Annotated in this window: 97 protein-coding genes, 1 tRNA gene and 2 pseudogenes (2 of these 100 only partly in view); 44 read left to right on the top strand and 56 right to left on the bottom strand. The window is 72.3% G+C overall.

What is annotated here, in order from left to right; genetic code table 11:
- The 3 genes from ACZ434_RS01090 to ACZ434_RS01100 all read left to right on the top strand — a co-directional run.
- Positions 1-3,079, top strand: partial view of an ABC transporter ATP-binding protein gene (locus ACZ434_RS01090; protein ID WP_468450441.1) — the 3' portion only. It extends 629 nt beyond the left edge of the window; only the last 3,079 of its 3,708 coding nucleotides appear in the window; its start codon lies beyond the left edge, outside the window; the stop codon is at positions 3,077-3,079.
- Positions 3,080-3,180: 101 nt separating this feature from the next.
- A complete protein-coding gene (locus ACZ434_RS01095; protein ID WP_468451757.1) occupies positions 3,181-3,567 on the top strand; it encodes a hypothetical protein in 387 nt (128 codons plus the stop codon).
- 118 nt (positions 3,568-3,685) lie between these two features.
- Positions 3,686-5,119, top strand: coding sequence for a S28 family serine protease (locus ACZ434_RS01100; protein ID WP_468450443.1), 1,434 nt, complete (start codon positions 3,686-3,688; stop codon positions 5,117-5,119).
- 30 nt (positions 5,120-5,149) lie between these two features.
- Here ACZ434_RS01100 and ACZ434_RS01105 read toward each other — a convergent pair whose 3' ends face one another.
- From ACZ434_RS01105 to ACZ434_RS01125, 5 genes are all read right to left on the bottom strand, one after another.
- Complete coding sequence (locus ACZ434_RS01105; protein WP_468450445.1) at positions 5,150-5,803, bottom strand: hypothetical protein; 654 nt, start codon at positions 5,801-5,803, stop codon at positions 5,150-5,152.
- Positions 5,804-5,976: 173 nt separating this feature from the next.
- Positions 5,977-7,830, bottom strand: a complete 1,854-nt coding sequence (locus tag ACZ434_RS01110; protein WP_468450447.1) for a glycoside hydrolase family 3 protein — start codon at positions 7,828-7,830, stop codon at positions 5,977-5,979.
- Positions 7,831-8,198: 368 nt separating this feature from the next.
- Positions 8,199-9,116, bottom strand: coding sequence for a LysR family transcriptional regulator (locus ACZ434_RS01115; protein WP_468450449.1), 918 nt, complete (start codon positions 9,114-9,116; stop codon positions 8,199-8,201).
- A 98-nt stretch (positions 9,117-9,214) separates the two neighbouring features.
- Entirely contained in the window at positions 9,215-10,015 is an 801-nt protein-coding gene (locus ACZ434_RS01120) for a sugar phosphate isomerase/epimerase family protein (RefSeq protein ID WP_468450452.1), read from the bottom strand.
- Between the two features lie 499 nt (positions 10,016-10,514).
- Complete coding sequence (locus ACZ434_RS01125; protein ID WP_468450454.1) at positions 10,515-11,561, bottom strand: LacI family DNA-binding transcriptional regulator; 1,047 nt, start codon at positions 11,559-11,561, stop codon at positions 10,515-10,517.
- Between the two features lie 250 nt (positions 11,562-11,811).
- Here ACZ434_RS01125 and ACZ434_RS01130 point away from each other — a divergent pair, with 250 nt between their 5' ends.
- From ACZ434_RS01130 to ACZ434_RS01140, 3 genes are read left to right on the top strand one after another with little or no spacing between them, the layout of a single operon-like run.
- Positions 11,812-12,963, top strand: a complete 1,152-nt coding sequence (locus tag ACZ434_RS01130; protein ID WP_468450456.1) for a Gfo/Idh/MocA family protein — start codon at positions 11,812-11,814, stop codon at positions 12,961-12,963.
- On the top strand, positions 12,960-14,111 hold the full coding sequence (locus tag ACZ434_RS01135) for a dihydrodipicolinate synthase family protein (RefSeq protein ID WP_468450458.1): 1,152 nt from the start codon (positions 12,960-12,962) through the stop codon (positions 14,109-14,111). Before ACZ434_RS01130 ends, ACZ434_RS01135 begins: the two co-directional genes overlap by 4 nt.
- The gene (locus ACZ434_RS01140) at positions 14,108-14,944 is read left to right on the top strand and encodes a sugar phosphate isomerase/epimerase family protein (RefSeq protein WP_468450460.1); all 837 of its coding nucleotides are present in this window, start codon (positions 14,108-14,110) and stop codon (positions 14,942-14,944) included. Before ACZ434_RS01135 ends, ACZ434_RS01140 begins: the two co-directional genes overlap by 4 nt.
- A 21-nt stretch (positions 14,945-14,965) precedes the next feature.
- Here the strand turns inward: ACZ434_RS01140 and ACZ434_RS01145 are convergent, their stop codons facing one another.
- From ACZ434_RS01145 to ACZ434_RS01200, 12 genes are all read right to left on the bottom strand, one after another.
- Complete coding sequence (locus ACZ434_RS01145; protein ID WP_468450462.1) at positions 14,966-16,369, bottom strand: DUF6177 family protein; 1,404 nt, start codon at positions 16,367-16,369, stop codon at positions 14,966-14,968.
- A complete protein-coding gene (gene eccCa / locus ACZ434_RS01150) occupies positions 16,366-20,379 on the bottom strand; it encodes a type VII secretion protein EccCa (RefSeq protein WP_468450464.1) in 4,014 nt (1,337 codons plus the stop codon). The genes ACZ434_RS01145 and eccCa overlap by 4 nt, the downstream gene beginning before the upstream one ends.
- A gap of 88 nt (positions 20,380-20,467) precedes the next feature.
- Positions 20,468-21,736: a hypothetical protein gene (locus ACZ434_RS01155; protein WP_468450466.1), complete on the bottom strand. Its 1,269-nt coding sequence runs from the start codon at positions 21,734-21,736 to the stop codon at positions 20,468-20,470.
- Between the two features lie 21 nt (positions 21,737-21,757).
- Positions 21,758-23,143: a type VII secretion integral membrane protein EccD gene (gene eccD / locus ACZ434_RS01160; RefSeq protein WP_468450468.1), complete on the bottom strand. Its 1,386-nt coding sequence runs from the start codon at positions 23,141-23,143 to the stop codon at positions 21,758-21,760.
- 16 nt (positions 23,144-23,159) lie between these two features.
- On the bottom strand, positions 23,160-23,426 hold the full coding sequence (locus ACZ434_RS01165; RefSeq protein WP_468450470.1) for a hypothetical protein: 267 nt from the start codon (positions 23,424-23,426) through the stop codon (positions 23,160-23,162).
- A 24-nt stretch (positions 23,427-23,450) separates the two neighbouring features.
- Positions 23,451-24,329 (bottom strand): immunity 49 family protein, encoded by an 879-nt coding sequence (locus ACZ434_RS01170; RefSeq protein WP_468450471.1) that lies wholly within the window; start codon positions 24,327-24,329, stop codon positions 23,451-23,453.
- A gap of 12 nt (positions 24,330-24,341) precedes the next feature.
- Complete coding sequence (locus ACZ434_RS01175) at positions 24,342-26,894, bottom strand: hypothetical protein (protein ID WP_468450473.1); 2,553 nt, start codon at positions 26,892-26,894, stop codon at positions 24,342-24,344.
- Positions 26,891-27,283 carry a DUF6507 family protein gene (locus ACZ434_RS01180; protein ID WP_468450475.1) on the bottom strand — a complete coding sequence of 131 codons (393 nt, stop codon included), beginning with the start codon at positions 27,281-27,283 and terminating at the stop codon, positions 26,891-26,893. The genes ACZ434_RS01175 and ACZ434_RS01180 overlap by 4 nt, the downstream gene beginning before the upstream one ends.
- An 84-nt stretch (positions 27,284-27,367) precedes the next feature.
- The gene (locus tag ACZ434_RS01185) at positions 27,368-27,679 is read right to left on the bottom strand and encodes a pore-forming ESAT-6 family protein (RefSeq protein WP_468450477.1); all 312 of its coding nucleotides are present in this window, start codon (positions 27,677-27,679) and stop codon (positions 27,368-27,370) included.
- Positions 27,680-27,723: 44 nt separating this feature from the next.
- The gene (locus ACZ434_RS01190; protein WP_468451758.1) at positions 27,724-28,056 is read right to left on the bottom strand and encodes a hypothetical protein; all 333 of its coding nucleotides are present in this window, start codon (positions 28,054-28,056) and stop codon (positions 27,724-27,726) included.
- A gap of 214 nt (positions 28,057-28,270) precedes the next feature.
- The gene (locus ACZ434_RS01195) at positions 28,271-28,480 is read right to left on the bottom strand and encodes a DUF397 domain-containing protein (protein ID WP_468450479.1); all 210 of its coding nucleotides are present in this window, start codon (positions 28,478-28,480) and stop codon (positions 28,271-28,273) included.
- Positions 28,459-29,310 (bottom strand): helix-turn-helix domain-containing protein, encoded by an 852-nt coding sequence (locus ACZ434_RS01200; protein WP_468450481.1) that lies wholly within the window; start codon positions 29,308-29,310, stop codon positions 28,459-28,461. Before ACZ434_RS01200 ends, ACZ434_RS01195 begins: the two co-directional genes overlap by 22 nt.
- A gap of 202 nt (positions 29,311-29,512) precedes the next feature.
- Between ACZ434_RS01200 and ACZ434_RS01205 the strand changes: the two genes are divergently transcribed.
- From ACZ434_RS01205 to ACZ434_RS01215, 3 genes are all read left to right on the top strand, one after another.
- Positions 29,513-29,761 (top strand): hypothetical protein, encoded by a 249-nt coding sequence (locus tag ACZ434_RS01205; protein WP_468450483.1) that lies wholly within the window; start codon positions 29,513-29,515, stop codon positions 29,759-29,761.
- Between the two features lies 1 nt (position 29,762).
- Entirely contained in the window at positions 29,763-29,963 is a 201-nt protein-coding gene (locus tag ACZ434_RS01210) for a hypothetical protein (RefSeq protein WP_468450485.1), read from the top strand.
- 242 nt (positions 29,964-30,205) lie between these two features.
- Complete coding sequence (locus ACZ434_RS01215) at positions 30,206-30,859, top strand: DUF7691 family protein (RefSeq protein ID WP_468450487.1); 654 nt, start codon at positions 30,206-30,208, stop codon at positions 30,857-30,859.
- A 617-nt stretch (positions 30,860-31,476) separates the two neighbouring features.
- On the opposite strand, the gene rbsD is transcribed toward ACZ434_RS01215, so the two are convergent.
- The 7 genes from rbsD to ACZ434_RS01250 all read right to left on the bottom strand — a co-directional run bounded on the left by rbsD (position 31,477) and on the right by ACZ434_RS01250 (position 39,337).
- Positions 31,477-31,866, bottom strand: coding sequence for a D-ribose pyranase (rbsD, locus tag ACZ434_RS01220; protein ID WP_468450489.1), 390 nt, complete (start codon positions 31,864-31,866; stop codon positions 31,477-31,479).
- Positions 31,863-32,768 carry a ribokinase gene (locus ACZ434_RS01225; protein ID WP_468450491.1) on the bottom strand — a complete coding sequence of 302 codons (906 nt, stop codon included), beginning with the start codon at positions 32,766-32,768 and terminating at the stop codon, positions 31,863-31,865. The genes rbsD and ACZ434_RS01225 overlap by 4 nt, the downstream gene beginning before the upstream one ends.
- Positions 32,769-32,864: 96 nt before the next feature.
- Positions 32,865-34,823 carry an ABC transporter permease/substrate-binding protein gene (locus tag ACZ434_RS01230; RefSeq protein ID WP_468450493.1) on the bottom strand — a complete coding sequence of 653 codons (1,959 nt, stop codon included), beginning with the start codon at positions 34,821-34,823 and terminating at the stop codon, positions 32,865-32,867.
- Positions 34,813-36,348: a sugar ABC transporter ATP-binding protein gene (locus tag ACZ434_RS01235; RefSeq protein ID WP_468450496.1), complete on the bottom strand. Its 1,536-nt coding sequence runs from the start codon at positions 36,346-36,348 to the stop codon at positions 34,813-34,815. The genes ACZ434_RS01230 and ACZ434_RS01235 overlap by 11 nt, the downstream gene beginning before the upstream one ends.
- The gene (locus tag ACZ434_RS01240) at positions 36,345-37,379 is read right to left on the bottom strand and encodes a LacI family DNA-binding transcriptional regulator (RefSeq protein ID WP_468450498.1); all 1,035 of its coding nucleotides are present in this window, start codon (positions 37,377-37,379) and stop codon (positions 36,345-36,347) included. Before ACZ434_RS01240 ends, ACZ434_RS01235 begins: the two co-directional genes overlap by 4 nt.
- Positions 37,380-37,514: 135 nt before the next feature.
- Positions 37,515-38,873: a HEAT repeat domain-containing protein gene (locus tag ACZ434_RS01245; protein WP_468450500.1), complete on the bottom strand. Its 1,359-nt coding sequence runs from the start codon at positions 38,871-38,873 to the stop codon at positions 37,515-37,517.
- A 59-nt stretch (positions 38,874-38,932) separates the two neighbouring features.
- Positions 38,933-39,337, bottom strand: a complete 405-nt coding sequence (locus ACZ434_RS01250) for an ATP-binding protein (RefSeq protein WP_468450502.1) — start codon at positions 39,335-39,337, stop codon at positions 38,933-38,935.
- Positions 39,338-39,556: 219 nt separating this feature from the next.
- Between ACZ434_RS01250 and ACZ434_RS01255 the strand changes: the two genes are divergently transcribed.
- The 3 genes from ACZ434_RS01255 to ACZ434_RS01265 all read left to right on the top strand — a co-directional run bounded on the left by ACZ434_RS01255 (position 39,557) and on the right by ACZ434_RS01265 (position 41,327).
- Positions 39,557-40,408 (top strand): helix-turn-helix domain-containing protein, encoded by an 852-nt coding sequence (locus tag ACZ434_RS01255; RefSeq protein WP_468450504.1) that lies wholly within the window; start codon positions 39,557-39,559, stop codon positions 40,406-40,408.
- Between the two features lie 8 nt (positions 40,409-40,416).
- Positions 40,417-40,614 (top strand): DUF397 domain-containing protein, encoded by a 198-nt coding sequence (locus ACZ434_RS01260; protein WP_468450506.1) that lies wholly within the window; start codon positions 40,417-40,419, stop codon positions 40,612-40,614.
- Between the two features lie 170 nt (positions 40,615-40,784).
- Complete coding sequence (locus tag ACZ434_RS01265) at positions 40,785-41,327, top strand: DapH/DapD/GlmU-related protein (protein WP_468451759.1); 543 nt, start codon at positions 40,785-40,787, stop codon at positions 41,325-41,327.
- A 91-nt stretch (positions 41,328-41,418) separates the two neighbouring features.
- Here ACZ434_RS01265 and ACZ434_RS01270 read toward each other — a convergent pair whose 3' ends face one another.
- The 3 genes from ACZ434_RS01270 to ACZ434_RS01280 form a co-directional block, all read right to left on the bottom strand.
- Positions 41,419-41,550, bottom strand: a complete 132-nt coding sequence (locus ACZ434_RS01270) for a hypothetical protein (RefSeq protein WP_468450508.1) — start codon at positions 41,548-41,550, stop codon at positions 41,419-41,421.
- Between the two features lie 338 nt (positions 41,551-41,888).
- Entirely contained in the window at positions 41,889-42,458 is a 570-nt protein-coding gene (locus ACZ434_RS01275) for a hypothetical protein (protein WP_468450510.1), read from the bottom strand.
- A gap of 38 nt (positions 42,459-42,496) precedes the next feature.
- Complete coding sequence (locus tag ACZ434_RS01280; protein ID WP_468450512.1) at positions 42,497-43,192, bottom strand: hypothetical protein; 696 nt, start codon at positions 43,190-43,192, stop codon at positions 42,497-42,499.
- Between the two features lie 219 nt (positions 43,193-43,411).
- Between ACZ434_RS01280 and ACZ434_RS01285 the strand changes: the two genes are divergently transcribed.
- From ACZ434_RS01285 to ACZ434_RS01315, 7 genes are all read left to right on the top strand, one after another.
- Complete coding sequence (locus ACZ434_RS01285; RefSeq protein ID WP_468450514.1) at positions 43,412-45,337, top strand: sensor histidine kinase; 1,926 nt, start codon at positions 43,412-43,414, stop codon at positions 45,335-45,337.
- Positions 45,334-46,059, top strand: a complete 726-nt coding sequence (locus ACZ434_RS01290; RefSeq protein WP_468450516.1) for a response regulator — start codon at positions 45,334-45,336, stop codon at positions 46,057-46,059. The genes ACZ434_RS01285 and ACZ434_RS01290 overlap by 4 nt, the downstream gene beginning before the upstream one ends.
- Before the next feature lie 241 nt (positions 46,060-46,300).
- Positions 46,301-46,471 (top strand): DUF6087 family protein, encoded by a 171-nt coding sequence (locus tag ACZ434_RS01295; protein ID WP_468450518.1) that lies wholly within the window; start codon positions 46,301-46,303, stop codon positions 46,469-46,471.
- A gap of 52 nt (positions 46,472-46,523) precedes the next feature.
- A complete protein-coding gene (gene darT, locus ACZ434_RS01300) occupies positions 46,524-47,165 on the top strand; it encodes a type II toxin-antitoxin system toxin DNA ADP-ribosyl transferase DarT (protein WP_468450520.1) in 642 nt (213 codons plus the stop codon).
- 1 nt (position 47,166) lies between these two features.
- Positions 47,167-48,294 carry a type II toxin-antitoxin system antitoxin DNA ADP-ribosyl glycohydrolase DarG gene (gene darG / locus ACZ434_RS01305; protein WP_468450522.1) on the top strand — a complete coding sequence of 376 codons (1,128 nt, stop codon included), beginning with the start codon at positions 47,167-47,169 and terminating at the stop codon, positions 48,292-48,294.
- Positions 48,295-48,352: 58 nt separating this feature from the next.
- Positions 48,353-50,638, top strand: coding sequence for an SF1B family DNA helicase RecD2 (recD2, locus tag ACZ434_RS01310; RefSeq protein WP_468450524.1), 2,286 nt, complete (start codon positions 48,353-48,355; stop codon positions 50,636-50,638).
- A 219-nt stretch (positions 50,639-50,857) separates the two neighbouring features.
- Positions 50,858-52,147: a citrate synthase gene (locus ACZ434_RS01315; RefSeq protein ID WP_468450526.1), complete on the top strand. Its 1,290-nt coding sequence runs from the start codon at positions 50,858-50,860 to the stop codon at positions 52,145-52,147.
- 701 nt (positions 52,148-52,848) lie between these two features.
- Here ACZ434_RS01315 and ACZ434_RS01320 read toward each other — a convergent pair.
- Both ACZ434_RS01320 and ACZ434_RS01325 read right to left on the bottom strand, forming a co-directional pair.
- Positions 52,849-52,956, bottom strand: a pseudogene (locus ACZ434_RS01320) (HAD-IC family P-type ATPase); the annotation flags it as partial.
- Positions 52,957-53,128: 172 nt separating this feature from the next.
- Positions 53,129-53,368 carry a heavy-metal-associated domain-containing protein gene (locus tag ACZ434_RS01325; RefSeq protein WP_468450528.1) on the bottom strand — a complete coding sequence of 80 codons (240 nt, stop codon included), beginning with the start codon at positions 53,366-53,368 and terminating at the stop codon, positions 53,129-53,131.
- Between the two features lie 222 nt (positions 53,369-53,590).
- Between ACZ434_RS01325 and ACZ434_RS01330 the strand changes: the two genes are divergently transcribed.
- The gene (locus ACZ434_RS01330) at positions 53,591-54,634 is read left to right on the top strand and encodes a zinc-dependent alcohol dehydrogenase family protein (protein WP_468450530.1); all 1,044 of its coding nucleotides are present in this window, start codon (positions 53,591-53,593) and stop codon (positions 54,632-54,634) included.
- Here the strand turns inward: ACZ434_RS01330 and ACZ434_RS01335 are convergent.
- On the bottom strand, positions 54,615-55,178 hold the full coding sequence (locus ACZ434_RS01335; protein ID WP_468450532.1) for a GNAT family N-acetyltransferase: 564 nt from the start codon (positions 55,176-55,178) through the stop codon (positions 54,615-54,617). The genes ACZ434_RS01330 and ACZ434_RS01335 overlap by 20 nt on opposite strands.
- 53 nt (positions 55,179-55,231) lie before the next feature.
- On the bottom strand, positions 55,232-55,432 hold the full coding sequence (locus ACZ434_RS01340; protein WP_468450534.1) for a helix-turn-helix transcriptional regulator: 201 nt from the start codon (positions 55,430-55,432) through the stop codon (positions 55,232-55,234).
- A 438-nt stretch (positions 55,433-55,870) separates the two neighbouring features.
- Between ACZ434_RS01340 and iolC the strand changes: the two genes are divergently transcribed.
- The 3 genes and pseudogenes from iolC to mmsA all read left to right on the top strand — a co-directional run bounded on the left by iolC (position 55,871) and on the right by mmsA (position 58,727).
- Positions 55,871-56,821, top strand: a complete 951-nt coding sequence (gene iolC / locus ACZ434_RS01345; RefSeq protein WP_468450536.1) for a 5-dehydro-2-deoxygluconokinase — start codon at positions 55,871-55,873, stop codon at positions 56,819-56,821.
- A 116-nt stretch (positions 56,822-56,937) separates the two neighbouring features.
- Positions 56,938-57,030: pseudogene (locus tag ACZ434_RS01350) on the top strand (5-deoxy-glucuronate isomerase); the annotation flags it as partial.
- Positions 57,031-57,224: 194 nt separating this feature from the next.
- On the top strand, positions 57,225-58,727 hold the full coding sequence (mmsA, locus tag ACZ434_RS01355; RefSeq protein ID WP_468450538.1) for a CoA-acylating methylmalonate-semialdehyde dehydrogenase: 1,503 nt from the start codon (positions 57,225-57,227) through the stop codon (positions 58,725-58,727).
- Between the two features lie 282 nt (positions 58,728-59,009).
- On the opposite strand, the gene ACZ434_RS01360 is transcribed toward mmsA, so the two are convergent.
- Positions 59,010-59,186, bottom strand: a complete 177-nt coding sequence (locus ACZ434_RS01360; protein ID WP_468450540.1) for a hypothetical protein — start codon at positions 59,184-59,186, stop codon at positions 59,010-59,012.
- Complete coding sequence (locus tag ACZ434_RS01365) at positions 59,183-59,419, bottom strand: hypothetical protein (RefSeq protein WP_468450542.1); 237 nt, start codon at positions 59,417-59,419, stop codon at positions 59,183-59,185. Before ACZ434_RS01365 ends, ACZ434_RS01360 begins: the two co-directional genes overlap by 4 nt.
- Before the next feature lie 132 nt (positions 59,420-59,551).
- Between ACZ434_RS01365 and ACZ434_RS01370 the strand changes: the two genes are divergently transcribed.
- From ACZ434_RS01370 to ACZ434_RS01380, 3 genes are all read left to right on the top strand, one after another.
- The gene (locus ACZ434_RS01370; protein WP_468450544.1) at positions 59,552-60,379 is read left to right on the top strand and encodes a helix-turn-helix domain-containing protein; all 828 of its coding nucleotides are present in this window, start codon (positions 59,552-59,554) and stop codon (positions 60,377-60,379) included.
- On the top strand, positions 60,376-60,597 hold the full coding sequence (locus ACZ434_RS01375) for a DUF397 domain-containing protein (protein WP_468450546.1): 222 nt from the start codon (positions 60,376-60,378) through the stop codon (positions 60,595-60,597). The genes ACZ434_RS01370 and ACZ434_RS01375 overlap by 4 nt, the downstream gene beginning before the upstream one ends.
- Positions 60,598-61,153: 556 nt before the next feature.
- Positions 61,154-64,693, top strand: coding sequence for an nSTAND1 domain-containing NTPase (locus tag ACZ434_RS01380; RefSeq protein WP_468450548.1), 3,540 nt, complete (start codon positions 61,154-61,156; stop codon positions 64,691-64,693).
- Here ACZ434_RS01380 and ACZ434_RS01385 read toward each other — a convergent pair whose 3' ends face one another.
- Entirely contained in the window at positions 64,694-64,993 is a 300-nt protein-coding gene (locus tag ACZ434_RS01385) for an NIPSNAP family protein (RefSeq protein ID WP_468450550.1), read from the bottom strand.
- Between the two features lie 216 nt (positions 64,994-65,209).
- On the opposite strand from ACZ434_RS01385, the gene ACZ434_RS01390 reads away from it, so the two are divergent.
- From ACZ434_RS01390 to ACZ434_RS01400, 3 genes are all read left to right on the top strand, one after another.
- Positions 65,210-67,858 carry an alpha/beta fold hydrolase gene (locus tag ACZ434_RS01390; protein ID WP_468450552.1) on the top strand — a complete coding sequence of 883 codons (2,649 nt, stop codon included), beginning with the start codon at positions 65,210-65,212 and terminating at the stop codon, positions 67,856-67,858.
- Complete coding sequence (locus ACZ434_RS01395; protein WP_468450554.1) at positions 67,855-68,745, top strand: ABC transporter permease; 891 nt, start codon at positions 67,855-67,857, stop codon at positions 68,743-68,745. Before ACZ434_RS01390 ends, ACZ434_RS01395 begins: the two co-directional genes overlap by 4 nt.
- A 152-nt stretch (positions 68,746-68,897) precedes the next feature.
- Positions 68,898-69,803, top strand: a complete 906-nt coding sequence (locus tag ACZ434_RS01400) for a chaplin family protein (RefSeq protein ID WP_468450556.1) — start codon at positions 68,898-68,900, stop codon at positions 69,801-69,803.
- Between the two features lie 109 nt (positions 69,804-69,912).
- Here the strand turns inward: ACZ434_RS01400 and ACZ434_RS01405 are convergent, their stop codons facing one another.
- Together ACZ434_RS01405 and ACZ434_RS01410 are read right to left on the bottom strand one after the other, a co-directional pair.
- Positions 69,913-71,178, bottom strand: coding sequence for an NAD(P)-binding domain-containing protein (locus tag ACZ434_RS01405; protein WP_468451761.1), 1,266 nt, complete (start codon positions 71,176-71,178; stop codon positions 69,913-69,915).
- Between the two features lie 2 nt (positions 71,179-71,180).
- A complete protein-coding gene (locus ACZ434_RS01410) occupies positions 71,181-72,503 on the bottom strand; it encodes a carboxylate--amine ligase (protein WP_468450559.1) in 1,323 nt (440 codons plus the stop codon).
- A 169-nt stretch (positions 72,504-72,672) separates the two neighbouring features.
- Here ACZ434_RS01410 and ACZ434_RS01415 point away from each other — a divergent pair, with 169 nt between their 5' ends.
- The gene (locus tag ACZ434_RS01415) at positions 72,673-74,007 is read left to right on the top strand and encodes a glycoside hydrolase family 26 protein (RefSeq protein WP_468450561.1); all 1,335 of its coding nucleotides are present in this window, start codon (positions 72,673-72,675) and stop codon (positions 74,005-74,007) included.
- A 32-nt stretch (positions 74,008-74,039) separates the two neighbouring features.
- Here ACZ434_RS01415 and ACZ434_RS01420 read toward each other — a convergent pair whose 3' ends face one another.
- The 8 genes from ACZ434_RS01420 to ACZ434_RS01455 are packed head-to-tail and all read right to left on the bottom strand — an operon-like array spanning position 74,040 to position 83,692.
- Positions 74,040-74,690, bottom strand: a complete 651-nt coding sequence (locus ACZ434_RS01420; RefSeq protein ID WP_468450563.1) for a YveK family protein — start codon at positions 74,688-74,690, stop codon at positions 74,040-74,042.
- A gap of 15 nt (positions 74,691-74,705) precedes the next feature.
- Complete coding sequence (locus ACZ434_RS01425) at positions 74,706-75,842, bottom strand: glycosyltransferase (RefSeq protein WP_468450565.1); 1,137 nt, start codon at positions 75,840-75,842, stop codon at positions 74,706-74,708.
- A 1-nt stretch (position 75,843) separates the two neighbouring features.
- Positions 75,844-76,608 carry a polysaccharide deacetylase family protein gene (locus ACZ434_RS01430; RefSeq protein WP_468450567.1) on the bottom strand — a complete coding sequence of 255 codons (765 nt, stop codon included), beginning with the start codon at positions 76,606-76,608 and terminating at the stop codon, positions 75,844-75,846.
- The gene (locus ACZ434_RS01435; RefSeq protein ID WP_468450569.1) at positions 76,592-78,544 is read right to left on the bottom strand and encodes a lipid II flippase MurJ; all 1,953 of its coding nucleotides are present in this window, start codon (positions 78,542-78,544) and stop codon (positions 76,592-76,594) included. Before ACZ434_RS01435 ends, ACZ434_RS01430 begins: the two co-directional genes overlap by 17 nt.
- Positions 78,541-79,884, bottom strand: a complete 1,344-nt coding sequence (locus ACZ434_RS01440) for an O-antigen ligase family protein (RefSeq protein ID WP_468450571.1) — start codon at positions 79,882-79,884, stop codon at positions 78,541-78,543. Before ACZ434_RS01440 ends, ACZ434_RS01435 begins: the two co-directional genes overlap by 4 nt.
- Positions 79,885-79,890: 6 nt before the next feature.
- Positions 79,891-81,318, bottom strand: coding sequence for an exopolysaccharide biosynthesis polyprenyl glycosylphosphotransferase (locus tag ACZ434_RS01445; protein WP_468450573.1), 1,428 nt, complete (start codon positions 81,316-81,318; stop codon positions 79,891-79,893).
- Positions 81,315-82,559, bottom strand: a complete 1,245-nt coding sequence (locus tag ACZ434_RS01450; protein WP_468450575.1) for a glycosyltransferase — start codon at positions 82,557-82,559, stop codon at positions 81,315-81,317. The genes ACZ434_RS01445 and ACZ434_RS01450 overlap by 4 nt, the downstream gene beginning before the upstream one ends.
- Before the next feature lie 44 nt (positions 82,560-82,603).
- Positions 82,604-83,692, bottom strand: a complete 1,089-nt coding sequence (locus ACZ434_RS01455; RefSeq protein ID WP_468450577.1) for a DUF3344 domain-containing protein — start codon at positions 83,690-83,692, stop codon at positions 82,604-82,606.
- A 320-nt stretch (positions 83,693-84,012) separates the two neighbouring features.
- Here ACZ434_RS01455 and ACZ434_RS01460 point away from each other — a divergent pair, with 320 nt between their 5' ends.
- Entirely contained in the window at positions 84,013-84,858 is an 846-nt protein-coding gene (locus ACZ434_RS01460) for a hypothetical protein (RefSeq protein ID WP_468450579.1), read from the top strand.
- Between the two features lie 159 nt (positions 84,859-85,017).
- Positions 85,018-85,290, top strand: coding sequence for a hypothetical protein (locus ACZ434_RS01465; protein ID WP_468450581.1), 273 nt, complete (start codon positions 85,018-85,020; stop codon positions 85,288-85,290).
- Positions 85,291-85,537: 247 nt separating this feature from the next.
- Here the strand turns inward: ACZ434_RS01465 and ACZ434_RS01470 are convergent, their stop codons facing one another.
- Positions 85,538-85,777 carry a chaplin gene (locus ACZ434_RS01470; RefSeq protein ID WP_468450583.1) on the bottom strand — a complete coding sequence of 80 codons (240 nt, stop codon included), beginning with the start codon at positions 85,775-85,777 and terminating at the stop codon, positions 85,538-85,540.
- 316 nt (positions 85,778-86,093) lie between these two features.
- Between ACZ434_RS01470 and ACZ434_RS01475 the strand changes: the two genes are divergently transcribed.
- From ACZ434_RS01475 to ACZ434_RS01490, 4 genes are all read left to right on the top strand, one after another.
- Positions 86,094-86,354, top strand: a complete 261-nt coding sequence (locus ACZ434_RS01475; RefSeq protein ID WP_468450586.1) for a hypothetical protein — start codon at positions 86,094-86,096, stop codon at positions 86,352-86,354.
- A gap of 110 nt (positions 86,355-86,464) precedes the next feature.
- A complete protein-coding gene (locus ACZ434_RS01480) occupies positions 86,465-86,734 on the top strand; it encodes a hypothetical protein (protein ID WP_468450588.1) in 270 nt (89 codons plus the stop codon).
- Positions 86,735-86,942: 208 nt separating this feature from the next.
- Positions 86,943-87,212, top strand: a complete 270-nt coding sequence (locus ACZ434_RS01485; protein ID WP_468450590.1) for a hypothetical protein — start codon at positions 86,943-86,945, stop codon at positions 87,210-87,212.
- A 145-nt stretch (positions 87,213-87,357) separates the two neighbouring features.
- On the top strand, positions 87,358-87,636 hold the full coding sequence (locus tag ACZ434_RS01490; protein WP_468450592.1) for a hypothetical protein: 279 nt from the start codon (positions 87,358-87,360) through the stop codon (positions 87,634-87,636).
- Positions 87,637-87,703: 67 nt separating this feature from the next.
- Here ACZ434_RS01490 and ACZ434_RS01495 read toward each other — a convergent pair whose 3' ends face one another.
- Together ACZ434_RS01495 and ACZ434_RS01500 are read right to left on the bottom strand one after the other, a co-directional pair.
- A complete protein-coding gene (locus ACZ434_RS01495) occupies positions 87,704-88,675 on the bottom strand; it encodes an alpha/beta fold hydrolase (protein ID WP_468450594.1) in 972 nt (323 codons plus the stop codon).
- A 437-nt stretch (positions 88,676-89,112) separates the two neighbouring features.
- A tRNA-Arg gene (locus ACZ434_RS01500) sits at positions 89,113-89,185 on the bottom strand.
- Between the two features lie 320 nt (positions 89,186-89,505).
- Between ACZ434_RS01500 and ACZ434_RS01505 the strand changes: the two genes are divergently transcribed.
- The 7 genes from ACZ434_RS01505 to ACZ434_RS01535 all read left to right on the top strand — a co-directional run bounded on the left by ACZ434_RS01505 (position 89,506) and on the right by ACZ434_RS01535 (position 98,230).
- Positions 89,506-91,116 carry a dynamin family protein gene (locus tag ACZ434_RS01505; RefSeq protein WP_468450596.1) on the top strand — a complete coding sequence of 537 codons (1,611 nt, stop codon included), beginning with the start codon at positions 89,506-89,508 and terminating at the stop codon, positions 91,114-91,116.
- A gap of 3 nt (positions 91,117-91,119) precedes the next feature.
- A complete protein-coding gene (locus ACZ434_RS01510; protein WP_468450598.1) occupies positions 91,120-92,937 on the top strand; it encodes a YfjP family GTPase in 1,818 nt (605 codons plus the stop codon).
- A gap of 264 nt (positions 92,938-93,201) precedes the next feature.
- Complete coding sequence (locus ACZ434_RS01515) at positions 93,202-93,684, top strand: single-stranded DNA-binding protein (protein ID WP_468450600.1); 483 nt, start codon at positions 93,202-93,204, stop codon at positions 93,682-93,684.
- Between the two features lie 262 nt (positions 93,685-93,946).
- Positions 93,947-95,356 (top strand): Cys-Gln thioester bond-forming surface protein, encoded by a 1,410-nt coding sequence (locus ACZ434_RS01520; protein ID WP_468450602.1) that lies wholly within the window; start codon positions 93,947-93,949, stop codon positions 95,354-95,356.
- A 118-nt stretch (positions 95,357-95,474) separates the two neighbouring features.
- Positions 95,475-97,139, top strand: coding sequence for an energy-dependent translational throttle protein EttA (gene ettA, locus ACZ434_RS01525; protein WP_468450604.1), 1,665 nt, complete (start codon positions 95,475-95,477; stop codon positions 97,137-97,139).
- 6 nt (positions 97,140-97,145) lie between these two features.
- Entirely contained in the window at positions 97,146-97,568 is a 423-nt protein-coding gene (locus ACZ434_RS01530) for an acyl-CoA thioesterase (protein ID WP_468450606.1), read from the top strand.
- Positions 97,565-98,230 carry a DUF8185 domain-containing protein gene (locus ACZ434_RS01535; protein WP_468450608.1) on the top strand — a complete coding sequence of 222 codons (666 nt, stop codon included), beginning with the start codon at positions 97,565-97,567 and terminating at the stop codon, positions 98,228-98,230. Before ACZ434_RS01530 ends, ACZ434_RS01535 begins: the two co-directional genes overlap by 4 nt.
- Before the next feature lie 22 nt (positions 98,231-98,252).
- On the opposite strand, the gene ACZ434_RS01540 is transcribed toward ACZ434_RS01535, so the two are convergent.
- The 4 genes from ACZ434_RS01540 to ACZ434_RS01555 form a co-directional block, all read right to left on the bottom strand.
- Positions 98,253-99,221: an ABC transporter ATP-binding protein gene (locus ACZ434_RS01540; protein WP_468450610.1), complete on the bottom strand. Its 969-nt coding sequence runs from the start codon at positions 99,219-99,221 to the stop codon at positions 98,253-98,255.
- 55 nt (positions 99,222-99,276) lie between these two features.
- Positions 99,277-102,021, bottom strand: coding sequence for an FtsX-like permease family protein (locus ACZ434_RS01545; protein ID WP_468450612.1), 2,745 nt, complete (start codon positions 102,019-102,021; stop codon positions 99,277-99,279).
- 410 nt (positions 102,022-102,431) lie between these two features.
- Positions 102,432-105,743: an FtsX-like permease family protein gene (locus ACZ434_RS01550; protein WP_468450614.1), complete on the bottom strand. Its 3,312-nt coding sequence runs from the start codon at positions 105,741-105,743 to the stop codon at positions 102,432-102,434.
- 262 nt (positions 105,744-106,005) lie between these two features.
- Positions 106,006-106,419: a globin gene (locus ACZ434_RS01555; protein WP_468451763.1), complete on the bottom strand. Its 414-nt coding sequence runs from the start codon at positions 106,417-106,419 to the stop codon at positions 106,006-106,008.
- A gap of 49 nt (positions 106,420-106,468) precedes the next feature.
- Between ACZ434_RS01555 and ACZ434_RS01560 the strand changes: the two genes are divergently transcribed.
- Positions 106,469-107,464 (top strand): methyltransferase domain-containing protein, encoded by a 996-nt coding sequence (locus ACZ434_RS01560; RefSeq protein ID WP_468450616.1) that lies wholly within the window; start codon positions 106,469-106,471, stop codon positions 107,462-107,464.
- A 20-nt stretch (positions 107,465-107,484) separates the two neighbouring features.
- Here the strand turns inward: ACZ434_RS01560 and ACZ434_RS01565 are convergent, their stop codons facing one another.
- The 5 genes from ACZ434_RS01565 to ACZ434_RS01585 form a co-directional block, all read right to left on the bottom strand.
- The gene (locus tag ACZ434_RS01565) at positions 107,485-108,777 is read right to left on the bottom strand and encodes an FHA domain-containing protein (protein WP_468450618.1); all 1,293 of its coding nucleotides are present in this window, start codon (positions 108,775-108,777) and stop codon (positions 107,485-107,487) included.
- Between the two features lie 83 nt (positions 108,778-108,860).
- Positions 108,861-110,207, bottom strand: coding sequence for a vWA domain-containing protein (locus ACZ434_RS01570; RefSeq protein ID WP_468450620.1), 1,347 nt, complete (start codon positions 110,205-110,207; stop codon positions 108,861-108,863).
- A 120-nt stretch (positions 110,208-110,327) separates the two neighbouring features.
- A complete protein-coding gene (locus ACZ434_RS01575) occupies positions 110,328-111,836 on the bottom strand; it encodes a PP2C family serine/threonine-protein phosphatase (RefSeq protein WP_468450622.1) in 1,509 nt (502 codons plus the stop codon).
- Between the two features lie 3 nt (positions 111,837-111,839).
- Positions 111,840-114,461, bottom strand: coding sequence for a serine/threonine-protein kinase (locus tag ACZ434_RS01580; RefSeq protein ID WP_468450625.1), 2,622 nt, complete (start codon positions 114,459-114,461; stop codon positions 111,840-111,842).
- 52 nt (positions 114,462-114,513) lie between these two features.
- Positions 114,514-115,343: the 3' portion of a coiled-coil domain-containing protein gene (locus ACZ434_RS01585; RefSeq protein WP_468450627.1), read on the bottom strand. The gene runs 517 nt beyond the window's last position; 830 of the gene's 1,347 nt are visible here — the last part of the coding sequence; its start codon lies off the right edge, out of view — the gene reads right to left on this strand; it ends in the stop codon at positions 114,514-114,516.

Here is a 115,343-nt window from a genome sequence, read left to right on the forward strand (position 1 = left end):
GAAGGGCTTCGGGCAGGAGGAGCAGGAGACCGGCAAGCTGCGCGCGGTCGGACGGCGGCTGTACGCGGGACGGCTGCGCACCGTCCGGCTGAACGCCCGCTACACCCCGGCCCTCCAGGCGGTCCCGGCCCTCGGCCAGGTGGCGATGCTGGCGCTCGGCGGCTGGCTCGCGGTGGGCGGGCACATCACGCTGGGCACGTTCGTCGCCTTCTCCACCTACCTCGCCCAGCTCGTCGGCCCGGTCCGGATGCTCGCCGTGGTCCTCACCGTCGGCCAGCAGGCCCGCGCCGGCACCGAACGCGTCCTGGAGCTGATCGACACCGAGCCGTCCCTCACCGACGGCACCACGGAGCTGCCCGCCGACGCCCCGGCGACCGTCGAGTTCGACGACGTCTCCTTCGGCTACGACCCCGGCCGGCCGGTCCTCGACGGCCTGTCCTTCGAGATCCGCCCCGGCGAGACCCTCGCCGTCGTCGGCGCCTCCGGCTCCGGCAAGTCCACCGTCTCCCTCCTCCTGCCGCGCTTCTACGACGTCACCCACGGCGCCGTCCTCGTCGGCGGCCACGACGTGCGCGAGCTGACCGCGGAGTCCCTGCGCGCCGCGATCGGGCTGGTCCCGGAGGACTCCTTCCTCTTCTCCGACACCGTGCGCGCCAACATCGCCTACGGCCGCCCCGACGCCACCGACGAGCAGATCACCGCCGCCGCCCGCGCCGCCCAGGCCGACCGGTTCATCGACGAGCTGCCCGACGGCTACGACACGACCGTCGGCGAGCACGGACTGACCCTCTCCGGCGGCCAGCGCCAGCGCATCGCCCTCGCCCGCGCGATCCTCACCGACCCCCGGCTGCTGGTCCTGGACGACGCGACCTCCGCCGTGGACGCCCGTGTCGAGCACGAGATCCACGAGGCGCTGGCGAGCGTCATGCGCGGCCGTACGACCCTGCTGATCGCGCACCGCCGCTCCACCCTGGGCCTCGCCGACCGCATCGCCGTCCTCGACGGCGGCCGGCTCGCCGACCTCGGCACCCACGAGGAGCTCCAGCGCCGCTCCCCGCTCTACCGCCGGCTGCTCACCGACCCCGACGAGCTGGGCGCCGTCTCCCCGGGCCACACCCCGCCCGCGGAGCCGCAGGAGGAGGACACCTCCGTCCGCGAGGAGCTGGACGCCGAGTTCGACGCCGAACGCGGGGTCACCCCACGGCTGTGGACCGGCGACCGCGAACCCAGGGACGCCGCCCTGGCCGACGCCCCCGCCACCCCGGAACTCCTCGCCCAGGTCGCGGCGCTGCCCCCGGCCGACGACGTCCCCGACATCGACGAGGAACGCGCGGTCCGCCCCGAGGACTCCTACGGCCTGCGCCGCCTCCTGCGCGGCTTCCGCACGCCCCTGCTCATCAGCCTCGGCCTGGTCGCCGTGGACGCCGGCATGGGCCTGCTGCTGCCGGTGCTGATCCGGCACGGCATCGACCAGGGTGTCACCCAGGCCGCCCTGGGGGCGGTCTGGGCGGCCGCCCTGCTGGGCCTGCTCACCGTGGCCGCCCAGTGGTCGGCGCAGATCGGCGAGATGCGGATGACCGGACGCACCGGCGAACGCGTCCTGTACACGCTGCGGCTGAAGATCTTCGCCCAGCTCCAGCGGCTCGGCCTGGACTACTACGAGCGCGAGCTCACCGGCCGGATCATGACCCGGATGACGACGGACGTCGACGCGCTCTCCACGTTCCTGCAGACGGGCCTGGTCACGGCGTTCGTCTCGGTGGTCACCTTCTTCGGCATCATGGTCGCCCTGCTGGTGATCGACGTCGAGCTGGCCCTCGTGGTCTTCGCCACCCTGCCCCCGCTGATCGTCGGCACGTACTTCTTCCGCCGGGCCAGCGTGAAGGCGTACGAACTGGCCCGTGAGCGGGTGTCGGCGGTCAACGCCGACCTCCAGGAGTCGGTGTCCGGGCTGCGCATCGTGCAGGCCTTCCGCCGCGAGCGGGACGGCGGGCGCCGGTTCGCCGCCCGCAGCGCGAGCTACCGCAGCGCCCGCGTCCGGGGCCAGTGGCTGATCTCGGTGTACTTCCCGTTCGTGCAGCTCCTGTCCTCCATCGCGGTCGTCGCGGTGCTGGTCGTGGGCGGGGGACGGGTCGACGACGGGACGCTGGCGATCGGCTCGCTGGTGGCGTACCTGCTGTACATCGACCTGTTCTTCGCACCCGTGCAGCAGCTCTCCCAGGTCTTCGACGGCTACCAGCAGGCGTCCGTCTCGCTGGGCCGCATCCAGGAACTGCTGCGCGAACCCACCTCCACCGACCAGGCCGCCAAGCCGCTGCCCGTCACCTCCCTGCGCGGCGAGATCGCCTTCGAGGACGTGAGCTTCGCCTACGGCGACGGTGAGCGGGCGCTCGACGGCATCGACCTCACCGTCCCCGCCGGACAGACCGTGGCCTTCGTCGGCGAGACCGGCGCGGGCAAGTCCACCCTGGTCAAGCTGGTCGCCCGGTTCTACGACCCCACGGGCGGGCGGGTCACCGCCGACGGCACGGACCTCAGGGACCTGGACATCACCGCCTACCGGCACCGGCTCGGGGTGGTACCGCAGGAGGCGTACCTCTTCCCCGGCACCGTCCGCGACGCCATCGCCTACGGCCGCCCGGACGCCGGCGACGCCGAGGTCGAGGCGGCGGCCCGCGCGGTCGGCGCGCACGAGATGATCGCCACGCTGGAGGGCGGCTACCTGCACGAGGTCGCCGAACGCGGCCGCAACCTCTCCGCCGGACAGCGCCAGCTGATCGCGCTGGCCCGTGCCGAACTGGTCGACCCGGACGTCCTGTTGCTCGACGAGGCCACCGCCGCGCTGGACCTCGCCACCGAGGCGCAGGTCAACCAGGCGACCGACCGCCTCGCCGGACGCCGTACCACCCTGGTCGTCGCCCACCGCCTGACCACGGCCGCCCGCGCCGACCGGGTGATCGTCATGGACCACGGGCGGATCGCGGAGGACGGCACCCACGAGGAACTGCTCCGCCTCGGCGGCACGTACGCCGCGCTGTGGCGGACGTTCGTCGGCGAGGACGTAACCGCACCGGCGTGAACGACGGCGGCGGCGGCCGCCCGCGCAACCATCGGACCTACGTCCTGCGTCCGTACTCCCGTACGCCGGCAGGCGCGACGGGTGCGGTACGGGAGGACGATGTGGGCAGTGGAGCGATACGCCGGCACCTCGCGCCGGCCCTTGCGGTGCTGATCGCCGCCGGGCTGCTCTCCGCCGCCGCGCCGGGTGAGGCGCACGCCGCCGCGTACTGCCCGGGCCGCAAGGTGCGCACCCTGCCGTTCGCCACGGGGACCGTGGAGGTGTACAAGCGGGGCGGGTACGTCTGCGCCGTCACCGTCGCCGAGAAGCCGGGCGTGCGACGGAAGATGGCGGTGAGCCTGCGGGCCCGCGGGGGCCGGCCGGTCGTCGACGAGGGCCGCTACAAGTACCGCGCGGGCCCGGTGACCGTGCACGCCGGCCGCCGCTGCGTGTGGGTGAAGGGCAGCGTGGGCCCGAAGTCCGTCAGCTCCGGCTGGATCCTGTGCTGACCGTCCGGGCCCGGGGAACGGGACGCGCTCCGACCGAGGGATAACCCTATGTCCCCTGTTGCTGCGGGGAGTTGGTCCGATAGCTTCCGGCGCACATCTGTCTCACAGGGGAGTGCGCATGCGCAAGGCGCTCAGATGGCTGCTGGCGCTCACGGTGCTCATAGGCACACTGAGTACGGCCGGGGCGGCCACCGCCGCCGAGCCGGAGGCCACCGGCACCACTGACATCAAGGAGAGACTGCTCTCCATTCCGGGCATGAGCCTGGTCGAGGAGAAGCCGTACACCGGATACCGCTTCTTCGTCCTGAACTACACCCAGCCGGTCGACCACCGCCGGCCCGGCAAGGGCACGTTCGAGCAGCGGATCACCGTGCTGCACAAGGACACCGCGCGGCCCACCGTCTTCTACACCGGCGGCTACAACGTCTCCACGACCCCGCGCCGTTCCGAGCCGACCCAGATCGTGGACGGCAACCAGGTCTCCATGGAGTACCGCTTCTTCACGCCGTCCCGGCCCGAGCCGGCCGACTGGTCGAAGCTGGACATCTGGCAGGCCGCCAGCGACCAGCACCGCATCTTCAAGGCGCTGAAGAAGATCTACCGCGAGAACTGGATCTCCACCGGCGGCTCCAAGGGCGGCATGACCGCCACCTACTACGAGCGCTTCTACCCGCGCGACATGGACGGCGTGGTCGCCTACGTCGCCCCCAACGACGTGGTGAACAAGGAGGATTCGGCCTACGACCGGTTCTTCCGCAACGTCGGCACCCAGGAGTGCCGCGACCGGCTCAACGGGGTGCAGCGCGAGGCGCTGGTGCGCCGGGCGCCGCTGGTGAAGAAGTACCAGGAGTACGCCGCCGAGAACGGCTACACCTTCGACACCATCGGCAGCCTGGACCGGGCCTTCGAGGCCGTCGTCCTCGACTACGTGTGGGGCTTCTGGCAGTACAGCACCGTCGCCGACTGCGTGGACATCCCGGCGGACGCGAAGAACGCCACCGACGAGGAGATCTGGACCTCCATCGACACGATCTCCGGCTTCTCGTTCTACACGGACCAGGGCCTGAGCCCGTACACGCCGTACTACTACCAGGCCGGTACGCAGCTCGGCGCGCCCACCATCCACTTCCCGCACATCGAGAAGAAGTACATCCGCTACGGCTACCAGCCGCCGCGCAACTTCGTGCCCCGCTCGATCGACATGAAGTTCCAGCCGTGGACCATGCGGGACATCGACACCTGGGTCCGCCACAACGCCCGGCACATGCTGTTCGTGTACGGCGAGAACGACCCGTGGGGTGCCGAGCCGTTCCGCCTCGGACACGGCGCGCGCGACTCGTACGTGTTCACCGCGCCCGGCATGAACCACGGCGCCAACGTGGCCGGTCTGGTCGCGAAGGAGAAGGCGTTCGCCACCGCCCGCATCCTCGACTGGGCGGACGTCGCCCCGGCGAAGGTGCGGGAGAACCCGGCGGCGGCCCGGCCGCTGGCGGCGTTCGACGCGAAGCTCGACAAGCGGGACGTCGAGGAGCAGCGCACCCTGCGTCCGTAGGCCCCTACAAGGCCAGGGACCGGCGCGGGATCACACCGGGCGGGCGCAGCCCACCGGTGCGGTCCCGCCGAGCCGGACGTAGAGGGCCGTGGACGCCGGGCACTTCGACCGGCTGTCCACGGCCTTCGTCACCCTGAACTCCGGCTCCTGCTTCCCGCTGCCGTCGCAGGCGGTCTCCCGGACCTTGCCGTCGCCCAGGTCGTAGACGCAGTCGCCGACGATGGTGCGCGGCCCGCCCCCGCCGCCCGGGTCCCCGGGGTGCGGCGGCTGGAGGTGCCGCATACAGGCGTAGCCCTGCGGCACCGCCCCGTCGCCGTCCTCGTCGGCGGCGGGCCGCTGCTCGCTGATGTGCAGCACGAAGTCCGTGGTCGCCGGGCAGCGCGGCCCGTCCCGCACCGTTCCGTCATGGCGGGCGACCACCCGGGCCGCCGCCCGTTCACCGGCACAGGACACCTCGGTGAAGCTGGTCCGGCCGAAGGAACTGCACTCGTCGACCGCGAGGAACACCGCCCCGTACCCGGACGTACGGACCGGCGTCGGCGACACCGCCGCCGCCCGCTCGCCCGGCCCGCCCTCCCGCCCGGTCCCGCCGCCCGGCGCGCTCTGGCAGCCGCCGAGCAGCACCGCGCCCACCGCCGCGAGCGCGGCCGGCGCCCACCACCTCGTCCTCACGTGCATCGTCATCCCCCCGGACACCCCCGTCCAGCGTGACCGGACGGACCGGATCACGCCAGACATGTGGGGTGCTTTGCGCACGTTGGGTGCGGTGCGTCCGGTGTGTGACGTACGCGCACTACGCCCGGCAGCGTACGGACGGGGCTCGCCCGTACGTGACTAGAACCTCAGCCCGTACGTGACTAGAACCTGAGCCCGTACCCGACGGGGTACAGCGCCGTCGCCGGGTCGTCGGCCCGCTGCACCGGGACCGGCAGCGTCCCGCGCGGGTTCACCTTCCCCGCGATCACCCGTGCCGCCGCCCGCAGTTCGACGTCGGTCCAGGAGTACGCCGCCAGGTACGCCGGCACACCGGGCAGGTGGGCCACGTCGTAGGGGTTGCGGATCGCGACCGCGACGAGCGGCTTCCCGGTGGCCAGCAGCTGCTCGACGAGGGTCTTCTGGCTGCTGGACGCGCTGACGTTGTACGTCCCGACGATCACCGCGTCCACGTCCCGGGCCGCCGCGACCGCCTTGGCGACGGTCGCAGCGGACGGTGCCGTGCCGGTGGACAGTGCGGTGGCGGTGAAGCCCAGCCCGGTCAGGGCGCCGGCGAGGACACCGGTCGGCGGGCCCGTCGTACCGGACGGGGAGGCCGGGTCGGCGCCGACCACGAGCAGCTTCGGCTGCCTGCGCCGGGACAGCGGCAGCAGCCCGCCGTCGTTGACCAGCAGGGTGGTGCCGCGCTCGGCGATCCGGTCGGCGGCGGCCAGGTGGGAACGGGTGCCGACGGTGCGGTCGACGCCGGCGTGGGAGACGTACGGGTCCTCGAACAGGCCCAGCCGCGCCTTCAGCCGCAGCACCCGCAGGATCGACTCGTCGAGCCGCTCCTCGGTCAGCTCGCCGTCCCGCACGGCGTTCAGGACCGCGTTCCAGGCCACGTCCAGGGAGGGCGGGTTGAGCAGCTGGTCCACGCCCGCCTTGAGCGCCAGCACGGGCACCCGGTCGTCGCCGTACTTGGTCCGTACGCCCTCCATGCCGAGGGAGTCGGTGACCACCACCCCGTCGTAGCCCAGTTCCTCGCGGAGGATGCCGGTGAGGATGGGGCGGGAGAGGGTGGCGGGGTCCTCGGAGGCGTCGAGGGCCGGCACGACGATGTGCGCGGTCATGATGGAGTCGATGCCCGCGGCGATCGCGGCCCGGAACGGCGGCGCGTCCAGCTCCTCCCACTCCTCGCGGGTGTGGTGGATGTAGGGCAGTTCGTGGTGGCTGTCGGTGACCGTGTCGCCGTGTCCGGGGAAGTGCTTGGCCGTCGAGGCGACGCCGGACGACTCGTAGCCCCTGACCTCCGCCGCGACGAGCTCCGCGACCGCCTCCGGGTCGGAACCGAAGGAGCGGACGCCGATGACCGGGTTGGCCGGGTCGACGTTGACGTCGGCCACGGGGGAGTAGTTCTGGCGGATGCCCAGCGCGCGCAGCTCGCGGCCGGCGATCCGGCCGAGGGCGCGGGCGTCGGAGCGCGAGCCGCCCGCCCCGACGGCCATCGCCCCCGGGAACAGGGTCGCGGGCTCGCCGACCCGGGCCACGATGCCGTGCTCCTGGTCGGTGGAGATCAGCACGGGCAGCCCGCGCTCCAGGCCGAGGGAGGCCTTCTGGATGCCGTTGGACAGGTCCGCGATCTGGTGCGGGGCGCGGGTGTTGTGCGCCCAGGCGAAGTAGATGATGCCGCCGACCCGGTACTTGTCGAGCAGTTCGGCGGCCGTGCGGACGCCGATCTCCTTCAGGTTGGCGTCGATGTCGGCCTGGTCCGGGTCGGTGGCGGAGTGGCCGTAGACCCGCATCACGAACAGCTGGCCGACCTTCTCCTCCAGCGTCATACGGGAGATGAGGCGGCGCAGCCTTCGGTCGTGCGCGGCGTCGTGGGCGGCGGGGCCGGCCGCCGCGTGGGCGGTCCCGCCGGCCGCCAGGGCGGTGGTGACGCCCGCCGTCGCGGCGAGGACGGTACGTCTGGACGGACGTGCGGTGCTTCCCGTGCTTCCGGTGCTGCTGTCGGGCACGTGCGCTCCTTTGGAAGGTGATCCCGCGGGGACCGGGATCCACTGAAGGGCATCCTCTGCGGGACATTCTTGAAGGAAACTGCCAGGAGGTCACCAATATCCGGGAAGTTTCTGCCAGTCAAGGGAGTGCGCAACAACCGGTGAGGGGCCGTCACCGGCGCAGCAGGAGGGGGCGCGCGCCGGTGACGGCGTGCCGCCGGCCGTGGTGCGGCGGAGAGGGTGGGTCAGCGATCGCAGCCAGCAGCGAGGGCCGACACCGCACCACGTCAGACTCGTCCGGCAGCCTGCCCCTTCGACGGACGCCGGCCGGTACGGGTTCCCCGCCGGGCCCGGTTCCCGCCAAGTCGGGGCCGGCGGGACGGGTGGGATCAGCGGGGCGCGCGCGCCGACACCGCGGGCCAGTGCCCGCACAGCGTGCGGACGGTCTCCACGATCGCCGGGCGGCGCGCCGCGCCCGCGCGCCACAGGGCGTACAGACGCCGTACGGGCATCGGGTCGAGCGGCACCTCCACCACACCGGCCGGCAGCGGGCCGCGCCCCAGCCGCGGGATCAGCGCGATACCGAGCCCGGCCGCGACCAGCGCCACCAGGGTGGGGTTCTCGTCGGCCCGGTGGACGATCTCCGGTTCGTGCCCGGCCGCGCGCAGGGTGCGCACCAGCCACTCGTGACAGACCCGCCCCGGCGGCTGGCAGATCCACCGCTCCCCGCCCAGCTCCTCCCGCCGCACCGCCGCACGGCCCGCGAACGGGTGCCCCTCGGGTACCAGCAGATCGCACAGGTCGTCCCCGATCAGCGTCTGTTCCACCCCCGCCGGGGCGGGCAGCGGCGCGATGTCCCAGTCGTGCGCGACGACGAGATCGACGGCGCCCTTCGCGACCAGGTCCACGGAGAGATGGGGGTCGATCTCGGTCAGCCGGGTGTCGAGCGCGGGATGCCGGCGGGCCAGGTCGGCCAGTACGGCCGGCATCAGCCCGCGCGCCGCCGACGCGAACGCGGCGACGGTCAGCCGCCCGGCCGGCACCCCGCGCCGCTCCTCCAGCTCCGTCTCCGCCCGCTCCACGATCGCCATCAGCTCCCGCGCGGCCCGCACCAGCTGATGCGCCTCGTCGGTCAGCCGTACGCCCCGTCCCTCCCGCTCCAGCAGCACGGTCCGCGTCTCCCGCTCCAGCTTGGCGATCTGCTGGGACACGGCGGAGGAGGTGTAGCCGAGCGCCACGGCGGCGGCCCCGACGGTGCCGTGCACCGAGACGGCGTGCAGGGCACGCAGACGCTGGAGGTCGAGCATGGCGGCGGCCCCCTGATCGGTTAGCGATGCTTCATCCAACCACGCGGGAATCGTCGCCGGTGCTGAATCGTGCCCGGGGGATCATCGCTCCCGCACGCTCACGCCGACTCGTTCAGCAGCCGCGCCACGTGCTCCCGCCCGGCGCCCAGCAGCCCCGCCAGCTCCGCCGCGTCCGCGTACCACCGCTTCTCGTACTCCCAGCACAGCCACCCCTCCCAGCCGTGCCGGGACAGCACCTCCACCACGTCCGTCAGCGGCAGCACCCCCGCCCCGAGCGGCAGCGGAGCCGTGTCCTCGGCGGAGGCGATGTCCTTGACCTGGACGTAGCCGAGATGGGGGGAGAGCGCCGCGAAGCTCTCCGCGGGCTGCTCGCCGCCGAGCCAGGTGTGCATCACGTCCCACACCGCGCCCACCTGCCGGTGCCCGACCAGCCCGAGCACCCGCATCGCGTCGGCCCCGGTGCGGTGCGAGTCATGGGTCTCCAGCAGAATCCGTACGCCCACGTCGGCCGCGTACTCGGCGGCCGTGCCCAGCCGCCGGGCGGCCGTCGCGTCCGCCTCCCCGGGGCTCTGCGCGGGGGTTCCGCCGGGGAAGACCCGGACGAAGGGGGCGCCGACGTCCCGGGCCAGGTCGAGATGGGCCCGGATCTCACCGATGACGACGTCGTCGTCCCCGGGTGCGGCGACCCGGGCGTACCCGGCCAGGCTCAGGATCTCGGTCCCGGCGGCCTTGAACTCGGCGGCGACGTCGGCGCGTTGCCCGGGAGTGAGGCCCGGGTGAACGGGCTCCTCGGGGTGGGAGCGCAGCTCGACGCCGTGATAGCCGTGCGCGGTCGCGAGGCCCAGCACATCGGTGAGGGGCAGGCCGGGGACACCGAGGGTGGAGAACGCCAGCTTCATGAAAACGGACACTACCCGCGACCGGCCCGCCCGACTCCTCCTCGTTACTCCGTCGTCGCGGCCCGCCGCCGGTAGACACACACCGGCGCGCCCGTCCCGACGGCGGTCGTGGACACCAGCCCGAACGGGCGTTCGGCACCGCCGACGGAGAAGACGGACTTCCCACCGCCCCCCCAACACCGGCATCCCGATCAGCCGGAGCACGTCCACCAGATACACGCCCTAAGGGCGCGGGGAACTGCGCGCTCAACCACAAACCACCCGCAGGTACACCCCCTAGGGGCGCGGGGAACTGCGCGCTCAACCACAAACCACCCGCACGTACACCCCCTAGGGGCGCGGGGAACTGCGCAAACCCCTCACCGACCGGCACGTACACCCCCTAGGGGCGCGGGGAACTGCGCGCTCAACCACAGACCACCCGCACATTCCCCGGGACCGGAGGACCCCCTAGGGGCGCGGGGAACTGCGCAAAACCCCCCAACCGCAACCCCCGCCCTCAACCCCGCGGACCCGCCACAGACCCCCGCACCATCAACTCCCCCCGCACCACCGCGATCCCCCCGACCGGCGCCTCCTCCCGCCCCATGGCGATCCGCCCCGCCCGCCCCCCCGCCTCCGCCAGCGGCAACCGCACCGTCGTCAGCGCCGGCACCGCGTCGATGCTGAACGGCAGATCGTCGAACCCCGCCACCGACACGTCCTCCGGAATCCGCAGCCCGGAGTCCCGCAGCGCCGCACACGCCCCCAGCGCGACGGAGTCGTTCGCCGCGACGACAGCCGTCAACGACGCGTCCCGCCGCAGCAGTTCCAGCGTCGCCTCGTACCCCGACCGCCGGTCGTACTGCCCGTGCACGGTCCACCGAGGGTCCTCCTCGATCCCGTGCGCCGCCAGCGCCGCCCGGTGCCCCTCGAGCCGGTGCCGCGTCGTCGTCCGCTCCATGGGCCCCGCGATGTACCCGAGCCGCCGGTGCCCCAACCCGATGAGGTGCCCCGTGAGTTCCTGCCCGCCGCCCCGGTTGTCGAAGGTCAGCGCGATCGCCCCGGTCTCCGGCGCCGGCGGACGCCCGCACAGCACCACCCGCGTCCCCGCGTCCGTCAGCTTCCGCAGCTTCGCGTCCATCGCCGCCCGGTGCGGCGCGTCCTCGATCGCACCGCCGGTCAGCACCACCGCCGCCGCCCGCTGCCGCTGGAGCAGTGTGAGATAGGTCAGTTCACGCTCGGGCGAGCCCCCCGTGTTGCACACGACCGCGAGTCTCTCCCCGCCCGCGCGCCCGCCCGGCCCCCCGATCTCCCCCTGGATCGCGCTCGCCATGATCCCGAAGAACGGGTCGGCGATGTCGTTCACCAGGATGCCGACCAGGTCGGACGTGGCGGCGGCCAGCGCGCTCGCGGGGCCGTTGAGCACGTAGTCCAGTTCGTCCACGGCCTTCAGCACCCGCTCGCGGGTGGACGCGGCCACGGGATAGTTCCCGTTGAGCACGCGCGACACCGTCGCGGGTGAGACCTGTGCGCGCGCCGCCACGTCCGCCAGGGTCACCGTCATGTCTCGTCCTCCGGTCGCGCGTCTCGTCGTCGTTCCGAGCAGAGACCCTACGGCTCCACGCCCGTTTGTTCGCCCCCTCGAACAACCCGGCCCGCACGGCGGTCTTGTCCACAGGGCCGTTCAGAGGCTAACTTCTCCCTACATAGAAAGCGCTTGCTGTGACGTTCACCAGTCATCCGTCCCGCGACGGCTCCCGCCGCGCGACAGGTGGGGCGTACGCGGCGCGCGGACCGCGTACGAAGGGAACGACGTGACACGCAAGACGGTGCGAATCGCCATGAACGGTGTGACCGGGCGCATGGGCTACCGCCAGCACCTCGTCCGCTCCATCCTGGCCCTGCGCGAACAGGGCGGACTCGACCTCGGCGACGGCACCGTGCTGTGGCCCGAGCCGGTCCTGGTCGGCCGCCGCGAGCACGCGCTGCGGGCGCTCGCCGAGCGCCACGGCCTCGACCACGTCTCCACGGACCTCGACGCGGTGCTCGCCGACGAGACCGTCGACATCTACTTCGACGCCCAGGTCACCTCCGCCCGCGAGGACGCCCTGAAGAAGGCGATCGCGGCCGGCAAGCACATCTACACCGAGAAGCCCACCGCCACCGGCCTCGCCGGAGCCCTGGAACTCGCCCGGCTGGCGAACGCGGCCGGCATCAAGCACGGCGTCGTCCAGGACAAGCTCTTCCTGCCCGGCCTGCTCAAGCTGAAGCGCCTCATCGACGGCGGCTTCTTCGGCCGCATCCTGTCCGTGCGCGGCGAGTTCGGCTACTGGGTCTTCGAGGGTGACTGGCAGGACGCCCAGCGCCCCTCCTGGAACTACCGCGCCGAGGACGGCGGCGGCATCGTCGTCGACATGTTCCCGCACTGGGAGTACGTCCTGCACGAGCTGTTCGGCCGCGTGAAGTCCGTGACCGCCCTCACCGCCACCCACATACCGCAGCGCTGGGACGAGAACGGCAAGCCCTACGACGCCACCGCCGACGACGCCGCCTACGGCGTCTTCGAGCTGGACGGCGGCGCGATCGCCCAGATCAACTCCTCCTGGGCGGTCCGCGTCAACCGCGACGAACTGGTCGAGTTCCAGGTCGACGGCACCGAGGGCTCCGCCGTCGCCGGCCTGCGCGACTGCCGTGTCCAGCACCGCTCCGCGACCCCCAAGCCGGTCTGGAACCCGGACATCCCCGCCACCGAGGTCTTCCGCGACCAGTGGCAGGCGGTCCCCGACAACCAGGACTTCGACAACGGCTTCAAGGCCCAGTGGGAGCTGTTCCTGCGCCACGTCCACTCCGACGCCCCCTACCACTGGGACCTGCTGGCCGGCGCCCGCGGCGTCCAGCTCGCCGAACTGGGCCTGCGGTCCTCCGCCGAGGGCCGCCGCCTCGACGTCCCGGAGATCACGCTGTGACCCTCCACCTGCCGGGCGCGGACGGCACCCTGCGCCCCTACGAACCCCGCGCCGAGCCCCTGACCTTCTCTCCGGGAAGCGCTTTCACCTCCCGTACGGTCTTCTCCGCGGCACACGTCGTCGCCGACCCCTGCGCCGACACCAGTCCCGACTCACCGGCCGCCGTCGACTGGGACGCCACCCTCGCCTTCCGCCGCCACCTGTGGTCGCACGGACTGGGCGTCGCCGAGGCGATGGACACCGCACAGCGCGGCATGGGCCTGGACTGGGCGGGCGCGGCCGAGCTGATCCGCCGCTCCGCCGCCGAGGCGAAGGCCGTCGGCGGCCGCATCGCCTGCGGCGTCGGCACCGACCAGCTCACCGGCGGCACCCTCGCCGAGGTCCGGGCGGCCTACGAGGAACAGCTCGCGGTCGTCGAGGAGTCCGGCGCCCAGGCCATCCTGATGGCCTCCCGCGCACTGGCCGCGACCGCGAAAGGCCCGGACGACTACCTGGAGGTCTACGGCCACCTCCTCCGCCAGGCCGCCGAACCGGTCGTCCTGCACTGGCTCGGCCCCATGTTCGACCCCGCCCTGGAGGGCTACTGGGGCTCCTCCGACCTGGACACGGCCACCGGCACCTTCCTGGACGTCATCGCCGCCCACCCCGACAAGGTCGACGGCATCAAGGTCTCCCTCCTCGACGCCCAGCGCGAGATCGACCTGCGCCGCCGCCTCCCGCGGGGCGTGCGCTGCTACACCGGCGACGACTTCCACTACCCCGAGCTGATCGCCGGCGACGACCAGGGCTTCAGCCACGCCCTGCTCGGCATCTTCGACCCGCTCGGCCCGCTCGCCGCCGAGGCGGTCCGGATCCTCGACACCGGGAACACGGACGGCTTCCGCGCCCTCCTCGACCCCACCGTCGCACTCTCCCGCCACCTCTTCCAGGCACCCACCCGCTTCTACAAGACGGGCGTGGTCCTCCTCGCCTGGCTGGCCGGCCACCAGTCCCACTTCACGATGGTCGGCGGCCTCCAGTCGGCCCGCTCCCTGCCCCACCTCGCCCGCGCCTACGAACTCGCCGACGGCCTCGGTCTGTTCCCCGACCCGAAACTCGCCGAGGAACGGATGCGCACCCTTCTGCACCTGTACGGAGTGACCCCATGACATCCGCAGGCCTCGCCCGCTTCAGCATCAACCAGATGACGGTCAAGCAGCTCTCCCTGCCCCAACTCGCCGACGCCTGCCGGGACCTGGGCGTCCCGGGCGTCGGCCTGTGGCGCGAACCCGTCCAGGCGTACGGGGTGGAGGCGACCGCGAAACTGGTCCGCGACGCGGGCCTGACGGTGACGACCCTGTGCCGCGGCGGCTTCCTCACCGCCATCGACCCCGACGAACGTGCCGAGGCCCTCGCCGACAACCGCCGGGCCGTCGAGGAGGCGGCCACCCTGGGCACCGACACCCTCGTCCTGGTCTCCGGCGGACTCCCGCCCGGCTCACGGGACTTGCCCGCCGCCCGGGAACGCATCGCCGACGCCCTCGCCGAACTCGCCCCCTACGCCGGGGAACACGGCGTGAAGCTGGCCATCGAGCCGCTGCACCCCATGTTCGCCTCGGACCGCTGCGTGGTCTCCACCCTGGCCCAGGCCCTGGACCTCGCGGAACGCTTCCCGGCCCACCAGGTCGGCGTCACCGTCGACACGTACCACATCTGGTGGGACGACACCGCCCCCGCGCAGATCGCCCGCGCGGGCGCCCAGAACCGCATCCACACCTTCCAGCTCGCCGACTGGACCACCCCCCTGCCCGAGGGCGTCCTCAACGGCCGCGGCCAGCTCGGCGACGGCACGATCGACATGCGGGAGTGGAGGGGCCACGTGGAGGCCGCCGGCTACACCGGCCCCATCGAGGTCGAACTCTTCAACGACGCCCTGTGGGCCCGGAACGGCCACGAGGTGCTCGCCGAGACGGCGGCCCGCTTCGTGGAGCACGCGGGGTAGGGCCGCCCGCGGAGTGCACCGTCAGGCCTCCGGCCCCGGCACACCGGCCCGCAGGTGCTCCGCCAGGTGGCGCAGCCGGACGAGGGCACCGGGGTCGGACCCGTCGCCCAGCGGGTAGTGCAGGGCGGGCCCGGAGGCGGGCCCGAGGGCGACGGGCCGTACCTCGACGGGCGGGCGGCGGGCGTGGGTGAGCCCGATGTCCCGCACGTCCCGCGCGCCCAGGGTGAAGGCGACCGGGACGGGCGGCGCCTGGAGCACGGGAGCCGTGGTGAGGTCGCGGGAGCCCCGCCGCACCGAGGCCAGCATCGTCGTCAGACCGTGTTCCCCGACGAGGGTCCCGGCGAGCGGCGTGATCGCCTCCAGGGGCGGCTCCTCGTCCTTCCCGTAGCCGAGGGTCAGCGTCACGTCCTGCTCGACGCCCGCGGTCGTCCGCGTGACCCGGATCCACGCCAGCGCCGGCCGGCCGGGATGCCCCGTCACGAGCAGATGGGTGGGTTCGGGTGCCCGGTCGCGGGCCAGCTCGGTCAGCCTCCGCGGTGACCAGGGCAGGTTGACGGGTTCCGCGGTGCCCCAGCCGGCCGGGGCGGAACCGGTGAGCGCGCGCCAGGCCGTCTCGAGCGCTTCGCCCAGGACGACGTCCTCGTGCGCGGGGAGAGTCGTACGGAACGCGACGACGAGCTGCCGGTCCGGTGACGGGGAGGTCCGCCGGAACGCCTCGGCGACCGTGGCCGTGCCGTCCGCCCCGAGGGCGGGTGTGAACGTCCCGTCCTGCCAGCGCAGCACCGTCCCGGACAGTCCGTCGTAGTAGCCCTGCGCCGGGTCCTGGACGACCCAGCGGTTGGGCACCTGGAGGAGGGTGGCGCGGGCCGGGGCGCTGAGCCGGACGTGCGGCGGGGTGACGATCTGCAGGGCGCGGTCCGACTCGGAGGTGCCGCGCAGCACCTCGGACAGCCAGGTGGTCAGGGCGAGGACGGGACGGTCGGCCAGGACGACGGAGGTGGTGTCGGTGAGGACGTCGACGACCGGCTGTCCGTCGTCCGGCGCGACGGCCGCGCGTACGTCCACGACCCCGGTGTCCGCCGCCGGCTCGGGCCAGGTGCCGCCGCCCAGCAGCAGGGCGAGCCGCCCGCAGACCGATGCCGCCAGCGGTTCCGCCTCGGGCACCGCGCCGGAGGCCCGGGCCTCGGTCCACCAGAACGGCACGGGCATGTCCCGCCCGAGCAGCCGCTCGGCCTCCCCGGGGACCTGGACGAGCAGCGGGGCCTCCACGGACACCAGGGGCCTGCCGTCCGGGGCGCACAGACGCAGCACGGCCCCCTGGGACCCGGCGGTCACGGCCGCCTCGGGGCCGCCCGCGTACAGGCCGGCGAGCAGGGCCCAGGTGTCCGGCATCCTCGGCGTGAGGGCGATGACGTCCTTGGTCACGACTCTCCTTCCCCGGCCCCGGTCAGCGCGGTCTGGACGAGTTGGTGGCGCCGGCCGCGCCGGACGAGGGTGCCCCGGCCCGGCGGCTGCTGGGAGGCGTACAGGCCGGGGAAGAGCTGCCCCTCGGTGCGGTCGCCGGCCATCACCAGGGCGGTGGTGCCCGTCTCGCGCAGGGTGGTCAGCAGCGGTTCGTACAGCGCGCGGGAGGCTCCCGCGGTGCGGCGCGCCAGGACGAAGTGCAGGCCGATGTCCTGTGCGGAGGAGACGTACGGCAGGAACGGCGCGAGGGGCTGCTGTCCGGCGGTGGTGAGGATGTCGTAGTCGTCGGCGAGGATCACGATCCGCGGGCCGCGGAAGGCGGGTTCACCGGTCTCGGGCGCGTCCGGGTCGGCGGTCTCGGGCAGCCGCTTGTCGAGTTCGGCGGCGATGCCCGTGGCGAGGGCGGCGGCGAGCGTGGCGTTGTGGGCGTAGCCGCCCCGGTACGGTTCCGGGACGACGCCGCGCAGGCCGCGACGCGGGTCGAAGACGCCGAAGACGAGCTCCTCCTCGGAGTACCGCTCGACGAGCCCGGCGACGATCAGCTTCAGCAGGTTCGTCTTGCCGCACTCGTTGTCACCGAGGACCATCAGGTGCTGGTCGCCGCCGAACAGGTCGAGCAGTACGGGGGCGAGGGCGTCCTGGTCGAGGCCGAGGGGTATCCGTGTCGGCTCGGCGGCCGGCGAGGGCAGCCGGGTCACCGGGAGCCGGGCCGGCAGCACCCGCACCGGGGCGGCGGGCTCGCCGTGCCAGGTGGCGCGGACGGTCCGGGCCGCCTCGTCCAGGGCCGGGCCCAGATCACCGGTCGTCGCCGAGCCGTCGACCCGGGGCAGGGCGGCCTGCGCGAACAGCTTCCCGTCGGTGAGCACCCGGCCGGGCACGTCGGGCGAGAGCGTCTGGGAGAGCTTGCGGTCGACGGACGAGTCGGCGGGGTCGTTCAGGCGCAGCTCGACGCGGGTGCCGAAGAGCGACTGGGTGGCGATCCGGACGTCGTTCCAGCGCAGCATGCCCGCCACCACGTGGATGCCGTAGCCGCCGCCCCGCTTCAGCAGGTCGGCGACCGGCTCGTCGAGGTCGGCGAAGTCGTCGCGCAGCGCGCCGAAGCCGTCGACGACGAGGACGACGTCGGTGGAGCCGAGCCGTGACAGTTCGCCCCGGGCGCGGAGCCGGCGCAACTGGTCGACGGAGTCGATGCCGTGCTCGCGGAACAGCTCCTCGCGCTCGGCGAGCATGGTGCGCACCTCGGCGACGGTGCGGGCCGCGCGCTCCCGGTCCGCCCGTCCGGCGATCCCGCCGACGTGCGGCAGGGCGGCGAGCGCCGACAGTCCGCCACCGACCAGGTCCAGGCCGTACACGGCGACGTCGCGGGGGGTGTGGGTGAGCGCCAGGGACAGCACGAGGGTGCGCAGGAGGGTGGTCTTGCCGGACTGGGGGCCGCCGATCACGGCCAGATGACCGCCCGCCGTGGTCAGGTCCACCACCCACCGGCCCTGCCACTGCCGGGCCGGGTCGTCGAGCACACCGAGCGGCACCCGCATCCCGCCCTCGGCGCGTGCCAGGCGCAGTCCGTGTTCGGACACCCGGACCGGCCCGGCGGCCGTGTCGAGGGCGACGGCGTCCGGCAGCGGGGGCAGCCACACACGCCGTACGGCGGGGGCGGCGCCGGCGAGCCCGCCGACCATGAGGGACAGCACGGTGGGGCCGGTCTCCCGCCGGGTGGCCGCGGGCTGCTCCTCCGGCTCCTCCTCCCGCTCCCCGGTGTTGTACGCCGGATAGGGCAGGGCGAGCGGCTCGGCGTCCCCGTGTGCGCGGGCCACGGGGCCGCGGTGGGCGCCGGAGACGTATCCCGCCTTGAAGCGTTCGTAGGTGGAGGTGTCGACCTTGAGGTACCCGAAGCCGGGCAGGGGCGGAAGATGGAAGGCGTCGGTGGTGTCGAGGACCGTACGGGACTCGTCCGCGGAGAAGGTCCGCAGACCGAGCCGGTACGACAGATAGGTGTCGAGGCCCTTGAGCTTGCCGCCCTCGATGCGCTGGCTGGACAGCAGCAGATGGACGCCGATGGAGCGGCCGATGCGCCCGATGGACAGGAAAAGGTCGATGAAGTCCGGTTTGGCGGTGAGGAGTTCGCCGAACTCGTCGATGACGACGAACAGGTGCGGGAGCGGTTCGAGGTCCGGCCGCTCCGTCGTGCGCAGCACCGCGTAGTGGCCGATGTCGGCGACGTTTCCGGCGTCCTTCAGGACCTGCTGGCGGCGCTTGACCTCACCGGCGAGGCTGGTGTGGACGCGTTCGACGAGCCCGGCCTGGTTCTCCAGGTTGGTGATCATCCCGGCGGTGTGGGGGAGTTCGGCGAAGGGCGCGAAGGTGGCGCCGCCCTTGTAGTCGACCAGGACGAGGGCGAGGTCCTCGGGGGAGTGGGTGGCGACGAGGGCGAGGACGAGGGTGCGCAGCAGCTCGCTCTTGCCGGAACCGGTCGCGCCCACGCACAGCCCGTGCGGGCCCATGCCGAGCTGGGACGACTCCTTCAGGTCCAGCAGGACCGGCTCGTGACGGTCCGTCAGACCGATGGGCACCCGGAGGAAGTCGCGTTCGCTGCGGGGCTTCCACAGGGCGGACAGGTGGAGGTCGGCGGGGTCGGTGATGCCGAGGAGCGCGGGGAAGTCGACCGGCCCGGTGACGGGGCTGCCCTCGGCGACGGACTCCGGTGACAGCCGCAGCGGCGCCAGCAGCCGGGCGATGCCCTCCGCCCCGGCCGCGGTGACCGGGTCGACGGTGCCCTCGGCGACCGGGGCCGGGGCACCCTCGGGGGTGTCGGTGGCGGAGGCGCGCAGGTCCTCGACGGTCACCCGCTCCCCGTCGACGGTGACGCGCACGCTCACCTCGTCCGGCTCGTGCACCCGCTCCCGCAGCAGGTGCAGCACGGTGACGCCCATGTCCGCCAGCCCCACCGCCGAGTCGGGGCGGGGCAGTTCGGCGGCCGGCTCGCCGTGCGCGTCGACGACCACCAGCAGCCGGTCCGCCAGCCGCAGCGCGCCGCGGTCGGCCAGACCGCGCCGCACCTCCGCCGCGTAGGCGGAGCGCCGCCCCAGCTCGTGCCGCAGCAGACCGGCCAGCTGCCCGAGGTCGGGCGCGATGCGGCGGGCGGCCACCGGACCGTCGTGCGCCCGCGGATCCAGCACGTGCGGCAGCCACTTCGCCCACTGCCACTCACCGATCCGCTCCCCGGGCACGGCCAGCGCCAGCGCCACGTCGTCGGGAGCGTGCACCACCGCCGTCTGCGCCAACAACGCCCGGACGACCCGCAGTACGTCCTCCCGCTCGCCGACCACGCTGACGTTCCCCGCCCGGTCCAGCGGCACCGTCAGAGGCATGTCGGCGGCCGACGCGAACCGGCGCTGGAGGGCGCGCGCCTCGTTGAGCATGAACGGGTCCGGAGGCGTCAGCACCCCGCCGGACCCGCTCTGCTCGATCGCGGGCTCCGGCACCGGTACGTCCCCCACACCGACCCGCACGCGCAGGAAGTCGGCGTCCCCGCGCCGCCGTTCCCACCGCCGGGCGGGGTCCCGCACCAGGTCGTACAGGGCCGCCGGCGGCGGATTCAGCTCCCGCTGGGCATCCCGCAACCGGCGCTGCGCGGCGCCGAGTTCCTCCCGCAGCTCCTCCAGGTACTCCAGGTAACGCTCCCGCTGCGTACGCCGGGTGCGCTGCGCCTTGCCGCGCTGCGACAGGAACAGCGCCACCGCCCCCAGCAGCGCGAAGACCAGCACCACCGCGCCCACCACCGCGAACCGGCTGTTGCGGATCACGGTCATCATGATCACGGAACCCATGACGCCGGCCATCGGCAGCAGCGCGGTCGCCGCGTTGCCGATCTTCCCTTCGGGCAGGTTGGGCGGCGCCTCGACCGGACGGGGCCGGGCGGGCCCGGCGGGCCGGGTGCTGCGGGCGGGCCGGTGGACGATGCGCAGGGTCACGGGCGGACCTCTCCGGAACGGGTGGGGGACGAGGGGTGACGGGGCAGGAGCGGCCGGACGGGGGGCCGCGCCCCCGGGGACGGGACGCTCACCGCACCCTCACCGCGCGTTCCATCACCTCGGCGGCCAGCCGCAGCACGGCCTGTCGCGTGGCGTGCGCCAGGAGATCGGTGCGGATGGGACCCCCGCCGGCCAGATGACGGTCGTACGGCACCGTGACGACGGCGACACCGGTCTCCTTGAGGTGCCCGGCGGCGGTCTTCTCGTCGAGGAGCGTGTCGGGGGTGCCGGCCATCAGTGCCACGACCGTCGTGGACAGCGCCGAGTGCGGCAACCGCGCCAGCCAGTCCAGCACCAGGCGGGTCGCGCCGACACCCTCCGCCGTGATCGGCGCGACCACGACCCGGGCGTGCGCGGTGTCCATCGCCGTACGGGCCACCTCGCCCGGCAGGGTCTCGCAGTCGGCCACGATCACCGCGAAGTAGCGGCGCAGCGCCAGCGTCACCTTCCGGTACGCCGTCATGTCGAGCGGCGGACCGACCTGGCCCCGGCTCGCGGGCAGCAGCCAGCCGCCGTCGGACACCGGCACCAGGTAGCCGGTCACGTCCGTCAGACTCATGGACGGCTGGAGGACCGCCGCGAGATCGGCGCAGGTCCAGCGCACCGCCTCGGCGCCCATGCGCACCGGCAGGGTGCCCAGCGCGGTGTCCGCCTCCAGGGTCAGCACCGGGTCGTGCCGGTAGTGGTTGAGGGTGCGCCCGAGCAGCGCGGAGACGGTGGACTTGCCGACACCGCCCCGGATGGAGGTGACGGCCACCACCCGCCCCGTGGTGACGGGCTGCTGCACCTCACGGGCGATCCGGGTCTGTTCGGCGACGTCCCGGGACACGGACGAGGCGAGCCCCCGCAGCGCCCTCCCGGTACGACGGGACACGGAGTCACCGTGCAGGGGACGCCCCAGGGCGAGGAGAAGCCGGGGATCGAGGGTGGCGGAGGACTCGGGGGCGGGGGCGGCGGGGAGGCGGGAGCCGGGGGCGGGGACGGCGGGCGCCGCGGGCCGCTCCGGGAGCGGGGCGCCGGAGGGCTGCGGGGCGGGGTGGCTGCTCGCGGAGTTCCTGGCGTTTCCGGAGTCCCCGGAGTCCTGTGCTTCCCCGGCGTTCCCGGAGCCACCGAAGCCGCCACCCCCGCTCAGCTCCCGCAACACATCCCGCTGCCAGTCGCTGCTACTGCTGCTGCTGCCGCCGCCGCCGCCGCCACCGCCACCGCCGCCGCCGCCACCGCCACCGCCACCGCCGCCGCCGTTTCCGTCCGCGCCGTGTGCCGCCGGCCGCTCCCGCCCCTGCTCTCCGCTCGTCATGCCGCCGCGCCCCTCAAGCCCTCAAGCGAAGGTGTCGAGCAGTCGCCCGTACACACCGAACACGCCGACGAGCAGCGGGAGCAACGTGATGACTCCCACCGATTCGAGCAGGTCACCGGCGCGCCGCAGCCGTACCCGTACATGCTCGGCGGGCTGCACCGCGAGCACGACGAGCGGCAGGACCGCCAGGGCGACGAGGACGGCCAGCGGCGCCGCGGCCGAGGCCCGCTCCGCCCACACCACCAGCAGCCGTACGACGACGACCGCCGCCGCGACCGGCAGCACGACCACCTCGGCGACCAGCGGGAACGCCCGCGCCCGCAGGGTCAGCACGACCGCGACGACCGCGGCCAGCGACACCGTCCACACGGAGGGGTCCCGCAGCGCCAGCACGGCGGCCGCGGCGGCCGACCCGGCCAGGGTGACCGTGGCGAGCACCAGACCACGATGGGCGGCGGCCAGGGCGGCGGACACCTGATGCCGGCTGACGGAGACCCCTCCGGACCGGCGATCATCGAGCCCCGACAACCCGGAGACCATCAGCGCGAGCCGCGGCAGCACCCCGAGCGCCACCACACAGACGACGCCGAGCACCGCCCCGACCCGGGCCTGCTCCTGTGCCGTCCCGGCACCGGACTGCACGGCGACGACGGCCTCCCAGCCGACGGCGGTCACGGCCACGGCACCGGCGCCCACGATCCCGCCCCGCCCGAGCGGCGTGAACAGCCCGAGCAGCGCGAGGAACAGCACACCCACGGCGGCCACCCCGCCGAGCCGCAGAGCGCCCGCCGAGGACCCCCCGAGGTGGTCGACAAGGCTCCACACACCCAGCACCCCGAGCGCGCCACCGGCACACAGCAGGGTCGCGGCAAGCCCGTGCCTGCGCATCCGCCCCAGGACCGCACCGGCGACGGCTGTCGCACCGGCGGCGGCGAGCAGGGCACCGGCGACGACCGGCCGGTCGTACTGCGCACGCGCGAACAGGGCGGCGACCACCACCCAGCCCACGCTCGCGGCCCCCGCCGTGACCCGCCGCGCGGCCGGCCCCCACACCCACGCCCGGTGACCGAGGTCCTCGGCCACCTCGTCGGTGACGTCGTGCACGACGGGAGCGGGCGGTGCGTCCTCCGCACGGACCAGACGCAGCACGGCACCGTCACGAATGCCCGAACTCTCCAGTGTGCTGTCGTGATCGAGCGCGGAACCGTCCACCGTGACGAGATGACGTACGGCGGGCCGCCCCGCCGCGCGGTCGTCCAGCACCCGCATGATCTCGGGCAGCAGCAGCCCGACCGGCTCCCGCGCCGGAAGCACCAGGTCGACACGCCGCCGCTCACCGACCAGCGTGACCCGGCTCAACACCGCGGGCCCACTGGCCGTTTCCCTGCTCAAGGCCCCCGTAGACATCACGTTCGCGAACCTATCACCGGCTTGTAGGACCGCTGGAAGGCGTGGAAACACCGGGGGAGTACGGGCTGTCCTGCCCCATCAGCCGATGCGACACGAACGACCACCCCACACACCCCGCACACAGCACGGCCGCGATCACCATCCCGGCGACCACCTTCCCCAACCGCTCGTCCACGGCCCGCCGTTGCCGCTGCGCCCCGAACACCAGAGCATCCCGCAACCGCCGCCGCCGCACGGAAACGGATTCGAGCAGCTGACTGTCGTACTCCTGGGCGGACACGCTGATCATTCACCTCAAGTCGGGTCAGGTGGGGAATTCGCCGAGCCACGAACGCTTCAGAAGGTGCTTGGGCAAGTATTCGGATTCAGTCTCGACCGGGAACTCGTTGTCGTAAGCCATGCAGGCCAACGCGAGGGGGGCGAGAGCCACCAGGCCGTCACCGCTCAGGGCGCGCGCGGCGTCGCCGGCCCAGTACTGCTTGTGCCCAGTGACGGCGTCAACCAGCGCACTGTTGAACTGATCAATTTCCCGCAATTGGAAGCGGTGGAAGAGTTCGAGCGGCGGATAAAGGATCTTCAGCGTCATTTCCTTGTCAGTGACACCCTCTCGCTCGGGATCGGTGCCTTTGACCGCTGATACCAGCTTGTCCCACATCTCCGTTGCCCGACCGGCCCAGTAGTTCTGAAGAGCCTCCACCCAGTCGTAGACATGGTCGTCGAAAAATGCGCCCTCGGGAACAGAGGAACGGAGAAATGACACAGGTACCTGCATGAGTCGATCGAGGCGATCGTTCTCGCGGCAGATCGTCGCCAGATAGACCGACGTGAGCCAAGCCCCCGCATGCGTGTAAGGCATCGGCCCCGTCGGAGGCAGGTTCTTCACCTCGCCCGTGCTCCCGATCCGGCACGGTACGGGCCCCTCGGTGGCTGTGGCCGAGTCGAAAAGGGCGCAGCCGACCTGCATGGCGGTGACCCAGGCCTCCCACGTCTCAAGTTTGGCGGCTTCGGGGTCCGTCAGGCAGCGCCACTTGGCCATCGTCAGGGTGCTGCTCAGTGCCCGATGGCGGGACATCTCCGACCTTTCCAGTCGGTCGAGGACCCGGCGTGTCCCCTCAATGAGTGGCGCCATGGCCTCGGCCGCGTTGTCCGTGCGGAAGTCATGGCGCGGAACGCTCGTGACCACTGAACCTCTCCTCTAACCGATCTTGAAGTGTTCCATCACGGCACCAGTGTAGGATCCCGTGTTCTCCTGCGCCTTCACTAGGACGTACTGCAGTTTCTTGTTTTCCAGAGCGTCATCGAGGGCGTTGGCGATCTCGGAATCCTTCCCGCCTCGTGCCCACATTTTGTCAAGGATTGTGTAGACGTATTCCTTGGTCCCCTGTTTAACCATCATGCCTTGATAGGGGCCCGCTCCTCTGCGCCAACCGAGGTCCGCTGAGGGCGCCTTCGCTTCGACGATCACGTAGCTTCCGTCATCGCCGAGTTTGTACACCTGGTCGAACATGTCTGCGCCGTTGGGCGTCTTTGGAAGTGGTATCCACTCGGCGCCTGGGAATTGACGCGGAACTACGTGCAGTTCAGCGGCCTTCTCGCCCAGTCTCTCGGATATCTTGCTGTTGTTCGGCACATCGCCGAGTTGTGCGGTGTATGCCTCCTGCGCTCTCTTGAGGGCATCGTGTGCATCGGGTGTAGGGGATTCCTCGACTGCCTTCTTTGCGTCGGTGAGATCTCCCGCCACCTTTCGGTCCTTCGCCAGCCTGTCGAGTTCAGGACGATGTGCTGGGGTCACCGAGTCCGGCCCCAGGGGTGTCCGGCCGTACTTGACATCCGAAGGGCCGCTCGGCAGGTCGTGTTTGGCTACCAGGTTACCGCTTGCGTCCCTGGCCAGGATGGGCAATTCGACACCGTCAACGATTCTTGAGGCTTCCTTGCGTCGGTCGAGAGCGTCATAGTGCTCATCGCGCCAAGCCGGGTCGTTGTTGGCCTTCCAGACGTGCTCGTCCTGTATGCGCTTGCGTTCCGCGGCGCTGAGTTCCCGGTCCCCGGAAGAGCGCCTTCCCTCGGAATGGTGATCAGGACCACTTGAGCTTGCGGAAGACCTCGATGGCTCGTGACCGGTACCGGACCCGTCGGCATGGCCTGTTGCTCTGTCGGATCCGCCGCCCGAAGGCCCGTCGCCCCCCGCCGCGCCCCCGCCCGTGTCGCGGGCGGGCACCGTGTCCGTGCCGCGTGCCCCGGCGGGTTCGCCGGCGTGAGCGGAGGCCGGTGTGTTCCCGCCGGCCCGCCCGGTCGCGTCGCCGCCGACGTGGGCCGCCGTGCCCCCGGCCACATGCGCACCCGCCCGGTCGCCCGCCCCGACGAGCACGTTCTCCTCGTGCCGCAGGTTCTGCTCCAGCAGGCTCCGGTCCGCCGCCGACAGTTCGACCTTCGCCGGCGCAGCCGTCCCGTCCGGGCGGACGACCGAGCCGTCGTCCAGGTTCAGGCGGGTGCCGTCCGGCCACTCCACGATGTTGTCGCGGATGACCGGCATGTCGTCGGCGGTCCGTACGACGCTGCCGTCGGGCTGGACACGCCCCGCGCCGGACAGGACCTCGGCGTACGTGCCTGCCTGCACGCCCCGCAGACTGGCGAACAGGTCGGAGACCTTGGCCGTGCCGAACGTCGCGGCCTTGCCCAGATACGTCATCGGGTCGACCAGCCGCGCGGTCTTGCCGAGCGCACCCACCGTACGGGCCACCGCGCCGCTCTTCGCCGCGGCACCGGCGCCCCCGGTGAACACGGTCGTCAGCACGTTGAACGTGACCGCGCCGCTCGCCCGCGCGGGGTTCTCACCCCACTGGTCCCAGGCCACCAGCGCCTTGCCGGCCTCCTTGACCGTGTTGCGGGAGTCCCGCAGGTAAGAGGGCAGCTTGTCCTCGGGCGCGGCCCAGTAGGCGACGCCGACCACGGGCACCGCGGTGATGAGCACACCGGTGGCCAGCTTCCCGAGCCCCTTCCAGGCCTCGCCTGCCGCGTCCCAGCCGTCGAAACCGACGAGGGTGCCCAGCCCCCGGATCGTGCCCCACACCCCGTCGACGACGAATCCCTTGCCGAACTCCCACACCTGGTGGCCCAGCCAGTCCAGCCCGTGCCGCTCCTTCTCCACGGTGCTGCCCCAGGGCAGTTCCCCGGACTGGTTCAGCAGGTCGGCGGTGAAGCCGTAGACCTTGGTGCCCCGCTCCAGCAGGCGCTTCTCCGCGCCGTTCTCCACGATCAGCGTCGAACCGCCCACCAGCGCGGTGATCGTGTTGTGGCAGGTGATCTCCGCCTGCCAGAAGGCGGCGGTGGTGGTGTTGACGTCGTGCACGAGGTCGTTGTTGAGCTGGACGTTGTCGTCGTCCTCGCGCCAGTCGTCGTCGCCCGCTATCTGCTGCCGGAAGGTTTCCGCACGCTGCTTGAGGCTCTTCAGCTTCGCCACGAGCGGCTGGATCTCCGTCTCGTACGAGCTGAGCGCCGCCGCAACCTTCTCCAGGTCGTCCGCGAACTCGTCGGACTTGGCCGCCACCGGCGCCGTCGTCGCGAACAACTGCTCCGCCTCCGGAGCCGTGTAGTGCGCCGACAGCCCCTGGAACCGGGTATGGACGTCCGAGCCGGACTGACGGAACGCGATCGCCTCCGCCGTCAACAGCATGTGGTCCGTGCCCAGTTGCTCCAGATCACCGGTGAACTGCGGAATGTTCTGCGGGTCGATCGGGGTCGCGCTCACCGGCCCCCCTGCTGCCCGTCATCGGCCCCCGACAGGTCGATCACCGGTTCCTTCAACGCGTCCGCCTGGCGCAGCGCGGCCATCTCCAGGTCACCCCTGACATACGCGGTGGTCGCGTTGAACGCCCCGTTGTAGGAGTTGGACGTACGCACCGAGACATACATCAACTTCTCCTGATACGCGGTGAAGAATTCACTCAGCGCATTCGCGACGGGGCCCTGGACCCCGCTGCGCTCCACACCGCCCTGCTGGATCGTGCCGGCCGACTTCGCCGCGCTCGGCAGGGTCAGCTGCAAGGCCTTCCCCGTGTTCGCGAGGCCTTCGGCTGCCTTCGCCATCTCATTGAGGACGCCCTGAACGCCCGATGGCGAGATGTCCCACCCCGTCATGTGGATTCCCCGTTTCCCCGTACTCCGGTCCGCCGTCGCCCGCAGCCCGCCGTCGTGCCCGCGTCAGCCGCCGTCGTGCCCGCGTCAGCCGATGTTGTCGACCGCGGCGCGCGCCCTCGCCATCGTCGACTGGGCCGTCCCGTCGTTGTCCTCAAGGGTCGTACGCACCAGCTGGATGATGCTGCGCACCTCGTTCGCCGCACGGTTCCAGCGCACTTCCTTGCCGTGGTACTCCTCGGAGACCCCGTCGGCCTGGAAGTCGGCCATGGCGGCCTTCACGGCCTTGTCACGGTCGGCGAGCACCCGCTCCAACTGCGCGATGATCCCCTGCAGTCCGCCCTGCACCTCGCTCGAAGCACCGGTGTCGTAGGAACGGCGGTCCAGGTTCTGACCCATCCTCAAGCCCCCTGTATCTCTTGTCGTCCGCTCGGTCCGGTGGTTCAGCGCGCGCCGAAGCGGGCCGCGTCGAAGTTGGCGGCACCCATGTTCTTCTGCGCGTTGTCCTGCTGCTCGCCCTCACCGGTCGTGAACGCGGTGTCCATACCGCCCTGACCTTCGAGGATCGCGGCAAGCGACCCGTTGAGCGCGGCGGTGATCTCGTCCGCACGCGTCTTGAACGAGTCGAAGGCGACCTTGCCGGCCCCGTTGAACTTGCCCTCCAGCGGCTCGGCCGCCTGGATCAGCATCCGGATCAGCGTGCCCAGGTCGGTACTCGAACCGGCCGTGTTCCGCCCCAGATCCGACAGCGTCGTGGACCCCATGTCGAACTTCACGCGCACCCCCATGCGTCCCGCACATCACAGCTTTACTCGAACATGCTGTCGCACAACCCGTTGCGGACGCAACGCGGTTGATCACGATGTGACGCGATCCGGACATGAACGGGAAGAAGATGCCACCCAGCGCCTGGGGGCAGGGCTGGCGACGCCGAGGCGTGTGCCGAAGCGAGCCCCGGAACGACACCGAGACCGTAACCTCACAACCGCCCTACAGGCAGCTGTCCTTGATGCCATCGACGAACGATCGCCAGGCCACCCCGTCGAGCATAATCACAGGGCCGGTCACACTCTTGCTGTCGCGTACGGGGACTGCTCCGGGAAAGCCGTCGCAGACCTCGACGCAGGCATCCCCCTGCTGGTTTCCGCTGTAGGAGGACTTGCGCCAGCGGACACTGCTCAGTTCCCGGATGGCTCGCATGGCTCGTACATCCCCATCGTCGCTTTGATCAACGCTGCCGAATCCCTTGGCGGGAGGGCGCTGGCCTTCATCAGATCGTACTCTCGCACGCGCTGCCTGACGGTCTCGCAGTCGTCGAAGGCCTCGCCGTTCCTGGGGCCTTCCTGGTACACGGTGGTGGAGTTGTCCGGGAGCGTGAGCAGGATGAGCGTGCCGTTCATCAAGGTGCATGAGCCCGCCGCGAACGGGACGACCTGAATCGTCGTGCAGCGCGATTGCACCAGGGGAAGCAGGGCCGCGAGTTGCCCGTACATCACCTCTGGCCCGCCCACTGCCTGCCGTAGGGCTGCTTCGCCAAGGATCCACCAGAAGTGCGGAGGGTTGTCACGGCGCAGAACCTCCTGACGTCCCAGGCGCGCGGCGACCAAGGAGTCGATCTCCCTGGGGCTCATCTGGGGGTTTCCCTCAGGGAACAGCGCATGCATGTATGCCGGTGTCTGGAGCAGTCCGGGGATGATTCCTGCGCAGAACTCCTGAATCCGCACCGCCCGAGCCTCCAGCTCCAGACAGTGATCGAACCGCCTCGGCGTGTGCTCCCGCTTCACCGCCCCCCACAACCCCTGGAACAGCTCCCCCGTCCCGAAGGCCGCGTCCAGCTTCTCCGAGATCGGCGGCAGCGGGAGCCGCTCACCGGTCTCCACGCCGTGCAGGTGTGTCTTGCTGTAGTTGACGATGTCCGACATCCGGTCCAGCGACAGCCCGATGAGCTGGCGTTGGCGGCGCAGTTCGACGCCGTACAGGTCACGGGCGGAGTGAACGGGTTCGAGGTCGCGGGAGGAGGGCTGGGTCATGGTGGTCGGTGCTCCCTTGCCGTGTGCCGTGCCGCATGCCGTCCCGCGCTCTCGGAGGGACGGGACACGCGCCAACGGTAGTCGCGTACAGTGACAGTGTGGACGCGAACGGTGATGACGCCCAAGTGATGGCCGTCCCGGACCCCCCTTCGGAACACCGTCACCCTGGCCGGCCACCCACGCCCGCCACGACGCTGAGAGCGTGAACAGTGAAAAGCAGAGGGATGCCTTCCCGGCCGGCCGACTCGCCTACGACGTACGCACGGAGAGGCGCGGCATCGTCATGGACCACCAGGACGGCTTCGTCTGGCTGCGCCCCGAGGGCGGCGGCACGGAATGGACGGCACTGCCCGCCGACGTGCGGCCGTTGCACGTCCGTGAACGGCCCGGGGAACCGATGCGAGCGCGGGTGGCCAAGGCCAACGCCCGCAGCAGAGGGGAGGTTCTCTGACATGAGGGACGTGGAACAGGCGTGTGAGGACCTGCGCGAGGCGCTCGCGGCGGCGGGGGTGAAGCTGCCGTCCCTCGGCCTCGACACGGCTTCGTGCACCGGCCCCACGGCCCTTGTGCTGATCGACCTGGGCCGCTGCAACGTAGCGACGGCCCGCGCGCTCACCTCCGCACTCCGGCACGATCAGGGGCTGGTGCAGTGAGGTGGTCCCGGCGTTACCATCGCGACCACCTAGCAGGCCCTTGCTGCCGCATGTGTCGAACTGCTGATGCGAGGAGTTGCCCCACGACCGACACCGCTCCTCAACGGCGCACCCTCGCAGACCACTTGGCTGGGCTTCGTTCGAACTCCTCCGGACCTGCATCCTCTCTCACCGATGAGGATCTGTGAGAGAGGCCTTGCCCGCTGAGTTGGATGTCAGTGGCGGCTGGCAGCATTGCGACCATGAGCCGGATCATTTCGTACAGCACAGCCGACAAGGCCGACGTCCTGGGCTTTCTCGGTGCCGTCGGCAACCTCACGTCCGAGCAGCAGCGCATCCTCGACCGGATACGCGAGAGGGCGCAGAACAGCCAACTGGAACTCGACCGACAGGGTATCGACTGGGGTTTGTCGATCCCTGACGCCCTCGAACACCTCCTGGCAGGTCACGCAAGTTCGAACGCGGAGTACGCGGCCGGCGCCTACTACCGTGCCCTTCAGCACATCATCGACTGCAACGCGTCCGATTCCTCCGAACTGGGCGTGTACTCCAAGCCATCCACGTTCTTCGGCCTCGTCGACGAAGAACTGCACCGCCTGGGTGTGAGCGCTGAGCTGCTGCTGCATGAACACCTGTTCTCGGGGCCGCCGATGGAGATCCCCTTCCACATCCCCTACCCCGTGGACGGCCCGCACATCGGCATGTTCCCGTTGGCCAAGGCCAAGCCCGCTGCCGATGCCTACCGCGCCGTGCTGGACCGTATGGAAGAGGGATTCCGGTACGACATCCAAGAACTCATCGAGAAGCTCGAGTTCGAGCACGACGATTGGGAGTACGCGACGAAGAACATCGACTGGTACACCCAGGACACCATCTTCTTCTCCATCACTGGATGATCGATCCAGATGGGGACAGCCTGTCGGCGCCGCGGAACTGCGGGCAGAGCCCTGCAGGCTGTTTCTCAGAAGAACACCCCGCAGCGCCGCAGTAGGACGTTCGCGCGGTTGTCGGGTCAGGTGGGGAATTCACCGAGCCAGGTGCGCTTGAGCAGATGCTCGGGCAGGTATTCCGACTCGACCTCGATGGATCGACCAGCCTGGCCCCGACCAGGCTGGCATCGGTGAACCAGGACTCTTGAAAGATACCTTCGGAGAGATCCGCCCCGCTCAGGTCGAGACCGATCATGTCGATCCCGCCTGTGCCGCCCGCCTGAAGCCACTCCTGAAGACGCATCGCGGCCCGGCGGTCAGGAATCTGCTCAGACCCCTGCATAGGGCCATCGAGACGTCGGATCCCCACTTGTCGACCGTCCTTGTCCAACTCGTGTGCCGCAGGACTTTCACGGAACCGTACAACCCTCCGCCCACCTCGCGGGTCGTACTTCGCGTCAGGACTTCTGGGTGGGGACCCGGGGGGGATGTGAGGGGTCCTGGCAGGGGAGGGAAAGGGAAGGGGCCCGGTCGACGGACCGGGCCCCTTCGAAGTTCGTTCGCCGTCGCGTCCGACGGGCGCGTCAGAAGAACACGCCGCAGCGCAGCAGCACGTTCGCGTACGGCTGTGCCTCGCCGGTGCGGACGATGAGCCGGGCGCCGGCGCTCAGCTCCTTGAGGCGCTCGTGCGGGACCAGCGCGAGGGCGGGGAAGTGGCCGGACAGCAGTTCCGCCGTTGCCGGATTGGCGCCGCGTACTTCGACGGCGGCCGTCGCGCCCTCGATCACCAGCTCGCCGAGCAGCCCCTCCAGCACCTCCGCGAAGGACGGCACCCCGGCCCGGAAGGCCAGGTCCACCACGCGCGGTCCGTCGGGTATCGGCATGCCGGCGTCGCACACCAGCACCCCGTCCCCGTGCCCGAGTTCGGCGAGGGCGCCGGAGAGGTGCCGGTTCAGGATTCCGTGCTTCTTCACAGCGCGGCGACCTCCGCCGCCGTCGGGTACGACACCTGCGCCCCCTCCTTGGTGACCGTCGCCGCCCCCACCCGGGCCGCGTACGCCGCTGCCTCCGCCAGCGGCTCGCCCGCGCCCAGCCGCCAGGCCAGCGCCGCGGTGAACGCGTCACCCGCGCCGGTGGTGTCCACGGCGTGCACCTTGACGGACGGCACCCGGGCGGTGCCCTCCGCGGAGGCGACCAGCGCGCCCTCGCCGCCCAGCGTCACCACCACCGAGCGCGGGCCCTTCGCCAGCAACAGCCGCGCCCAGTCCTCGGGTTCGTCGCTGAGGGTGCCCGCGTCACCCAGGATGACCTTCGCCTCGTGCTCGTTGGCGATCAACGGATCGCAGGCCGCCAGGATCTCCGCCGAAAGGGGCTGCGGCGGCGAGGGGTTGAGCACGAACCGGCTGCCCGGCGACAGGCTCCGCACCACCTCCACCACCGTCTCCATCGGGATCTCCAACTGCGTGGACACCACCCGGGAGGCGTGGAACAGGCTCCCGGCCGCCCGTACGTCGGCCGGGGTCAGCCGGCCGTTGGCGCCGGGGGAGACCACGATGCTGTTGTCCCCGGACGGGTCCACCGTGATCAGCGCGACCCCGGTCGGCGCCCCGCCCACCAGCACACCCACGGTGTCCACCCCGGCCGCCCGCTGCGAGTCCAGCAGCAGCCGGCCGTGCCCGTCGTCGCCGACCCGCGCCAGCAGGGCCGTACGGGCACCGAGCCGGGCGGCGGCGACCGCCTGGTTCGCGCCCTTGCCGCCCGGGTGGACGGTCAGGTCGGAGCCGAGCACCGTCTCCCCGGCGCCCGGCCGGCGCTCGACACCGATCACCAGGTCGGCGTTGGCCGATCCGACGACCAGGAGGTCGTAGTCGTACATGAATCGCTCCCCGATCCGAGTGGGGGGCGGGCGGTCGACGTGACCGCCCGCCCCGATGTCCCTGTGCCGCGCGTCCGCGCGTCCACGCGTCCGGTGTCAGCCCTCGAAGCCGGCCACGTTCTCCTTCGTGACCACCTTCACCGGAACCTTCACCATCTTCTCCACCTTCTCGCCGTCGGCGGCCTTCAACGCGTTGCGCACGGCGATCCGGCCCAGTTCCTTCGGCTGCTGCGCGACGGACGCGTACAGCGAACCCGCCTCGACCGCCTTCAGCCCGTCCGGCGTGCCGTCGAAGCCGACGACCTGGACCGACTTCCCGGCCTTGGAGCCGAGCGCCTTGATCGCGCCGAGCGCCATCTCGTCGTTCTCCGCGAAGACACCGTTGATGTCGGGGTGCGCCTGGAGCAGGTTCGTCATCACGTCCAGGCCCTTGGTGCGGTCGAAGTCCGCGGGCTGCTTGGCGACGACCTTGATGCCCGGGTAGTCCTTCAGCCCCTCGGCGAAGCCCGCCCCGCGCTCCCGGCTGGCGGAGGTGCCGGCCTGGCCCTGGAGGATGACGATGGTGCCCTTGCCGCCGAGCTTCTCGGCGAGCGCCTTGGCGCCCAGCGCGCCGCCCTCGACGTTGTCGGAGGCGACCAGCGCCGCCGCGTCCGCCTTGTTGACGCCCCGGTCCACGGCGATGACGGGGATGTCCGCCTTGTTCGCGCCGCGCACCGCGGGCCCTGCGGCGTCGGAGTCCACCGGGTTGACGATGACGGAGGAGAGCGAGCCGCTGGTGAAGTTCTGCAACTGGTTGGCCTGCTGGGAGGCGTCGTTCTGCGCGTCGGTGACCGTCAGGTCCACGCCCAGCTTCTTCGCCTCCTCCTCGGCACCGGCCCGGATCTGCACGAAGAACGGGTTGTTGAGCGTCGACAGCGACAGACCGATCCGCTGCGTCCTGGCCGCCGAGGACCCGTTGTGCAGCAGCGAGGTCGCGGCGACCACCGCGACGGCGACGACGGCCGCGAGGAGATACGTGAGTGCCTGCTTGCCCCGGTTGCCGCTCCCGGACGCCCCGGCGGCCGGAGTGGTGGCACCCGCCTTGCGGCGCAGCGTGTCGAAGAGAACGGCCAGCGCGATGACGACACCGATGACGACCTGCTGCCAGAACGCGGAGACGGACAGCAGGTTGAGCCCGTTGCGCAGCACGGCCAGGATCAGCGCGCCGATCAGCGTGCCCGACGCCTTGCCGGTGCCGCCCGCCAGCGAGGCACCGCCGATGACGACGGCGGCGATCGCGTCCAGTTCGTAGCCCTGCGCGGCCTGCGGCTGCGCGGAGGCCAGCCGGGAAGCGAGCACGATGCCCGCGGCGGCGGCGAACAGACCCGAGAAGGCGTAGATGGCGAGCTTCTGCCGCTTCACGCGCAGACCGGACAGCCGGGCGGCCTCCTCGTTGCCGCCGATGGCGTACATGGAACGCCCGATGTACGTCCGCCCCAGGATGAAGGCGGTCAGCAGCCCCATCACCACCATGACGAGCACCGGCACCGGCAGCCAGCCGCCGAGCGTGTCACCGAGGTGGGAGACGGAGTCGGGGAACGCGATGGGCGAGCCCTGCGAGATGACCAGCGACAGACCGCGCGCCACCGACAGCATCGCCAGCGTCGCGATGAACGACGGCAGCTTCCCGTACGAGACGAGGAAACCGTTCACCAGACCGCACGCGATGCCCGTGACGACGGCGAGGAGCACCGCCAGGACGACCGGCATCCCGGCCTCGGTCGCGCTCCACGCCAGCACGGTCGCCGACAGTGCCGCCACCGAACCGACCGACAGGTCGATGCCCGCCGAGACGATGACGAAGGTGACGCCGAAGGCGAGGATCGCGGTCACGGCGGCCTGCACGCCGACGTTGAGGAGGTTGTCGGCGGTCAGGAAGTCCCCGGACAACGCCGACATGGCGATCACGAGGACGATCAGCGCGGTCAGCGCGCCGTTGTCGAGGAGCAGGCGGCGCAGGCCGCCCGTGGCGCCGCCCTGCGCGCCCGGTTTGCTCTTGAGCGTGTCAGTGGCCACGGGAGGCCTCCGTTCCGTCCGTTCCGTTGGTGTGCGTGCTGACGGCGAGCGCCATCACGGCGTCCTGCGTGGCCCGTTCGGCGGGGAGTTCGCCCGCGACGCGCCCCTGCGCCATGACCACGACCCGGTCGCTCATGCCCAGCACCTCCGGCAGATCGCTGGAGATCATGAGCACGGCGGCACCGGCGGCCGTCAGTTCGTTGATGAGCTGGTAGATCTCGACCTTCGCGCCGACGTCGATGCCGCGCGTCGGCTCGTCGAGGATCAGCACCCGGGTGTCGGCCAGCAGCCACTTGCCGATGACGACCTTCTGCTGGTTGCCGCCGGACAGTGTCCGCACGTGCTGCCCGAGACCGGCCATCCGCACGCCGAGCTGCCCCGCGATGCGTTCCGCCGCCGTGTGCTGCCCCTTGAGGTCGACCAGTCCCGCGCGGGAGGTGGAGCGGAGCGTGACGAGCCCGAGGTTCTCCTCGACGGAGGCGTCGAGCACCAGCCCCTGCCCCTTGCGGTCCTCGGGCACCAGCCCGATCCCGGCCGCCATCGCGGCGTTCACGTCATGCCGGCGCAGCGGTGCGCCCGCGACGTGCACGGACCCGGCGTCGTACGGATCCGCCCCGAACACCGCCCGCACGACCTCCGTCCGCCCGGCGCCCACGAGTCCCGCGATGCCGACGACCTCACCGGCCCGCACCTCGAAACTCACGTCGTGGAAGACACCGTCGCGCGTCAGGCCCTCGACCTTGAGGAGGGCGTCACCGGCGTCGCCCCGCTCACGCGGGTACTGCTGCTCGATGGACCGCCCCACCATGAGCCGTACGAGCTCGTCCTCTGGAGTGGAGGCGGGCACCTGCCCGACGCTCCTGCCGTCCCGGATGACGGTGACCCGGTCACCGAGGGCGGCGATCTCCTCCAGGTGATGGGTGATGAAGACGATCCCGACGCCGTCCTCGCGCAGCCGCCGCACGATCGCGAACAGCTTCTCGACCTCCTCGGAGGTCAGGACGGCGGTCGGCTCGTCCATGATGAGCACGCGCGCGTCCAGGCTGAGCGCCTTCGCGATCTCCACCATCTGGAGCCGTGCGATACCGAGTTCACGCACCCGCGCCCGGGGGGAGACCTTGACCCCCACCCGCTGGAGCAGCACCTCGGCGTCCGCGTCCATCTTCCTCCGGTCGATCATCCCGAACCGGCGCGGCTGCCGCCCGAGGAAGATGTTCTCGGCGACCGTCAGATCGGGCACCAGGTTGAACTCCTGGTAGATGGTGGCGATTCCGAGCCGCTCGGAGTCCTGCGCACCGTCGATGCGGGTCTCCTCACCGCCGACCACGATCCGCCCGGCATCGGGCGTGTAGGCGCCGGAGAGCATCTTGATCAGCGTGCTCTTGCCCGCGCCGTTCTCACCGAGGAGCACATGCACCTCGCCCCGGCGCAGGTCGAAGTCGACGCTGTCGAGCGCGACCACGCCGGGGAACGTCTTGCGGATGCCCTCGATGCGCAGCAACTCGTCCGGACTGCGGCTGCTCACGGCGTACTCCTTCGTACGGGGGACGGGGGTTCTTCGGGGGCCGCCTCACCGCAGGAACGGCGGACGACCAGCCGGGCGGGGAGGGTCACGGACTCACCGGTCCGTCCCTCGATCCGGTCGACCAGCGCGCGCACGGCGGCCCGCCCCAGCTCCCGGGTCGGCTGGGCGATGGCGGTGACCGGCGGACCGGTGTGCACGAACCAGGGGATGTCGTCGAACGCGGCCAGCGCGATGTCGTCGGGGACGCGCAGCCCGCGCGAGCGGATCGCGTCCAGCGCGCCGAGCGCCATCAGGTTGTCGGCGGCGAACACGGCCTCGGGCGGCTCGGCCAGATCGAGGAAGCCCTCGGTGACCCGGCGTCCGCTGTCGGCCTGGAAGTCGCCCTGGCCGATGTAGGCGCCGGGGAGGGCGAGCCCGTACGCGCCGAGCGCCTCCCGGAAGGCGTCCACGCGCTCCCGGCCGGTGGTGGTGGCGGCGGGCCCGGCGATGATCGCCAGCCGGCGGTGCCCGAGCCCGTACAGATGCGCGACGAGATCCCGTACGGCGGCCCGCCCGTCCGACCGGACGACAGGCACGTCCACGCCGGGGATCCAGCGGTCGACGAACACCATGGGCGTCCCGGCCCGCGCGGCACCCAGCATGCCGGGCGACCCGCCGTCGGTGGGGGAGACGAGCAGCCCGTCGATGCGCCGGTCCAGCAGCGTCGTCACATGGTGGTCCTGGAGGTCGGGCCGCTCGTCGGCGTTCCCGATGATCACGCTGTACCCGAGCGCGCGGGCCTCCTCCTCGACGGAGCGGGCCAGCTCGGTGAAGTACGGGTTCATCACGTCGCTGATGACCAGCCCGAGGGTGCGGGTCTGATCGGTCCGCAGCGACCGGGCGACGGCGTTCGGCCGGTAGCCGAGCCGCTCGACGGCGGCGGTGACACGCCGTCGCGCGTCCGCGCTGACGGACGGGTGCCGGTTCAGCACCCGCGACACCGTGGCGACGGACACGCCCGCCTCGGCAGCGACGTCCTTGATGCTCGCCATCGCCGTTCCACCTCCTCGTGGAATCGATTACACGGAGGATTGGAATCGATTACATGGCTGGATGCAAGGGGGTGGCGGGTGGCCGAAATCGAATCGTGACGTGGTGAGACGCGTCGTGCGGGCGGGCGTGTGCGCTCAGTCGGCGGCCGAACGTTCCCTGTCGTACTGCCAGTGCCACACCTTGCACCACCGGTGGTCGTCGACGCCGCCCCTGTCGATGTGCTTGATCCGCTGGTACGCCTCGGCGGTGCGGGGGTCGTCGCGCAGGGCGAGACCGTAGGCGGCCTCGAGGCGGGTGAGCGGCTCGTCCTCGTCCAGCAGCGCCACCAGGGCGTCGGCGACGGCGGGCGTACGGTCCCGGCAGGAAGCCAGGAGCGCGGCGACCTCGCCCCGCAGTTCGGTGTCCGGGCCCTCGGCCAGCATGAGCAGGGCCTGCACGGCCGGAGCGAGGAGGGCGTCGTCGTCCACGGCCGGCCTGCAGGCGAGGATCCGCACGCCGGCGTCGGGGTCACTGAGGAGGGTGGACAGCGCGGCCCTGGCCCGGGGCGTCAGAGAAGCGCCCTCAGCGGGCCAGAAGAGCCCGGGCACCTGCCGGCGGACCCGGGCGTCGGAATGGCCGGCGTAGCGCAGCCCGGCGGTCTCCCGGCCCGGATGCTCGTACTCGGCGAAGGCTTCCAGGAGCTTCGCGAGCATCTCGGTGTCCGTTTCCTCCGCCGCCCAGGCGCCCAGGAACGCGCCCTCCTGTTCCGCGTACGGCGAGTCGTGCACGAGGACTCCCCGGGCCCGCAGGAACTCCACCAGGAACCGGCGGTGCGCCCGGTCGGGATGGTGGCGGTGGGCCACCACGGCCGACCAGGTCTCGAAGCTGCGGCGTTTGAGGAGGACCCGTAGGACCTCCCACCGGATGGCGTGCTCCTCGTCCGGCTCGCCGGCAGCCCGGGAGATCAGCTCCCCGACAGGGGTCAGGATGCCGAAGGCCCACTCCAGAGCGGTCAGGATGCCACCGTGCCCGTCCCGTACGACGAGACCGTCCAGTGAGACCTGGTGGACCTGGTGGTACGCGTCCGCGTCGTCCGGAACGCGGACCGTCACCGCCGGACCCGTCGCGCCCGTGCGGCGCCGCAACTCCTCGGCCGGGCCCGTCTCGTACCAGGTCCGGGCCAGGGCGAGCAACCGCTCGCGCGCCTCCTCGGACAGCCGCAGCCGGGGCTCTTTGCCGAGGACGGCCGTGAAGACGGCCGGGGAGCCTCCGTCGACGGACCGCCACAGTGGTGTGGTCCCGTCCGGCAGCACCCGATCGGGATCGGCCCCGCCCTCGACCAGCACACCGGCGACGGCGGAATCGAACGCCGCGACGGCCGCGCACAGCACCGGCAGCCCGTCGTCGCCCAGGGCGTCCGGATCGGCGCCCTGGCCCAGCAGCGTCCACACCGCGTCGTCGTCCCCGGCCTCGACCGCCGCCACGAGCCGCCGGTCGACTTCACGTTCACTCATGAGTGGCGAGCCTTCATGGAAAGCCGGGTGCGGACAAGCGATTTGCCCACGGCCGCCCGTCAGGCCGCCGACAGCTCGCACCAGACGAACTTGCCGGCGCTGCCCCGCCTGGCCAGCGGCTGCCACCCCCACACATCCGCACAGGCCCGCACCAGCGCAAGCCCCCGCCCGTCCTCCGCCCCTTCTTCGAACGGCCGCTGCGGCTCCGGAGGTTGGGGGTCCGCATCCCACGCCCCGATCCGCAGCGTCCCCGGCGGCGACCAGCGCACGCGCAGGCCGGCGGGGCCCTTGGTGTGCCGTACGGCGTTGGAGACCAGCTCCGTGGCGAGGAGTTCGGCGACGTCGACGAGGCGGATCAGCCCGTGCATGGTCAGGATGAGACGGAGGGTACGACGGCTGACGGTGACGGCGCGGAGGTCGTTGGGGAGGTACAGGGAGTACTCCCAGGGTTCGCTTTCGGACATGCGGAACTCCCGTTGTCGGTGAGGGAAGTGGAGAGCGGGCCCGGTGTCATTGCCGCAGCCGTCATGGCAGGACGGGGCGGTGCGCTTCCGGCGACCCGGTGCCGCACGGTGTGCGTCGCATCACTGACGGTAGGGATAAACGTTTAAGTTCCGCAAGTCGGTTGCGTATCCTGACCCTCGAACGAGTGGCGCCTCACGCTTGGTTGGGAGAAGTGACTAATGGTGCTGAGGGCTGAGCCGACAGGGCGCCAGTTGCGCCTGGCGGTCGAGCTGCGCAGGCTTCGCGAGGCGGCCGGCCTGTCCGCCCGTGAGGCTGCGGCCTTGCTCGGTGTGAGCGCCCCGCAGGTCAGTCAGATCGAGACCGGCCTCGCAGGCGTGAGCGAGAAGCGCCTACGTCGCCTCGCGGGCCACTACGCCTGCCCGGACGAGGCGTTCGTGGACGCCCTCGTGGCGATGGCGACCGATCGGACGCGCGGATGGTGGGAAGAGTATCGAGGCCTGCTGCCCACCCCGTTTCTTGATCTCGCCGAACTGGAGCACCACGCCACGTCCCTTCGTGAGGTCCAGTTCCTTTACATTCCCGGTCCACTCCAGACGGAGGACTACGCTCGCGCCGTTTTCGCCTACCGGGTTCCCGAGCTCCCGCACGAGGAGCTTGAGGCGCGGGTCAGGCATCGCATGCAGCGGAAGGCCGTTCTGGAGGGGTCGAGCCCGACGCCTTACGAAGCAGTTGTCCACGAAGCGGCACTGCGCATCATGGTGAATGATCGGCCCACGTCGAGGGCGCAGCTCACCCATCTCCTGGAGATCTCCGCATCGGAGCACGTCACCCTCCGGATCATTCCATTCGACCTGGAGGGCTTCGCCGGTGCCGGGAGCGCCATGACGCACGCGGGAGGGTCAGTGCCCAAGCTGGACACCGTGGTACGCGACGGCCCGCACGGTGCTGCCTTCATCGACTCGGAAACTCAACTCGCCGCGTTTCGAACGCTCTTCCATAGAGTAGAGGCCGTATCGCTCGCCCCGGAACGGTCGCGCGATCTCATCGGCAAGCTGGAGAAGGAGCTGTGAGGCGTCCCATGGAAACCCTCGGAGAATGGCGGAAGTCCTCATACTCCGGCCCCGGCGACGGCGACTCTTGCGTGGAGATCGCGTGCAGTTCGGTCCACATGGCCATACGGGACTCGAAAGACCCGCGCAGAGCTGTGCTCACCTTCCCTGTGTCTGCTTTCGTCTCCTTCGTCGAAGGGCTGAAGAAGCCGATGAGCGGATCGTGACGTACACCGCTCCTGCTCCCGGCAACTGGCGTAAGCCGTCCCGCTTCGGCGGAGAGGACGGCAGCGACTGCGTCGAGAGCGCGGCCTGACCCGCCCACACGGCCCCCCGTGACGGTAAGACCCCCCGCCCGGTGAGTGCCCGTCCACCGGCACACGGAAAGGATCACCGCCTGTCCAGCGACCGTCTCATGCGCATCCGCAGTGCCGAGTTCCAGGCCATGGCCGAGAGGGTCCTGCGGGTCACCGAACTCACCTCCCGCCTGAACGTCCTGCCCTTCGAGGACGAAGCGGGCAAGGCGGAACTGTTCGAGCAGATCCTGGGCAAGCCACTGCCGCCGAGAGTCACGATCTACCCGCCCTTCTACACGGACCACGGCCTGAACCTCGACCTCGCCGAGCGCGTCTTCATCAACCAGAACTGCACGTTCCTGGATTACGCAGGTATCCGGCTCGGCGAGCGCGTGATGATCGGACCGAAGGCCACGTTCATCACCAGCGGCCACCCGGTCGATCCCGAGGAGCGGCGGCTTTACCTCACCGGCGCACCCATCGACGTGGCGGAGAACGTGTGGATCGGTGCCGGTGCCACGATCCTGCCCGGCGTCAGCATCGGCCGTGACGCCGTGATCGCCGCCGGCGCGGTCGTGGCCGATGACGTTCCGCCGGCAAGCCTGGTGACCGGTGGCAAGGCGACCGTGCACCGAACGTGGTGACGGCCCCCTCGGGGGCCACCGGTGCATGCACCAGAGGTGTGGGCAGAGGACACGGCTTTGTGCTCGGTATGAAAGGACCGGAGCCGGACCGTCAGGTGGATGTGCCCTTGGCCGAGGCCCAGCGCGCATGGAGTTCGACGAGGTTCTTGTCGAACTCCCGGTCCCGTCGGCCGCTGGTGAACAGCCCGGGCAGAGTGAGGGGGCGGCCCTTGGTCCGGTGCACACGACATCCCAGTACGGGCCGCTGTGGCTGTGCCGCTGTCGTTCCTCGAAGCGCGTGACCTCGTTCCAGGGGATCGAGCGCCGCTTCACGAAGCTCCGCAGGCGGATGTGGTCCGGGGCGGGTACGTGGCTCCGCGCGCCCCCAGAAGCCACGCGCCGCGATCCGGACTCGGCTGTGTGCTCATCCTGTTCCCCGGAAGCCGCCAGATCGCCGCCCCGACAGCGGCGCAGACTCTCGTCGATGCCCTCGCCGACCGCTGGGAGGTTCAGGGCCGCGGCCCACCCGGCAGGACGATCCCGACCGAGATCGACCTGCCGCGCTGGGCTGTCGTCAGGTGCCTAGGAGTCGCAGCTCCCGGGCAGGTAGCTGTAGCCGTCGAGGAAGAGGAGAGGTCCCAGGACGGGGTCCTGGACCACTTCCCAGGACGATACGAAAGGTGAGCCCCCCGACACGTGGAAGGTCATGTACTGGGAGTCGCTGACGACGACGCCCGAGAAACCCGCGCTGCCCCTGCTCGCCACGAACTCACCGGTTCTGGAGAACTCATACGTCCAGTGCCCCTCGTCGTTGCTGCCGCCGCACCAGACACCGACGACGCTGTCGGGCACCGATGCTTCGACCGGCTCGATGAGCTCCGTGGGGTCCTCGGTACGTTCCTCGGTCGGTTCCTCGGTCGGCTCCTCCGTGGGTTCTTCGGTCACCTCCTCGGTCGGTTCTTCGGTGGGTTCTTCGGTCGGTTCCTCCGTGGGCTCGTGCGTAGGTTCCTCCGTGTAGTCGTCGTAGGACGAAAGGTTTCCGGAGTCGTCCGGCGGGGAGTCCGGCCCGCAGGCGCTCGTGGACAGCAGCGCGGCTATGAGAATCGCCGCGCACGCGGCGCCGCGGCGGGTGGCGCGGGAGAGGGGCGGCATGGGGGCCTCCTGATGTACGAGAGTCGGACAGGGGCGCGTCAGCGGACGATCGCGCTACGCCCCCATGCCAGCCCGAGAAAGGTGACCAGCATCCACACGGGGCCGACGACGCCCTGGAAGCCGGGAAGGCCGGTGATGCCCGCGAAGAGGACGACCGCCAGTACGGGCACGACGCTGAACCAGCCGATCCACCGTGAGATCGTGCGCTCACGCAACGCCATCCAGGCCACGGCACCGGCCGCGACCACGACGCCGAGCCAGCCGATGTACCCGCCGAAGTCGTTGAGCATGAAGTAGACGAACATCCCGTTCTCGCCGAAGGACCGCTCGTCCAAGCCGTCCGGCAGGTAGATCGCCAGAGCGCCCTTCCATCCGTAGCCGTAGGTCAGTCCCGCGGCCGAAGCCGTCAGAGCGCCGCTGACCACGTAGGCGGCGGTGCTGGAGGGTACCCGCGGCTCGACTTGACGCCGCCATGCCGCAGCCAGTACGAGGAGCAGGGAGACCGTCAGGAAGCCGGAGACGAGGCCGAGATGCGCCACGAGGCGGCTCACGTCGTCGAGGACCGAGGCCTCGACGGGGGTCTGCTCGGTCGTGCCGGCCCGGACGTCCGTCAGGAGCGTGGCGACTGCCCCGAGCCCGCCCGCTCCGACTCCGTACAGGGGCCACTTGGCCCTCCGGTCGCCGTCCTGTGGCGCCATGCGCCCCGGGCGAGCATCCGGATCGATGGTGGTCATACGCCTCAACTCCCTGTGTGGATCGGTTCGTTACCGATCCGACTGTCGCGGGGGACAAGTCCCGCAGCCCAGGGACGCCGGTCCCGTACGAGCGGGACGGTTTCGCCGGATCACGCCCGGTAAGGGCCCGCTTTACGGGAACATATGGGTGTGAGTCGGGGGGATCGGATACTGCGTCGCGCCGCGTACGGCATCTCGGGGCTGGGTACGGCGTGCTGCGTGGCGACGGTGCCCGTGCACGGCTGGCTGGCTGAACGCATCGCCGTCACGCCCCTGTACTGGTCCGACCTCGTGCTCGGCACGGTCTGGCCGCTGGTGGGCGCCGTCGTCGCCAGGGGGCGGCCGCGCAATCCCGTCTGCTGGCTGATGCTGCTGCCCGCGATGATCGGGCCGTACCACCTGCTTGCCTACTACGCCGGTTACAGCCGTCTGGTCGCCGCGGAACCCCTTCCCGGCTGGGAAGTGGGGGCCTGGGTCGGCTGCTGGGGCTTCGTCGGCTACTGGTTCGCCACGCCTCTGGTGCCCTTGCTCTTCCCGTACGGCCGCCTCGAAACGGCGCCGCGCCGGGCGTGCGCCTGGGCCGTCGTCACGATCGCCGGGATCGGAACGCTGGCGACGATGCTGCGGCCCAGCGGCACCGATCCGGTCCCCGGTGTCCCGAATCCGCTCGGGATAGCGGGCTGGGAGTGGCTGCACATCGTGATGTTCACCTGTGCCGCGGCCACCATGCTCGGCGGCACCTTCGCGGCCGCCGTCCTCCTCGTCCTCCGTACGCGAGCGGCGACCGGCGCCGAACGGGCCCAGCTGCAGTGGCTGATGCTGGGCGGGCTGCTGATGGCGTTCTCCTTCCTCTCCCCCCTCCTGGACGACGTCGAGCAGCCGGCTCTGGTCGGCGATCTCGTCATGCTGATGGGGTTGCTCGGCCCGCCCGCGAGTGTCGCTGTCGCGATGCTGCGGCACGGGCTGTTCGATGTGGAGCTCGTCCTCGGCCGCGCCATCGTCTTCACAGTCCTCAGCGCGCTCGTCCTCGGGGTGTACGCAGGGGTCGTCGCCGGTGCGAGGTTGATCGCGCCCGGGTCCCTGGCGGGGACCTGTCTGCTCGCCTTCACCGCACTGATCGCGGCCAACGGCCGCGGCGCCGTCCAGGCGGCCGTCGACCGGACGCTGTTCGGGCACCGTCACGATCCGTACGCCGTCGTCGCGCACGTCGGTCGCCGTGTCGCTCCCGCCGGCGAGCCGGCGGAAGCCATGCAGCACCTCGTCGACGCCCTGCGGTCCGCGCTGCGTCTGCCCTATGCGGCCTTCGAGAGCCCCGCCGTGGCGGTGGCCTCCGGCAGACCGGCGGCCGGCGCCGGCTGGCGGTCCTTTCCCTGCCGGGCCCTGGGCCGCGAACTCGGTGTGCTGCGCGTAGGACGGCGAAGCGTCAACGATCCCTGGACGGACAAGGAGCAGGCCGCGGTCGAAGAGGTCGCGGACCGCGCGGGAACACTCGCCTACGCTGCCGGTCTCGTCGAGGACGTCGCCCGCAGCCGCTCACACATCCTGTCCGTGCGCGAGGAGGAGCGACGGCGGCTGCGTGCGGACCTCCACGACGGCATCGGCCCCTCCCTGGCCGGCACCGCCCACCAACTCGACGCCCTCGCCCGGCGCATCGACGACCCCCATCTCGCGGGATGCGTCAGGACACTCCGGGACAGGCTCCGCTCCACCGTCACCGATCTGCGCACCGTGGTCCAGGGGCTCCGGCCTGCGGTTCTCGACCAGCTCGGGCTGCCCGGCGCCCTGCGGGAACTGCTGGCCGGATACGACACACCGGCCTGCCACAGCAGTATCGACGGCGCCTGCCACCGCTTGCCGGCCGCCGTCGAGGTCGCCGCCTACGCCATCGCCGCCGAGTCGGTCGCCAACGCGGTCAGGCACGGCGCCGCCGGCCGCCTCGAACTGACCGCCCGTTTGGAGGACACCGTCTTGATTCTTTCGATCCGCGACAACGGGCGCGGTATTCCGCCCAAGCACAGGGCCGGTGTGGGACTCCGCAGCATGAGGGAGCGCGCGGAAGAGGTCGGAGGCCGGCTCGAGGTGACGACCGCGCCCGGCGAAGGCACCCTCGTACGAGCGGTCCTCCCGGTGGGGGACCAGCGGTGAGCGCCCCCGTCCCCTCCCCGGTCACCGTCCTCGTCGTCGACGACCATCCCGTCTTCCGGGCCGGAATGGCCACCGTCCTCGCCGATCTCCCCGATGTGACGGTCGTCGGAGAGGCGTCCGACGGTGCTGAAGCCATCATGGCCGCCGACCGGTTGCGGCCGACGATCGTGCTTATGGACCTGCGTATGCCGAACCTCAACGGCCTGGAGGCCACGGCCCGGATCACCACGGCTCATCCGGAGATCGCCGTGCTCATCCTGACCATGGATGAGGACGAGGACTCGGTCTTCGCCGCCTTGCGCGTCGGCGCGCGTGGCTACCTGCTCAAGGAGTCGGACGGCGCTGACGTCCACCGAGCCCTGCTCGGGGTCGCCCGTGGCGAAGCGGTCTTCGGCCCCCGGGTCGCCGAGCGCGTCCTGGCCCATTTCGCCACTCCACCCGCCGCCCGATCCCCCCTTCCCTTTCCTCACCTCACCGACCGGGAACGCGAGACCCTCGACCTGATCTCCCGCGGCCTCGACAACGCGTCCATCGCCCGTCGCCTGTCCCTGTCCGAGAAGACCATCCGCAATCGGGTCAGCGACGTGCTGGCGAAACTGCACGCCCGGTCCCGCACGGAAGCAGCGGCTCTCGCGCGGGACGCGGGCCTGGGACACCCCCGCCACTCCGCAGAGACACGTGAGCGTGTGACACCGCTGAACCTTCCCCAACGCGGGATGTAAGGCACCCGCGAGGAAGAACTGACGGAGGTGCGCAGTCCTGCTGGCGAGGAGGGGACGGCAGGCCGGCGCTCTCTGGACTTGGACAGTCCGCTCAATGTGTTCGAAGGCGTCCGCGTCCGTCTCTCGTTGACCTCCGCGGAAGCCACCCTCGGCTCACAGGCAGGGAGCAGCACGATGGACGACGAGCCCTTGTCCCGGTGGGCGGAGCGCCGAACCGGCGAAGGTCGGGCGGCTCAGGGCCGTGCAGCTCGCGGAAGGGGACGCTCCGCGGGGAGCGCATCTGCGTCCTGACGCACCACGGGTGATCGAGCGGTGGAACGGGCACCTGTGGGAGCCCCACGGCTACGCGCTCGTCCAGCCCCGGCCCCGGCTTCCGTACGAGGTCAACTGGCCATTGACTGAGGCTGGTTGATGTCACGACTACTGAGCGTCGAGGGCGGGTGAGTGTGGTCTACTCACGTTTCGTGACGAACGTTATGGAGCGCCCCCTCTTCCACTTCACGCACCTGCGCAATCTGTCCGGAATCCTCGCTGAGAAGCAGTTGGTGTCGGATAGCGTCATGCAGGACAGAGGAGGGGTGTTACGGGAGTGCGGCGACAGGGAGGTCAAGGCCGAGCGGCGTACCCGACGGGTCACCGTCCCGCCGTACGGTTGCCCGGCCGACTATGTTCCGTTCTACTTCGCCCCGCGATCGCCCATGATGTATGTGATCGACCAGGGGCGGGTGCCGACATACCGCGAAGGGCAGTCGCCGCTCGTCTACCTCGTCACATCCGTGGGTGCGGTGGTGGAGTCCGGAAGACCGTTCGTCTTCAGCGACGGCAACTGCGCGAGCGCGATCACTCAGCACTTCACGACGTTGGGTGAGATGCCCACCGTCGTGGACTGGGAGATCATGGCAGCCGGCTACTGGGCGAACACGGCTGATGACGGTGACCGGATGAGGCGGCGCATGGCCGAGCTTCTGGTTTTCGGCTGTCTCCCGGTCACTGCTCTGCACGAGGTCGGGGTCTACGATCATGATCGCGCCCAGCAGACCAACCACCTGCTCAGGCAAGCGGCGACCGAACTGCCGGTGAGTGTCAGACGTGAGTGGTACTACTGAAATGGCGGAAGGTATCGGATCCTCGGCGGGAAGGGCGGCGATGATCACGCGCGGCACCGGGAATCTGCTTCTGGCGGATGTCGATGCCCTTGTCAACACGGTCAACACCGTGGGGGTCATGGGCAAGGGGATCGCCCTGCAGTTCAAGCGGGCTTTTCCGGACAATTTCAGGGACTACAAGGCGTCATGTGAGCGTGGAGATGTGACGGTCGGCCGCATGCATGTGCATGAGGTCGGGCAGATGACGGGCCCGAGGTTCATCGTCAACTTCCCGACGAAGCGCCACTGGCGTGCGCCGTCGCGGATCGAGGACATCGCCTCGGGGCTTGTCGCGCTGAGGGACGAGATCGTCGAGAGGGGGATCACGTCGGTGGCAGTCCCCCCGTTGGGATGCGGCAACGGCGGCCTGCCCTGGCGTGAGGTCGAACCCCTGATCCGTCAGGCGCTGGGGACCCTCCCCGGGGTCGAGGTCCGACTGTGGGAGCCCTCCGGCCCGCCGAATTCCGCTTCCATGCCGAACGCCACCGAAGCGCCCGCCATGAACCGCGAGCGCGCGGCTTTCCTTGCCGCGCTCGACCGCTACGTGCGTAGCGGAATCGCCCGTGGGCTCGCCTTTGAGCCGCGTGTTTCTCTACTCGAAGCGCACAAGGTCGCGTACCTCCTCCAGAAGTTGCAGATGCCTCTGGCTCTGCGCTTCGAGAAGGGGATCTACGGCCCGTATTCGCACCCCCTCGACAGAGCCGTCTCGGCGATGGAAGGGCACTTCATCACGGGGTACGGGGACGGCACTAGCGGGGCTCAGGCGATCCTGGAGCTCGACAAGGGATCCGTGGACGAGGCCGAGAGGACGATCGGTCAGTACCCGGAGTTCGAGGAGATCGCGGCGAGATTCCATAGACTGACGGCTGGTTTCGAGGATGCCTTCGGCATGGAACTCCTGAGCACCGTGCTGTTCGCCGCGGAAGAACTGGTCACGCCACCACCGAGTTCCGACGCTGTCGCAGAGTGCATCAGCAGGTGGAACGAGCGGAAGCAGCGTCTGTTCACACGAGCCCACGTGCGCACGGCGTGGCAGCGTCTGTCCGAGGAAGGCCTTCTGCCCGAGCATCGGACCGGCACGCCCAGGTGACGAGAGGGACGGCCTGAGCGGCGTACCCCCTGTCACACCCCACCGGTACCGTCGGATCATGCCCAACCCGTCACCCACGGCCCCCGGCGAACGCCGGCTCGCCACGCTCGAAGGTGTGCTGGAGCGCATCACGTACGCCAACGAGGAGAACGGCTACACCGTCGCCCGGGTCGACACCGGCAGAGGCGCCGGTGATCTGCTCACCGTCGTCGGTGCGCTGCTCGGTGCGCAGGTGGGGGAGTCGCTGCGGATGGAGGGGCGGTGGGGGTCGCATCCGCAGTACGGGAAGCAGTTCCACGTCGAGAACTACACGACCGTACTGCCGGCCACCGTCCAGGGCATCCGGCGCTACCTGGGGTCGGGCCTCGTCAAGGGCATCGGCCCGGTCTTCGCCGACCGGATCACGCAGCACTTCGGCGTCGACACGCTCACGATCATCGAGGAGGAGCCGAAGCGGCTCATCGAGGTGCCGGGGCTCGGGCCCAAGCGGACCAAGAAGATCGCCGACGCGTGGGAGGAGCAGAAGGCGATCAAGGAGGTGATGCTGTTCCTCCAGACCGTGGAGGTGTCCACCTCCATCGCCGTACGCATCTACAAGAAGTACGGCGACGCCTCGATCTCCGCCGTGAAGAACCAGCCGTACCGCCTCGCCGCCGACGTCTGGGGCATCGGCTTCCTCACCGCCGACAAGATCGCCCAGTCGGTCGGGATCCCGCACGACAGCCCCGACCGGGTGAAGGCGGGCCTGCAGTACGCGCTGTCCCAAGCCACCGACCAGGGGCACTGCTATCTCCCCGAGGAGAAGCTGATCGCCGACGCGGTGAAGCTGCTCCAGGTCGACACCGGGCTCGTCATCGAGTGCCTCGCCGAGCTTGCCGCCGAGCCCGAGGAGCTGGGCGAGGACCCCGGTGTCGTACGGGAGAAGGTCCCCGATCCGCAGGGCGGTGATCCCGTCACCGCCGTCTACCTGGTGCCCTTCCACCGCGCCGAGGTCGCCCTCGCCGCCCAGGTGCGGCGGCTCCTGCGCACCGAGGAGGACCGGATGCCGGCCTTCCGGGACGTGGCCTGGGACAAGGCGCTCGGTTGGCTCACCGGCCGTACCGGCACCGACCTCGCCCCCGAGCAGGAGGCCGCCGTCAAGCTGGCGCTGACGGAGAAGGTCGCCGTGCTCACCGGCGGGCCCGGCTGCGGCAAGTCGTTCACCGTGCGGTCGATCGTGGAGCTGGCCCGCGCCAAGAAGGCCAAGGTGGTGCTCGCCGCCCCGACCGGCCGGGCCGCCAAGCGGCTCGCCGAGCTGACCGGCGCCGAGGCCTCCACCGTCCACCGGCTGCTGGAGCTGAAGCCCGGCGGCGACGCCGCCTACGACCGGGAGCGCCCGCTCGACGCCGACCTGGTGGTGGTCGACGAGGCGTCCATGCTGGACCTGCTGCTTGCGAACAAGCTGGTCAAGGCGGTGCCGCCGGGTGCCCACCTGCTCTTCGTCGGGGACGTCGACCAGCTCCCCAGCGTGGGCGCGGGGGAGGTGCTCCGGGACCTCCTCGCCGCTGACGGCCCCGTCCCCGCCGTCCGCCTCACCCGGGTCTTCCGCCAGGCCCAGCAGTCCGGCGTGGTCACCAACGCGCACCGGATCAACGCCGGGCAGCACCCGGTCACGGACGGCATGAAGGACTTCTTCCTCTTCGTCGAGGACGACACCGAGGAGGCCGGCCGGCTCGCCGTGGACGTCGCGGCGCGCCGCATCCCGGCGAAGTTCGGCCTCGATCCACGCCGTGACGTGCAGGTCCTCGCGCCCATGCACCGGGGACCGGCCGGCGCGGGCGCGCTCAACGGGCTGCTCCAGCAGGCCGTCACTCCCGGGCGCCCCGATCTCGCCGAGAAGCGGTTCGGCGGCCGGGTGTTCCGCGTCGGCGACAAGGTCACCCAGATCCGCAACAATTACGAGAAGGGGGAGAACGGTGTCTTCAACGGCACCGTGGGCGTGGTCACCTCGCTCGACCCGGTCGACCAGCGCCTGACGGTGCTGACCGACGAGGACGAGGAGGTGCCGTACGACTTCGACGAGCTGGACGAACTGGCGCACGCCTACGCCGTGACCATCCACCGCTCCCAGGGCAGCGAGTACCCGGCGGTCGTCATCCCGGTGACGACCGGGGCGTGGATGATGCTCCAGCGCAACCTGCTCTACACGGCGGTCACCCGGGCCAAGCGGCTCGTCGTCCTCGTCGGCTCCCGCAAGGCGATCGGACAGGCGGTGCGTACGGTCTCGGCGGGGCGCCGGTGCACGGCCCTGGACTTCAGACTCGCCGGTTCGCGGACCTCTCAGCCGGACGAATCACCGCTGTGAGCGGTCCGTCACCAAAAAATGATCGATCAAATGAGTCACGAAGGTCACAGAGCCCTTCCGGATCGCGAACGCAAGGGGCAGGATGGGCAAGTTGGCGGCACTCAGTGCCGTCGATAGGCCCGATGGTCGACCCCGAGTGCACTCTCCTGAGCCGAGTGGGGGATGGTAGAGACAGTCAGGGCACCTCGAAGATGAGGCACAACGTCGGTGAGGGAAGACGTGAGCGACAACTCTGTAGTACTGCGGTACGACGGCAGCGAGTACACCTACCCGGTGATCGACAGCACCGTCGGTGACAAGGGCTTCGACATCGGAAAGCTCCGCGCCCAGACCGGTCTGGTGACGCTGGACAGCGGCTACGGCAACACCGCCGCCTACAAATCCGCTGTCACCTATCTCGACGGCGAGGCCGGCATCCTCCGGTACCGCGGCTACCCGATCGAACAGCTGGCGGAGCGCTCCACCTTCCTGGAGGTCGCCTACCTGCTGATCAACGGCGAGCTGCCGACGGTCGACGAGCTCACCTCGTTCAAGAACGACGTCACGCAGCACACCCTGCTGCACGAGGACGTCAAGAACTTCTACAAGGGCTTCCCGCGCGACGCCCACCCGATGGCCATGCTGTCGTCGGTCGTCTCGGCGCTGTCCACCTTCTACCAGGACAGCCACAACCCCTTCGACGAGCAGCAGCGCAACCTCTCCACCATCCGCCTGCTCGCCAAGCTCCCGACGATCGCGGCGTACGCGTACAAGAAGTCCGTCGGGCACCCGTTCGTCTACCCGCGCAACGACCTCAGCTATGTCGAGAACTTCCTGCGCATGACCTTCTCGGTCCCCGCGCAGGACTACGAGCTCGACCCGGTCGTCGTGGCCGCCCTGGACAAGCTGCTGATCCTGCACGCGGACCACGAGCAGAACTGCTCGACCTCGACCGTGCGCCTGGTCGGCTCCTCGCAGGCGAACATGTTCGCCTCGATCTCCGCCGGTATCTCCGCCCTGTGGGGCCCGCTGCACGGCGGCGCCAACCAGTCGGTGCTGGAGATGCTGGAGGGCATCCGCGACTCCGGCGGCGACGTCGACTCCTTCATCCGCAAGGTGAAGAACAAGGAGGACGGCGTCCGCCTGATGGGCTTCGGCCACCGGGTCTACAAGAACTTCGACCCGCGCGCCAAGATCATCAAGGCCGCCGCGCACGATGTGCTGTCCGCCCTCGGCAAGTCCGACGAGCTGCTGGACATCGCGCTGAAGCTGGAGGAGCACGCGCTCTCCGACGACTACTTCGTCTCGCGCAGCCTCTACCCGAACGTCGACTTCTACACCGGTCTGATCTACCGGGCCATGGGCTTCCCGACCGAGATGTTCACGGTCCTGTTCGCCCTCGGCCGGCTGCCGGGCTGGATCGCCCAGTGGCACGAGATGATCAAGGAGCCGGGTTCCCGCATCGGCCGCCCGCGCCAGATCTACACGGGCGTCGTCGAGCGCGACTTCGTCCCGGTCGAGCAGCGCTGACACCCGCCGGTGCGGGTGCCGCGCGCCTGAGACTCCGTCGCTGAAGGGGCGTGGGCGGCTGCGGGCCGGTCTTGCGGCCGGTCGCGCCCACGCGGGCGGAGCCGCATGGCGGCACAGCCCCGCGCCCCTTCGGGCATACCGCGTCACCGCTGCGGGCATGTCGCACCACCGCTTCGGTATGTGGCACCACCGCAAGAAAGAAGGCGCCCCGGCCGCCGGTCCCCCCACGGGCCGACGAACCGGGGCGCCTTCCCATGTCCCGGTGCGGATTCCCCCCACGGGATCCGGCCGGGCGCCTGTGAGAACAGCGCCTGAATCGCTGTGTGAGCACGGACGGACCTGAACCCGTCGCACTCGTCGGTGTGCGGTCTGCCGGGACGCGCACGGTCGGGAGGGCCGCTCAAAGCTCCCCGCGGGTACGTGCCCCGGCAACGCAATCTCTGGGAAAGTCCCCCAAGACATTCCCAGATGTCAGGAAGCGCCCCCCAAGACGCTGCCCGACATCGCCAACTTAGACCTTCGAACCCCTTCGATGGTTACGTTCAGATCACTGTGATCTGCGTCTCTTGCGTATCTCCCCAAGTCGCGCAAGAACCCGCAAACCGCTCACGGGACTCAAGCGTAAGGAAGATGCGCGAGCCGTGTGAAGAGCTTATGTGAGGGTCTTACCGGACTCCAGGGGTACACCCCAACTCGAGACCTCAATGAAACGCCTGCGGGCGCAGGGTGTTCGTCGCCGCGCACACCGAGGAGAACGCCGTGGCGGCACCGGCGGCCATCGGGTTCGGCAGCCCCGCCGCGGCGAGCGGCCGGCTCCCGTGGCGAGAACGGGACCCGGATCAGCGACGGCCGGCGCGGCCGTGTCGTTGACGCCGTCGCCGGCCAGGGGTGTCCGGGTGGTCCTCGCGGCCGGGTGGTCCGGTGCGGCCGGGTGGGGTGAGACGCCCGTGCCCGGCCCGGGCGGCCCGGAGGGGGTGGGGCTCAGGCGGTGCCGGTCAGCTCGTAGCCCGCCTCGTCGATAGCGGCGCGTACGGCCTCCTCGTCGAGCGGGGCGGCGGAGACCACGGTCACCTCGCCGGCGGAGGCGACGGCGGTCACCGAGCTGACACCGGGGATCGCGGAGAGCTCGGTGGAGACGGCGCCCTCGCAGTGCCCGCAGCTCATACCGCTCACCTTGTAGACGGTGGTGACGGAACCCTGGGTGTCGGTCTGGGAGGTCATGTCGTTACTCCTCGTCGGGGCATAGGGGGTGGGAGGGGGTCGGAGGGGCCCGAGGGGCCCACGACACCCAGACTATACCCCTAGGGGGTATAAATCCACGACGGTCGGGCCGGGGCGAGGGGCGCGTACGCCCCGTACGCCTCCCGGCCCGGCCCTGACCGTACGCCCCGTCCGGGGTTACCGTTCCGCCGGAAGCGGCGATCATCGGAAGGCGGGCCGGCGATGCGGGCAGTGGTGTTCGAGCGGTACGGGGAACCGGCCGAGGTGCGTGAGGTCGCGGACCCCGAGCCCGCGGAGCACGGGGTCGTGGTCCGTGTCGAGGCCACCGGACTGTGCCGCAGCGACTGGCACGGCTGGCAGGGCCACGACCCCGACATCACGCTCCCGCACGTTCCCGGCCATGAACTCGCCGGCGTCGTCGAAGCGGCCGGCGCGCGGGTCACCCGCTGGCGCGCGGGGGACCGGGTCACCGTGCCGTTCGTCTGCGCCTGCGGTTCCTGCCCGGCCTGCGCGGCCGGCGACCAGCAGGTGTGCGAGCGGCAGACCCAGCCCGGCTTCACCCACTGGGGCTCGTTCGCCCAGTACGTGGCGCTGGACCACGCGGACGTGAACCTGGTCGCGGTCCCCGACGGGATGTCGTACGCGACGGCCGCCTCCCTCGGCTGCCGTTTCGCCACCGCCTACCGGGCGGTGGTGCGGCAGGGCAGGCTCGCGGCGGGGGAGTGGGTCGCCGTGCACGGCTGCGGCGGGGTGGGCCTGTCGGCGGTGATGATCGCGGCGGCCGCGGGCGCCCGCGTCGTCGCCGTCGACGTGTCGCCGCAGGCGCTGGAACTGGCGCGGCGGTTCGGGGCGGCGGAGTGCGTGGACGCGTCGGCCGTGGCGGACCCGGCCGAGGCGGTCCGCGACCTCACCGGCGGCGGCGCCCACCTCTCCCTGGACGCCCTCGGCGCACCCGCCACCTGCGCCGCCTCCGTGAACGGGCTGCGCCGCCGGGGCCGCCATGTCCAGGTCGGCCTGCTGCCCTCACCGACCGGCACCACGCCCGTCCCCATGGCCCGCGCCATCGCCCTGGAACTCGAACTCGTCGGCAGCCACGGCATGGCCGCGCACACCTACCCGCCGATGCTGGAACTGGTCCGCGCGGGCGTGCTCCGCCCCGACCTCCTGGTGACCGCCACGATCGGCCTGGACGCCGCGCCCGCGGCCCTCGCGGCCATGGGGACGGCGCCGGGCGCCGGGGTGACGGTCATCGAGCCGTGGGGCTGAGCGCCGCCCACTCCCGGTCGAGGATCGCCATGAGGACCTCGTCGGTCCACTCCCCGTCCCGCATCCGGACCTCCCGCCGGACACCCTCCACGACGAAACCGGCCTTCTCGTACACGTGCAGCGCGCGGGCGTTGTTGCCGTAGGCCGCCAGCTCGACGCGGCGCAGGCCGAGCCGCTCGAAGCCGTACCCGACGATCAGCCGGACCGCCTCCGTGCCCAGCCCCCGGCCACGGCCGCGCGGGCCGATCAGCGTGCGGAAGGAACAGCTGCGGGCGTCGGGGTCCCACTCGTTCAGGACGACCTCGCCGACGAGCTCACCGGTCGCCCGGTCGGTCACGGCGAGGTCGAGCCGGTCCGGCTGCTCCGCCCGGGAGCCGTACCAGGCGCGCAGGCCCTCCCGGGTGAGCCGGACGGACGGCTCGAAGGTGAAACGGACGACGTCCGGGTCCTGGACGATCTCCCACATCACGTCGGCGTCGGCCTCGGTGAAGGGACGCAGCACGGTCGAGGAGCCGGTGAGTACGGGTTTGACGGCGAAGCTCATGACACGGAACTGTGCCCCACCGCGCGGGCGGGGCACAGCCGATTTTCCCGGCGTCAGCCGTCCCTGCGGCCCCGGTTGCCCGGGCGGGCGGCGACCCAGGCGCGGACCGTGTCGGCGTACCAGTACGGCTTGCCGCCCTCCACGTGGTCCGGTGGCGGCAGCAGTCCGTGCTTGCGATAGGAACGCACGGTGTCCGGCTGCACCTTGATGTGGGCCGCGATGTCCTTGTAGGACCACAGCCGTCGGTCGGTCATGGGTTGCACCTCCCCGCGCGCACCACGGCGGCGGCCGGGGGTGGCCGTCAGGGGGAGCCGGGTGCCGCGCTGGTGATCAGGCATGCGTTGTGCCCGGTGAACGAGACCGGCCGACGGCAGGGCAGGGGCTGTGCGCCGGACGTGACCGACGGACCGTACACGTGTGACACCCGTGACAGGACGGGAGCTTTTGTGACAGGAGTGACGCACGGGCGCACCCCGGCTCACCGGCGGGGCGCATTGACTTCCGGGGTACGGCACCAGGGCCGGCGGGGCACCCGCCATGTTCTCGTCCGAATGTCCGGACAAAACATTGACATGGCTTCCCGGCCGGGCTAGAAACCCTGGAGAGCCGAAAGGCAGCCGGACCGGCCGCAGCGCCGGGCGTCCGGCCGCGAGGCCGTATGTGCCGACGAGCCGTGCGAAGGGACGACCGTGATGGCGTACGACCTGATCACCATGGGGCGGATCGGAGTGGACCTCTACCCGCTCCAGACGGGCGTGCCGCTGCCGCAGGTCACGACCTTCGGCAAGTTCCTCGGCGGCTCGGCGGCCAACGTCGCGGTCGCCGCCGCCCGCCTCGGCCGCCGCACCGCGCTGATCAGCCGCACCGGCGACGACCCCTTCGGCACGTACCTCCACGAGGCCCTGCGGGACTTCGGCGTCGACGACCGCTGGGTCACCCCCGTCCCCGGCCTGCCCACACCGGTCACCTTCTGCGAGGTCTTCCCGCCGGACGACTTCCCGCTCTACTTCTACCGCCGTCCGAAGGCCCCCGACCTGGAGATCGACGCCCACGACCTCGACCTGGACGCCGTCCGCGATGCGCGCGTCTTCTGGGTCACCGGCACCGGGCTGAGCGAGGAGCCGAGCCGCACCGCCACGCTCGCCGCCCTGGCCCACCGCGCCAAGTCCGGCACCACCGTCTTCGACCTCGACTGGCGCCCCATGTTCTGGACCGACCCCGAGGCCGCCCGCCCCTTCTACCGCGAGGCCCTGCGCCACACCACGGTCGCCGTCGGCAACCTCGACGAGGTGGAGGTCGCCACGGGGGAGCGCGAACCGTACGCTGCCGCCCGCGCCCTGCTCGCCGCGGGAGTCGAGACCGCGGTCGTCAAGCAGGGCCCGAAGGGCGTGCTGGCCATGAACAGTGACGGGGAGTCGGCCGAGGTGCCGCCGCTGCCCGTGAACGTCCTCAACGGTCTCGGCGCCGGCGACGCCTTCGGCGGCTCCCTGGTTCACGGCCTGCTGTCCGGCTGGGACCTGGAGACGGTCATGCGGCACGCCAACGCCGCCGGCGCGATCGTCGCCTCCCGCCTGGAGTGCTCCTCCGCGATGCCGACCCCCGCGGAGATCGAGGCGGCGCTCGCCGCGGGAGCGGTCACATGACCGGCCCGTACGCGCTCACCGAACCGTACGCACTCACCGAACCGTACGCACTCACCGAACCGTATGTCCCCACCGGACCGTACGTCCCCCTGGGTGCCACCCCCGGCACCCCACCGATCGCCTCCGGCGCGGGCGGCCGCTTCGCTTTGGCAGGAGCGAAGTGCGAGCGAAGACTCCCCGCCCGCCGCGGCCCCGCGCCGGAGGTTCCGCCGCACTCCCATGTGTCCACTCCCGGACCCGAACGGCCGACACAGTGTCGGTCCCGCCAGGCCCCCCGGGACTGGTGGGATAAGGACATCGAGCGGCACAAGCCGCACGAACCGCAGGAACCGCACGAGCCGCGCGAACTGCACGAACGGCACGTCTCCACCCGACGCCGCCCACTGCGAAGGAGTTCTCGGTCATGACGAAGATCGTCAACCACTGGATCGGCGGCAAGACCGTCGAAGGCGCCTCGGGGAACCACGGGCCGGTGACCGACCCGGCGACCGGCGAGGTCACCACCAAGGTCGCGTTCGCGTCCGTGGAGGAGGTGGACGCGGCGGTGGCCGCCGCCAAGGAGGCGTACCTGAGCTGGGGCCAGTCCTCCCTGGCCGCCCGCACCACCATCCTCTTCAAGTTCCGCGCGCTGCTCGACGCCCACCGCGACGAGATCGCCGAACTGATCACCGCCGAGCACGGCAAGGTGCACTCCGACGCGCTCGGCGAGGTGGCCCGCGGCCTGGAGATCGTAGAACTGGCCTGCGGCATCAACGTCCAGCTCAAGGGCGAGCTGTCCACCCAGGTCGCCACCCGCGTCGACGTGTCGTCCATCCGCCAGCCGCTGGGCGTGGTCGCCGGCATCACACCGTTCAACTTCCCGGCGATGGTGCCGATGTGGATGTTCCCCATCGCCATCGCCTGCGGCAACACGTTCGTGCTGAAGCCGAGCGAGAAGGACCCGTCCGCCTCGGTCCGCATCGCCGAACTCCTCTCCGAAGCCGGCCTGCCCGACGGTGTCTTCAACGTCGTCCACGGCGACAAGGTGGCCGTCGACCGCCTCCTGGAGCACCCCGACGTCAAGGCGGTCTCCTTCGTCGGCTCCACCCCGATCGCCCGCTACATCCACACCACCGCCTCCGCCAACGGCAAGCGCGTCCAGGCCCTCGGCGGCGCCAAGAACCACATGCTGGTGCTGCCCGACGCCGACCTCGACGCGGCGGCCGACGCGGCGGTGTCGGCGGCCTACGGCTCGGCGGGCGAGCGCTGCATGGCGATCTCGGCGGTCGTCGCCGTCGGCGCGATCGGCGACACGCTGGTGGAGAAGATCCGCGAGCGCGCCGAGAAGATCAAGATCGGCCCCGGCAACGACCCCACCTCCGAGATGGGCCCGCTGATCACGGCGGCCCACCGCGACAAGGTCGCGTCGTACGTGACGGGCGCGGCGGCCGAGGGCGCGGAAGTCGTCCTGGACGGCACCGGCTACACGGTCGACGGCCACGAGAACGGCCACTGGATCGGCATCTCCCTCCTCGACAAGGTGCCGACGTCCGCCGCGGCCTACCAGGACGAGATCTTCGGCCCGGTCCTCTGCGTCCTGCGCACGGACACCTACGAAGAAGCCCTCGACCTCATCAACAGCTCCCCCTTCGGCAACGGCACCGCGATCTTCACCCGCGACGGCGGCGCCGCCCGCCGCTTCCAGCTGGAGGTCGAGGCCGGCATGGTCGGCGTGAACGTCCCGATCCCGGTCCCCGTCGGCTACCACTCCTTCGGCGGCTGGAAGGACTCCCTCTTCGGCGACCACCACATCTACGGCAACGACGGCACGCACTTCTACACCCGCGGCAAGGTCGTCACCACCCGCTGGCCCGACCCGGCCGACGCCCCGGCCGGCGTCGACCTGGGCTTCCCCCGCAACCACTGACCCCGCCGAACCGTCACCCCGGGCGACCGGGGTGACGGCCGTCCACGCCGTCCGCCGGACGCAATCGCTCCGGGGAGGCGGTCCACTCGCGCCCCCCACCCACGGGACGCACGAACGCGGTCGGACGCGCCCGCTGATCCCCTCGCCAGGGAGGCACGTACGGGGTGACGTCCTGCAACACCCCGACCCGCCCCGAATCCAGATCCACCACCAGCGCCCCGCGCGGGATCTCCTCCGTGCCGCGTGGCGGCGCAAGCCAGTCCACGTCCTCCGAGCCCCGGATCACCGCAGCCCGCCCTGCCGACTGCTCCAGCGATTGATCTCCCGCAGCCGCTCACTCAACGACCCCGCGGGCGCCCCATCGCCGCCCGGCCGCTCCTGCCCGGCCCTCAGGCAGGCCAGCACCCGCAACAACAGCAGCCACTCCTCCCCCGTGAGCGGCCGTACCTCCTCGCTCACCGCGCCCTCTTGGCGGCGCCCCGCAGCACGGCCGCGAGCTTGCGAGCCGTCGCGAGATTGCAGCGCCCGAGGTCGATCAGCGGCTCCGTGTGACACATCGCGGCCATGGGAACGTCCAGCGCCAACGAGGGCAGCGTGACCCCGACGCCGGCCAGCGCCACCCCCAACTCCTCCCGCACGGCCTCGGCCCGCTGAATTCCGTCCATCACTGTTTCGAGTTCCTTCTCCGTCATTCACCCGCTCCTGTCATCCATCACGTGCTGCACTCGAATCGTCACGCTGAGCGGGGCGACGTGACCAGCGCCGACGCGTTGCCACCCCACACGGCAGCGGAGGCGGCACGAGGGGACCGAGGAGCGGGGCCGATGACCGTAGGACCGGAGCAGCAGGACACCAACGAGGACTCCGCACGCGGCGCGCTCGGCAGCACCCTGCGCTACCTCCGCGAAAAGGCGGGCAAGTCCCTGAGCCAACTCGCCGACGACACCAACTACGACAAGAGCTACCTGTACCGCCTGGAAGCCGCCGAACGCATCTCCAAACGCCCGGTCATGGAGGACCTGGACACGTACTACGAGACCGGAGATCTGCTGGTACGGCTGTGGAAGCTGGCGCGGATGGATGCGTTCGTCGACCACTACAAAGCGTTCATGCGCCTTGAGGCCACGGCCAACGTGGTGCACATGTACACCCCGGTGATCCCCGGCCTGTTGCAGACCGAGTCGTACGCCCGAGTGATGCTCTCCATGTGGCCACGCCGAGACGACGAGGAACTGGAGGAGCAGGTCATTGCCCGCATCGGGCGGCAAGAGTTGCTGCACCGAACGCCCCGTCCGACCGTCCGCGCGATCATCGATGAGGCCGCGCTACGGCGTAGCGCGGCTGATGCAAAGACATGGGATGACCAACTGACCCACCTTCTCCGCGCCGTGGCGCAGCAATTGATCACTATCCAAGTGCTGCCGTTCAGCGCGGGAGTTGTGCCGGTGCCCGGTGGCTCACTGCACTTGCTCTGGCAACCGGACGGCAGCTCGGTTGCCTACTTGGAGGGCAGCTCGTCAGGTGATTTGCTCGACGAACAGGACGACATCCTCACGTACCGCTTGGCCTACGATCGGATCCGAGATGTGGCGCTCACGCCACAGGACTCGGTGACGTTCATCGAGCGCATCCTGGAGGAACATCGATCATGAGCCACACTCCCGACCTCGGTGCCGTGAGCTGGCGCAAGTCGAGCTACAGCGAAGGGGGGGCCGACAACTGCGTCGAGGTCGCCGACGGCCTCCCCGTCGCTGTCCCCGTCCGTGACAGCAAGACCCCGCACGGCCCCGTCCTCCGCTTCCCCGCCACCGCTTGGACCGCCTTTCTCAACACCATCAAGGACCCCGGCGCCCAACTGCCTGATGCGTAGCTGCTGACCCGTGGAACTCTCCCGCGTCGCGTGCCGAAGGCGAGAGCGTGAGGGTCTTACTCATCGGCTCAAGTCCTCCCCGCCTGCGTGGGGGTGTTCCGACGTTCATCGTCGGCGAGGCACACGCCTGCGAGTCTTCCCCGCCGATGTGGGGGTGCTTCGACGCCGGACATCGTCATGACCGTTGGCGCCTCGTCCTTCCTACCAACGTGTGGCCCTCCGCAAATGCGAGGGAGGCCACGTTCAGGTGGTCCTATCCAGGCCAGCGGGTAGAGGCGCCCTATGCCGAGTGTGCGCTGTCAGTGTCACTGCGCCGGTGTTCGTCTCAGCTTCCCAAGGGCCCATGAGCCAGGCACTCGCAGTACGACCTGCTGTGGCCGGAACCCACCTGCCCCATTGATCGCATACCCGGCGCCCCGGAAGATGGACCTGGGCTCTCCCGTCCGTGGTGAGGGTCAAGGAGACGCGGCGCCGGTTCTTCCAGGCCGGTGGATCGGGGGCAGGGCGTGCCGTCGGGCAGAGACGTGGTCGTGAGTGGTGCCGGATGAGGCACCGGATGCAGGTGGCGCTCCAGGTGTCGCTGGCGCTGATTGCCTGCTTACTCGGCATCACCACCAACTACGCCACCAGCGCGGACGATGCGCCGTGGGCGCTCGAAGTCATCCAGCGGTTTTCGGTCCCGGCGATCGGGCTGCTCGTGGTGGCCATGGTGGTCGGGCAGGTCGTGGTGTACCGGCTGGAGAATCCGGCGCCGCCGCAAGCCGACTGGCCGCGTGACCGGGTTCCGTATCCGGGACTGGACGCCTACGACGAGGACGAGGCGGCCGTCTACTTCGGCCGTGAGGCGCAGGCCGTTGAGCTGACGCGCAGGCTGCATGCCACCGAGACGCGGCCCGCGGAACGGTTGTTGCTGCTGGCCGGAGCGTCCGGCAGTGGTAAGTCCTCTCTCGTGCGGGCCGGGGTCCTGCCCCGGTTGCGAGAACGGCGCTGGACGGTCATCCCGCCCTTCTCACCCGGTCCGAATCCTCTCGGCGCCCTTGCCGCGTCCCTCGCGGCCGCCGCCGGAGAGCGGGAAGCAGCCGGCTCGGTACTGAGGCGGCTCCGCCAAGGGCCTGACGCCCTGCGGGCCGAACTGGCGCGGCTGCGTGGAGGGCGGTTCCGGCGGATACTCCTGGTCGTCGACCAGTTCGAAGAACTCGTCACTCTCGCGGGCGAGCGGGAACGAGCCCACTTCCTTGACTCCCTGAGTGCCTGCCTGGAGCAGGACCCCTCGGTCCGGGTACTGGCCACGCTCCGCGTGGACCTCCTGGGAAGGCTCCTCGGCACCGGCCACGCCGAACTCTTCCAGCACCCCGTTGCGATCGGCACCCTGGGCCGTGCACAGCTCGCCGAGGTGGTGGAAGCGCCCGGTGCGCTGGTGGGCCTCACCTTCGCACCCGGCGTGGTCGACACCATCGTGAACGAGACGGGCACGGACGACGCTCTTCCCCTGCTCGCCTACCTTCTCCAGGAGCTGTACTTCGCGTCCGGCCCCGGAGGAACGGTCACCGAGGAGCTGTACCAGCGGCTCGGCGGTGTGCCGGGTGCGCTGGCGCGGCAGGCCGACAACACCGTGGCAGGCCTCGGTACGGGTGACACCATCGACTTCGTCCTCCGCGTGCTGCTGAAGTTCGTCACCGTGGAGGGGCAGGAGGTCGCCCGCCGTCATGTGGCGCTGTCGGACCTCACCGACCGGGAGCGGCACGTGGTGGACGCCTTCATCGACGCCCGGCTGCTGCGATCCGACGTACGCGGCGATGCCGTCACCGGCCAAGAACCGTACGCACAGGTGACGCACGAGGCCCTGTTCCGGCAGTGGGCTCCGCTCAGGCAGGAGGTCGAGGCGCGGGCCGAGCGGCTGCGGGAGCGTGCGGAACTGGAGCGGTGGGCCGAGGACTGGGAGCGGTCCGGGCGCAGCGCCGACTATCTCCTCACCGGTGAACGGCTGGCGGTGGCCCAGCGATGGCTCGAAGCCCTGGAAGAGGCCGGGCAGGCGTCGGTGCCCGCGCGAGCCCTCGTCGAGGTGTCCCAGCGCCGGGACCTCGCTTTCCTCAGCCGTGTGTCCGACAGCATCGGCCGACAGGTTCTCAGCAGCGCGGAGACCGAACCCGAGCGGGCCTTGCTGCTGTCACTGGCCGCGCTCGGTGAGTGCACGCCGACGCTCTCGGCGCGGCGGGGCCTGATGACGGCGCTGACCGCCAGCCACCCCCGTACGCGACTCGACGGGCACACCGACACGGTTCGGGACGTCGCCTGGTCGCCGGACGGGCGTCTGCTGGCGACGGCCTCGCGCGACGGGACGGCGCGGATCTACGACGCCCGGTCGGGACGGTCCGTGCTCGCGCTGCCGTCCGACGGCGCGATGGTCGAGTCCGTCGCCTGGTCGCCCGACTCGGCCCAGGTGGCTACCGCCGGCCGGGACCATGTCGTACGGGTCTGGGACGCCGTCTCGGGGGAGCCGGTACGGCTGCTGACGGGGGCGGGTGACATCGGCAGGCAGGTGGCGTGGTCTCCGGACGGGGTGCACATCGCCGCCACGTTCAGGGACCGAACGGTGCGTGTCTGGAAGGCCCGGACAGGCCAACTCGTCCATGAACTGGACGGGCACGGAGACGACGTCTGGGGTGTTGCATGGTCGCCGGACAACAGCCTTCTCGCCTCCGCCTCTCACGACCAGACGGTGATCGTGTGGGACCTCGCGACGGGGACGGCCTCCGTGACACTGACCGGGCACACCGACTTCGTCGAAGGCATCGCCTGGTCGCCGGACGGGCGCCGGATCGCGACCGGCTCCGGGGATCACACCGCTCGTATCTGGGACGCTGAGACCGGCGAACTCCGACTTCTGCTGCGGGGGCACACCGACTACGTGTGGAACCTGGCCTGGTCGCCGGATGGCCGGATGCTCGCCTCCGCCTCCTCCGACCGGACGGTACGCATTGTCAGCACCGAGGACGCGAAGGTTCTGGCGGTGCTGCGCGGTCACACCGACACCGTGTGGGGAGTGACCTGGTCTCCCACCGGTACACAACTTGCCACCGGTTCGACCGACGGTGCCGGGATCGTATGGGACCTCCGTCCACGCGGCGCCGAGTCCACTCTCGTCGATGGCCACGACGGCCCGGTGAACCAAGCTGCTTGGTCCGAGGACGACAGCCGCGTCGCCACAGCGTCCGACGACGGCACGGCCCGGGTCTGGGATGCGGAAACCGGCGTTCCCGTCGGACCGGTCGTCCGTCTGGACGACCGGGTGTGGAGCGTGGCCTGCTCGCCGCACGGTGACCGCCTCGCGCTGAGCACCAACGATGGGCTGTTTCGGGTCGTGGACGGGACCGGCCGCCCGCTTTTCGAGCGGCGCGGGGACGTTGTCGAAGGCTGCTCCTGGTCTCCGGACGGCCGACGGATCGCGACCGGCGGACATGACGGCGCCGTACGTGTGCTGTCGGCGCTGGACGGGACCGAACTGATGAAGTTCGAGGAACACCAGGACTGGGTGGGCCGCGTGGCATGGTCGGGGAGCGGGCGCCTGCTCGCCAGTTGTTCGGACGACCGGACCTGTCGGCTCTGGGACACCGGCGACAGCCGGCAGCTGACCATCTTGCGCGGACACGACAACTACGTCGAGGACGCCGCCTGGTCCCCGGACGACACGCGCGTCGCCACGGCCTCGGGTGACTGGACGGCCGCCGTATGGGACGCGGCCACCGGGCGTCGCATCGACATCCTGAGAGGCCACGAGGGACGGGTCCGTGCCGTCGCCTGGTCACCCGACGGCAGGCACATCGCCACCGGATCGGACGACCGCACCGTACGCGTGTGGTCCGCGGCCACCTTCGAGGAGGTCGGTGTCGTCGGTGTCCACCAGGGCAAGGTGACCTCGGTGGCGTGGTCCCGCGACAGCATGCGGCTGCTCACCGGGTCCGCCGACGGGACGGCCCGGGTGTGGCCGGCGGAGCCGGATTACGACCGGCTGGAGGCGGTCGCGCGGACCCGTGTCTTCCGTACGCTCACGGAAGAGGAACGGAGACACCACATGCTGCCGCTCGCCCCTCCGTGATCAGTGGACCTGCTCGACCGCGCGGTCGTCGGTGTGGAGGAGGTAGTCGTCCGGGTTCAGGTTCATCGCCTCGCGCTCCGGCGATGCCCAGTACAGAGCATTGCGCTCCTGAAAAGTCTCGGGACCGTCGTAGGAGATCAGCCACACGAACTGGTTGCGCTCCCGCACCGTCCACGCTCCGCCGATGGTGAAGCCCAGCTTCAGCCGCAGTGGCACGATCTGTTCCCGCCAGCGTTCGACCCACTCGTCGAGCATGCCGTCACGAACGGTGTACGTACGCAGCTGTGTGGTCCTGGGCATGGCGGACTTCCTCCCGCTGTTCGACCGTTGTGGCAACAGCCTAGGGAGATCAGCGGCCATCGAGGGTACTCCGACGCATCAATGGCCGGAGTACGCCTGTGTCGGCGTGTACCACGAACGCGGTACGCGCCCACGCTTCCGTACGCCTGTGGGAGGCCCCCCGGTTCGGTCTGTGGTCGACAACTGGTCGACAGGTTGACCCCGTACGGTTGACGCATGGATCTTCGACTGCCCGGAGTGCGGTGGCTGCGGACGCGACGGGTCGCTGCCGCCGTGGCCGCCGTCGTCGTGCTGGCCGGGGCCGGTACGTGGAGTGCCGTGGCCTCCGACGACGCGCCCGCGGTGCGCCGTGCCGAACGGGTCATCAGTACGGGCGACGGGGTGCGGATCGACACCGCGTACTTCACCGCCGGACCCGAAGGGCGCCGGCCCGCCGTGCTGCTCGGGCACGGCTTCGGGGGCAGTAAGGAGGACGTGCGGGCGCAGGCCGAGGGGCTTGCCCGCGACGGGTACGCCGTCCTCACCTGGTCCGCGCGCGGGTTCGGGAAGTCGAACGGGAAGATCGGGCTGAACGACCCGGGGGGCGAGGTCGCCGACGTCTCGCGGCTGATCGACTGGCTGGCGGAGCGGCCCGAGGTCGAGCTCGACGAGGACGGCGATCCGCGGGTGGGGATGGCGGGCGCTTCGTACGGGGGTGCCATCGCCCTGCTCGGCGCCGGGTACGACGACCGGGTCGACGCCATCGCCCCGGCGATCACCTACTTCGACCTCGCCGACGCGCTGTTCCCCGGCGGCGTGTTCAAGAAGCTGTGGGCCGGCATCTTCGTCAACTCCGGTGGCGGGTGCGAGAAGTTCGAGCCCGCGCTGTGCGAGATGTACGAGCGGGTCGCCGAGTCCGGCGTGCCGGACGCCGAGGCGCGCGGGCTGCTCGAGGCGCGGTCGCCGTCCGCCGTCGCGGAGCGCATCGACGTGCCCACGCTGCTGCTGCAGGGCCAGTCGGACTCCCTCTTCCCGCTCGGCCAGGCCGACGCCGCCGCGCGGGCGATCCGCGCCAACGGCGCCCCGGTCGCCGTCGACTGGATCGCCGGCGGACACGACGGCGGCGACCCGGAGACCGGGCGGCTGGAGCAGCGCGTACGTGCCTGGTTCGACCGCCACCTGAAGGGCGACAAGGGCGCCGACACCGGCCCCGCCTTCCGCGTCACCCGCACCGGGGGCGTCGACTCCACCGACGGGCGGGCCGTGCTGAACGGCGCGAGCGCCGACCGTTACCCGGGGCTGGCGGCCGGCGGCCGGTCCGTTCCGCTCACCGGACGTGACCAGCAGAGCTTCGCCAACCCGGCCGGCGCCAACCCGCCCGCCGTCTCCGCCCTGCCCGGCCTCGGCGGCTCCGGCGGACTGGCCCAGCTGTCCTCCCTCGGCGTCGGGATCTCCCTGGACTTCCCCGGCCAGTACGCCCGCTTCGAGTCCGCCCCGGTCACCGGCGACCTGCGGATCACCGGCTCGCCGACCGTCACCGTGCACGTGAAGTCCACCGGCGACGACGCCGTCCTCTTCGGCAAGGTGTACGACGTCGGCCCGGACGGGCGTCAGCAGGTGCTGCCGTCGCAGCTCGTGAGCCCCGTGCGGGTCGAGGGCGCCAAGGCCGGCAAGGACGTGACGCTCACCCTCCCCGCCGTCGACCACGAGGTCGAGGACGGTCACCGGCTGCGCCTCGTCCTCGCCTCCACCGACCTCGGCTACGCCTCCCCGGCCGCGCCGGCGACGTACACCGTCTCCCTGAAGAGCGACCTCACCGTGCCCACCGCGCCCGGTGTGAGCACGGCCGCCGCCCCGCTGCCGGCGTGGGTGGTGTGGCTGCCGGTCGCGGGCGCCGTGATCGCCGTCGTCCTGCTGCTGACCGGCCGCCGCCGCACCACCGCCCCGGCCCCCGACCCCGGACTCGCCGACGTCCCGCTCCGGATCACCGGCCTCAGCAAGAAGTACGCCCGCTCCGCGGACCGGTACGCCGTGCGGGACCTGTCGTTCCGCGTCGAGAAGGGGCAGGTGCTCGGGCTGCTCGGGCCGAACGGCGCGGGCAAGACGACCACCCTGCGGATGCTGATGGGGCTGATCAGGCCCGATGACGGGGAGATCCGGGTCTTCGGGCACGCCATCCGCCCGGGTGCCCCGGTGCTCTCCCGGGTCGGTGCCTTCGTCGAGGGCGCCGGCTTCCTGCCGCACCTGTCGGGGCGGGAGAACCTGGAGCTGTACTGGCGGGCGACAGGGCGCCCGCCCGAGGACGCCCACCTTGAGGAGGCCCTGGAGATCGCCGGGCTCGGCGACGCGCTCGCCCGCGCGGTGCGCACCTACTCCCAGGGCATGCGGCAGCGCCTCGCCATCGCCCAGGCCATGCTCGGCCTGCCGGACCTGCTCATCCTCGACGAGCCGACCAACGGGCTCGACCCGCCGCAGATCCGCGAGATGCGCGAGGTGATGATCCGGTACGCGGCCGGCGGGCGCACGGTGATCGTCTCCAGCCATCTGCTGTCGGAGGTCGAGCAGTCCTGCACCCACCTCGTGGTCATGGACCGCGGACAGCTCGTCCAGGCGGGCCCGGTGGACGAGATCGTCGGCTCCGGCGACACGCTGCTCGTCGGTACCGTCACGCCCGTGGAGGAGCCGGTCGCCGAGAAGGTCGCCGCGCTGCCCGGCGTCGCCTCGGCCGTCCGCACCGACGAGGGGCTGCTGGTCCGGCTCGACGCCGACGGCAGCGCCCCGCGCCTGATCGCCGAACTGGTCCGGCTGGACGTGCCCGTGGCGGCGGTCGGCCCGCACCGCCGCCTGGAGGACGCCTTCCTCACCCTGATCGGAGGTTCCGCATGAGCACGCTCACCGAGCCCACCGAGCGCGCCGAGGCCGCCGAGCGCGCCGAGGTCGCCGACGGCTACCGCGCGGGCCGCACCCTGCCCCTGCGGGTGGAACTGGCCCGCCAGCTCAAGCGCCGCCGCACCTACGTCATGGGCGCGATCCTCGCCCTGCTGCCGTTCGTGCTGGTGGTCGCCTTCGCCATCGGCGGCGAGCCCGACCGCCCGGGCGGCCGGGTGAACCTGATGGACACGGCCACCGCGTCCGGCGCCAACTTCGCCGCCGTGAACCTGTTCGTGTCGGCGGGCTTCCTGCTGGTCATCCCGGTCGCCCTGTTCTGCGGGGACACGGTCGCCTCGGAGGCCGGCTGGTCCTCCCTGCGCTATCTGCTCGCTGCGCCCGTGCCCCGGATGCGGTTGCTGTGGTCCAAGCTGATCGTCGGACTGGGGCTGAGCCTCGCCGCGATGGTGCTGCTGCCGGTCGTCGCGCTCGCCGTCGGCACGGCCGCCTACGGCTGGGGGCCCCTGCACATCCCCACCGGCGGCGCGCTCGACCCCGGTACGGCCGCCCAGCGGCTGGTGATCGTCGTGGCGTACCTCTTCGTGTCGCAACTGGTCACCGCCGCCCTCGCGTTCTGGCTGTCCACCCGCACCGACGCCCCGCTGGGCGCGGTCGGCGGGGCGGTGGGCCTGACCATCGTCGGCAATGTGCTGGACGCCGTCACCGCGCTCGGCGACTGGCGCCACTTCCTGCCCGCGCACTGGCAGTTCGCCTGGGCGGACGCCGTCCAGCCGACCCCGGAGTGGTCCGGCATGATCCAGGGCGCGGCGGTGTCCGTGACGTACGCGCTGGTGCTGTTCGCGCTGGCGTTCCGCGGGTTCGTACGCAAGGACGTGGTGTCCTGACAGCCCGGCCCGCGCGGGCGTCGCGCGGGCCAACCGGGTGAACCTGCGCAACCGATTCCGTGGAGTCGGGTTGATGAAGGAGTAGGCCATGCGGCAGCGGAGGGCCAGAACGCGTGGCCGCTCCCGATTCTTCAAGCAGGAAGACAACCACATTGCGACAGACCCTGAGCAGGGGAATGTTCGCGGCGGCCGCCGCCGCCACGGGCATTCTGTCCCTGTACGGAACCCCCGCCCTCGCCGACTCGTACGCGGGGGGCGGTGCCGAGGATTCTCCCGGTGTGCTGTCCGGGAACAACGTGCAGGCACCGGTCCATGTGCCGGTCAACGCGTGCGGCAACACCGTCACCGCGGTCGGCGCGTTCAACGAGGCGTACGACAACACGTGTGTCAACAGCTCCGAGGGCAAGCACGGTGACGGCGCGACCGCGGTCGGCGGCACGGAGGGCTCGCCCGGCGTGGCCTCCGGCAACACCGTGCAGGCGCCCGTCCACGCCCCGGTGAACGCGTGCGGCAACAACGTCACCGCGGTCGGCGCGCTCAACGGCACGTACGACAACACCTGCGCCAACCTCTCCGAGGACGACCACTCCAAGAAGGCCGCGGACCGTTCGGCGGAACCCGCGCACGAGGGGTACGGCTCCGGCACCTCGCACAGCGAGTCCGGTGGCGCGCACGCGGTGGGCGCCGCCAAGGGCTCGCCCGGTGTGCTGTCCGGCAACGTCGTCCAGGCGCCCATCGACCTGTCGCTGAACGCGTGCGGCAACAGCGTCAACCTCGTGGGCCTGCTCAACGACGCGAGCGACAACACCTGCGTCAACGAGGCGGGTTACGAGAAGGAGAAGGAGAAGGAGAGGGACAAGGAGAAGCCCGAGCCTCCCACCAAGGTCAAGACTCCTCCGACGCGCGACGAGGAGCCGCCGGCCGAGGAGGTGCCCGGCAACCCGCCGCACCTGGCGGAGACCGGCAGCGACGGCATGCTGGTCGCCTCGGCCGCCGGTGCCGCGCTGCTCACGGGCGGCGCGATGCTGTACCGCCGCGGCCGGGCCGCCCGCCGCTAGCCGGCCGCCGACGGGTGCCGGACCCGCCCCGACCGGCACCCGCGCCCTTCCCGAAAGAAGCGTCCCCCGGACCTCACCGGTCCGGGGGACGCTTCGTCGTACGTCTCCGTCAGCCCCGTACCGGCGACGGCGCCCCGCTGCGGCTGACGCCGCCCGGGACGGGAACCGTGCCGCGCACCGGCGTCGAACCGAGCCGCCGGCGCACCCCCTGCACCAGCGTCGACGCCGTGTACGTCGCGCCGTGCACGAACCGCATCGCCGGTCCGAAGCCGGACGCGGTCACCAGACCGGCCAGGAACAGACCCGGGTGCGAGGACTCGAAGCCGTGGCCGACCGCCGGGGAACCGTCGGGCAGCGCCGCCATCGAGCCGCGCAGCTCGGCGGAGAGCAGTCCCAGCCGGTCACGGTGCGCCTTGAACCCGGTGGCGGCGATGACGTGCTCGGTCTCCAGGGCGCGCCGCCCGCCGGAACGGTCGGTGAGGTCCAGCCGCAGCCCGCCCGGCACGGCCGCCGCCGCGGTCACCTCGTGGCCCGGCAGCAGATCCACCGCCCGCTCCACCCGCTCGCGCACCCACCAGGCTCCGGCCGGACCGAGCGCCGTGGCCGCGATCCGGGCACGGGTCGCCTCCGGCAGCCGCCGGAACAGGCCCGGACGCTCGGAGTAGAACCAGTTCCGCCAGCCGGGGCCGAGACCGCTGTGCGGCGAGCGGACCGACTGCCACCGGGAACGCTCCAGGGTGGGCGGCACGTCGTTCCACCGCAGCCGCTCCGCCCGCGCCAGCACCCGTACGCGCGTGCCCTGCTCGGCGAGGAGCGCCGCCGTCTCCAGGGCCGCCTGGCCGCCGCCGATGACGGTGACGTCCTTGCCCTGGAAGTGGCCCAGGTCGCTGTGGTGGCTGCTGTGCGTCACCAGGGTGGGGTGGAGCCCGCGCAGCGCCGCCGGCACCTCGATGAACGGCATCACCCCGACCGCCAGCGCCACCGTCCGCGCGCGCAGCGCCTGCCCGTCCTCGGTGACGGCCGTGAAACCGTCGGCGCCGGACGACACCCGGGTGATCGTGCGCTCGTCCACCGGCGGTACGGCATGACGGGCGAACCACAGGCCGTAACCGGCGAACGCCTCCACCGTGATCGGCTCCGCGTGACGCGCCGTCAGGCCCTGCTCGGCGCAGTAGGCGTCCAGCGTCCAGCGGCCGGCCGGGTCGGACAGGTTGGACGCCCACGGCTCCGACTTCAGGAACATGCCGCCGGGCATGTGGTCCCGCCAGGACGCCATGGGCCGGCCGAACACGCGCAGGTTCAGTCCGGCGGCCGACGCGTGCGACGCGATCGACAGACCGTACGGACCCGCGCCCACCACCAGAAGGTCGTACATCATCAGCTGCTCGCTTTCTCGTTGTCGGTCAGGGAGGCCGGGGAGACCGGTGAGGCCGGGGAGACGGAGGAGGCCAGGGAGGCGGACGAGGCCGGGGAAGGGGGTGCCGTCCGGGGCACCGGGCGCGGTGCCGGCACCGGGGCCGTCGTGGTCAGCCGCTGCCGCAGCCGGCCGGACACATGGCGGGCCCACAGGGCCCACATCGCCCATCCGGGGGCGCGGTCGTCCCCGGCGTACCAGGCGAGTTCGCGTCCACCGGACGCCACCGCCGTGCGCAGTGCGGCGAACGGCGCGTAGTTCTCCACCACGAACGACCGCCCGGTCACCGGATCCCCGTCCGGCAGCGGACGCCCGGTCAGATCCAGGTGCAGGGCGCGTACGACGTCCACTCCCGCGCTGTCCGCGAACAGCCGGAACTGGGCGCCGGGGCGCGGGTTGAAGTCGAGGAGGTGGTAGCGGCCCGTGGTGCCGCAGCGGCGGAAGTCGAGGTCGAGGACCCCGCGGTAGCCGAGTTCGTCGACGGCCCGCTCGGCGAGCGCGACCACCTCGGAGTTGGGCGTCCAGTGGCCGACCGCGGTCAGCCCCGCACCGCGCGGCCAGGACAGCCGCTTGCGGCCGGGGCCGCCCGCGCGGACGGTGCCCGAGCGGTCGGCGTAGCCGTGGAAGAACCAGTCCCGGTCCTCGCCCGGCGGCAGAAACGCCTGGAGCAGCAGCGGGCTGCCCGCCTCCGCGGTGCGCGCGTGCAGTTCCCGGGCCTGCCGCTCGGTGTGCACCAGCTGAGTGCTGCGCAGTCCGCTGCCGGGCGGCAGCAGCCAGGGCCGGCTCCACTTGGCGACGAGCGGGAAGCCGAGCCGCCGTGCGTCGTCGGCCGCGCCGCCGGGGCCGTCGGGGACGAGCGTGCGCGGATGGGGAATGCCGGCGGCGGCGCACACGGCGGCCAGTTCGCCCTTGTCGGCGACGCGCCCGGGCAGCGCGGCCGGCAGCTCGGGCAGCAGATAGGACGGTGCGAGGTCCTCGCGCAGCCGGGCGGCGGCGATGGCGGTCGCGTCGTCCATCGGGATCAGCACCGCCGGGCGCCCCACCTGGCCGGCCACGCGGCGCAGCACGGCGAGGATCTCGTCCGAGGACGCCCCCGGCGACGGCGGGGAATGCATACGGCGCACATAGCGCGAGCGCCGCACGGGACTTCCCGCGCAGTCGGCGACGACATGCACGTCCACGCCGGCCCGGCCGAGCGACCGTACGGCGCCCAGGGTTCCGTGGTGAAAGGGATTCCGGTCGATCCGCAGCAATACGGCGGGAACTCCGGTGTCAAGCAACGACACGCATTCTCACTTTCTTCTGGCGCCGGCTCACCCGCGCGGGGCATTCCGGCACTCGAAAGCCGCAGTGGCAGTGGCAGCGTCGGATTTCTTATGACTGACTTCATATGACTGTTCGTCAACAGCGAGGCTTCAGGCAGAAGGCGGACGCGAGCGAGAAGAGGAGCAGCCAATGGCCCCACAGCACAGGCGGGTCCGGGCCCGCGCGATGGCCGTGGGCGCGGCGGCGGTCGTCGTGTCGGCGGCCCTGGCGGCCGGCCCCGCGGCGGGGGCGGTACGGGCCGGCGACTCCCGCCCCGCGCTGCCGGACCCGGACCGGCCCGCCGCGCCGGCCGCCCCGGCGCCCACCGTTCCGACACCCGAGATCCCCACGGCGCCGGAGATCCCCGCCGTGCCCGAGATCCCCGCGGTCCCGGTGCTCCGCCCGCCGGCCCTCACCCCGCCGTCCGTTCCGGGGCAGGAGCGGGGCGTGCCGGCCTTCGGCGCCTTCCTCGCCTCCGACGAGCGCGGCGTGGCCCGCATGGAACAGCTCAGCCGCTGGCTGGGCGGTGCGGAGCTGCGGGTCGGCCACACCTACCTGCCCGGCAACCGCTGGAGCGACATCGAGGGCGACATCCGCTTCCTCGAGGCGTGGGCGAAGTGGCGCAACGCCGACGACGACCGGATGCTCGTCCTCAACGTCCCCATGCAGGAGCGCGACGAGGAGGGCGTCTCCGACGAGGAGGTCCGCGCACTGCTGCGGCGGGGCGCCGCGGGCGAGTTCGACCACCACTTCCGCGCCCTCGCCGAGCGGCTCGTCGAACTGAAGGTGCCGGACACGATCCTGGTGCTCGGCTGGGAGATGAACGGCGTCACCTACACCCACCGGTGCGGACCCGACCCGGAGTCGTGGAAGAAGTACTGGAACCGCATCGTCGAGACCATGCGCGCGGTGCCCGGACAGAAGTTCCGGTTCGACTTCACACCGAGCCGGGGCCGCGACGCCGTGCCCTGGACGCAGTGCTACCCCGGGGACGACACGGTCGACATCGTCGGAATGGATTCCTACGACCAGCCGTCCGGGATGTCCTTCGACGAACAGGTCGAGGAACCCTACGGACTTCAGGCGCACGTCGATTTCGCCAAGGCGCACGGCAAGCCGATCTCGTACCCGGAATGGGGGCTTTTCCGCAACGGCGACAACCCCGAGTACATGCGGCGCATGCTCGAATGGATGGACGAACACCGGCCGCTCTACAACACGGTGACCGACTACTGCCCGCACGGGGTGTGGCAGTGCGACGACCATCCCGAGTCGTCCCGCGTCTACAAGGACGTGCTCCACGGACGCACCCACGACGCCGACCCGGACGTCCCGGACGCCCCGGAGGTCACCCCCGCACCGTCCGCGCCGGCCGGGGAGCTGCCCCCGGAGAACTGCTCGCCGCTCGACCTGGGCCGCTGGGTGGAGTACTGGCTCGGCGGGAAACTCTGCGTGCGCTTCGACTGGTTCTCCCGCAGCCGCTAGTACGGCAGCCCGCCCGGCCGGGACCACCCCCGTCACCGCTGCACATCGGCGGCGGTGGCCGGGCCGGGCACCGAGGCGGTGGGCGCCGGGTCCTCGGGACGGCCGCCCCGCCTCGGCCGCGCGAGCAGGGCCAGGCCGCCCAGCAGCCCGCCGGCGCTCGCCCCGACCAGCGCGGTGACCGCCGTCGGCGCGGACGCCGGACCGCCCGGCTTCACCGCGCGGGAGAACTGCACCAGCCGCACCTGGGTGCTGCCCTTGGTGTCCTCCGCGTGCCGGGTCAGCGCCCGCGAGACCGCGTTCGCCATGTCCACGGCCTCCTCGGGCCGCGCGGACGTGGCCGTGACGGACACCATCGGCGCGTCCGGCGAGGTCGCGGTGCGCACGCTGTCGCGCAGCGTCCGCACCGGTACCCCGGCCCACAGCTGGGCGTCGCCGAGCACCGCGAGCTGGGTCGCGACCCGCCCGTAGGCCTGCGCGAAGCCGCGGGCCGCCTCCGGGGTCGCCTTCTCGGTCGGTACGGCGACGACATAGCTGGTGGCCGTGTACGACGGGGGCGTGAGCAGGCCGTACGCGCCGCCGAGCAGTCCGCCGAGGAGCGTGGCTGCCACCAGCGCGGACCAGGCCGGCAGCTGCTTGACGCGGTCCAGGGACGGAAGGCGCCGACGGGTCGGGGTGTCGGTCATGACGGGCTTGCTCCCTTAAGGTGCGGGGGACGGCGACGAGCCGGAGACGGCCGCCGCGTACACGTCCATGAGGCGGGCGGTGCTGCGGGTGATGCTGTAGTGGCGTGCGGCCCGGCCGGCCGTGCGCGGGCCGGGGCCCGCCGCGCGGACCTCGGCGATCGCGCGGGCGTACGCGTCCGGGCCGCCGCGCACCCGCCGGGCACCCGAGGACGCCGACGGGGGCAGGTCCTCGATCGCCGGGCAGGACGCGTAGAGCACGGGCAGGCCGGACGCCAGCGCCTCCACGGCGGCGAGCCCGAAGGCCTCCTCCGCGGACGGGGAGGCGAACAGGTCCATCGCCGAGGTGAGCGAGGGCAGATCGGGCCCCGGCGAGCCGTCGGGGAGGCCAGGACGCTCCCCGGCGAACAGCACCCGCCCGGCCACCCCGGCCTCGTGGGCCGTGCGCCGCAGCACATGCTCCTCGGGGCCGCCGCCCACCAGCAGCAGCCAGTGGTCCTCCGGCAGCCGGGCGAGCGCGTGCACGAGGACGTCGAACCGCTTGCCCGGGGCGAGCCGGCCGACGCCGCCGACCACGAAGGCGCCCTCCGGCAGCCCCAGGCGCCGGCGGGTGCGCTCGCGGCGCTCCGGGTCGAAGCGGAAACGGTCCACGTCGACACCGTTGGGGACGACCTCGATCCGGGGGGCCGGCACGCCCCAGCGCCTCAGCCGGTCGGCCACCGTGGGGGAGACGGCGACCGTCGCCGAGCCGAGCCGCTCGCTCGCCAGATACAGCGCGCGCACCCCCGCCGTCAGCCGCCGCCCCTCCATCTGCGAGTCGCCGAGCGAGTGTTCGGTGGCGACGACCGCGCGGACCCCGGCGACCCGGGCGGCGAGACGGCCGTAGACACAGGCCCGGTAGAGGTGGGTGTGGACCAGGTCGTAGCGGCCGGAGCGGATCACCTTGACCAGGCGGGGCAGGGCGGCCAGATCACGGTTGCCGCCCATGCCCAGGTGCACGACCCGGACCCCGTCGGCGCCGAGCCCCTCGGCGACCGGACCGGGATTGGTGAGCGTGACGACGTCGCAGTCGACGGGCAGATGACGCAGCAGCAGCCGCAACTGCAGCTCGGCCCCGCCGACGCCCAGACCGGTGATGATGTGCAGCGCCCTCATCTCACACGCCCTCCACCGGGCGGCGGCGCAACCGGTGCAGCCGCAGCTTGAGATGGAGGCGCAGCGCCGTGTCGTTCTGTCCCACGTGTGCGCGCGGCAGGGCGTGCGGCCCGGTCAGCGGGCCGGGGTCGATGGCACAGGCGTAGGCGTAGCCCGCCTTCCGTACGGCCTCGACCGCGCGGGCGTCGACCGTGCCGTACGGGTAGCAGAACCCGTCGACCGGGGCGCCGGTCAGCTCCTCGAGCCGGGCGCGGCTCTCGGCGACCTCGGCGGTGAGGGTCGTGTCGTCGGCGCGGGTGAGGTCGACGTGCGTCAGTCCGTGCGAGCCGATCTCCACGCCCGCCTCGGCGACGCGCCGGATGCCGTCCGCGGTCAGCAGCGGCTTGCGCGGGCCGAGCGGGTCCCATTCGTTGTCGCCGCCGAGCCGTCCCGGGAGGACGAACAGGGTGGCGCCGCAGCCGAAGCGGTGCAGCAGCGGCAGGGCGGTGGTGAGGAAGTCGGTGTACCCGTCGTCGAAGGTGAGACCGACCAGCCCCCGCCCCTCGCCCCGGGCCCGCGCGGCGAGCAGCTCGGCCACGGACACCCCGCGCAGCCCCCGCCGGCGCAGCCAGGCCAGCTGCCGTTCGAGCCGCTCGGGCGTGACGGTGATGCGGTAGGGGTCGTCCGAGCAGTCGCCCACCGAGTGGTACATCGCCACCCAGGGCACCGGCCTGGGGTGGGGGTCCGGGCGTCTGCCCGTGTCGAGGGAATCAACGGAAGCGGCCATGTGTGAGCTTTCGTGTGACGGTACGGACGGAGCGCAGCGCGGATGCGGGGCCCCGGGAGCCGAGGACGGACAGGACGAGCGGGACGAAGACGGCGGTCACGGTGAGACAGCCGGCCGCGAGCGCCGCCGCCGGCGACCCGAACCGGCTCGCGGCGTACACCCCGGCGGCGACGGCGAGGGCGGAGGCGAGGACGGGCCGGCTCAGCTCGGCCAGCACCTTGCGCACACCGACCGAGACGCCGGTGGCGTCGACCCGGCGGGACGTGCGCAGGCCCGCCAGCAGCAGGGCGGCGGTGACGGTGATGCCGAGCGCGTTGGCGGCGGCGATCCCCGCCACACCCCAGCGGCCCACACCCACGGCGCCGACGAGGGACGTCACGGCGATGCCCGCCGCCATTACCCCGACCGGGTACCAGCTGGGGCGGCCCGCCGAGAAGTAGCAGCGGACCAGGGCGCCCACCAGGGTCTGGCCGAGCAGACCGAGGGCGTACACGCGCATGACGTCCGCCGTCGCGGCGGTGTCGGCACCGGTGAACGCGCCCCGCTGGAAGAGCAGTCCGATCATCTGGGGGGCGCAGGCGATCACCGCGCACATGCCCAGCAGCACCACACAGGAGGCCAGCACCAGGTCCCGCTCCACCCGCCTGCGGGCCCGTTCGGTGTCGCCGTCCGCGAGGGCGCGCGCCACCACCGGGAAGGTGACGGTGCACACCATCAGCGACAGCGTCATGGGGATCTGGGCCACCTTCTGCGCGTAGTTCAGGTGCGAGATGGCGCCGGCGGGCAGGGAGGACGCGAGGAAGCGTTCGACGAGGACCTGCGACTGGCGGCAGAGCGCGAACAGCAGCACGGCCGCGATCAGCGCGAGCCGCACCGGCCGCTCCTCGCCGCCCTTGCCGGTGTCGGCGGCGGGCGCCGGGGTGCGCGAGGTCAGCTGCCGCCACAGCGACGGCAGTTGCACCGCCACCATCAGACAGCCGCCCACCGCCACCCCGACCGCGGCGGAACGCACCCCCCACTCCGCGCCGAGGAGGAACATCATCGCGATGATGCCCGTGTTGTAGGCGACGTAGATCGCCGCCGGCGCGAAGAAGCGGCGGTGCGCCCGCAGGGCGGCGCTGCAGTACCCGGCGAGCCCGAACGCCAGCAGGCTGATCGCGGTGAGCCGGGTGCAGTCGACGGCGAGACGCGGATCGGGCAGGCCCGGCGCCAGCACCCGGACCAGGTGAGGGGCCCCGGCGGCGGCCAGCGCGGCCACCGCGGCGAAGGCCAGGCACAGCCGCGGCAGGGTGGCCCTCACCAGTTCGCGGACCGGGTCGCCCGGCACGCCCCGGGCCCGTCGCGCCAGCGCCAGGCTGAACGCCGGGATCAGCGCGATTGCCAGCCCGTCCTCGATCAGCAGCGTGGCGGCGATCTCCGGCACGGTCCACGCGACGAGGAAGGCGTCCGTGTCGCTCCCCGCCCCGAACAGCCGCGCCAGCGACTGGTCCCGCACCAGCCCGAGCAGCGACCCGGCGATCGACAGCACCGCCGTGACGAGCGCGGCCCGCGCGAGGAACCCCCGCGACGCACCCCCACCCCCTCCGGCCTCCGGTTCGTCGACTCCCGGGGCGCGGGGGGAACGTCCGGCGGACGCGGACGCGGACGCGGACACGGACCCGGACCCGGACGCCGACGCGTCGCGCCCGGTGTGTCGGAGCCCGCCGTCCGCCGGAACGGAGGCGGCGGACGCCGGGGCCAGGGGTACTTCCCGGGCCGGTCCGTCGCGTTCGGTCACCTGGCCGGTGCGGCCGGCGGACACCGGCGCGTCGGCTCCGTCCGTCGCGGGAACGGACAGCACCGCCCCCGCCCGGGACTCCCGGACCCCGGGCCCGTCGGGCGAGCGGACACCGGCCACCGGCTCGGGGCCGGCCGGCTGGGAGGGCAGTGCCGTCATCGCGCCACGGCCTCCTCGACCCGCCCGGGCACCCCGTCACGGCGGACGCCGTCCGGGCGTTCGTCGCGGGCGAGCCCCCACCACGCCGTCAGGCCGAGCGCCACACCGGTCAGCACCGTCGACGGGCCGCCGATGTCGCCGTACACGAAGTCGGTCAGCTGCCACAGCAGCAGGCCGCAGGCGACCAGGGCGCAGTCCAGGCCGGGACCCCGGCGGCGCACCCGCAGCAGCCCGCGCACCGCGCAGACCAGCAGCGCCAGCCAGCTCCCGGCGAGCGTCAGCAGCCCGATCAGGCCCTGCTCGCTCAGCACCAGCAGATACATGCTGTGCGGCGAGAGCAGCGCCTGCCGGCGGTACGTCCCGCCCGCGCCCCCGATGTCGCTGCCCGAGGACAGTGCCAGGGTCGCGTGTCTGTCCCGGTGCTCGGGAAAGCCCTTCAGGCCCACCCCGGTCAGCGGATCCTCGCGCCACATCCCGGCCGCCGCCGCCCACAGCGTGTACCGGTCGACCACGGACTGGTCCGGCGCGTCGGTGACCTGCGTGATGCTGTCGATCCGCTCCTGCAGCATCGCCGTACCGACCCCGAAGCCGCCCATGAGGACCACCCCCGAGGCGACCACGGCCGCCCCCACCTTCAGCGCGCGCCGCAGCCCCGCCAGCGCCAGCTGCGCGGAGCACGTCAGCGCGGTCGCGATCCAGGCGCCCCGGCTGAAGGACAGCGCCAGCGGCAGCACCAGCACCAGCGCGCACCCGGCGGCGGCCCACCGCTGCCACAGCGGCGCCCGGCCCAGCGCGAGACCCGCCGCGCACACCACGCCCAGCGACACCGCCGTCGCCATGCCCATCACGTCCTGCGCCCCGAAGGTGCCGACCGCGCGGATGTTCTCGCCCTGGTACGAGGCGCCGGTCCCGGTGACGTACTGGTGCACGCCCACCGTCCCCTGCCACAGCGCCAGCCCCACGAACGACCAGGCCAGCGCCCGGAAGTCGGACCGGCCCCGGAGCAGCATCAGCACGGCCGCCGGGACCAGGACGAAGACCTGCAGATAGCGGCCCATGCCGCCGATCCCCGCACCCGTCGAGTCCGCCGCCATGGCGGCGAGCGCCAGGCCCACGACCGGCAGCCCCAGCACCAGCGCCGCGCGGGGCGACAGCGGGCGCCGCCGTTCCCGCAGCAGCCGGATCACGCAGTACCCCACCAGCAGCGCGGACGCCACGTCGGCGGCCCCCGCGCCGTCCCCGGCCGGCGGCAGGGCCAGCAGGGCGACCACCGCCACCATCGGCAGCACCGGCCCGAGCGCGGCGGCCCGGCGCGGCAGGGGCAGGAGGACGTGGCTCACCTGGCGTCAGCTCCCCGTCGGACGGACCAGCGTGGCCGCGGTGCGCAGCAGGATGCAGACGTCCTGCCACAGCGACCAGTCGTCGATGTAGGCGTTGTCGAACCGGCAGCGGTCCTCGATGGAGGTGTCACCGCGCAGCCCGTGGATCTGCGCCAGCCCGGTGATGCCGGTACGCATCCGGTGCCGGGCCGCGTAACCGGGGTACGTCTGGCTGAACTGGGCGACGAAGTAGGGCCGTTCGGGGCGCGGTCCGACCAGGCTCATGTCGCCGCGGAGCACGTTCCACAGCTGGAGCAGCTCGTCCAGCGAGGTGCGCCGCAGCATCCGGCAGAACGGGCGCATCTCGTGCTCGCCCGCCACGCTCCACCGGGTCGCCGACTCGTGCTCGTCGACCGGGCGGTGGGTGCGGAACTTCAGCAGCGTGAACGGCTCACCGTCCCGGCCGATGCGTTCCTGCCGGAACACCACGCCCGGCCCGTCCGCGAGCCGCAGCGTCACGGCGCACACCAGCAGCAGCGGGCTGACCAGCAGCAACAGCGTTCCCGAGACCAGGATGTCCAGCGTCCGCTTGCCGGCGCCGCCGCCGCGCGCCGGGGCGAGGTCCAGCCGCCGGCAGGAGAACCCGGCCAGCCGCTCCCGCACCGGGTACGGCGCGGCCTCGGCGTCGACCTCCCAGACCACGCATCCGGACGCGGCCAGCGACCGCAGCAGCGGCCCCCGTTCGGCCCGTACCGAGGGATGGACGGCGAGCACCGCGCGTACGCCGTTCTGGATGACCGCGCGCTCGACCTCCTCGTCGGTGCGCAGCACCGGTACGCCCTCGCCGCCGCCGTCCGCCTGCCCGGCGACGACGCCCACCGGCCGCACTCCGCACCGCGGACGGCGCAGCACGGCGGCGGCCACGCGCTGGGCGGTCGCCGCCGGTCCGACGACGAGCGCGGCGAGCGGGTGCCGCAGCAGCGCGGCGCGCCGCCGCCCGTGCACCACCGCGCGCAGCACGCAGCCCGCCGTCACCTGCACGGCGAGGCCGGCCAGGACGGTGCCGGCGGACAGCGCCTGTTCCGGCCGGTACGCCGCCCACAGCGCCGCGGTCGCCGGCCAGGCGATCGCGGCACGGCCGCACACGGCGGGCAGTTCGTCCAGCAGCCCCGGCAGCGGCGACCGCGTACCGCGCGGACGCAGCAGCAGCGACGCCACGACCAGGAGGGCGACGAGCGGGGGGTGCGGCCGGGCGCCGGCGAGCACACCCGCGGCGAGCAGCGCGGCGGCGCCGTCCGCGAGGAGCAGCGGGAGGGGGGAGTCGGGCCGGGCCGGGGACCGCGGGGCGGGCAGCCGGGGGCCGCTGCCGCGCGGCGGCATGACGGAGACGTTCGGCGGGAATCCGTGCTCCCGCGGCGATACGCCGGGGGAGGGCACGGTACGTTCGGCGGTCACGAGTGGATGGACTCCCTGTGCTCGAAGGGCTCGACGCGCTGTGTCGTCCGGTCGGCCTCGGCGTCCCCGGCCGCCCGGTACGGGCGCGCCCACGCGGCGGCGGGCCGGGTGCCGAGCAGATCGCGGTAGACGTCGGAGACCGCCCGCGCGGTGTGCCGTACGTCGTGGAGGGACAGCACATGGCGGCGGCCCCGGTCGCCGAGGGAGGCGCGCAGCGGCGGGTCGAGCAGCAGCGCGCCGACCGCTTCCGCCAGGGCCCGGGGGTCCTCCGGCGGCACCAGGCACGAGGCGGCGAAGGAACGCGGCAGGCTCTCGCGGGCGCCGTCGACGTCCGTGACGACCACGGGCCGCCCGCAGGCCATCGCCTCCAGCGGGGCCAGGGCCATGCCCTCCCAGCGGGAGGGCAGGACGACAAGGTCGGCGGCCTGGTACCAGGGGGAGGCGTCCGCGACGGCGCCCGCGAACAGGACGGACGCGGGGGCGGCCGCGCGCAGCCGGTCGCGGTCCGGCCCGTCGCCGACCAGGACCAGACGGGCGTCGGGCACCTGGCGCAGTACGGCGTTCCAGGCGCGCAGCAGCACGTCCTGCCCCTTCTGCCGGCACAGCCGGCCCACGCACACGGCGAGCGGTGCCTGCGCGCGCAGTCCGGCCAGCGGCGCGAGCCCGGCCCGTACGGCCGCGGCGGGGGCGGGACGGAAACGCTCGGGGTCGATGCCGTTGGGGACGACGGTCCACCGGCCGGTGATCCCGGCGCGGACACCGGTGGCGCGTTCCGCGTCGCTCACGCACACCACCCGTGCGGCCCAGCGGGCCGCCCACCGCTCCCAGCGCAGGGCGAGGGCGGCGGTGGAGCCGCCGACCGCCTCGAAGGACCAGGCGTGCGGCTGGAACACGGTGGGGATCCGGCCGCGCACCGCGAGCCGCCCGGCGAGCCCGGCCTTCGCGCTGTGCGCGTGCACCAGATCGGGCCGTACGTCGTCGAGGAGCCGGGCCAGCTGCCGTACCTCCCCGACGAGCGAGGCCCCCGGCGAGCGGGTCGCCCCCCAGTGCCGCACCTGCGCGCCCAGCGACCGCAGCCGTCCGGAGAGCGCGCTGTCGGGGCAGATCGCGGTGACGTCGAGACCGTCCGCCAGCTGGGCCCGGACCAGGTCCGTCACGACCCGGGCGACCCCGCCGTCCACGGGCTGGGTGAGGTGCAGGACCCGGGGCCCGCGGCCGGGCACCGACACGTCCGTGGGCACGGTTTCCTCACTCACACCGGTGGTCGGGACGGGGGGCGGCGCACTCACCGACGGGCGTCGACGGCGGCGAAGAGCACACCGGCCCACGCGGCGTCCGTCCGGGACGTGAGCCGGAAGGTGACCCGGTCACCGGCGTTCGGCAGGCCCTGCCCGAGGTCGAACACGTCGGAGTCGTAGCCGAGGGTGTTGGCGTACGCCGGAACCCGCGCGGGGGCCGTGCCCCGGGGGTCGGAGACGGTGGAGTTGAGGACGTCGTCGACCGGGTTGGCGCCGTCGCCGGACGCCACGGCCGGGGCGTCGCCCGCGGTGAGGACGAGGGAGTCGCCGGTGGTGCCGCGGTCGCCGTTGTACGCCACCATGCCCACCCGTCCTCCGGCGCCGGCCGGGAACGGCAGGTCGCGCAGCGGGAATTCGGCGCCCGCGCGGGAGCCCAGCGGCGCGAAGCCGTCCCAGACGCTGAGGTGCCGCAGCGGCTCCGCCTCGTTCTCGTACGCCACCACCAGCGTCCAGCCGCCCCAAGCGCCTGCCGCCGACCTGCCGCCGGCCACGTTGATCTGCGCGACCGTGTAGAGGCCCGGTCCGCTGTCCCGCACCAGCCGGGTCACGTCCGCGGAGGCCTGGAAGGCGTCCGCGCCGTCCGCCACGCGGTGGCCGACAACGCTGTCGGCGAGCAGTTCCTTGTAGTCGCCGCCGGGTTCGGCGATCAGCACCCGCTCGTTGTCCGCGGCCGGCTTCTGCTCGCCCACGAGCAGGTTGCCGCCCCAGTACAGACGGGCGTAGGTCACGCGTGAGCCGGCGGGCAGCCGGACCTCCGAGCGGGAGGAGTTGTACGTGTTCGGGTCGCTGTCGACGTCGATGTAGCTCATGTCGAAGTCGCCGTTCACCCCGTGCGCACCGCCCTGGACGCCGCGGCACGAGGACGCCTGCGGACGGCAGGTGGCGGAGGAGTTGGCCGCGCGCACGATGTTGCCGTGCTGGAGCGCCCGGTAGCGCTGGCCGAAGGCGAGGCTGTCGGCCTCCGGCGCGGGCGCGGCCGGTGCGGCGGACGAGGGGCCGCAGGGCGCCCAGAGCGCGGCGAGGGCGAGGGCGCCCACCGTCGCACGGCGAAGCAGCTGACCCAGGGAATGACGCATGACCGTCGGAGCCTTTCGGAACAGGTGGCGGCGGCAGGCAGCGGGGACGAGTGCGATGCGTCCGCCCATGTGGGTGCTTCGGAGGTTCGCAACTGTAGTCATCAAACGGACAAATCCACCGAAATTCGGTGAAGGGTGGCAAGTGTGTTGGAATCGTGAAGCCGGGTTTGCGTCGCGAGTCGCCCGGCACACCGCCTCACCTGGCGGAACGCGCAGAGGAGTGACGGGCGGGGCACCGAAAGGAGTACCTCCGGTTGCGGCGGCACCGGGGCCCTCTGACGGTGAGCTCAAGATCCGAAGTCCCGCGAAAGGAACCCTCCATGCGTGCTCTGCCGGCACGGCGCATCGCATTCGGCGCCCTGTGCGCCGCCCTTCTGGCCGGAATCACCGGCCCCGCCGCCATGGCGGCCGACTCGGGCCCCGAGCGCGACCGGGCTGCGTCGTCCGCCGCGCTGCTCGCGCAGGCCGGGGAGGCCGACGCGGACAAGAGCGAACTCGCCCCGGTGCACGCCCTGGTGAGGGCCGTGCTCGAGGCGGACGACGGTCAGCTGCCGCCCGACCGGGCCAGGCGGCTGGGCGACGCCGCGCGCGCCGCGGTGGCCGCGGCGGCGGACGACGACCCGTCGGGCTCGATCACCATGACCAGCGTGACCACCACCACGGCCACCTCCTCGACGGCACCGGCCACCACGCCCGCCGTCACCCCCGCCCTCACGCCGGCCGTCCCCGCCACGGCGCCGGGCGTGCTCCTGCCGCCGGCCGAGACCACCGGCCTCGCGGACGGCGTGCTGGACTCCGTGCAGGAGGCCCTCGAAGGACTCCTGGACGTGCTCCTGCCCCAGGACGACGCCACGGCCACGGACCAGGAGTCCACGACGACGGAGCAGGAGTCCACGACGACGGAGCAGACGACGGAGCAGGAGTCCACGACCACGACGGAGCAGGAGTCCGCGACGGCCACGGAGCAGGAGTCCACCGCCGCCACCGAGCAGGAGCTCACGGTGGCCGACGACCTGATGGCCCGGATCGACGCGCTCGTCGAGGCGCTCGCGGGCGCCGAACCGGAGGTGTCCATCCTTCCCGCGCCGGCCGAAGCGGCAGCGCCGGCGTCCCCCACTCCCGCCACGGTCCCCGCCCTCACCTCGCTTCTGCTGTCGGGTTCCTGAACCCCGTGACGGAGCGGTATTCACCGCATCAATCGTTCTTGGATCTCATATGAGGACTCGGCAATCTTCGCTTTCCCGGTTTCCGCTCCGGCCGGGGATCGTTGTGCACGGCGACAGAATTCATCTCCGGCGCCCCGCGGTGCCGAAGAAAGGAACACGATGAAGTCCCTGAAGGCTGCCGCCGTTCTTGCCGGGTCCCTGATCGCAGCCGGTGTCGCCGCGCCCGCGTTCGCCGCGGAATCCACGGACCTGGCGTCCACCGGCCTCGACACCGGCCTGCGCACCGCGGTCCCCTTCGAGCTCATGCCGCTCTACGAGTCGGACTCGCTCGTCGACTCCGACGAGGAGACGGTGCTCGGCACCACGAAGGAGGCGGCCGCTGTCGTGAACGAGGCGAAGCCGGTGCACGGCGACGTGGGGCTGCACGCCTGAGATTCCGCGCCGCGCATTCGGCCCCCGGTTTCCACCGGGGGCCGAATTTCTTTTGCCCGCCCGCGCCGCACGCCCGCGCCGCACGCCCGTGCCGCCCGCCCGCCCGCCCGTCCGCGCCGCACGCCCCGCCCGCCTGTGCCGCGGGCCGGCGGGGACGGCACGGGAAGAGCCCCGGCGCACTGGGCGACCGGGGCTCCCGGGGTACTGCGACGGACGTAGGTACGTGACCGTAAGTGCCCTTGCTGCGTCAGTGGTTCACGCACACGTTGCCGGCGGCCGGGTTGAGGAAGCCGATCACGTTCACGGTGTTGCCGCACACGTTGATGGGGGCGTGGACCGGAACCTGGACCACGTTGCCGGACGCGACACCGGGCGAGTGGACCGCCGTGCCCTCGGCGCCGGAGTGGGCCGAGGCCATTCCGGCGCCGCTGAGCACCACAGCGCCCGTTCCGAGAGCCACGGTGGCCGCCTTCGCGATACGAGACATCACGTTCTCCTTACTGGTCTGGTAAACGCGGCAGCCTCACGAGCGGCCGCACTCCCCGCTCAACGCGGGGGCAGCCGCCGGGACACGGCTAATGTCCCGGGATCGCTCTTTGATCCACCTTTGGGACGAACGACGCCCCCGACCCGCCCAGCACTTCGACCGTTTGGGACGACCCGACACGCCTCTGACCTGCATCTTCACAAGAAACTTACGCATTTGCGCGTTTCGACTGTCAAAAGTGGCGAAGCTCGCTTACGTTACAACTGTCAGTGACCAGCCCATAACGGGCTGTGTCCACTCGAGAAACGGAGAGGTAATGCGTAAGTACCAGAAGGCCGCCGTCGTGATGGCCATGCTCGGCAGTGTCGGTTTCCTCGGTGCGGGCGTCAGCCACGCCGGTGACAAGCCGGGCTTCGAGCTCAACAGCGAGCAGTCGGTGGCCTGCCTCGCGGACCAGTCGGTCCAGTCGCTGGTCGCGATCGACGACGTCAACGCCGGCGTCGGCGCCCTCCTGGGCCTCGGCAACGCGGAGAACACCGAGACCAACGCCCAGGCCTGCTCCGCGAACGTCGGCTGAACGTTCGCTGTCAGGTGAGCCCGGTGGGCTCCGGGTTCCGCGCCCCCGTGGCGCGGGCCCGGGCCCGCCCGGCCCCCCGGCCATCCCACGACCGTCAAGGAAAAAGGTTGATGTTCCAGTCGAAGAAGATCGCGGCGGCGGGCCTCCTGGGGAGCCTCGCTCTGATCGGTCTCGGTGCCGCCCAGGCCGTCGGCGCCGAGAGCCCCGGCACCTGCACCGAGGACGACAAGGGGCATGTCCGCTGCGTCCAGGTGAGCGAGTACCGCGTCACCGAACAGGACGGAGACGTCCGTGTCGACAACAAGACGTCGCAGACCTGTTCCGGCGAGGGTGAGCTCACGTGCAGCAGCACCCTCGCCGTCGAGGGCGAGCAGTCCTGACGGTGCGTCGACGCGCGTATGCGTGTCGTTCCACCGTCGAATTGCCGGGCTGATTGTGTGAAATGGCGACAGCAGTAGACGTGTCTTTTTCTGCCATGTGAATACCGTTCGGCGTTTCGCTATCAATTGTCGCAAAAGTCGCCCTAGTTTTGGTGGCTGTCACCGACCGGCCCGTCAGGGGTCGCGTCACATCCAGAATGGAGCAGTAATGCGCAAGTACCAGAAGGCCGCCGTCGTCATGGCCATGCTCGGCAGCGTCAGCTTCCTCGGCGCCGGCGTGAGCTTCGCCGGCGAGGAGCCGGAGGTGGAGATCAACAACAGCCAGACCACCACCTGCGTCCAGGACCAGTCGGTCCAGTCGCTGATCGCCATCGACGACATCAACCTCGCGGTCGGCCTCCTGGGCCTCGGCAACGCCGAGAACAAGGAGACGAACGCCGTGCAGTGCGCCAGCAACCTCAACCTCGGCGGCGAGTGATCACCCTCGGGTGACGGGGCAGGCCCGGGCGTCCGGTCGCATGCGATCCGGACTCCGGGCCTGCCCCGCTTTCATGGGCCGTCCAGGCATCGGTAACGGCGCCGCCGCGCAGTCGTGGCAGGGCCGAGCGTTGAGGAAAAGGTAGATGTTCAAGTCGATCAAGATCACGGTGATGGCGGGGGTTCTGGGGAGCTCCGTCCTGATCGGGCTCGGTGCCGCCCAGGCCGGCGCCGCCGAGAGTCCCGACAAGTGCACCGACGACGGCAGGGGCCGTGTGAGCTGCGTGGACAAGCGCGAGGAGCGGGTCACCAGCGAGGACCACGGGACGATCCACCTCGTCGACGACATGAGGCGGCAGTGCTCCGGCGAGAGCGCGAAGGTCTCCTGCGCGGCCGGTGCCCTCGTCGGCGGCGAGGAGTCCTGACACCGTCGCGGTCATGCGGAAGGGCCGGAACCCGGTACCGGGTTCCGGCCCTTCCGCATGACCGGCGTCACGCCGGGGCGGTGGTCGATCCGGCGGCGCACGGGACCTCGACGGGGGTGCAGTACGGCAGGCCGTCGACGGGACGGTCGGTGCAGAAGCGCGCGATCAGCTCCGCCGACTCCTGCCTGCGTTCGACGGTGACCAGATGGTCCGCCTCCTTGACCGTGGTGAACAGCGCCCCCGGCATCGCCGCGGCGAGTTCGCGGCCCATCTGGGGCGTGCACAGGGTGTCGTACTCCCCGGTGAACACCAGGGACGGCACGGCGGGGACGGGCAGCGGCCGGTAGCAGCCGTGCGTCACCAGCCGGGTGTTGTGCTCGACCGCCATGCGGATCTCCTGCGGCGTCTGGTGCACGAACTGCTGCTGGAGCAACCGGGCCACGGCCGCGTGCCTGCGGACCTTGCCGGCCTCCGGGTTCGACATGAACAGCCGGACCAGCCCCTCGGCGGCCTGCTCGATGTCACCCCGCGCGAGCGTGCTCGACAGCCGCGGCACGGCCTCGCTGTAGAGCTCGGGAAGCCGGATCGCCGCCGCCGCGAAGACGATGCGCCGGACGGACTCCGGATGCCGCTGGGCGAAACGGAGGCCGACGACCTCACCGAAGCAGCCGCCGAACAGGTTCACCTCCGGCACACCGGTCTCCGTCAGCATGTGCTGGACCGCGTCGGCGAGGAAGTCGATGTCGTAACTCGCCGGGAGGAAGTCCGAGTCGCCGTAACCGGGCAGGTCCACGGTGATCAGCGTGCACACCGGCGCCAGCCACTTCTCGTGGCTCTGCCAGGAGTACCTGTTCTGCGACGAGCCCCCGAGCAGCAGCAGGGGAGCGGTCTGCGGTTCACCCTGACGGACGATCCGGCAGGTGTACGCGAAACCCCCGAAGACGAGCGCCCGCTCCTCCACCTGCTCCGGTGCTGGGGCGAGGGATCCGGAGCGCCCCGTGCGGGGCGGGTCCTGGGCGGCGATGACGGCACTGCGCATGAGCGGCTCCGGAAAAGGCGCAACGACGGGAACCGGACCATGATGACAAGGAATCGGCCATTGAGGGCGCAATCCCTCGAACATGGGCGATCCGGTCAGGAGTCGCCGTGAGCGGTGCCGCACCGGAGGGCGGGTGGCGCACGTCGACCGGAGCCGCCGATCGTCTGCTGTGTGCGGGCGGGCAGGGAACCCGGCCGGTATTCCCCGCGGGGCGTGCGTCGTGTCCGTGGCCTCACTGCCTCGACGGAGAGACGCGTGCGGTTCCGTGATTCCATCCCGGCCGCGGATCGCGAGAAGTTCTCGCTCCTCGACACCTCGCGTGGCTTCAACGAGGTGCGGCCGGCGGTCGGGGCCCTCGTGCGCGGCCCGGATCCGGAGCGGCGGCCCGACGCCGCGGACGCCCTGAAAGCCCTCCCCGACGGGAGGGCGGAGATGTGCGCCCCCGGCAGGACTCGAACCTGCGGCCAAGCGCTTAGAAGGCGCCTGCTCTATCCACTGAGCTACGGGGGCCGGTGTGGCGGCCTGTCGTCATGGTGCCCTCGTCGGGCCCGTTGCTGACGTTGCCGGAGACAAGGATAGGGCTCCCGCATCCTTGTCCCTGTCGCCTCTCCTCCGTGGCTCGATGTGGAGGTTCGGTGAAGCGGTCCTGATAATCGCAGGCAGGTACGAATCGTGCACCGATTTTGACCTCTCGCGCACCGGGTGTTGTGCACTCGTTATGCCTGGGCTGTGTCCGTGTCTCAGTCGCCCCTTCCATCCCTTGTGTTCTGTCGGCACGCAGACATGCTCATATGCTTCAGAATTCCCCTAAAATTGGGCATTCTTCGCATGTGGTGACCTTGGACGTACGGCCTCAGCTGCTCGACGCACTCTCCGCCCTGCGCGACCGTGTCGCCGCCGCACGCTTCCCGCTGCCCCTGGCGGGGGCCGCACGCGCGCGTGCCAACCGCGACGAACTGCTCGCCCAGCTCGACGACTATCTGGTGCCCCGGCTGAGAGATCCCGAAGCGCCCCTGCTGGCCGTCGTCGGAGGATCCACCGGGGCCGGGAAGTCCACCCTGGTGAACTCCCTCGTCGGCCGGCGCGTCAGCGAGGCGGGCGTGCTGCGGCCGACGACACGGACACCGGTGCTCGTCTGCCATCCGGAGGATCACCACTGGTTCAGCGGAATGCGGGTGCTGCCCGACCTCACGCGCGTATGGGTGCCCCACCACCAGGACCCGGCGGACGACCTGCTCCTGCCCGGTGAGAACCCCGCACGTGTGCTGCGCGTCGAGACCGCCGACAGCCTGCCCCCCGGACTCGCCCTCCTCGACGCCCCCGACATCGACTCCCTGGTGTCCGACAACCGCGTCCTCGCCGCCGAACTCATCAGCGCCGCCGACATCTGGATCATGGTCACCACCGCCGCCCGCTACGCCGACGCCGTCCCCTGGCACATGCTGCGCACCGCCAAGGAGTACGACGTCAGCCTGGTGACCGTGCTGGACCGGGTCCCCCACCAGGTCGTCTCCGAGGTGTCGCGGCAGTACGGCGCCCTGCTCACCAAGGCCGGACTCGGCCACGTACCGCGCTTCACCGTGCCCGAGCTGCCCGAGTCCGCCTGGGGCGGCGGGCTGCTGCCGGCCACCGCGGTGGCGGCACTGCGCACCTGGCTCGTGCACCAGACGCTGGACCCCGCCGCGCGGCAGCACGTCATGGCCCGCACCGCCTACGGAGTCCTCGACTCCCTCAACTCCCGCCTGCCCGAACTCGCCGGTGCCGCCGCCGCCCAGTACGCCGCCGCGCTGCGGCTCACCGCCGCCGTCGAGAGCGCGTACGACAGCGAGCACTCACGTGTGCGCGGACGCCTCCAGGCCGGGGCCGTACTCGCCGGGGACGCGCTCAAACGGTGGCGCGCCTTCCCCCTCGACTGCACCCCGGGGGAACTCCTCGACACCCTGGTCGAGAGCCTCGGCGCGCTGCTGCTGTGCGCCGTCGCCGCCGCCGACGAACGCGTCGACGACGCCTGGCGGCGCGAACCCGCCGCGGGCGCCCCCGAACTCGCCGCCCGCGCCTTCGCCCCGGAGAGTGCCGAACACCGGATCGGACTGGCCGTACGGCGCTGGCGGCGCGAGCTCGAGGAGTACGCCGAGGACGAGGTGCGGGAACTGGAACGGGGCCTCGCGCCCGACCCCGAGCTGGTCGCCGCGCTCGTCGCCACCGCGCTGCTGGGCGGCCGCCGGGCCAGGACCGCGGGGGAAGGGCTCGCCGAGCGGATCGGCGCGCACGGGGCGCTGCGGCTGCGCGACCGCGGCGGACGGCTGCTCGTCGAGCACGTGGACCGGGTCATGGACACCGAACGCGAACGCCGGCTCGCCCCGCTCGACACGCTCGAGGTGCACGCGGAGCCCCAGCCCGAACTCATCGCCGCGTTGTCCGTACTGCAGAAGGAGAGGTGACCGGTGACCGCCGTCACTGACCAGGACCACACCGAGCACCCCGAGCACCCCGAGCACCCCGAGCACCCCGAGTGCTCCGACCGTGACGCCGGGGGTCCTCCCGGCGGGGACGCCCAGAGCCCCTGGGACGACGGGCTGATCGCGCGGCGGGTGAACGGGAGCGCGGGGGAGGAGCAGGGCCGGGTGACGGAGCCGAGGGCGTCCACACCGCAGAAGGTGACACCCCTGACGTACGGCCCGCAGCTGGGGGCGCGGCTGGAGGCGCTGCGCGAACTCGTGGGGCTCTCCCGCACCCGGCTCGACAAGCGCACCCTCGCCCAGGCGGGCCGGGTCCTCGACGAGGCCGCAGCGCGGCGCGGACTCTCCGGCCGGCACACCGTCGTCGCCATCGCGGGCGCCACCGGCAGCGGCAAGTCGCAGCTGTTCAACGCGCTGGCCGGGGTGCCCATCTCCGAGACCGGTGTGCGGCGGCCGACCACCGCCGCGCCCATCGCGTGCAGCTGGAGCGACGGCGCGGCCGGCCTCATCGAACGCCTCGGCATCCCGCCCCGGCTCAGACGGCGCCCCCTCCAGGCTGCGGCGGACGCCGACGACCGGATGCGCGGACTCGTCCTGGTCGACCTGCCCGACCACGACTCGGCGGCCCCGCAGCACCGGCAGCAGGTGGACCGCGTACTGGGGCTGGTCGACGCGGTCATCTGGGTCGTCGACCCCGAGAAGTACGCCGACGCCATGCTCCACGAGCGCTATCTGCGGCCCATGGCGGCCCACGCGGAGGTCATGTTCGTCGTACTCAACCAGACCGACCGGCTGCCCGGCGAGGCCGCCGAGCAGGTCCTGGACGACCTGCGGCGGCTCCTCGACGAGGACGGCATCGCCCTCGGCGAGCACGGCGAACCCGGCACGACCGTGCTGGCCCTGTCCGCGCTCACCGGCGACGGGGTCGGCGACCTGCGGGAGGCGCTCGGCCGGTTCGTGGCCGAGCGCGGCGCCCCGGCCCGCCGGATCTCCGCCGACGTGGACATCGCGGCTGCCCGGCTGTGGCCCGCGTACGCCAACCGCCGGCGCACCGGGCTGAGCGAGGAGGCGCGCGAGGAGTTCTCCGACCGGCTCGCGGACGCCGTGGGCGCCACCGCGGCGGGCGAGGCCGCCGAACGCGCCTGGCTGCGCAACGCGAACCGCGCGTGCGGCACGCCCTGGCTGCGGCTGTGGCGCTGGTGCCAGGAGCGGGGCGAGCCGTCCACCGGCAGGCCCGTGCCACGCGGCCAGCACGACGAGGAGGCCACCGCCCGGCAGCGCGTGGAGCAGGCGGTGCGCACGGTCGCCGACCGCGCCTCGGCCGGACTGCCTGCGCCGTGGGCGCAGGCGGTACGGGAGGCGGCCGCACGCGGCTCCCAGGGGCTGCCGGAGGCGCTGGACGAACTCGCCGTACGCGCGGGACTCCCTCCGGGGAGGCCGCCGCGGCCGGGGTGGTGGCCGGTGGCCGTGCTCGCCCAGGTCTCGATGACGGGCCTTCAGTTCGCCGGGGGGCTCTGGCTGCTGGCCCAGATCATCGGTGTCATGGCACCGAACCTGGGGGTGCCGGTGCTGCTGATGGTGATCGGCATCGTCGGCGGGCCGCTCATCGAGTGGAGCTGCCGCATGGCCGCCCGGGGTCCCGCCCGGCGGTACGGACTGGAGGCGGAGAGACGGCTGCGTGAGGCGGCCTCCGGCTGCGGACGGGCCCGCGTCCTGGACCCGGTGGCGGCGGAACTCCTGCGCTACCGGGAGGTACGGGAGCAGTACGGGCGGGTCGCGGGGGTGGTGGCCAGGACGGGGTGAGCCCACCGGCCGACGGCTCGGACGGGGGCCGAGCCCCCGTCCGGCGGGGCGGTCCCTCGTTCGGGTGGCGGGGATGTCCACAGGCCGCGGGCCGTCCACAGCGCTCGGCGGGCCCGGCCCGACGGCGGCAGTCTGGCTCCACGGCGATCGCGGCACGGACCGCGGCCGCCGCGCCAGACGGCAGCCGTACGGGACGGGCCCGTACGCGTATCCGCCCGGCGCCGGAGTGACAGCCGGCGGGCGCGGGCGAGGGAGGCAGAGACGATGAACGAGACGATGGTGTGCGTGGTGGGGAACGTGGCGACACGGCCGGTGTACCGGGAGACGGCGTCCGGCCCGGCAGCGAGGTTCCGGGTGGCGGTCACTTCCCGGTACTGGGACCGGGAGAAGAGCGCCTGGGCGGACGGACACACCAACTTCTTCACGGTCTGGGCCAACCGCCAGCTCGCCACCAACACCGCGGCGTCCCTGTCGGTGGGCGAGCCGGTGATCGTCCAGGGCCGGCTGAAGGTGCGCACGGAGACGCGGGAGGGGCAGCAGGGCTGGATGTCGGCGGACATCGACGCGGTCGCGATCGGCCACGACCTCACCCGGGGCACCACGGCCTTCCGCCGCGCCCCGCGCCCGGAAGGAGCGGCGGCCGTGACGGACCGCCCCGAACCCAACTGGGAGACCGGGCCAGTTAATTCATCACCGGCTGACGAGGAGAGCAGCCAACAGCGCCCGGAACCCGCCACGGTGACGTGACGTCAGCCTGTCGCCGGCCGAACTGAGGCTTATCGACAGGTGCATACCGAAACCACCCGGGTGGATTTGTCGATAAGCCCTGCTCGCCGGGGCCCCGGCGATAACGATTCCGAGTCGGATCCCGCCTCCGACGCGATCACCGGCAAGCGCTGTCCGGCGTCTCCTTAGGATGCCGGGACGGCTCCGGTGGCTCTCGGTGCCGGTGATTCTGCTGGTGGGACCGTCCCCCCGCGTCAACGGGTCCTGCTTGGAAGGGAATTAGGTGTCTGTTTCGTTCTCCGCGTGGACCGCGCGCGGACGTGGGTCGGCCCGCCTCGCGGCGGGAACGCTGGTGTCCGGACTGGTCGCCACCACCGTGCTGGCCGGCGCCGGGACGGCCGCCGCCGACGCCGGCGGGACGGCACCGGGACACAGCGGAGCCACGGCGACCATAGGCGAACTCAAGACACACGGCGCCGCCGTCATACGCGGCGCCGGCGGGGACACCCAGGTGTCCGCGGGCCTGTTCGAGCTGTCCGTCGAGGGCGGCGGCACCCTGCACACGTACTGCGTCGACGTCCACACCCCCACCCAGAAGGACGCCAAGTACCACGAGACCTCCTGGAGCGGCACCTCGCTGGGCGTCAACGAGGACGCCGGCCGCATCCGCTGGATCCTGCGGAACTCCTACCCGCAGGTGAACGATCTCGCGGCACTCGCGAAGAAGGCGGGCATCCGGGGCCAGCTCACCGAGGAGGACGCCGCGGCCGGCACCCAGGTGGCCATCTGGCGCTACTCCGACGACGTGGACGTGGACGCCCTCGACCCCCAGGCCGAGCAGCTCGCCGACTACCTCCACCGGCACGCCCGGGACCAGAAGGAGCCCAGCGCGTCCCTGACCCTCGACCCGCCGGCCGTGACCGGCCGCCCGGGCGAGCGGATCGGCCCGGTGACGGTCCGAACCGACGCGCACAGTGTGACGGTCTCCCCGCCGGCGGACGCCGCCACGACCGGGGTGCGGATCGTCGACGCGAACGGTGCACCCGTCACCACCGCCACCGACGGCAGCACGATCTACTTCGACGTGCCCGAGGACGAGCCGGCGGACACCGTCGGGCTGACCGCCCACGCCGCCACGACGGTGCCGGTCGGCCGGGCCTTCGTCTCCGAGAGCCGCAGCCAGACCCAGATCCTGGCCGGCTCCAGCGAGTCGACCGTCTCCGCGACCGCGACCGCCACCTGGTCGGAGGACGGCGCGACCCCCGCCGTGTCCGCCCGCGAGAACTGCGCCAAGGGAGGCGTCGACCTCACCGTCACCCACCGCGGCGACGCCCCGTTCACCTTCACGCTGGCCGGTGCGGAGCACACCGTCGCCGCCGGCGGGACCACCACCGTGACGGTCCCGCTCAACGAGGACCAGCGGTACGACTTCACCCTCGAGGGACCGGCCGGCTTCGAGCAGCGCTTCACCGGCATGCTCGACTGCCGCACCCGCGCCGCCGAGGCGGACATCACCACCCAGACCCTCACCGCCCCCAGCCCCCTGGCGGGCACCCCCACCGACACCAACCTCGCCGCGACCGGCGCCTCCAGCGCCACCCCGTGGATCACCGGCACCGCGATAGCCCTGGTCGTCCTCGGCGGGGCGGGCCTGGTCATCACCCGCCGCCGCCAGACCCCGCCCGGCGACTGACCCGGGAAAGCCCAGGTCAGAGGCCTCGTGACGAACGGGTTTCCCCCCAGGGGTAGCGGTCGGGCAAGATGGGGTGTATCTGCCCACTGCCAGATTTCAAGCTGCCGGACGGTTTCTCTTGGCTGAGTTCATTTACACCATGCGCAAGGCGCGCAAAGCGCACGGCGACAAGGTGATCCTCGACGACGTCACCCTGAGCTTCCTGCCGGGGGCGAAGATCGGTGTCGTCGGTCCGAACGGTGCCGGTAAGTCGACCGTTCTGAAGATCATGGCGGGCCTCGAGCAGCCGTCGAACGGTGACGCGTTCCTCACTCCCGGTTACACCGTGGGCATCCTGCTCCAGGAGCCCCCGCTGAACGAGGACAAGACCGTCCTGGAGAACGTCCAGGAGGGCGTCGCCGAGGTCAAGGGCAAGCTCGACCGGTTCAACGAGATCGCCGAGCAGATGGCGACCGAGTACACCGACGAGCTCATGGACGAGATGGGCAAGCTGCAGGAGCAGCTCGACCACGCCAACGCCTGGGACCTCGACGCTCAGCTGGAGCAGGCCATGGACGCCCTGGGCTGCCCGCCCGGCGACTGGCCCGTCAGCAACCTCTCCGGTGGCGAGAAGCGCCGCGTGGCGCTGTGCAAGCTGCTGCTCGAGGCGCCCGACCTGCTGCTGCTCGACGAGCCCACCAACCACCTCGACGCCGAGTCGGTGAACTGGCTGGAGCAGCACCTCGCCAAGTACGAGGGCACCGTCGTGGCCGTCACCCACGACCGGTACTTCCTGGACAACGTCGCCGGGTGGATCTGCGAGGTCGACCGCGGCCGGCTGCACGGCTACGAGGGCAACTACTCCAAGTACCTCGAGACCAAGGCCGCGCGCCTCAAGGTCGAGGGCGCGAAGGACGCCAAGCGGCAGAAGCGCCTGAAGGACGAGCTCGAGTGGGTGCGGTCGAACGCCAAGGGGCGGCAGGCCAAGTCCAAGGCGCGTCTGGCCCGCTACGAGGAGATGGCCGCCGAGGCCGACAAGATGCGGAAGCTGGACTTCGAGGAGATCCAGATCCCGCCGGGCCCCCGCCTGGGCAACGTGGTCGTCGAGGTCAACAACCTCACCAAGGGCTTCGGCGAGAAGCTCCTCATCGACGACCTCAGCTTCACGCTGCCGCGCAACGGCATCGTCGGCATCATCGGTCCGAACGGCGCGGGCAAGACCACGCTGTTCAAGATGATCCAGGGCATCGAGGAGCCCGACTCCGGCTCCATCAAGGTCGGCGACACCGTCAAGATCTCCTACGTCGACCAGAGCCGCGAGAACATCGACCCGAAGAAGACCCTCTGGGCGGTCGTCTCCGACGAGCTCGACTACATCAACGTCGGCCAGGTCGAGATGCCGTCGCGGGCGTACGTCTCCGCGTTCGGGTTCAAGGGGCCGGACCAGCAGAAGCCCGCCGGTGTCCTCTCCGGCGGTGAGCGCAACCGGCTGAACCTGGCGCTCACCCTCAAGCAGGGCGGCAACCTGCTGCTCCTCGACGAGCCGACCAACGACCTCGACGTCGAGACCCTCTCCAGCCTGGAGAACGCGCTGCTGGAGTTCCCCGGCTGCGCCGTGGTCGTCTCCCACGACCGGTGGTTCCTGGACCGTGTGGCCACGCACATCCTCGCCTACGAGGGCGACTCCAAGTGGTTCTGGTTCGAGGGCAACTTCGAGTCGTACGAGAAGAACAAGATCGAGCGGCTCGGCCCGGACGCGGCGCGTCCGCACCGTGCCACCTACAAGAAGCTGACCCGGGGCTGATCGATCTTGCGGCACATCTACCGCTGCCCGCTGCGCTGGGCGGACATGGACGCGTACGGCCACGTCAACAACGTGGTGTTCCTCCGCTACCTGGAGGAAGCCCGTATCGACTTCCTGTTCCGCCCGGAGAAGGACTTCAAGCAGGGGTCCGTGGTGGCGCGCCACGAGATCGACTACAAGCGGCAGCTCGTCCACCGGCACACGCCCGTGGACGTCGAGCTGTGGGTCACCGAGATCAGGGCGGCGTCCTTCACCCTCACCTACGAGGTGAAGGACGACGACCTCGTCTACGTCCGCGCGTCGACGGTGATCGTGCCGTTCGACTTCGAGGCGCAGCGTCCGCGCCGGATCACCGGTGAGGAGCGCGCGTTCCTCCGGGAGTACATGGACGAGCCGGCCGGCGAAGAGGAGGAGGCCGTCGCCGCATGACGGTGCTCCAGCTCGCCAACGAGGGGGAGGCCGCCGATCTCGGGGCCTTCCTCTCCCGGCTGCTGCACTACGACCGTTCGGCCGCGGTGCGGCTCCAGGCGGCCGGTACGGCGCTCGCCGTCTTCGGCCGGCCTCCCTCCTTCGAGGTGCTCGCGATCCGCGCCGTACGGCTCGCGAAACCGTACGAGAATGGGCTCGACGTCACGCTCGACGTGACCGTGTCCGCGGGTGAACTGCTGGAGTCGGTCGACGAGACGGCCGCCACGGCCGCCGTACCGGGGGCGGTGACCGGGCCCCCGTGGGCCGGGGTGCTGCCGCCGCGCGGCGGCTGGCGGGCCGAGCCCGGACTGCCCGCGCCCGAGCGGCTGCGGGAGCTCGTCGCCGCGTCGGTCGCGGAATTCCGGTCCCGTACGGAGGAGTTGGCGCCCGAGCTGCGCACCCGGGCCGAACTCGACCGGATCGGGCGGGAGATCTGGTCCCGCACGGTCGCGGAGACCGGGCTGCCGGTGCGGGCGGTGCACGCCGCCCAGTCGCTTGGGTTCCTGCGCGGCGGTGAGCAGGGGCTGTTCTCCTCGGGCAGCTGGCTCCGGCTGCGTACGCCCTACGGATCGGTCGCCGTACGGCGGTCGGGGACCGGCGCGCTGGGTATCAGCGTGCGCTGAGAGCGGGCGCGCGCCGGTCGGCTCAGCCGCCTTCGCTGTCGTCCGGGCGGACGGCGATGTGGTCCGGTTCCAGTTCCAGCGCCACGCGGTCGCGCATGTTCAGCGCCCGGGTGTACTCGGCGGGCAGCTGGAGGCGGCCCGCGCGGTCCAGCATCGCGTACTCCCGGGCGACCACCCTCTCGTCGCCGGTGGCGGCGTCCACCTCGCTGCGGCGCAGCACCTCGGTGGAGGTGCGGCCGTCCCGGATGGCGACCGTGCGGCGGACCTCGCCGGCCACCGCCTGGTCGTGGGTGACGATCACGATCGTCGTGCCGAGCTGCTCGTTCGCGGTGCGGAACGCGGCGAAGATCTGTTCCGCCGTATGGGAGTCGAGTTCACCGGTCGGCTCGTCCGCGAGCAGCACCGACGGATCGCCCGCGAGCGCCACGGCGATGGCGACACGCTGCTGCTGCCCGCCGGACATCTCGCGCGGACGCCGGTCGCGGCAGTCGGCGACCTCCAGCAACTCCAGGAGTTCCAGCGCCCGTTCGGCGCGGGCCCGGCGCGCGGTGCGGGACCGGCCCCGGCGGCCGGCCAGCTGCATCGGCAGGGCGACGTTCTGCGCCGCGGTCAGGTACGGCAGCAGATTGCGGGAGGTCTGCTGCCAGACGAAGCCGACGACCTCACGGCGGTAGGCGAGGCGGGCCTTCGCGGTCATCGTGAGCAGATCACGGCCGGCCACGCGGGCCGCCCCGGCCGTCGGGGTGTCCAGACCGGCCAGGATGTTCATCAGCGTGGACTTGCCGCTGCCGGACGCGCCCACCAGGGCCATCAGCTCGCCCTCGCGCACCAGCAGGTCGAGCCCCTGGAGCGCCTGCACCTCCACGCCGTCCGCGGTGAAGACCCGCACCAGCCGGTCGCAGGTGATGAGCGCGTCATGGCCGTACGCCGGGCGGTCGCGGTCGGCCGTGACGCGGCCGGCGAGGTCGGCCAGGGTCGGCTTCGAGGTCATCGGGGTCCTCCTGCGGGGAGTCGTCGTCGCGACGGGACAGCGGGCGGCGGAAGGTTCACCGGGCATCCCCGGCCCTCAGCTCCCGCACCGACCCCGCGCGCCCCGACCACCAGGCCTGCACCGCCGCGATCCCGACGGCCAGGGCGAGCACGGCCAGCGCCGGCACCAGCAGCGACACCGGGTCGGTGCGCAGCACCGAGCGGCCCGCCGGGGACGAGGCGACGGCGAGGGTCGTCAGGTCGACACCGGGTGCCAGCAGCCGCACGGCGGCCCAGGCCGTGGCCGTGCCGCCGGCCGCCGCGAGCAGCGCCTGCGGCAGGGACTCCAGGACGAGCAGCCGGCGGCCCTGGGCGCGGGTGAGGCCCATGGTGCGCAACCGGGCCAGCAGCGCCGCCCGTTCGGGTGCGGCGCGCAGCAGGGTCAGCAGCAGCGCGAGCACGGCGTACCCGGCGCCCGCCGCCACGGCCGCCGCGTAGACGCGTTCGGCGCCGGACTGCAGCGGGGAGTCGGCGTACCCCGCGCGCTCCTCCGTGCGGAGGTGGACCCGCGCGGCGTCGCCCGCCGCCTCGCGCAGCGCGCCGCCGTCCGGGCGGTCGCCGGTCACCAGCAGCGAGGTGGGCCGGGCGGAGCCCTCGGGCGCCCCGGAGCGGTCCACGACCAGGAATTCCTCCCCGGTGACCGCCGGCGTCCGCTCCCGCACCGCCACGATCCGTACGGTGATGAAGCCGCCGTCGCCCAGGCCCATCCGGACCGGGTCGGTGCCGTAGCGGTCGGCGACCTGGGGGGAGGCCAGGGCGGGCACGGTCGCGGCGTCCCCGGCGGCCTCGATCAGGCCGGGGTCGAACGCGCCGATGTCCGTGTGCCGGGCGAGGGCCGCGTATCCGGCGGGGTCGACGACGGCCACCGGGACCGTCGGCCCGCCGTCCGTGGGCTGGGCGAAGTAGGCGACGCCCACCACGGTGACGTCCTCGACGCCGGGGGCGCGCCGGACCTTCCCGGCCAGCTCGGGCGGCAGTTCCCGCACCCCCTCGACGCGGGCGTCCGCGCCGACGGCCAGCAGGGCCGAGCGGTCCCGGGTGTCGGCCACACCGGTGAGGACGGAACCGCCGAACGCGGCGGTGGTCAGCGCGGTCACCAGCGCGAGCAGCGGCAGCACCGCGGAACCGGAGGTACGGCCGGCGCGGGCCAGCGACAGCGTGCCGACCACGCCGCGCAGCCGCCGCGCCGGGCGGGCCAGCCCGCGCAGCGGCAGCGGGTACAGGCGTACCAGCACCAGGGCGGCGATCACCCCCACCAGCACCGGCGCCAGGGACACCAGCGGGTCCGCGGACGCCCCCTCTCCGTCCGCCGTACCGCGCGTGCGCAGTGCCACGACCGCGCCGGCCGCCAGGGTGACCAGGGTGAGTTCGGCGACCGTGCGACGCCGTGACGGGCGGGCGGCGACGACGTCCTCGCGGGCGGTGTGGGCGCGGACCGTCCGGTGCGCGACGACCGCCCGCAGCGGCAGCGCCGCACAGGCGAGGACGGTGACGGCGACCGCGGCGGCCACCGCGTACGCCGTACGGGCCCCCGGGAGCAGCAGCAGGGCGGCGGCCAGGCCCAGGGCCGCGGCGGGCACGGCGACCACCGCGGTCTCCGCCAGCAGCCGGCCGGCGAGACCGCGCAGGGAGGCGCCGCGGGCGCGCAGCAGGGTGAGTTCCGCGCGGCGCCGGTCGGCGGCGAGCCCGCCCGCCATGAGCAGGACGACCGCCGCGACCGCCCCGGTGCCGAAGGCGGCGACGGCGACCAGCGAGTCGATCGCCGACCGCAGCGCGCCGTACTCGCCGAGCACCTCGTCGAGCGCGGTGTCCACCTCCACGGTCGGCGAGACGGCCGCCCGGGCCTGCTGGAGCAGCGGGCCCGCCTCCAGGGAGGCCACGGCGGACCTCAGCCGCGGCAGGTCGTGGCCGTGCAGCGCGGACGCCTCGGGCACGAGGTTCCAGTACCGCTCCGGGAGACCGGTGGCCAGGATCGCCGGGGCCGCGTCCGGGGGCAGCAGCAGCGCACCGACCCAGTAGACGCTGCGCTGGGGATCGTCGGGGACGTTCATCAGGTGCGGGGTGCGCAGGACGGGGAAGGCCGACCAGTACGCCTCGGCGGGGGCGCGCGGATCGACGACGCCGGTGACGCGCACGGTCAGCGGGGCGCGCTGCAGACCGGGCACCCGCAGGACCGAACCGACCTCGATGTTCAGCTTCCGGGCCGTCTCGGCGGTGACGGCCGCCTCGACCGCCGGGGTCGCCGCGCCGGCGCCGTCGGGTGCCTTGGGCAGCCGGCCCTCCCGCAGCCGGGAGTGGCCGGCGAGGTCGTTCTGGGCGACGAGGTGGAACTGCGGGGGCAGCCCGGACGGCCGGGCCAGTCCCGCCGGGTCCGGGACCGGCACCGGGTCGGTGGTGCGGACGCCGTGGGCGGACTGGTCCCGGTCGAGGGGGAGCGATCCGCTCGGCAGCCGGAGCAGTGCGGCGTGGGGTCCGCGCACCGCCTCCGAGCGCAGGTCCGCCTCCCGCTCCCGCGTCGGTACGACCATGCCGGCGTCGGCGGTGAACAGCCGGACGGTGGTACGGGAGGGCCCGGCCGTCTCCACCGCCCCGCGCAGTCCCGCGTCGCCGTACCGGTCGACGGCGAGCGGCAGCGCGGCGGTGAGGAACGCGGTCACCGCGACCAGCACCGCGAGCGCCACCGCCGCCCCGGGCGCCGACCGCAGCCGGGTACGCACCCAGCCGGCGAGGACACGCGGCCGCCTCGTACGTCCGAAGGTCACGTCAGCCTCCCACTCGGGCCGTGGTACGGCAGGCGGAGCCGCGCCGCCTGCGGAGCGTCCCGGTCGGGGGCGGTACCGGGTCGGCGGGGGGACGGCGGTGGGTACGGCATTGCCGGCCGCGTCCTTGGACAGCTCCGGGGGTGGCCGGGCGGGCAGGGCCGTGCCGGCCGTGGAGCGTCCTGGTCGGGGGTGGTACCGGGACGGTGGTGGGTACGGCACCCCGGGCGCGCTCCCGGACCGCTCGGGGGGTGGCCGGGCGGGCAGGCCGGGGGAGGGGGCGGTGGGGGCGCTGCTGGGGGGTGGCGGGCCCGGGTGGTGCCGGATCCGGGACGGGCAGGGGGGCCGTCTCACCGGGCGTACGGGAGCGGGAGGTGGTGGTCCGGGGGCGGTCCGGGGTGGGGGCGGTCATGTCAGTTGCCGCCTTCGTCGCGCAGGGATGTCACCGGGGCCGCCCTGCGCAGTGCCGGCGCGGCGGTGATCAGCAGCGGGGCCGTGGCCACGGCGGCCAGGAGGGCGGCCACCCGGAGCGGGGGCAGCTCCACCAGGACCTGCGGCACCGGGCGGGTGGCCTCCGCGGTCAGCATGATCAGGGGGATCACCGCACGGGCCAGCACCGCGCCGAGCAGCACGCCCACCGTCAGCGCCGCCCCGACCAGTACCCCGTGTTCGACCAGCACCACCCGGGCCAGCCGCCGCCGGGAGGCGCCGAGGGCGCGCAGCACGGCGAACTCGGCCGACCGCTCGCGCAGCGACCCTGCCGCGCTCACCGCGAACCCGACCGCCGCCAGCGCCGCCGCCGCGAGAGCCGCCGCGCCGAACGCCGTGCCGGGACCCGCGCCGAACGGGTCGTCGCGCAGCTCCCCGGCGATCTCGTCCCGCACCACCACCCGGGACGGGTCGATGTCGGGCCGGGCCCGCAGCGCCTCGGCCACCCGCTTCGTGGCGCCCGGTTCGGCGGCCAGCCACCACTCGTTCGGCGGCAGGCTCTCGCCCTGGCGTGCCTGGAGCATCCGGTTGACGGACCGCAGATCGACCAGCAGGGCGCCCCCGTCGTCCTTCCCGCCCGTCGGCGTGGACGGCAGCTCCCGCACCGCCCGCACGATCCGCACCGGCACCGTGCTCCCGCCGATCCGCACGTCCACCCGCTGACCGGGCCGGGCGCCCGTGGAGTCGAGGTAGCGGTCCGTGGCCACGGCGCCGACCTCGGACACCGCCGGCTGCCGCACCCGGAGGCCGATCGTGAGCGGCGAGGGCTGCCAGGACAGGTCCGGGTGCAGATAACCGGTGTCGTAGGTGAGGGTCGCCGGATCGCCCGGGACCGCACGGGGCCGTGTCGGGCTCGTCTCCTCGCCGGGGGCGGACCCCGCGCCGTCCGCGCGGGCGGACAGCTCCCAGGTGTCCGGCAGCGGCAGTTCCCGCTCGCGGCCGTCCGCGTCCTGGGCGGTCAGCGCCGCCAGGGTGAGCCGGTGCCGCTCACCCTTCCCGATCGGCTGGAGCAGGTCCAGCCGGATCCCCGTCAGCGTCAGCTCGCCCAGGGGCGCCTCGGCGGCCGCGGTGAGGTCGAGGGCGAGGCCGTGGGACCGGCCGTCGGCGGGCAGCGCGCCGAGACCGAGCGTGTACGGGACGCCGGAGGAGTCCTCCACGGTGGCACTGACATCGACCTCGGTCTCCGCGCCCGCGCCCCGCAGCCGCGCCGTCAGCTCCAGACGGCCGGTGCCCGCCGGCACGCGCACGCCCTCCGTTCGTCCCTTCGGCGCCAGCGGGGCCACCAGCGCGGGCACCGGCACCGGCGCCAGATCGGGACGCATCAGCAGCGTCCCCGCCGCGCCGGCGGTGTCCAGCGCGAGCACGGTCGCCGTCCGTCCACCGGACAGCTGCACCGCCGTACGGGAGGCGGGAGCCGCCCGCCGTACGCCCGGGACGGCCGCGTACGCCTGCGTACGGCCGAAACCCGCGTCCGCAGTGAGGACCCGCACCTGCGCACCGGCCCGGAAGTCCGCCTGGTCGTCCTGCGAACGCTGCCACGACGAGCCCTGGCCGATCGCCAGCATGCCCAGGGCCACGGCGAGCACCAGCAGCAACATCGGACCCGCCCCGCGCATCGGCCTGCGGCTGAACTGCCAGCCGGCCAGCGCCCCGGGCAACCCCCGGCCGGCCGCCGCCCGGCGCTCGGCCAGCCGCGCCGCCGGCGGCAGCAGCCGCAGCGCCAGCACCGTACCGGCGAGCAGCGCCAGCGCCGGGGCGACCACGAGCAGCGGATCGACACCGAGGTCCTCACCGACGGCACCGGAGGGCCGGCGGCTCAGCTGCCAGTACGCCACACCGGCCACCGCCAGCAGCCCCAGGTCCGCCCCCGCGCGCACCACGCCGGGCAGCGGCCTGGCACGGCGGCCGGCCGTGAAGGAGGAGGTCAGCGCCGGAACCGTGACGGCCAGCGCGCAGCCCAGCGCCACCCCCGCCGACACCAGCCACACCGCGCCCTGTCCGGCGACCGCGGCGACGGAGGCGTCCAGCCGCAGTCCGATCCGGGCCAGCGATCCCTGCCCGGCCAGCAGCCGGATGAGCGGACCCGCCAGCAGCGGGGCGCAGAGCGCCGCGGGCACGGCCAGCAGCAGCGCCTCCAGCGCGGCGAGCCGGGCCAGCCGGCCGCGGGAGGCGCCGCGGGCCCGCAACAGCCGGGTCTCGCCCGCGCGTTCGGCGTTCAGCAGGCGGGCCACCAGCAGCAGGGCGCACACGGCGAGGAGGGTGAGCTGGAGGGTGATGATCAGCAGGGTGGAACGGGAGACGAGCAGGGAGCGCTCGACCCGGTCCAGAACCGCGGGCAGCTCGGTCGTGGCGGTCGCGGTGCCGCCCAGCGCGCCGGCCTTCGGCAGGGCGGCGGCGCCCTCGCGCGCGGCCTCGCGCAGCGCGTCGATCCGCTCGGTGGTCATCGCGGAGAAGTCGGCCGACGCCAGCCATCCGGAGGGGCCCGTGCTGACCCGGTCGCCGGTGAACACGGAGGGGTCGGCGAGCAGGGGGCCGTACGTCGTGAAGTGGAGCGTGACGATGCCGCGGCCGCCGAGTTCGTCCAGCCGCCAGTACGGGGCGGCCGTGTCCACGGGGCGGTACACGCCGGTGATGCGCACGGTCACCGGGGGGCCGTCGAGACGGTCGTCCAGGGTGAGGCGGGCGCCAGGCTCCAGGCGGAGGGCCCGGGCGGCGGACTCGGGGAGGGCGGCCTCGATCTCCGGGCCGGTGGCCTTGGCGGGCATACGGCCGGCGGTGAGGCGTATGTGGGTGCGGTCCAGGGCGGCGAGGTGGGTGAGGTCGGGGTCGTCGCTCGGCGCGCGCCGGTCCTGGTCCGGGTCCCGGTCCCGGTCCGGGGTGCGGAGGGTGGCGGGGAGGGCGTACGGGCCGGAGCGGGTCAGGGTGCGCAGCGTCACCGGCAGACCGTCGAAGGCGGCCCGCGCGCCCTCGCGTACGGCGGCGTCGGCGGCGGTGCGGTCGGTGGCGGTGCGGTCGGCGGGGACCTCGGCCTCGACGGCGAGGGTGGTGCTCGCGGGGGCGCTCGGGTGGGTCAGGGCGTGGCGGAGGGAGGCGTCGCCGATGGTGGTGGAGTAGGCGGTGAGGGTGGCGAGGACGGCCGTGGTCAGCAGGACCGTGAGGAGGGCGGCGGTGAGGAGGGGGCGGTGGGTGTGGGCGCGGGCGAGTACGAAGCGTGCGGAGGTCGCTGGCGCAGTCACTCAACCCCCCGTGGTTGACCGGGCCTTCGGGGGTGATGTTGTCAGAGGGGGGTGGGTGGGGGTAACCGTTCGGGGGGCCGGTTTGATCGGATCGTGATCGGAATGTGGGGGTGGGGGTCCGGTATGTGACCGTGGGGTGGGGGTGTGGGGGGATTTCGCCCCCGCCGCCCCTTCCCGTCCCGTCCCCGGGGGCGCTGCCCCCGGACCCCCGCTCCTCAAACTCCCCCAGAGGGGGCACCCCCAGTGGGGCTGGTTTTGCTGATCAGTCGGGGGAGTTGATCATTGAGGCTGCCGCGTAGGTCAGGTACTTCCACAGGGTGTGTTCGTGTTCCTCGGGGAGGTCCAGTTCGTCCACGGCGTCGCGCATGTGCTTCAGCCACGCGTCGTGGGCCGCGCGGTCGACCTTGAACGGGACGTGGCGCATGCGCAGTCGCGGGTGGCCGCGGGTTTCGCTGTACGTGGTGGGGCCGCCCCAGTACTGCATGAGGAAGAGGACGAGGCGCTCCTCGGCCGGGCCCAGGTCCTCCTCGGGGTACATGGGCCGCAGCAGCGGATCCTCGGCCACTCCCTCGTAGAAACGGTGGACGAGCCGGCGGAAGGTCTCCTCCCCGCCGACCTGCTCGTAGAAGGTCTGCTCCTGAAGCGTGCCGCGCCGAATCTCTGTCACGCCGTCCATGGTCTCAGACGCCACGGCGTAGGACTCCGGGCCTAAGTACTGTGGAGACATGGGCGGCCAGGACCGTGACGCGTCCGACGCGTTCGAGGCTCTCGCCGGGGCGGCGCGGGCGGCGCTCGTGCGGGAGATCGGTGCGAGCGGGGCCTTCGACGCCGACCCCGTGTGGCGGGGGGCGTTCGCCGCCGTACCGCGCCACCTGTTCGTGCCGTACTACTACGTCGGCGTCGTCGGCGGCTACGAACGCCGGTGGGGCGAGCACCCCGACCGCGTCGCACGCGAGCTGTGGCTGCGCGGCGCGTACGAGGACACCCCGCTCGCGATCCGGCTGCGCGACGGCGAACTGCTCTCCTCCAGCAGCCAGCCCTCCCTCATGGCGCTGATGCTGGCCGGCCTGGACCTCAGGGACGGGCAGCGGGTGCTGGAGATCGGCACCGGGAGCGGGTACAACGCCGCCCTGCTCGCGCACCGGCTCGGCGACGACGACCTGGTCACCACCGTCGACCTCGACCCGGAGATCACCGAGACGGCCCGCCGGCACCTCGACGCCGCCGGACACCACCCGACCGTCGTCACCGGCGACGGCGCGCGCGGAGTGCCCGCACGCGCCCCCTACGACCGGATCATCGCGACCTGCGCCCTGCCGTCCGTACCGCGCGCCTGGCTCGCCCAGTGCCGTCCGGGCGGCCGGATCCTCGCCCCGTTCGCCACCGGCCTGCTCGCGCTCACCGTGCACGACGCCGGGCACGCCGAGGGGCGCTTCCTGCACACGCCCGCCTACTTCGTGCCGCTGCGCGGTACGGGCCGCTCGTGGCCGGAGCCGCAGGACCTGGAGGAGGTGCCGGGCGCGGCCCTGGGCAGCGACCTGTTCCGGTTCCTGCTGGAGCTGACCTCGGGCGCCCTCGGACCGCGGCAGGCGTACGAGCTGTGGGAGAGCGAGGGCAGGCCGCAGCGCGAACGCTACGGCCTGACCGCCGGCGCCGAGGGCGACCGGGCCTGGCTGGACGACCCCCACGGGCCGCACGTCTGGCCGGTGCCCTCGTCCTAGCCGTGCTGTCCGGGGTGTGCTCAGCCCCGGCGGATGGTGATCGTCGTCCAGGCGCCCACGTGGACGCGGTCGCCGTCCTGGAGCGGGACCGGGACGAACGGCTGGATCGGCTCGTCCGAGCCGTTGACCGTCGTGCCGTTCGTCGAGTTCTGGTCGACGACCGCCCAGGTGCCGTCCGGCTGCTGCACCAGTACCGCGTGCTGGTGCGAGACGCCCGGGTCCTCCGGCGGTGTGGACAGATCGATGTCGGGGGTGTCGCCGGTGGAGTGGCGGCGGCGGCCGATGGTGATCTGGTTGCCGGTGAGCTGACGCTGCTGCTCGGGCGAGTACGCGGGCAGGTTCAGGCCCGCGGCCTCGGGGCCGGAGCGGTGCATCATCGCCATGAAGTAGTCACGGTCCGGGCCGATGGTCGCGGTCCAGGTGGCCGGGCCCTGCGGCCGGTGGGGCTGCTGCGGGTAGCCACCGGGTCCGGGAGGTGCCTGGGTACCGCCGCCGCCGGGCTGCGGATAGCCGTAGCCGCCGCCGTGCTGACCGGGTCCGTTGGGACCGCCGTGGCCACCGCCGGGGCCACCAGGGCCGCCGGGACCGCCCGGGCCGCCGTTCGGCGGGGGGATCACCCAGTCGTCGTCACCGCCGCCGAAGGCCGGTCCGCCCGGCTGCGGGTGACCGGTGTCCTGCGGGTACGCGGGCGGGGCCGGCGGTCCGGACTGGAACGCCTGCGGGGCGCCGGGGCCACCCGGGCCGGCTCCGTGGCCACCGGGGCCTCCAGGGCCCCCGTGACCGCCGTGTCCGGGCGGGGGCGGCGGTACCGGTCGCGAGGGGTCGCCGCCGAAGCCGGGCGGGCCCGGCGGGATCGGCTCGGCGGGCCGGTTCACCTGGGAGGGACGCGAGCCCTGGTAGTCGTAGGAGTCACCGCCGCCGTACGACGGTCCGGGCGGCTGCTGCTGGAAGGGCCCGCCCGGGCCGGGGCCGGGTCCCGGGCCGGGGGCCGGCGGGCGCGGGGCGGCCGGGGTGTACGTGGTCGCCGTGTTCGTCAGGAAGTTCCACCGGCACTCCTCGCAGAACGGCGCGCCGCCCTCACGCGGCGTACGGCACTGCGGGCACAGCTCGGACCGGCCGCCGGGGCCGCCGTAGCCGCCGGGGCCACCCGGGCCGCCGGCGGGACCGCCGGGCGGCGGGAAGCCGTAGCCGCCGCCACCGCCGGGCGCGGGGGGCGGGGGAGGAGGTGGGGGCACGGCACCCGCCATGCGGTGACCGCACACCTCGCACCAGTCGTCGGAACCCGACTGGTGTCCGTTCGGGCAGGTCGGCATGTCGGCGCTTCCCCCTCTCCTTGTCCGGCCGGTTCCGGCCGGATTTCTCCAACCCCGAGGGGTCGGGCTCGATTACTTACAGATCACTTCTTCACACGAACGGTCTTGGTCGACCGCGTCTCGAGAGTCATCTCGTCGGCCTCCTCCACCTTCGCCTTCAGTCGCACAGTACCGGTCGCGGCGTCGACGACGTCCACCACCTTCGCAAGCAGTTTCGCAGTATCCGCGTTGCCGGACGCACTCGCGAGCTGAACCGCCCGGCCCAGTTTGGCCGTTGCTCCGTCGATATCGCCCTCTTTGCGTAGATCCAGCCCTTGTTGGATGACCTGTGCCAGTTCGGCCTGCCCGGTGTAGTGGGCGACCTGGGGGTTGATCGACGTCGAGGCGGCCATGTCGTCCGTCCACACGGCCCGCACCAGACCCTGCGCGCCGAGGTTCTGAACACTGCCGTCGGGCTGCGGAATCACCAGCGAGAGCCGGGCCGCCAGCATCTCCCGGCCGATGTTCGCGGGGGGCACCTCCACGCAGACGTGGTAGTCGCGGGACTCGTCACCCCAGGAACCGAGCGGGTAGTCGCCCGCCCGGGGCCCCGACTCGCTGCGCCGGCCGGTGAGTTCCTCGACCGTCGGCGCGACCTGCTTGACGAACTTCACCGTCGTGCCGACCGGGGTCCACAGCCGCAGTGAGACGTCCGCGACCTCCTTGCCCATCGCCGTCTCCATCATCCGCGTGAAGTCCGCGGCGAGACCGGCCGGGTCGGCGACGATGTCGGCGGTGCCGAGGAGCGCGGAGGCGACGCCTGTGACTTCTTTCACTTCCCAGTCGGTGCCCACACCGCGGGCGTCGCAGGTGAACCGCCCCGCGCAGGCGTCCAGGGCCGCCTTCAGGTCCTCCGGCGACTCGTGCTCGTTGCGGCCGTCGGTGAGCAGGATGCCGTGCCGGATCGCCACGTCCGCCGCCGCCAGCAGCCGGTCGGCCAGCCGCAGCCAGGTGCCGATCGCCGTACCGCCGCCCGCGCTCAGCTTCCGCAGGGCCTGCTTGGCCTCCTCGCGGGTGGCGGCGTCGGCGACCGCCAGGCCGCCACCCCCCGGATAGACCTCCTTGGCCACGTGCGTGCCGCCGACCACGGCGAAGTGCACGCCGTCCCGCAGGGCGTCGATCGCGGCGGCCGTGGCGTCGCGGGCGTTGCGCATCTTGGTCGGCGGGTAGTCCATCGAGCCCGAGCAGTCGACCATGAGCACCACCGCCGCCGACGGCCCCTGACCCGGCGAGTAGAGGTGGGGTGCCGTCACCGCGCTGCCGACGGTGCCGCCGCCGGTCGCCGTCACCGTCACGATGGCGTTGACCTCGCGGCCGCCCTCCGGCAGGTACTCGTTCTGGTACACGTCCACCGAGAACTGCGGCACGTTCGATTTCGACAAGATGGCCATGCCTGTTCGATCCCCCTCGGGTGCCCCGGCGGCGCGGGGCGACGACGGATGGCGGACCGGTCCCCTCCGGTCCGTCGAGGCTTCCCCGCGAGAGCCCGTGAGGGTCTCCCGTACGCGGCCTCAGGCCGATCCTGCCCCCTGGGGGACGGCCGGGAACGGCACGAGGGCCACTGTTACGTTGTCGTGGCCACCGCCGTCGAGGGCGTGACCGACCAGCACCCGGGCCCCGTGCAGCGGGCGCGCGGCGGCGTCGGCGGGGACGGCCGCGGCCATGTCGTCGGCCGACTCCGCGTAGTTCCACAGACCGTCCGTGCAGACCACGACCACTCCCGGCCGGTCCGGCTTGAAGGACGCGGTGTGCGGCTCCAGTTCGTAGGCGTCGGCGCCGAGCCAGCCCGTGATCGCGTGCGCCCGGTGGTCGGCGTACGCCTCGGCCTCGCCCATCAGGCCCGCGGCGACCATCTGCGCGGCCCACGAGTCGTCCTCGGTGAGCCGGGCGGTGGGCGCGGAGCGGTCCACCGGCACCCAGTAGGCGCGGCTGTCGCCGACCCAGCCGACCACCAGCAGCCCGGCCGTCACCACCGCGCCGACGATGGTGCACGCCGGGGCGTTCTGGTGCGCGTCGTGCTCACGGGCGGCCGCGGCCGGTTCGCCGGCCAGCGCGTTGACCGCGTCGGAGGCGGCGATGATCGCGTCGTGCATCGCCTGCTGCGGATGCGTACCGCGCGGCAGGGCCGCCAGCAGGGATTCGGTGGCCGCGCGGGAGGCGGCCATGGACGCCTCGTCGGGGCGGGTCGCCGAGGAGACGCCGTCACAGACGATCGCCACGGAGACGGGTGAACCGTCGGGCAGCGTCGTGGTGCCGATGCCGAAGGCGTCCTCGTTGCGGTGGTGGCGCAGTCCGCGGTCGCTGACCGCGGCCAGGGGCCCGCATTCCTGTTCCATGTGGTCCCGTTCGCGCGGCTGGGCGTGGCCGCAGTTCTCGCAGTAGCCGTCATCGTCCACCCTGCCCGCACGGCAGGCCACGCACACCGCCGGGCCGGCGGCGGGCTGCCGCTCCGGTTCCGCGGTCACCCGCGGGTCGGGCGCCTGGAGCGGGTACTCCTCGGGCTGTGCGGGCTGTGCGGGCTGCCGGGCACTGTCGCCGCCGCCCTGCGGGGCGGGGGCGGGTACGTGGGACGCGTGGGACGCGTCCGGCTGCGCGCGGTGGTCGAGGCGCACACCGGACGACGGGGCCGGGACGGGCGCTTGGGCCGGGGCCGGTACCGGCGGTACGAGCGGTGGGGGTGGGGGTACGGGACTGCCGCCGGACAGCGGGGAGCCGTCCGAGTTCGTGCCGGGCACGTCCGTGGGCTGGTGGGTCGGGGGGCCGTCGACGGAGCCGTCCGGGCCGGGCGCGGGCCACGCCGGGGCCGCGGGCGGGGCCGACGGCGGCCGGGGGCGCGTACGGTCCGCCGGCGCCTGGGGCGGCACCGCACCGTTCAGGGTGATCGTCGGCTCGTCCTGCGGGCGCGCGGGAACCGCGGACAGGTCGTATCCGCACGCACCGCAGAAACGATCACCCGACTCGAGGGGTTCCTCGCAGCTCGGGCATTTCGACAGAGCGGCCGGCTGAGGCATCTGCGACATCAACTACACCCACGTCCGGGGGCGGTAACGATTGGCACGTTCCACCAGGTCGATCCTCTCCTCGCCGCTGCGCGCCAGCCGGGCCAGCGTGCGGTACGAACGCTCCAGGCCGAAGCGCAGGCCCCGTTCGTCCAGGCCGCTGCCGAGCAGCGTCCGTCCCCCGGCGGCGGGAGGGGCGGAACCCTGGCCCCCGGAGAGTACCCAGTCCAGCCCGCAGCCGAGGACCTCGGCCGACAGCGACTCGCGCCGCGCCGGATCCAGACCGTACGCCTCCAGGGCCTCGACCTGCCCCGCGGCGGCGGCCAGATCGTCCAGGAACGTCAGATCGCCGGGCGTGGCCGCGCGTCCCCGCAGCCGTGCCCGCACCGCCGCCACCCGGGCGGCCGTGTAGTGGATCGAGGACTCCGGCACCGACTCCAGCGTCCGTACGGCGCCGTGCCGGTCCCCGGCCGCCAGGCGCACCCGGGCCAGCCCGAACGCGGCACTCACATAGCTCGGGTCGGTCGCCCACACCAGGCGGTAGTACTCGGCCGCGTTGTCCAACTGGCCCAGCACCTCCGCGCACAGGCCGAGCGCCAGCTTGGGCGCGATCTCACCCGGGAAGGCGTCGTAGATCGCGTCGAAGGCGAGCGCGGCGCCCTCGTGGTCGCCGGTGACGAGCGCGGCCACGCCCCGGTACCAGACCACCCGCCAGTCGTCCGGATCCTGCTCCTCCAGCGCGCGCAGCGCCTCCAGGGCGGTGGCCCGCTCACCGGTCTCCAGCCGGGCCCGGATCTCGCGCAGCCGGGTCTCGGCGGACGGGGCGGGCGCCGCGGCCAGCGCGTTGATCAGCTCGCCCGGCGCGGACGTCAGCAGGCCTGCCAGGAAACCGGCGTTGGGGTCGGCCGGATCGACGTGCGGCACCGGGAGCGCGAGGGCCGCGGGGGCGCAGTCGACGGGTCTGACGAGGGCCGACGGGGGAGCGGTGGGAGCGGCGGGAGAGGCGGGAGCGGCCGGGGCGCCGCCCGCAGGGGGGAGCGCGGGCCGTCCGCGGCGGGGACGGGGCGTCCGGCTGCCCAGGCGGGACACCTCCCCGTTCAGGGCCGGGAACAACTCCGTGTCCGTCACCCTCAGTTCCGGGCCGAACAGCGTGGACAGCGCCGGGCGGGCGCGGCCCGACTGGAGCGAGACCACCTCGCGCAGCACACCCGTCAGCTGCTCCGTCATCTCCTGCGCGGAGGCGAACCTGCGCGCCGGATCCGGATCGGTGGCGCGCACCAGCAGCCGGTAGAACGACTCGTACTGCCGGAACACCTCGATGCTGTCCGGGTCCGGCAGCGAGTCCACGAACACGTTCGTGTACCCCTGGAAGTCGAACGTGAGGACCGCGAGCGTACGCGCCACCGTGTACAGGTCGGACGCCACCGACGGGCCCGCCTCGGCGACCTCCGGCGCCTGGTAGCCGACCGTGCCGTAGATGGCCGACTCGTCGTCGTCCATCCGGCGCACCGCGCCCATGTCGATCAGCTTCAGCTGGTCCTCGGTCTGGATCGCGTTGTCGACCTTGAAGTCGCAGTACAGCAGGTTCCGGCTGTGCAGATGACCGAGCGCCTCCAGCGCCTCGATGCCGTACGCGCACGCCTGCTCCACCGGCAGCGGGTCACGTCTGCCCTCCGGTGTGCGGCGGGCGTTGGCGATCTCCTTCAGCGACTTGCCGCCCAGGTACTCCATGACGATGTAGCCGTCGAGGGAGCCCGTACGCTGGTCCAGGTGCTCCACGAAGTTGTAGATCCGCACGATGTTGGCGTGCTCGATCTCCGCGAGGAAGCGCCGCTCGGAGATGGCCGCCGCCATCGCGTCCTGGTCGCCGGTGTCCAGCAGGCCCTTGAGGACCACCCAGCGGTCCGACACCGCCCGGTCCACGGCGAGGTAGATCCAGCCCAGTCCGCCGTGCGCCAGACACCCGACCACCTCGTACTGGCCGTGCACCACGTCCCCGGAACGCAGCTTCGGCACGAACGAGTACGGGTGACCGCACTTGGTGCAGAACCCCTCCGTACGCCCCGGCCGGCCGCTGCGGGCCCGGCCCACCGGCGCACCGCAGTCCGAACGCGAACAGAACCGCTTCCGCTCGGGCACCTCCGGATCGTCCAGCACCATCGTGCGCGGATCGGGGCGCGGGATCGGCGGCACCTGGACCAGCCCGGCACCGAGCCGGCCCCGGCCGGAGGAGCCCGTGCCCGCGCCGGAACTGCGCACCGACACCGAGCGGCCCGAGGCCCGGCCCGAGAGCGAACGCGAGAGCCGCCCGGAGACCGAGCGACGGGACTTCGACGACTGCGACGACGTGCGTGAACTGCGGCTGCTGCCCGAGCTGTTGCCGGCGGAGCTCTTGCTGCCCGACGAGCCGCGCGAGCCGCGTGAGCCGCGTGAGCCGTGCGAGTCGCGGCCGCCCGCCGTGATGCCGGTCGGGGGCGAGCCGACCATGCCCGTCGGCGACACCACCGGGGCGAGGCCGCACGTGTCGCAGTACAGCTCGCCGCCGCCGACGTCCTCGTAGGTGCCGTCGCAGTCGGGGCGCTGACAGGCGCGTGGGGCGGGGTCCGTTCCGGCCGCCCCGGGCCCCTGGTTCTCCGGCTCGCTCATGACGCTGCCTCCCCCTGCTCGCTCATGTGCCCCGGCCCCCTCCGGTGCTCGCTCATGCGCCCGGCCCCCTCCGGTCGTCGGGCCCGCCCTGGCCCGGCACCCGGGGGGTGCCGCCGATGCCGCCGAGCAGTTCCGCGGCCGTCTGCTGGTAGCGCAGCACCGCCTGCTCGGCGGCGCGCAGATCGCAGGGCGCGCTCCACAGCATGCGGCGCGCCTTCTCGTACCGCTCCACCAGCAGGGAGTCCTCCGCGAGACCGTGCCGGGCCACCTTCGCCCGGTACGCGTCCAGCCGGCCGCGCAGCTCCGCACGGACCGCCAGCGGTGCCGTCACCGCCGTCAACGACTCACGGGCGCGCAGCAGTTCGTCCTCCGCCTTCTGCTCCAGCGACTCCAGCAGCGGGGACAGACGGTGCCACTGGGCGTGCCGGCGGTACTCGGCCGCCGTCGACAACTGCTCCTGCAGTATCGTCGGCGGCCCGCTGACCACCGGCACCTCCGTCGCCGCGATCTTCGCCAGCACCTCGCCCCGCGCGGTGCGCGCCTCGGCGAGCGTACGGTCGGCGCGGGACAGCACGTCACGCAGCCGCACGATTCTCTTCTCGGCGTCCTGGCGCACCGTCAACACCGCGTCGATCTCCCGGCGTACGTCCTCCAGCGCCCGTGCCTCGCGGTCGTAGACCGTGGTGTCGGGTCTGCCGCCGCCCGGTGCCGAACTGCCCTCCGCCGGCTTCCAGAACGCCAGCGGATCGGACACCACCCGCTCGCGCAGCCTCGTCAGCGTGCGGGTGATCCGCTCCAGGTCGTCGCCCGCCGGATGCTCCCCCGGGCGCACCCCGACCGAGTGCGCGAGCCTGCTCGTGCGCTGCAGCTCGGCCGCCAGCA

The organism is Streptomyces sp. NPDC030893 (assembly GCF_055571535.1).

Coding starts and splice junctions, on each gene's coding strand:
- ACZ434_RS01100 (WP_468450443.1), top strand. CDS start 3,686: ATGCGCAAGGCGCTCAGATGGCTGCTGGCGCTCACGGTGCTCATAGGC.
- ACZ434_RS01105 (WP_468450445.1), bottom strand. CDS start 5,803: ATGACGATGCACGTGAGGACGAGGTGGTGGGCGCCGGCCGCGCTCGCG.
- ACZ434_RS01115 (WP_468450449.1), bottom strand. CDS start 9,116: ATGCTCGACCTCCAGCGTCTGCGTGCCCTGCACGCCGTCTCGGTGCAC.
- ACZ434_RS01120 (WP_468450452.1), bottom strand. CDS start 10,015: ATGAAGCTGGCGTTCTCCACCCTCGGTGTCCCCGGCCTGCCCCTCACC.
- ACZ434_RS01125 (WP_468450454.1), bottom strand. CDS start 11,561: ATGACGGTGACCCTGGCGGACGTGGCGGCGCGCGCACAGGTCTCACCC.
- ACZ434_RS01140 (WP_468450460.1), top strand. CDS start 14,108: ATGACATCCGCAGGCCTCGCCCGCTTCAGCATCAACCAGATGACGGTC.
- ACZ434_RS01155 (WP_468450466.1), bottom strand. CDS start 21,736: ATGACGAGCGGAGAGCAGGGGCGGGAGCGGCCGGCGGCACACGGCGCG.
- eccD (WP_468450468.1), bottom strand. CDS start 23,143: ATGTCTACGGGGGCCTTGAGCAGGGAAACGGCCAGTGGGCCCGCGGTG.
- ACZ434_RS01180 (WP_468450475.1), bottom strand. CDS start 27,283: ATGACGGGGTGGGACATCTCGCCATCGGGCGTTCAGGGCGTCCTCAAT.
- ACZ434_RS01185 (WP_468450477.1), bottom strand. CDS start 27,679: ATGGGTCAGAACCTGGACCGCCGTTCCTACGACACCGGTGCTTCGAGC.
- ACZ434_RS01195 (WP_468450479.1), bottom strand. CDS start 28,480: ATGCGAGCCATCCGGGAACTGAGCAGTGTCCGCTGGCGCAAGTCCTCC.
- ACZ434_RS01200 (WP_468450481.1), bottom strand. CDS start 29,310: ATGACCCAGCCCTCCTCCCGCGACCTCGAACCCGTTCACTCCGCCCGT.
- ACZ434_RS01210 (WP_468450485.1), top strand. CDS start 29,763: ATGAGGGACGTGGAACAGGCGTGTGAGGACCTGCGCGAGGCGCTCGCG.
- ACZ434_RS01215 (WP_468450487.1), top strand. CDS start 30,206: ATGAGCCGGATCATTTCGTACAGCACAGCCGACAAGGCCGACGTCCTG.
- ACZ434_RS01225 (WP_468450491.1), bottom strand. CDS start 32,768: ATGTACGACTACGACCTCCTGGTCGTCGGATCGGCCAACGCCGACCTG.
- ACZ434_RS01240 (WP_468450498.1), bottom strand. CDS start 37,379: ATGGCGAGCATCAAGGACGTCGCTGCCGAGGCGGGCGTGTCCGTCGCC.
- ACZ434_RS01245 (WP_468450500.1), bottom strand. CDS start 38,873: ATGAGTGAACGTGAAGTCGACCGGCGGCTCGTGGCGGCGGTCGAGGCC.
- ACZ434_RS01250 (WP_468450502.1), bottom strand. CDS start 39,337: ATGTCCGAAAGCGAACCCTGGGAGTACTCCCTGTACCTCCCCAACGAC.
- ACZ434_RS01255 (WP_468450504.1), top strand. CDS start 39,557: ATGGTGCTGAGGGCTGAGCCGACAGGGCGCCAGTTGCGCCTGGCGGTC.
- ACZ434_RS01260 (WP_468450506.1), top strand. CDS start 40,417: ATGGAAACCCTCGGAGAATGGCGGAAGTCCTCATACTCCGGCCCCGGC.
- ACZ434_RS01275 (WP_468450510.1), bottom strand. CDS start 42,458: ATGCCGCCCCTCTCCCGCGCCACCCGCCGCGGCGCCGCGTGCGCGGCG.
- ACZ434_RS01280 (WP_468450512.1), bottom strand. CDS start 43,192: ATGACCACCATCGATCCGGATGCTCGCCCGGGGCGCATGGCGCCACAG.
- darG (WP_468450522.1), top strand. CDS start 47,167: ATGGCGGAAGGTATCGGATCCTCGGCGGGAAGGGCGGCGATGATCACG.
- recD2 (WP_468450524.1), top strand. CDS start 48,353: ATGCCCAACCCGTCACCCACGGCCCCCGGCGAACGCCGGCTCGCCACG.
- ACZ434_RS01325 (WP_468450528.1), bottom strand. CDS start 53,368: ATGACCTCCCAGACCGACACCCAGGGTTCCGTCACCACCGTCTACAAG.
- ACZ434_RS01330 (WP_468450530.1), top strand. CDS start 53,591: ATGCGGGCAGTGGTGTTCGAGCGGTACGGGGAACCGGCCGAGGTGCGT.
- ACZ434_RS01335 (WP_468450532.1), bottom strand. CDS start 55,178: ATGAGCTTCGCCGTCAAACCCGTACTCACCGGCTCCTCGACCGTGCTG.
- ACZ434_RS01340 (WP_468450534.1), bottom strand. CDS start 55,432: ATGACCGACCGACGGCTGTGGTCCTACAAGGACATCGCGGCCCACATC.
- iolC (WP_468450536.1), top strand. CDS start 55,871: ATGGCGTACGACCTGATCACCATGGGGCGGATCGGAGTGGACCTCTAC.
- mmsA (WP_468450538.1), top strand. CDS start 57,225: ATGACGAAGATCGTCAACCACTGGATCGGCGGCAAGACCGTCGAAGGC.
- ACZ434_RS01365 (WP_468450542.1), bottom strand. CDS start 59,419: ATGACGGAGAAGGAACTCGAAACAGTGATGGACGGAATTCAGCGGGCC.
- ACZ434_RS01370 (WP_468450544.1), top strand. CDS start 59,552: ATGACCGTAGGACCGGAGCAGCAGGACACCAACGAGGACTCCGCACGC.
- ACZ434_RS01375 (WP_468450546.1), top strand. CDS start 60,376: ATGAGCCACACTCCCGACCTCGGTGCCGTGAGCTGGCGCAAGTCGAGC.
- ACZ434_RS01380 (WP_468450548.1), top strand. CDS start 61,154: ATGCAGGTGGCGCTCCAGGTGTCGCTGGCGCTGATTGCCTGCTTACTC.
- ACZ434_RS01385 (WP_468450550.1), bottom strand. CDS start 64,993: ATGCCCAGGACCACACAGCTGCGTACGTACACCGTTCGTGACGGCATG.
- ACZ434_RS01390 (WP_468450552.1), top strand. CDS start 65,210: ATGGATCTTCGACTGCCCGGAGTGCGGTGGCTGCGGACGCGACGGGTC.
- ACZ434_RS01395 (WP_468450554.1), top strand. CDS start 67,855: ATGAGCACGCTCACCGAGCCCACCGAGCGCGCCGAGGCCGCCGAGCGC.
- ACZ434_RS01405 (WP_468451761.1), bottom strand. CDS start 71,178: ATGTACGACCTTCTGGTGGTGGGCGCGGGTCCGTACGGTCTGTCGATC.
- ACZ434_RS01415 (WP_468450561.1), top strand. CDS start 72,673: ATGGCCCCACAGCACAGGCGGGTCCGGGCCCGCGCGATGGCCGTGGGC.
- ACZ434_RS01420 (WP_468450563.1), bottom strand. CDS start 74,690: ATGACCGACACCCCGACCCGTCGGCGCCTTCCGTCCCTGGACCGCGTC.
- ACZ434_RS01425 (WP_468450565.1), bottom strand. CDS start 75,842: ATGAGGGCGCTGCACATCATCACCGGTCTGGGCGTCGGCGGGGCCGAG.
- ACZ434_RS01430 (WP_468450567.1), bottom strand. CDS start 76,608: ATGGCCGCTTCCGTTGATTCCCTCGACACGGGCAGACGCCCGGACCCC.
- ACZ434_RS01435 (WP_468450569.1), bottom strand. CDS start 78,544: ATGACGGCACTGCCCTCCCAGCCGGCCGGCCCCGAGCCGGTGGCCGGT.
- ACZ434_RS01455 (WP_468450577.1), bottom strand. CDS start 83,692: ATGCGTCATTCCCTGGGTCAGCTGCTTCGCCGTGCGACGGTGGGCGCC.
- ACZ434_RS01460 (WP_468450579.1), top strand. CDS start 84,013: ATGCGTGCTCTGCCGGCACGGCGCATCGCATTCGGCGCCCTGTGCGCC.
- ACZ434_RS01465 (WP_468450581.1), top strand. CDS start 85,018: ATGAAGTCCCTGAAGGCTGCCGCCGTTCTTGCCGGGTCCCTGATCGCA.
- ACZ434_RS01470 (WP_468450583.1), bottom strand. CDS start 85,777: ATGTCTCGTATCGCGAAGGCGGCCACCGTGGCTCTCGGAACGGGCGCT.
- ACZ434_RS01475 (WP_468450586.1), top strand. CDS start 86,094: ATGCGTAAGTACCAGAAGGCCGCCGTCGTGATGGCCATGCTCGGCAGT.
- ACZ434_RS01480 (WP_468450588.1), top strand. CDS start 86,465: ATGTTCCAGTCGAAGAAGATCGCGGCGGCGGGCCTCCTGGGGAGCCTC.
- ACZ434_RS01485 (WP_468450590.1), top strand. CDS start 86,943: ATGCGCAAGTACCAGAAGGCCGCCGTCGTCATGGCCATGCTCGGCAGC.
- ACZ434_RS01490 (WP_468450592.1), top strand. CDS start 87,358: ATGTTCAAGTCGATCAAGATCACGGTGATGGCGGGGGTTCTGGGGAGC.
- ACZ434_RS01495 (WP_468450594.1), bottom strand. CDS start 88,675: ATGCGCAGTGCCGTCATCGCCGCCCAGGACCCGCCCCGCACGGGGCGC.
- ACZ434_RS01515 (WP_468450600.1), top strand. CDS start 93,202: ATGAACGAGACGATGGTGTGCGTGGTGGGGAACGTGGCGACACGGCCG.
- ACZ434_RS01535 (WP_468450608.1), top strand. CDS start 97,565: ATGACGGTGCTCCAGCTCGCCAACGAGGGGGAGGCCGCCGATCTCGGG.
- ACZ434_RS01540 (WP_468450610.1), bottom strand. CDS start 99,221: ATGACCTCGAAGCCGACCCTGGCCGACCTCGCCGGCCGCGTCACGGCC.
- ACZ434_RS01555 (WP_468451763.1), bottom strand. CDS start 106,419: ATGGACGGCGTGACAGAGATTCGGCGCGGCACGCTTCAGGAGCAGACC.
- ACZ434_RS01560 (WP_468450616.1), top strand. CDS start 106,469: ATGGGCGGCCAGGACCGTGACGCGTCCGACGCGTTCGAGGCTCTCGCC.
- ACZ434_RS01565 (WP_468450618.1), bottom strand. CDS start 108,777: ATGCCGACCTGCCCGAACGGACACCAGTCGGGTTCCGACGACTGGTGC.
- ACZ434_RS01570 (WP_468450620.1), bottom strand. CDS start 110,207: ATGGCCATCTTGTCGAAATCGAACGTGCCGCAGTTCTCGGTGGACGTG.
- ACZ434_RS01575 (WP_468450622.1), bottom strand. CDS start 111,836: ATGTCGCAGATGCCTCAGCCGGCCGCTCTGTCGAAATGCCCGAGCTGC.
- ACZ434_RS01580 (WP_468450625.1), bottom strand. CDS start 114,461: ATGAGCGAGCCGGAGAACCAGGGGCCCGGGGCGGCCGGAACGGACCCC.